Source organism: Janibacter endophyticus (assembly GCF_016888335.1).
GTDB lineage: Bacteria > Actinomycetota > Actinomycetes > Actinomycetales > Dermatophilaceae > Marihabitans > Marihabitans endophyticum.
Genome location: NZ_JAFEJG010000004.1, coordinates 1010974 through 1121860, shown reverse-complemented (window position 1 = coordinate 1121860; position 110887 = coordinate 1010974). Strand labels below are relative to the sequence as shown.

The following is a 110887-nucleotide window of genomic DNA, read 5'->3' as shown; positions in this document are numbered from 1 at the left end:
TGGGGGTTCTCGGTGGTGTCAGCCACGGGTTGTGTCCTTAAGTCCTGTCAGCGGCGCGATTACTGCGCGACCTGGGTGATCGTGAAGGGGGTCGGCTGCTGCGCCGAGTGGGGGTGCTCCGCGCCGGCGTAGACCTTGAGCTTGGTCAGCTGCTGACGGCCGAGGGAGTTGCGCGGGAGCATGCCGCGGATGGCCTTCTCGACGGCCTTCTCCGGCGCCTTCTCGAGGAGCTCGGTGTAGGAGGTCGAGCGCAGGCCGCCCGGGAAGCCCGAGTGGCGGTAAGCCTTCTTCTGCTCCGCCTTGGCGCCGGTGAGGGCGACCTTGTCGGCGTTGATGATGATGACGAAGTCGCCGGTGTCGACGTGCGGGGCGAAGGTCGTCTTGTGCTTGCCGCGGAGCAGGATCGCGGCCTGGCTCGCGAGGCGGCCCAGGACGACGTCGGTGGCGTCGATGACGTGCCACTGACGGGTGATCTCGCCCGCCTTGGGGGTGTAGGTACGCACAGGTGCTGCCTTTGTGTCGTGTCGGGTGGGTACCCCTCAATTCTACGAAGGGGGGCGACCGTCGAGAAATCGTCGCGACGGGCCGCAACCCCTTGGGGCGCAAGGGCTCTGGGCGATCCGTCGGGGACCGCGACCTTGCACGGCCCCAGATTGCACAACTATTGTGCAATCCATGAGCACCCCACCCGGCGACGGCCCGAGCTCCTCGTGGCGGCTCCTGGCCCACCCCCTGCGCTCCCGAATCGTCGCGCACCTGCGCCTCCACGGCGGGGCGACCTCCGCCGAGCTGGCCCGCGCGCTGGGGACCAACACCGGGGCCACGAGCTACCACCTGCGCGTGCTCGCCGAGGCCGGGCTCGTCGAGGACACCGGCCTGGGCAACGCCAAGACCCGCGTCTGGGCGCTGCCCGACGAGGAGGACGACGACGACCTCACCGTCCGGACCGTCTCGCCCGACCCCGAGGACGTCGAGGACGACCTGTGGCTGGCCCACGACCACGTCGAGCACCTCGCCTCACGGGCGCACACGTGGGTCGACGCGGCCGCGGGCTGGCCGCTCGTGTGGCAGGAGGAGGCGGGGCTGCACGACCACGCCGTCCTCGTCGACGAGGAGCAGCTCGTCGCGCTGCGCACCGAGCTGGCCGACACCCTCGCCCGCTACCGACGGATCGGTGCGGGGACGCCGGGCGCCAAGCGGGTGGCGGTCACGCTGGCCGTGCACCCCATCGACCGCGCCCCCTGACCGCTGGTCCGAGGCAGACGAAGGGGCGCCCCTCCCCTGCGGGAGGAACGCCCCTTCGTCAGTGCGCGGAGGACGCTCAGGCCTCGTCGACCTGCTGCTTCTCCTCGCCACCGGCGGGCTCGAAGCCGGCCGCCTTGGCGTCGTCGGCGGAGGCGAACCAGAACTCGGCCTCCGTCTGGTCGTACCACTGCGACCCGGGCACGTGGTACTTGCCGGAGTCGGCGTTGCCCTTGACGTCGTAGCCCTCCGGAGCGCTGCCGTCCTCGTTCGAGGCGACGGCACCCTTGGGCAGCTCGACGGCGGTGTCGGCCTCGACACCGGCGGTCGCCGGCGTCTCGTCCTGGGCGGCGGAGGCCTGCGTGGTGGCCTCGGCCTCGGCGACGACGGCGCGCTTCGGCTTGGCCGAGACGGGCTCGCGGACGAGCTCGATGACGCACATCGGGGCGTTGTCGCCCTTGCGGGGGGCGATCTTCGTGATGCGGGTGTAGCCGCCCTCGCGGTCGGCCATGTCAGGCGCGATCTCGGTGAAGAGACGGTGCACGACACCCTTGTCCTTGACGACGGTCATGACCTTGCGACGGGCGGGCAGGTCACCCCGCTTGGCGAAGGTGACGAGACGCTCGGCCAGCGGACGGAGCCGCTTGGCCTTGGCCTGCGTCGTCGTGATCTGGTCGTGCTCGAAGAGCGACTGGGCGAGGTTGCCCAGCATGAGCCGCTCGTGAGCCGGGCCGCCTCCCAGACGGGGACCCTTGGTGGGGGTAGGCATGTGGTTCTCCTAGGAATAGGTACTGACCTCACCACTGACGGTCAGGTCATCAGGGGGTCAGAACTGCTCGTCCTCGGCGAAGGACTGGTCGTCGTAGTCCTCGTCGCCGTAGCTGTCGACGATCTGGCTCGGGTCGAAGCCGGGAGGGCTGTCCTTGAGGGCCATGCCCATGCTGTGCAGCTTGGCCTTGACCTCGTCGATCGACTTCGCACCGAAGTTGCGGATGTCGAGGAGGTCGGCCTCGCTGCGGCCGACGAGCTCACCCACGGTGTGGATGCCCTCGCGCTTGAGGCAGTTGTACGAGCGGACCGTGAGGTCGAGGTCCTCGATCGGCAGCGCCATGTCGGCAGCGAGCGCCGCGTCCGTCGGCGAGGGGCCCATGTCGATGCCCTCGGCCTCGACGTTGAGCTCGCGGGCCAGGCCGAAGAGCTCGACGAGCGTCTTGCCGGCGGAGGCCATCGCGTCTGCCGGGGTCATCGAGCTCTTGGTCTCGACATCGACGACGAGACGGTCGAAGTCGGTGCGCTGCTCGACACGGGTCGCCTCGACCTTGTAGGTCACGGCGAGGACCGGGCTGTAGATCGAGTCGACCGGGATCCGGCCGATCTCCTGGTCACCCGACTTGTTCTGCTGCGCCGAGACGTAGCCACGGCCACGCTCGACGGTCAGCTCCATCTCGACGCTGCCCTTGTCGTTGAGCGTCGCGATGTGCAGGTCGGGGTTGTGGACCTCGACACCGGCCGGCGGGTTGATGTCCGCGGCGGTGATCGGGCCGGCGCCGGTCTTGCGCAGGTACATGACGACCGGCTCGTCGTTCTCCGAGGAGACGACGAGGCCCTTTAGGTTGAGGATGATCTCGGTGACGTCTTCCTTCACTCCCGGGATCGTGGAGAACTCGTGGAGCACGCCGTCGATCCGGATCGAGGTGAGGGAGGCACCCGGGATGCTCGAGAGCAGGGTGCGACGCAGGGAGTTGCCGAGGGTGTAGCCGAAGCCAGGCTCGAGGGGCTCGATGACGAACCGCGAGCGGTTGTCGGCGACGACCTCCTCGCTGAGGGTGGGGCGCTGTGCGATGAGCACGGTGTTCTTCCTTCCCACGGGCGACCGCTATATGACGCCGCGTGATGCATGCCGGTCTGACCCGGCGGTTGCCCCCGCATCTGTCCGCGGGGGCAACCCTGGTGGAGCCGGTGGATCAGTTCTTCGAGTAGAGCTCGACGATCAGCTGCTCGGTGAGCGGGGTGTCGATCTGCTCACGAGTCGGCAGCTGGTGCACGAGGATCTTCAGGCTGCCCGGGACGACGTGGAGCCACGCCGGGATCGGACGCTCGCCGAAGGTCTCACGGGCCAGCTGGAAGGGGAAGGACTCCACCGACTGCTTGCGGACCGTGATGATGTCGTACTGCTCGACGCGGTGGCTCGGGACGTCGGTGCGGACACCGTTGATCTCGAAGTGACCGTGCGTGACGAGCTGACGCGCGTGACGGCGGGTGCGGGCCAGGCCCGCGCGGTAGATGACGTTGTCGAGCCGGGACTCGAGGATCGTCAGCAGGTTCGAGCCGGTCTTGCCGGGGCGGTTGGCCGCCTCCTTGTAGTACCGGACGAACTGCTTCTCCATGACGCCGTAGGTGAAGCGGGCGCGCTGCTTCTCCTGGAGCTGGGTGAGGTACTCCTTCTCCTGGATCCGGCGACGGCCATGCTGGCCGGGCGGGAAGGGACGGAGCTCGAAGTACTTGTCGCCGCCGACGAGGTCGAGCTTGAGACGACGGGACTTCTTGGTGATGGGGCCGGTGTAACGAGCCATGTTCTAGTTCTCCTGGTCCTTCTCGGCCTCAGACGCGACGGCGCTTGGGCGGACGGACCCCGTTGTGCGGGCTGGGGGTGACATCGCTGATCGCGCCGACCTCGAGGCCGGCGGCGGTCAGGGAGCGGATCGCCGTCTCACGACCAGAGCCGGGGCCCTTGACGAAGACGTCGACCTTGCGCATGCCGTGCTCCATCGCGCGACGCGCGGCGGCCTCGGCGGCCATCTGGGCGGCGTAGGGAGTCGACTTGCGCGAGCCCTTGAAGCCCACCTGGCCCGCGGAGGCCCAGGAGATCACGGCACCGGAGGGGTCCGTGATGGAGATGATCGTGTTGTTGAACGTGCTCTTGATGTGGGCCTGGCCCACGGCGACGTTCTTCTTGACCTTGCGACGCACCTTGGCGCCGGAGCGGGTCTTGGGAGGCATTACTTACCAACCTTCTTCTTACCGGCGACGGTGCGCTTGGGACCCTTGCGGGTACGGGCGTTGGTCTTGGTGCGCTGACCGCGCACCGGCAGACCGCGGCGGTGGCGGAGGCCCTCGTAGGTGCCGATCTCGACCTTGCGGCGGATGTCCGCGGCGACCTCACGGCGGAGGTCACCCTCGAGCTTGGCGTTGGCCTCGAGCCAGTCACGGAGCGCGACGAGCTGGGTGTCGTCGAGGTCCTTGACGCGGGTGCTCGGGTCGACGCCGGTAGCGGCGAGAGCCTTCTGCGAGGTCGTGCGACCGACGCCGAAGATGTAGGTCAGTGCGACCTCGACGCGCTTGTCGCGCGGCAGGTCCACTCCAACAAGACGTGCCATCTTGTGGTGTTTCCTTGTCTGTGCTTCCGGAGGTCTGGTAGCAGCACCGGTCCGAGGGTTGTGCCCCCACGATGGCGCGGGGCCCTGCGGTCCTCGGCCTCCGGGCCGAGGGTGACGTCCTGCGCGATGTCGATCCACCGCTAGATCCGGCCGCTCGTCGCGGCCTTCTGTCAGGGGTCGGGTACTGCCTGCTTCATGTGTTCTGTTGTCTCGAAGTCGTGCGACGCGTGCGAGGACCCGAGCGGGTCCCGGCGAGTGCGATCAGCCCTGGCGCTGCTTGTGGCGCAGGTTCTCGCAGATCACCATGACCCGACCGTTACGGCGGATCACCTTGCACTTGTCGCAGATCTTCTTGACGCTCGGCTGAACCTTCACTGCCAACTCGTCCTTGATCGATCTGTCCCGGGGCGCCGTGCGACGCGCCGGGTCGTGCTGCTGGGGGCGGCTGGGCCGTCCGTCAGCGGTAACGGAAGACGATCCGGCCGCGGGTCAGGTCGTACGGGCTCAACTCGACGACAACCTTGTCCTCCGGGAGGATTCGGATGTAGTGCTGACGCATCTTGCCCGAGATGTGGGCGAGAACCTTGTGACCGTTCGTCAGCTCGACCCGGAACATTGCGTTCGGGAGCGCTTCGACGATCGTGCCCTCGACCTCGATGACACCGTCCTTCTTGGCCATACCCTCTCAATCCGTTGGTGGTCGCCCCCTGGATGGGGACGCCATGAGCCGCCCGCACGAGAACCTCGACGGCCTGTGACCGCACGAGGACGCGCGAGAGCGACACTCCAGTCTAGGGGATCTGGTGAGAACCCGCGAAATCGGGGGCCTTCCGGGTGTACCTTCACCCTCGTCCGGCGATCCCGTCCGTGACCTCGCCACGCATCACCCCCGGGAAGTCGCCACCATGCCCTCGTTCTCGCGCGCCGCGCTGACGCTCGCCGGCGAGCGCGGGGTCCTGCCCGCCGGGGTCGAGATCCCCGGCGTCGTGGCCCTGCTCCCCTGGTTCGCGGAGCTCGGCGAGGTCGACGACCTCGAGGAGGTCCCCGCGCTGCCCCCCACCGCCACCGTGACGGTCGCCGTCGCCGCGCTGCCCGGCTACGAGCTGGCTCCGGGTGCGCCCACCTCCTTCGACGTCTCTGTCGACATCGCGCCCTGCGATGGCCCGGCCACCGCGCCCGTCGCTGTCACGAGCACCCGCTGCGAGCAGGTCACCGTCACCAACCCGGCCGGCAACCCCGACGCCTTCCTCCTCCTCACGACCGACCCCGACGACCCGACCGACATCACCGACGCGGACCTCCCGGCCGGCGAGACGGTCACGCTCGACATGGCGCCCGGCACCTGGTCCTGGGCGGCCCTGGACGCCACCCTCGATGACGACGACCTCCTCGACAGCTTCACCGAGGGCGACCTGACGCAGCGCCTCTCCGAGGCGGACGGCCCGGAGAGCGCCGCCGGGCAGCTCCGGATCCGGGCCGCCGAGATGCTCGAGGCAGACGCCCCCGCCATCACGCCCGAGGACCTCGAGCTGCTGCGCGAGGTCGGCGAGATGCTCGACGAGCTCGGACAGATGGGCGTCCTCCTGGGCGAGGGCGAGGTGACCGTCGCCGAGTGCCCGGCTCCGACGACGCCGCCGACCCCCGTGATCCCGGCCGTCGTCCAGACGGACGGCGGGACGGCCACCCCTTCGCCTGCGGGCGGGCTCCTCGCCACCCTGGCGGGCCTCCTCGGCCTCGGCGCCCTGCTCCACCGGGTGCGTCGCAGCGCCTGACCCGCGGCATCGATGAGGTCACGATCAGCCGAGATGACCCCGTCGTGACTTGATCAGCCCCCCGCCGCCTGTGATGGGGTTGCGGGCATGGAATCTCTGGCACGCCGCCTGGGGCTGCGCACGCAGCCGACGATCTTCTTCGTGTCAGCCGGGTTGATGATCCTCATCCTCGCCCTGCTGCTCGTCTTCCCCGCACAGCTCGGGGAGGCCTTCGGCAGCGGTCGCGAGTGGGTCGTCACCAACCTCGGCTGGTACTTCATCTTCGGGGTGACGGCCTGGCTCGTCATGCTGCTCGTCGTCGCCTTCGGACCGTACGGCGAGATCGTCCTCGGGGACAAGGACCAGAAGCCGGAGTACTCCTTCTTCTCCTGGTTCACCATGCTCTTCGCCGGTGGTATCGGCACGGTCCTGATGTTCTGGGGTGTGGCGGAGCCGATCTCGCACTTCACGACGCCGCCGAAGGCGGGGGTGGAGGCGTACACGCCCGAGGCCGCGACCGACGCGATGAACTTCTCGCTCTACCACCTGAGCCTGCACACCTGGGCGATCTTCGCCCTGCCGGGCCTGGCCTTCGCGTACTTCATCCACCGGTACAAGCTCCCGGCGCGCGTCAGCTCGGTCTTCTACCCGCTGCTCAAGGAGCGGATCTACGGGCCGATCGGCCGCGCGATCGACATCATCGCGATCCTCGGCACGCTCTTCGGTGTCGCCGTCTCGATCGGTCTGGGGACCTCCCAGATCGGCGCCGGCCTCAACGCGCTCTTCGGCTGGGAGAACGGCACGACGCTGCAGGTGCTCGTCATCGTCGTCCTCACGACGGTGGCCGTGGGCTCGATCGTCGCGGGCCTCGACAAGGGCATCAAGTTCCTCAGCAACCTCAACATCGGCATGGCGATCGGACTGATGATCTTCATCTTCCTCGCCGGCGGCATGACGCTCTTCCTCACCCGTCAGCTCTTCGAGACCCTCGGCGCCTACCTCACCGCGCTCCCGGGCCTGGCGCTGTGGAACGACGCGCTCGCCCGCGAGACCGGCGACGGCTGGGGCTGGCAGGGCGGCTGGACCGTCTTCTACTGGGCCTGGACTGTGTCCTGGGCGCCCTTCATGGGCATCTTCCTCGCCCGGATCTCCCGCGGTCGGACGATCCGCCAGTTCGTCCTCGGCGTCCTCTTCGCGCCCTCGCTCTTCACGCTCATCTGGTTCGTCGTCTTCGGGTGGTCTGCCATGCGGATCGACGGGATGGATGGCGCGGAGGGCCCGATCTCCGCCGCCGTCGCCGAGAGCGTGCCGCTGGCGATGTTCGAGTTCTTCAGCCACTATCCGCTGACGACGATCCTCCAGGGCCTGGCCGTCATCATCGTCGCGCTCTTCTTCGCGACGAGCGCCGACTCGTCCTCGCTCGTCGTCGACATGCTCTGCACCGGTGACGGCGAGGCCGGCCCGGTCCGCCAGCGGATGTTCTGGGGCATCTCCCAGGGCGCCCTTGCTGCTCTCCTCATCGTCCTCGCCGGGGAGGAGGGGTTGACCGCGCTGCAGCAGGTGATCACCGTCGTGGGTCTGCCGATGTTCACCCTGATGTTCCTCGCGGGCATCTCCTTGCTCGTGGCCCTGCGCAAGGAACGCCTGCGCTTCGTCACGGAGGTCGTCGGTGTCCCGCAGGAGGCGAAGGAGGCCGGCACGGACGCGCTCGAGCGCGGGGAGATCGTCCACCAGTCCGCCGAGGGCGAGGCCGCCCGCCGCGAGGCGCTCGAGTCTGAGCGGTAGACCGGGGACTTCCGGTCGGGCCGGGATATTGGGTCCGGGCCGGGCTATTGCTGGGCTCGGCCAAGGTTTCCCGGCCCGCCACGGGTTTCCCGGCCCGGACAGCTGGCGAGCCGAGGCGAAGGGGTCAGCCGGCGTCGTCGGTGACGGCGTCGGCGCCCCGCGCACGGTCCGCGAAGAAGGCCTCGAGGACCTGCTGCGCGGCGTCGACCGCGCTGACGGTCCCGTCGGCCACACCCTCCTGGACCTCGGTGAGGACGGCGCGGACCGACGGGCTACGCCGGACGCCGTCGCGCAGCTCGGCGTCGACCATCGCCCACATCCAGCTCGTCTGCTGCTCGCGCCGCCGGGACTCCAGCGACCCCTGCTCCTCGAGCCAGGCGCGGTGGTCGAGGACCGCCTGCCAGACCTCGTCGAGCCCGGCCCCGGTGTGCGCGGAGCAGGTGAGCACCGGGGTGCGGCGGGCCCGCGGGTCGGGGTTCATGAGGCGCATCGCCCCGGACAGCTCGCGGGCAGCCACCCAGGCGTCGGACTCGTGCGGCCCGTCGGCCTTGTTGACCGCGATGACGTCGGCCATCTCGAGGATGCCGCGCTTGATGCCCTGGAGCTGGTCGCCGCCCCGGGCGAGCGCGAGCATGAGGAAGGTGTCGACCATCTCGGCGACCGCCACCTCGGACTGGCCGACCCCGACGGTCTCGACGAGGACGACGTCGAAGCCCGCGGCCTCGAGGACGAGCATGGACTCCCGGGTCGCCCGGGCCACTCCCCCGAGGTGGCTGCCCGACGGCGAGGGTCGCACGAAGGCGTCCTCGCTCGCCGTGAGCTGGGCCATCCGGGTGCGGTCGCCGAGGACGGAGCCACCGGTCCGCGAGGACGACGGGTCGACCGCGACGACGGCGACGCGGTGACCCCGCTCGACGAGCCGGGTGCCGAGCGCGTCGATGAAGGTCGACTTGCCGGCGCCGGGGATGCCCGAGATGCCCACGCGGACGCTGCGCCCGGTGTCGGGCGCGAGCGTGGCGAGCAGCTCGCGGGCCTGCTCCCGGTGGTCCGGGCGCGAGGACTCGACGAGCGTGATCGCCCGCGCGACGTGCGCCCGGGAGCGCGCCCGGACGCCGGCCACGAGGTCGGCGACCGGGTCAGGCATCCGTCGAGCGCTCCTTGAGGGCGTCCACGAGGCGCAGCGCCGCGTCGGCGATCACGGTGCCCGGCGGGTAGATGTCGTCGGCCCCGGCAGCGCGCAGCTCCTCGAAGTCCTGCGACGGGATGACCCCGCCGACGACGATCATGAGGTCCTGGCGCCCGAGGTCGTCGAGCTCGCGTCGCAGCGCCGGTACGAGCGTGAGGTGCCCGGCCGCGAGCGAGCTCACCCCGACGACGTGGACGTCGGCCTCGACGGCCTGACGCGCCACCTCGCCGGGCGTCTGGAAGAGCGGGCCCACGTCGACGTCGAAGCCGAGGTCGGCGAAGGCGGTCGCGATGACCTTCTGGCCGCGGTCGTGCCCGTCCTGGCCCATCTTCGCGACGAGGATCCGCGGTCGGCGGCCCTCGGCCTGCTCGAACTCCGCCACCTTGGCCTGCGCGGCCGCCACGGAGCTGCTGCCCTTCGCCTCGTCCCGGTACACACCGGAGATCGTACGGATCTGCGCGGTGTAGCGGCCGTAGACCTCCTCGAGGGCGGTGGACATCTCGCCGACGGTCGCCTTGGCGCGGGCCGCCTCGATGGCGAGCGCGAGGAGGTTGGTCTCCATCGAGCCGCCGGCGGCCTTGGCACCCTCGGTGAGCGCGGTCAGCGCCGCCTCGACCTCGGCGTCGTCACGCTCGGCGCGCAGCCGCTCGAGCTTGGCGAGCTGCTGCTGGCGCACCGAGGCGTTGTCGACCTTCAAGATGTCAAAGGCCTCGTCCGCAGCGTCTTCTGGGACCGGGTAGGTGTTGACCCCGATGACGGGCTGGGCACCCGAGTCGATCCGCGCCTGCGTGCGCGCGGCCGCCTCCTCGATGCGCATCTTCGGGATGCCGGCCTCGATGGCCTTGGCCATGCCGCCGGCCTTCTCGACCTCCTCGATGTGCGCCCAGGCACGCTTGGCGATGTCGTGCGTGAGCCGCTCGACGTAGGCGCTGCCGCCCCACGGGTCGATGACCCGCGTCGTTCCCGACTCCTGCTGCAGCACGAGCTGGGTGTTGCGCGCGATGCGGGCGGAGAAGTCGGTCGGCAGCGCGATCGCCTCGTCGAGGGCGTTCGTGTGCAGCGACTGGGTGTGACCCTGCGTGCTCGCCATCGCCTCGATGCCGGTGCGGACGACGTTGTTGAAGACGTCCTGCGCGGTGAGGCTCCAGCCGGAGGTCTGGCTGTGGGTGCGCAGCGAGAGCGACTTGCTGCTCTGCGGCTCGAAGTTCTCCTGGACGAGCCGCGCCCACAGCAGGCGCGCGGCGCGCATCTTGGCGATCTCCATGAAGAAGTTCATGCCGATGGCCCAGAAGAAGGACAGGCGCGGCGCGAACTTGTCGACGTCGAGACCCGCGTCGCGGCCGGCCCGGATGTACTCGATGCCGTCGGCGAGGGTGTACGCGAGCTCGAGGTCCTGCGTCGCCCCGGCCTCCTGCATGTGGTAGCCGGAGATCGAGATCGAGTTGAAGCGCGGCATCGTGGCCGAGGTGAAGGCGAAGATGTCGGAGATGATCCGCATCGACGGCTCGGGCGGGTAGATGTAGGTGTTGCGGACCATGAACTCCTTGAGGATGTCGTTCTGGATGGTCCCCGAGAGCTGCTCCGGCGACACCCCCTGCTCCTCCGCCGCGACAACGTAGAGGGCGAGGATCGGCAGCACCGCGCCGTTCATCGTCATCGACACCGACATCTGGTCCAGCGGGATCCCGTCGAAGAGGGTCCGCATGTCGTAGATCGAGTCGATCGCGACACCGGCCATGCCGACGTCGCCCTCGACGCGCGGGTGGTCGGAGTCGTAGCCGCGGTGCGTCGCGAGGTCGAAGGCGACGGAGAGTCCCTTCTGCCCGGCGGCGAGGTTGCGTCGGTAGAAGGCGTTGGACTCCTCGGCGGTCGAGAATCCCGCGTACTGCCGGATCGTCCACGGCTGGTTGACGTACATCGTCGGGTACGGGCCGCGGAGGAAGGGCGGAGCACCGGGCACCGTCTCGAGGAAGTCGAGCCCCTCGGTGTCGGCCTCGGTGTAGACCGGGGCGACCCGGATGTGCTCGGGCGTCTCCCAGCCGTCGGCCGCACCCGGCGTGGCCTCGAGGAGCCGGCTCCAGCGCTCGGCGGCGCCCTCGGCGGGCCGGCCGGCGCCGAGGTCGGCGCCGGAGAGGTCGGGGATGGCGCTCATCGGGCGTCTCCTTCGGTGAGCTGGTCGAGCAGGTCAGAGAGCAGGGCGACGACGTCGACCCCTTCGCGGGCCTCGACGACGTCGGGGTGACCCTCCCCCAGCTCGGTGGCCCGGCCGGCGAGGACGACGGTGCTCACCCCGGCCTCACGAAGGGAGGAGATCACCTCGGCGCCGACGGTCGCGTTGACCTTCGGGGAGGTGGCGACGACGGCGACGGTGTGCCCACCGGCGCGGGCGGCCTCGGCGGCACCGGCGGCGTCGACCTCCTCGGCGAGCTCGGCGCCGATGCCGGCGACCGCGAGGAGGTTGGTGGCGAAGGTCTGCCGAGCACCGAAGTCGCGGCGGGTGCCGGGGCTCACGAGGAGCACCGAGGGCGCGTCCCCCGCGGAGGTGCGGGAGCGCAGCTGCTCGAAGACCTCTCCGTCGCGGTGCCGCGTGAGCCCACCGGTCGGCGTCTCGGGGCGCGGGGTGCGCGTCAGCGGGGTCTCGCCGGCGAGCGGGAAGGTGGAGGTGCCGGTGAGCGGGATGCTGCGGGTCGAGAGGCCTGCGAGCCGCTCGGCCCACATGCCCTCGAGCGTGGTCGCGAGCGAGCCGTCGGCGAGGACGGCGGCGACGCCGCCGGCGGCGTCGATCTCGCCGAGACGGGCCCAGGCGCGCTGCGCCATATCCTCGGTGAGCGACTCGACGTACCAGGACCCTCCGGCCGGGTCGGCGACGGCCGCGACGTGGCTCTCGAAGGCGAGCAGGCTCTGGGTGTTGCGCGCCAGGCGGCGCGAGAAGGCCTCGGGCAGGCCCATCGGGGTGTCGTAGGGCAGCACCGTGATGCGGTCGGCGCCGCCGGCGCTCGCGGCGAAGCAGGCGATGGTGCCGCGCAGGACGTTGACCCACGGGTCGGTGGCCGTGAGCATCCGGGTCGAGGTCACCGCGTGGATGCGGGCCCCGCGGACCTCCTCCGGGACGTCGGCGAGCTCGCCCACGCGGGCCCACAGGCGCCGCAGGACGCGGAGCTTGGCGATCGTCGCGAACTGGTCGGCGGTCGTCGCGACCCGGAAGTCGACGGCGGCGAAGGCCTCGGCCGGGCTCACCCCTTCGTCCTCGAGGGCACGGACGTAGGCGACGGCGGTCGCGACGGCCAGCGCCACCTCCTCGACGTCGGTCGCGCCGGCGTCGTGGTAGATCCGGGAGTCGACGGTCAGTGCGACGAGTCCGTCGAGGGCGGCAGCCCGCCGGGCGAAGGGGGCAAGGCCGGTCAGGTCGGCAGCCTCGCCGGTGGCGGCGGCCGCACCGATCGGGTCGAGGCCGAGGCTCGAGCCGGGGGCGGTCGTGCCGGCGCCCTCGAGGACCGCCAGGAGCGCCTCGGCGGCCTCGCGCTGCTGGGTCACGGCGGACACGGCGACCGGCGCGAGGTCGAGGAGCACTCCGTCGAGCGCCGCGGCGAGGTCTGCGGGAGCGAGGTAGCCGTCGCCGAGGGCCACCCACGCGGAGGTGACGCCCCGCTCGAGGTCGTCGAGCACGGCCCGACGCACCTGCTCGGCGTCGGTCCCCTCGAAGAGCTGGCGCACGTCCCACGGCTGGTCGGGTTTGCGCGGTCCGCTGCCCCGGGTGAAGGGCATGGCGCCGGGCAGGCCCAGCGCCGTGCGCTTGCCCTGGTACAGCGGCTGGAGCACGATCCCGTCGGGCAGCGTCGTCGTGAGGGACTCGACCGCCTCGGGGCCGCTGAGGTGGGCGTCCTCGGCCCGGGACCGGTTCACCACCCCCGCGACGAGCTCTTGCCAGCGATCGAGGCTGGTGGTCGGGAAGTCCCCGGCCAGGGTCATCACGGCATCGTCGGGGGTGACGGTCACGCTGGGCGCACTCCTTGCTCGGCCCGATGGCGGGGCCACCGGGGAGTCAGCATGTCTGTCTCTCACCCTAGTGGCCGCCGCAGCCACCGGCGGCGGGTGGTGAGCACGATCATGCCGAGCGGGCCGGCTCAGTCCCCCAGTGGTCCGAAGGGGGCACCGGCGGCCGTGAGGGCCGCCTCTCCCCCGTCGATCTCGGTGAGCACCCAGAGCCCGCGGTCGGTGATCGCGACCGAGTGCTCCCAGTGCGCCGCCCGCGAGCCGTCGTCGGTGACGATCGTCCACTCGTCGGCGAGCACGTGGTTCTCCTGCGCCCCGAGCGTGATCATCGGCTCGATGCAGATCGTCGTCCCGACCGGGGTAACCGGGCTCTTGCCGCCGTGCCGGTAGTTGGGCACCTGGGGAGGCATGTGCATGTCCTCGCCGATGCCGTGGCCGACGTAGTCGAGGACGATGCCGTAGGCGCGCCCGTCGGCGCGGCCCGAGCGCTCGATCGACCCGTGGACCGCCGACCCGACGTCGCTGATCCGCCCGCCGTTGCGCAGCGCGGCGATGCCGGCCCACATCGAGGTCCGGGTGGCCTCGCTGAGCCGCACGTCCTCGGGCCGCGCGGCGTCGTCACCCCCGACGACGACGGTCATCGCGGCGTCGCCGTTCCAGCCCTCGACCTCGGCACCGCAGTCGATGCTCAGCAGGTCACCGGGCTCCAGCACCCGGTCGCCCGGGATGCCGTGGACGATCTGCTCGTTGACCGAGGTGCACAGGGTGTGGCGGTAGCCGGGCACGAGCTGGAAGTTCGGGACCCCGCCGTGGTCCCGGATGAAGGACTCGGCGAGGGCGTCGAGCTGCCCCGTCGTCACCCCTTCGCGCACCTCGCCCCGGAGCATCTCCAGGGTGCGCCCGACGAGGAGGCCGGCCGTCCGCATGAGCAGCAGCTGCTCAGCGGACTTCGGCGCGACCCTCTCCCGGCCCAGCCAGCCCACGCGTCAGCGCTCGAGGGCGGCGAAGATGCGCTCGCTGACCTCGTCGACCTCGCCCATGCCGTCGACCTCGACGAGCAGGCCGCGCTCACGGAACACGGCGGCCAGGGGCTCGGTCTCGCGGGCGTAGATCGCCTGGCGCTCGCGGATGACGTCCTCGGTGTCGTCGGCGCGACCCTCGACCTCGGCCCGCTTGAGGAGACGCTGGACGACCTCGTCCTCGTCGACCGTGAGCATGAGGACCTTCTCGACGGCCAGGTCGTGCTTGGCGAGCATCGCGTCGAGCGCGGTCACCTGGCCCGTCGTGCGCGGGTAGCCGTCGAGGAGGAAGCCGGGCTCGCAGTCGGCCTCGTTGAGCCGGTCCTCGACGATCGCGTTGGTGATGTCGTCGGGGACGTAGCCGCCGCTGGCGGTGATCTCCTTGACCTGCAGACCCAGGGGGGTCTCGTTCTTGATGTTGGCCCGGAAGATGTCACCGGTCGAGATCGCGGGGATCCCGAAGTGGTCGGCGATCCGGGAGGCCTGCGTACCCTTGCCGGCCCCGGGCGGGCCAAAGATGATCAGACGCATCAGCGGAGGAACCCTTCGTATTCGCGTTGCTGCAGCTGGGACTCGATCTGCTTCACCGTCTCCAGCCCGACGCCGACCATGATGAGGATCGACGTCCCGCCGAACGGGAAGTTCTGGTTCGCGCCCACGAGCACCAGTGCGATGAGCGGGATGAGCGAGACCAGAGCCAGATAGATGGCGCCCGCGACGGTGATGCGGGTCAGCACGTAGTTGAGGTACTCGGCCGTGGGTCGCCCGGCCCGGATACCTGGGATGAAGCCGCCGTAGCGCTTCATGTTGTCGGACACCTCGGTGGGGTTGAAGGTGATCGACACGTAGAAGAAGGTGAAGAAGAGGATGAGCCCGGTGAAGACCACGATGTAGACCCAGGTGGGCTGCGACGGGTTGAAGTGCTGCTGCAGCCAGGTCACCCAGCCCGGGCTGTTGCCCGCCGGGTCCTGCTGGAACTGCGCGATCATCATCGGCAGCGAGAGCATCGAGCTCGCGAAGATCACCGGGATGACGTTGGCCATGTTGACCTTGATCGGGATGTACGTCGAGGTGCCGCCGTACATCTGCCGCCCGACCATCCGCTTCGCGTACTGGACGGGGATGCGGCGCTGGCTCTGCTCGACGAAGACGACCGCCGCGATGATGAGCAGCCCGATGGCGATCACGAGGAAGAAGATGTCCCAGCGGCCCTCGCGCTGCTGGATCGCCCAGAGCGAGCCGGGGAAGGTCGCGGTGATCGAGGTGAAGATCAGCAGGGACATGCCGTTGCCGACGCCCTTGTCGGTGATGAGCTCACCGAGCCACATGATCAGGCCGGTGCCGGCGGTCATGGTGAGGACCATGATGAGGATGCTCGGCAGCGACTCGCGGTAGAGGATGTTCGTGCAGTTCGCGTTGCCGAAGAGCTGGCTGGGGTTGCGGGCGAAGGTGATGAAGGTCGCCGACTGCAGGACCGCCAGGGCGATCGTCAGGTACCGCGTGTACTGGGTCATCTTCGCCTGACCCTGCTGGCCCTCCTTCTTGAGGGCCTCGAACCGCGGGATGACGACGGTGAGGAGCTGGACGATGATGCTCGCCGTGATGTACGGCATGATCCCGAGCGCGAAGATCGAGAGCTGGAGGAGTGCGCCGCCGCTGAAGAGGTTGGCCATCCCGAGGAAGGTCGAGCTCGCGTCCTCGCGCGCACCGGCGATGCACGCCTGGACCGCGTTGTAGTCCACGTTCGGCGTCGGGACGAAGCTGCCCAGCCGGAAGAGCACGACGATGCCGAGGGTGAACAGCAGCTTGCGTCGCAGGTCCGGCGTCTTGAACGCACGGGTGAAGGCGGAGAGCAACTGATCCTCCAGGTTTCGTCACGGAGCCGGGTGTCGACGCCGGCGTGACGGGGAACGGGCGAGACTGAAGCACGATACCCGGCGCACCTGTGCCGGGCTAACCAGGGACGCGCGAAGGGGTCCGGCGAACGAAACGTCCGCCAGACCCCTTCGTCGTCGGCCTGGGTCAGGCGCCGGTGATGGAACCGCCGGCGGCCTCGACCTTCTCCTTGGCACTGGCGGAGAACGCGTCGACGGTCAGGTTGACCTTGACGGTGATCTCACCGGTGCCGAGGACCTTGACGGGCTGGCCCTTGCGGACGGCGCCCTTGGCCACGAGGTCGGCCACGGTCACGTCGCCACCCTCGGGGAAGAGAGCGGAGACCTTGTCGAGGTTGACGACCTGGTACTCCGTCTTGAACGGGTTCTTGAAGCCGCGAAGCTTCGGCAGACGCATGTGCAGCGGCGTCTGGCCACCCTCGAAGGCAGCAGGCACCTGGTAGCGGGCCTTCGTGCCCTTGGTGCCGCGGCCGGCGGTCTTTCCCTTGGAGCCCTCACCACGACCGACACGGGTCTTGGCGGTCTTGGCCCCAGGGGCAGGACGCAGGTGGTGGACCTTGAGGGCGTGGTTCGAACCGTTGCCTTCCTGGCCCTCGGTGGTCTTCTTGGCGTCAGCCATGATCAGTCAACCTCCTCGACGGTCACGAGGTGCGCGACCGTACGGACCATGCCACGGATCTCCGGGCGGTCCTCCTTGACGACGACGTCGCCGATGCGCTTCAGACCGAGGCTGCGCAGCGTGTCACGCTGGTTCTGCTTGCCACCGATCTCGGAACGGGTCTGGGTCACCTTGAGGCGAGGCATCACGCACCTGCCTTCTCGGACTCACGAGCCGCGCGGGCCTCCTCGCGGCCAGCAGCCTGGGCGCGGAGCATCGCGGCGGGGGCGACCTCGTCCAGCGGCAGGCCGCGGCGGGCCGCGACAGCCTCCGGACGCTCGAGACCCTGGAGGGCCGCGACCGTCGCGTGGACGATGTTGATGGCGTTGTCCGACCCGAGCGACTTGCTCAGGACGTCGTGGATGCCGGCGCACTCGAGGACCGCACGGACCGGGCCACCGGCGATGACACCGGTACCGGGAGCGGCCGGGCGCAGCAGGACGACGCCCGCAGCAGCCTCACCCTGGATGGGGTGCGGGATGGTGCCCTGGATGCGGGGCACCTTGAAGAACGCCTTCTTGGCCTCCTCGACACCCTTGGCGATCGCCGCGGGCACCTCCTTGGCCTTGCCGTAGCCGACGCCCACGGTGCCGTCACCGTCACCGACGACGACGAGCGCGGTGAAGCTGAAGCGACGACCACCCTTGACGACCTTGGCGACACGGTTGATGGTGACGACGCGCTCGAGGTACTGGCTCTCGGCGGCGCGGTTGTCGCGGCCACCGTCGCGGCCGCCACGGCCACCGCGGCGGTTGTCGTTACGGTCGTTGGAGCGCTCGTTGGTGCCTGCGGCACCGGCGCCTCGACGCTGGGGTCCGGGCATCAGATCTTCCTCTTCTCGACGTTCAGGGTCCGGGTCACAGCGACAGGCCCCCCTCGCGGGCGCCGTCGGCGATCGCCGCGACACGGCCGTGGTACTTGTTGCCACCACGGTCGAAGACGACGGCCTCGACGCCGGCAGCCTTGGCACGCTCGGCGACGAGCTCGCCGACCTTCTTCGCCTGCTCGGTCTTGCCACCGGTGACGGTGCGGACGTCCGCCTCCATGGTGGAGGCCGAGGCCACGGTCTTGCCCACGGTGTCGTCGACGACCTGGACGAAGACGTGGCGGCTCGAGCGGCTCACGACGAGCCGGGGACGAACGGCGGTGCCGACGATCTTCTTGCGGACGCGCAGGTGGCGGCGGCCGCGCGCGGCAACCTTGCCCTTGGCGCGCTTGACAGTCATAGCCATGGCTTACTTACCAGCCTTTCCGACCTTGCGACGGATGTGCTCGCCCTCGTAGCGGACACCCTTGCCCTTGTACGGGTCGGGCTTGCGGAGCTTACGGATGTTGGCGGCCACCTCACCGACGAGCTGCTTGTCGATGCCCTGCACCGAGAAGCGCGTCGGGTTCTCGACGGCGAAGGTGATGCCGTCAGGCGCCTCGATGGTGATCGGGTGGCTGTAGCCGAGCGCGAACTCGAGCGCGCCGCCCTTGTTCTGCACGCGGTAACCGGTGCCGTGGATCTCGAGCTTCTTCTCGTAGCCCTCGGTCACGCCGACCACCATGTTGTTGATGAGCGAGCGGGTCAGCCCGTGGAGGCTGCGCGACGCGCGCTCGTCGTCAGGCCGGGAGACGGTCACGCCGTCCTCGCCCTTCTCGACCGCGATCGGCTCGGCCACGACGTGGCTGAGCTGACCCTTGGGGCCCTTGACGGTCACCGTGGCACCGTCGATGGTCACGTCGACACCGCTGGGGATGGCGACCGGGAGTCGTCCAATACGCGACATGCTGCTCTCCCTTACCAGACGTAGGCGAGGACTTCCCCACCCACACCCTTGCTAGCGGCCTGCTTGTCCGTGAGGAGACCCGAGGACGTCGAGATGATCGCGACGCCCAGGCCACCGAGGACCTTCGGCAGGTTGGTCGACTTGGCGTACACACGCAGACCGGGCTTGGACACCCGGCGCACCCCGGCGATGGAGCGCTCGCGGTTCGGGCCGTACTTGAGGGAGATCGTCAGCGTCTTGCCGACGGTCGCGTCCTCGACGGTCCAGCCCGCGATGTAACCCTCCGCCTGGAGGATCTCAGCGATGTGCTGCTTGAGCTTGGAGTACGGCATGGAGACCTCGTCGTGGTGCGCCGAGTTGGCGTTCCGCACACGGGTCAGCATGTCCGCAATCGGGTCGGTCATGGTCATGGGGCGTTCCTGCCCTCTCTCACCGCGGTTTCACCCGGGAGGATTTCCCTGGCGACCTTCGATGTAGAACGTCTGTGGTTGGGGTCGTGCAGCGGCCGGTCAGGGCCGCGGGTCGGGGTGGGCTCTCGCCCGCCCCGGGTGGTCACCAGCTCGACTTGGTGACACCGGGCAGCTCGCCGCGGTGCGCCATCTCGCGCAGGCAGATCCGGCAGAGGCCGAACTTGCGGTAGACCGAGTGGGGGCGGCCGCAGCGCTGGCAGCGGGTGTAGCCGCGGACCTTGAACTTCGGCTTCTTGTTGGCCTGGTTGACCAGGGCGGTCTTCGCCATGTCAGTTCTCCTTGAAGGGGAAGCCGAGCGCCTTGAGCAGGGCGCGGCCCTCGTCATCGTTGGTCGCCGTGGTGACCACGGTGATGTCCATGCCGCGGACCCGGTCGATCTTGTCCTGGTCGATCTCGTGGAACATCGACTGCTCGGTCAGGCCGAAGGTGTAGTTGCCCCGGCCGTCGAACTGCTTCGGCGAGAGGCCGCGGAAGTCGCGGATGCGCGGGAGCGCGACCGAGACGAGGCGGTCGAGGAACTCCCACATCCGGTCGCCGCGCAGCGTGGTGTGCGCGCCGATCGGCATGCCCTCACGCAGCTTGAACTGCGCGATGGACTTGCGGGCCTTGGTCACCTGCGGCTTCTGGCCGGTGATCGCGGTGAGGTCGCGGATCGCGCCCTCGATGAGCTTGCTGTCCTTCGCGGCGTCGCCCACACCCATGTTGACGACGACCTTGACGAGGCCGGGGACCTGCATGACGTTCGAGTAGCCGAACTGCTCCTGCAGGTTGCCCTTGATCTCGTCGCGGTAGCGCGTCTTCAGCCGGGGGCTGGCTGCGGACTCGGTGCTCGCGGTGTTTTCCAGGGTGTCAGTCATGTCAGAGGTCCTTGCCCGAGCGACCCGCGACGCGGGTGCGGCTCGACTTCGTGCGACCGTCGCGCTCGACGCTCTCGACGCGCGTCTTGATCCGGGTCGGCTTGTTGTCCTCCGGGTCGACGACCGCCACGTTGCTCACGTGGATCGGCGCCTCCTGGACGACGAGGCCGCCGGCCTGGCCGCCGACGCCCGCCTTGGTGTGGCGGGTGACGCGGTTGACGCCCTCGACGACGACGCGCTGGGTCTCGGTGTGAACGGCGATGACCTTGCCCTGCTTGGCCTTGTCCTTGCCGGACAGGACCTGCACGAGGTCACCCTTCTTGATCTTCATCTTCGCCATGGATCAGAGCACCTCCGGCGCCAGCGACACGATCTTCATGAACTTCTTGTCGCGCAGCTCGCGGCCGACCGGGCCGAAGATGCGGGTGCCACGGGGGTCACCGTCGTTCTTGAGGATCACGGCCGCGTTCTCGTCGAACTTGATGTAGGAACCGTCGACGCGGCGACGCTCCTTGGTCGTGCGGACGATGACCGCCTTGACGATGTCGCCCTTCTTGACGTTGCCGCCCGGGATGGCGTCCTTGACCGTCGCGACGATCGTGTCGCCGATGCCGGCGTACCGACGGCCGGAGCCACCGAGCACGCGGATGCACAGGATCTCCTTGGCGCCGGTGTTGTCGGCCACCCGGAGGCGGGACTCTTGCTGGATCACTTGGCCTTCTCCAGAATCTCGACGAGGCGCCAGCGCTTGCTTGCCGACAGCGGACGGGTCTCCATGATGAGGACGCGGTCGCCGATGCCGGCGGTGTTGCCCTCGTCGTGCGCCTTGACCTTGTGGCTCTTGCGCATGACCTTGCCGTAGAGCGCGTGCTTGACGCGGTCCTCGACCTCGACGACGACGGTCTTGTCCATCTTGTCGCTGACGACGTAGCCCTGACGGGTCTTGCGGTCGTTGCGCTCGTCGTTGCGCTCTGCAGCAGCTGCGCTCACGGTCTCATCCTTCACGTTCTCGCTCACTTGCTCTCACCCGCCGGGGCCTGGCCGATGCCGAGCTCGCGCTCACGCATCTCGGTGTAGATCCGGGCGATGTCCTTGCGGACGGCGCGGAGCCGCCCGTGGGACTCCAGCTGGCCGGTGGCCGACTGGAACCGGAGGTTGAAGAGCTCCTCCTTGGCCTTGCGCAGCTCGTCGACCAGACGGTCGTCGGCCAGCTCACGCAGGTCCGCGGAAGTCAGGTCCTTGGAACCGACTGCCATCAGATGTCACCACCTTCACGCGCGACGAAGCGGCACTTCATCGGCAGCTTGTGCATGGCCAGACGCATGGCCTCACGGGCGATCTCCTCGGAGACGCCGGAGATCTCGAACATCACGCGGCCGGGCTTGACGTTGGCGACCCACCACTCGGGCGAGCCCTTGCCGGAACCCATGCGGGTCTCAGCCGGCTTCTTGGTGAGCGGGCGGTCGGGGTAGATGTTGATCCACACCTTGCCGCCACGCTTCATGTAGCGCGTCATGGCGATACGGGCCGACTCGATCTGCCGGTTCGTGACGTAGGCCGGCTCGAGAGCCTGGATGCCGTAGTCGCCGAAGGCGATGGTCGTGCCGCCCTTGGCCATGCCCGAACGCTTCGGGTGGTGCTGCTTGCGGTGCCTCACTCGACGAGGAATGAGCATCAGACGTTCTCCCCTTCGGTGCTCGGCGCGGCGGCGGACGAGGCCGGGGCCTCGGACGCGGCGGGCGCCTCGGCAGCAGGAGCCTGCTGCTCGTTGCGACGGGCGCGGGCGGGACGGTCGTCGCGGTCGCGACGGGGGCCGCGGCCACGCGGAGCGGCGGTCGCCTGCTGGGCGGCGAACTCCTTCTCCGTCATGTCGCCCTTGTAGATCCAGACCTTGACGCCGATGCGACCGAAGGTCGTGCGGGCCTCGTAGAAGCCGTAGTCGATGTTCGCGCGCAGGGTGTGCAGCGGCACGCGACCCTCGCGGTAGAACTCGCTGCGGGACATCTCGGCGCCGCCGAGACGTCCGGAGCACTGGATCCGGATGCCCTTGGCGCCGGCGCGCTGCGAGGACTGGATGCCCTTGCGCATGGCGCGACGGAAGGTGACCCGAGCAGCGAGCTGCTCGGCGATGCCCTGAGCGACGAGCTGAGCCTCGATCTCGGGGTTCTTGACCTCGAGGATGTTCAGCTGGACCTGCTTGCCGGTGAGCTTCTCGAGCTCCCCGCGGATCCGGTCGGCCTCAGCGCCACGGCGACCGATGACGATGCCGGGACGCGCGGTGTGGATGTCGATGCGGACCCGGTCACGGGTGCGCTCGATCTCGACGCGGGCGATGCCGGCCCGCTCCATGCCCGTGGACAGGAGCTTGCGGATGGCCACGTCTTCCTTGACGTAGTCGCGGTAGCGCTGACCCTCCTTGTTGGAGTCGGCGAACCAGCGGCTCTTGTGGTCGGTGGTGATGCCCAGACGGAAGCCGTGCGGGTTGATCTTCTGACCCATCAGCGGTTCCCTCCCTTCGCAGCCTTCTCGGGCTTGGACGTGACGACGACGGTGATGTGGCTCGTGCGCTTGTTGATCCGACCGGCGCGGCCCTGGGCCCGCGGACGGAAGCGCTTCATCGTCGCGCCCTCGTCGACGAAGGCGGTCGAGATGACGAGGGCGCGCTCGTCGAACGCGACGCCGGCCTCGTCGGACTTGACGCGCAGGTTCGCGATCGCGGACTCGACGAGCTTGAGGACCGGCTCGGCCGCACCCTGGGGGGCGAACTTGAGCATCGCGATGACGGACTGGGTGTCCTTGCCGCGGACGAGGTCGACGATGCGACGCGCCTTCTGCGGGGTGACCCGCAGGTGACGGACGACCGCGCGAGCCTCGAGGGCAGCGTTCTCGGTGGTGGTGTCGGTGGCCATCAGCGACGACGTCCCTTCTTGTCGTCCTTCACGTGACCGCGGAAGGTGCGGGTCGGGGCAAACTCGCCGAGCTTGTGGCCGACCATCGCCTCGGTGACGAACACCGGGACGTGCTTGCGGCCGTCGTGGACGGCGAAGGTGTGGCCGAGCATGTCCGGGCTGACGACCGAACGACGCGACCAGGTCTTGATGACGTTCTTCGTGCCCGCTTCGTTCTGAGCGTCCACCTTCTTCTGAAGGTGGTCGTCGATGAAGGGGCCCTTCTTCAAACTACGAGGCATGTCCAAAGGCTCCTATCAGCGCTTCTTGCCAGTACGACGGCGGCGGACGATCAGCTTGTCGCTCGCCTTGCCCGGTCGGCGGGTCCGGCCCTCGGGCTGGCCCCACGGCGACACGGGGTGACGGCCACCAGACGTGCGGCCCTCACCACCACCGTGCGGGTGGTCCACGGGGTTCATGACGACACCACGGACGGTCGGGCGCTTGCCCTTCCACCGCATGCGGCCGGCCTTGCCCCAGTTGATGTTGCTCTGCTCGGCGTTGCCGACCTCACCGACGGTGGCGCGGCAGCGCACGTCGACGCGACGGATCTCGCCGGAGGGCATGCGCAGCGTGGCGTAGGGGCCCTCCTTGCCGAGGAGCTGGATGCTCGTGCCGGCCGAGCGGGCCAGCTTGGCGCCGCCACCGGGACGGAGCTCCACGGCGTGGACCGTCGTACCGGTCGGGATGTTGCGCAGCGGCAGGTTGTTGCCCGGCTTGATGTCGGCCCCGGGGCCGTTCTCGATCGGGTCGCCCTGCTTGAGCTTGTTCGGCGCGAGGATGTAGCGCTTCTCGCCGTCGGCGTAGTGCAGGAGCGCGATGCGCGCGGTGCGGTTGGGGTCGTACTCGATGTGAGCGACCTTGGCCGGCACGCCGTCCTTGTCGTGGCGACGGAAGTCGATGACGCGGTAGGCGCGCTTGTGGCCACCACCGATGTGACGGGTGGTGATACGACCGCTGGCGTTGCGGCCACCGGACTTGCTCAGCGGACGGACGAGGGACTTCTCCGGCGTGGAGCGGGTCACCTCGACGAAGTCCGCGACAGAGCTGCCGCGGCGACCGGGCGTGGTCGGCTTGTACTTACGGATACCCATGGTTACGTTCCTTCTCTTCCGGTCAGCCCTGGCTACCGAAGATGTCGATCGCGCCCTCGCGGAGGCTGACGATCGCACGCTTGGTGTCCTTGCGCTTGCCCATGCCGAAGCGGGTGCGACGGGTCTTGCCCGGGCGGTTCATCGTGTGGACCGACTCGACCTTGACGTCGAAGATCTGCTCGACGGCGATCTTGATCTCGGTCTTGTTGGCCCGCGGGTCGACGATGAAGGTGTACTTGCCCTCGTCGAGCAGCGCGTACGACTTCTCCGAGACGACCGGACGGATCAGGATGTCGCGGGGGTCCTTGACGGTGCTCACTTGGTGTCCTCCTCAACCTGCTGAGCCGTGGCGGCCTTGCCACCCGAGACGAACGCGTCGAGCGCAGCCTGCGTGAAGACCACGTCGTCGGCGCACAGGACGTCGTAGGTGTTGAGCTGGTCGGCCCACAGGACGTGGACGTCGGCGAGGTTGCGCACGCTCTTCGTCGCGACCTCGTCGGCGCGGTCGAGGACCACGAGGAGGTTGCGGCGCTCGCTGAGCGAGGCAAGGACGGTCGCGACCGACTTCGTCGACGGCGCGTCACCCTCGACGAGAGCCGAGAGGACGTGGATGCGGCCGTGACGCGCCCGGTCGGAGAGGGCACCCCGGAGGGCGGCGGCCTTCATCTTCTTGGGGGTGCGCTGGCTGTAGTCACGCGGTACGGGGCCGTGGACGACGCCACCACCGGCGAACTGCGGCGCCCGGGTCGAGCCCTGGCGGGCGCGACCGGTGCCCTTCTGGCGGTACGGCTTGCGACCACCACCGCGCACCTCGGCGCGGGTCTTGGTCTTGTGCGTGCCCTGCCGCGCGGCGGCGAGCTGGGCGACGACGACCTGGTGGATCAGCGGGATGTTGGTCTGCACGTCGAAGATCTCGGCGGGCAGGTCGACCGAGCCGGACTTCTGGCCGGCCGGGCTGAGGATGTCGATGGTCGGCACGTCAGGCTCCCTTCACCGCGTTGCGGACGAGGACGACCGCGCCGCGCGGGCCGGGGACGGCGCCCTTGACGAGCAGCAGGCCCTTCTCGGCGTCCACGGCGTGGATCGTGAGGTTCTGGGTGGTCTGGCGGACGCCACCCATGCGGCCGGCCATGCGCATGCCCTTGAAGACACGGCCCGGGGTGGCGCAGCCACCGATCGAGCCCGGCTTGCGGTGGTTGCGGTGCGCACCGTGGCTGGCCGAGACACCGGCGAAGCCGTGACGCTTCATGACACCGGCGAAGCCCTTGCCCTTGGTCGTGGCGGTGACGTCGATCTTCTCGCCTGCGGCGAAGGTCTCGACGGTCAGCTCCTGACCGAGGGAGTACTCGGCGGCGTCGGCGGTGCGCAGCTCGACGGAGTAGCGGCGCGGCGTGACGCCGGCCTTGGCGAAGTGGCCACCCTCAGGCTGGTTCACCTTGCGGGGGTCGATGGCGCCGTAGGCGATCTGGACGGCCTGGTAGCCGTCCGTCTCGTCGGTACGGACCTGGGTGACGACACACGGGCCGGCCTGGATGACGGTCACCGGGACGAGACGGTTCTCGTCGTCCCAGACCTGCGTCATACCGAGCTTCTCGCCGAGGACACCCTTGACGGTCTTGTCGATAACAGTAGTCATTACGTCGTCCTCGCGATCAGAGCTTGATCTCGATGTTGACGTCCGCCGGCAGGTCGAGTCGCATGAGCGAGTCGACGGCCTTCGGCGTCGGGTCGATGATGTCGATGAGGCGCTTGTGAGTGCGCATCTCGAAGTGCTCGCGGCTGTCCTTGTACTTGTGAGGCGACCGGATCACGCAGAACACGTTCTTCTCCGTGGGCAGCGGCACCGGGCCAACAACCGTTGCGCCGGCACGGGTCACCGTGTCGACGATCTTGCGCGCCGAGGAGTCGATGACCTCGTGGTCATACGACTTCAGTCGGATGCGGATCTTCTGTCCGGCCATCTGAGCCTTATTCCTTCTCGCCGTCGTGCAGTGGTCTGTGGTTCGTCCCGACCGGGCCTCCGACCCACGCGGTCGGGTGTGTCGCACCCGCTCCGCGGCGCACGTCATTCCCTTGCGGGCATGACGTCCGAGTCGGCGGTCCGGTCGAGCCGGAACTTGATCCAGCCGGTGTGTCGCCCCGCCGTCAGGCGGTTCGAGTCGTTCTCACCGGGGTGACGACAGGCGCGTGGAGCGCCCGTCGTGCGTCAAGCAACCTGGTAAGTGTGCCAGAGGCGGCCGCGGCAGACCAAATCGGCCTAGCACCGCCATCCGACGAAGGGGTGGACCCCCGTCGCCGTGGCGCGTCGCTACCCCTTCGCGTCGGTGGAGGAGTCCTTGCCCATCTGCTCGTACGGGGCCTGCTGGCGGATCTTGCGGGCCTCCTCGACGGCAGCCTCGCGCTTCTCCTCGGCCTTGTCCGAGGCCGAGGTGTCCCGCGGCGGCAGCTGGATGCTCTCCTCCGCGGCGATCCCGGACTGGAGCTGACGGGAGCGCTCGAGCTCGGCGTCGAGCTCGGCCCCGAGCAGCAGGACGTTGTTGATGATCCACAGCCACAGGAGGAAGACGATGACGCCGGCCAGCGAGCCGTAGGTCTTGTTGTAGGAGCCGAAGTTGCCGACGTAGAAACCGAAGGCGGCCGAGGCGAGGATCGCGACGAGGATCGCCAGACCCGCACCGGGGCTCATCCACCGGAACTTCGGCTGCTGGACGTTCGGGGTGAAGTAGTAGAGCAGTGCCACCATCGCCATGACGAGGAGGACGATGACCGGCCACTTCGCGATGTTCCACACCGTGACGGCCGTGTCGCCGAGCCCGATCGTCTCCCCGATCGTGCGGGCCACCCCGCCGGAGAGGGCGATGCCGAGGACGATGAGCCCGCCCATGAGGACGAGGGCGAGGGTGAGCAGGAGCATCTGCGGGCGCAGCTTCCAGATCGGCCGTCCCTCGTCGATCTCGTAGATCCGGTTCATCGCCCGACCGAAGGCACCGACGTAGCCGGAGGCCGACCAGAGGGCGCCCGCGACACCGCCGACGAGGGCGAAGCCGGCACCACCCGCATCGACCATCGATCGGATCGGGCCCTCGATCTGCTCGACCGCCTCCTCCTGCCCGAGGTCGCGGACCATCGTCAGGATGGTCTCGACGGTGGTCTCACCCTGCCCGAAGACACCGAGCAGCGAGACCAGCGCGAGCAGCGCGGGGAAGAGCGAGAGGACGGCGTAGTAAGTCAGCGATGCGGCGAGGTCGGTGCACTGGTCGGAGCTGAACTGCTTGACAGCGTTCTTCAGGCCGAACCCGAGCGAGGGCTTGGCGAGCTCGGCCGGGGAGTCGACCTTGCGCGGGTCGTCCGGGTCGGGTGCGGTCGCGTCCTTGGTGACGGCGGTGCCTTCGCGGGTCATGTCGTGCTCCCAGTCGTCGCGGGTCAGGGGTTCGCGTCCACGATAGGTCGCAGAGCGGCCCCCCTCTCGGCTAAGGCCGAGGTCCCCTGACGGCCGGCGTCACCGGTGGTGCATCGATCCGGTCTCCTGGAACCGCTGGTGCCAGGAGAGCGCCTCCCCGAGGAGGTGCGGGGTGTGCCGGCCGGCACCACCGGCCTCGGCGCGCTCGAGGTAGTCGAGCAGCTCGTCGCGGTAGTCGGGGTGCGCGCACCGCTCGATGATCACCCGGGCCCGCCTGCGCGGTGCCAGGCCCCGCAGGTCGGCCAGCCCCTGCTCGGTGATGATGACGTCGACGTCGTGCTCGGTGTGGTCCACGTGGCTGACCATCGGGACGATGCACGAGAGGGCTCCCCCCTTCGCCGTCGACGGGGTGACGAAGGTCGAGAGGTAGCCGTTGCGTGCGAAGTCTCCCGACCCGCCGATGCCGTTCTGGATCCGCGAGCCCATGATGTGCGTGCTGTTGACGTTGCCGTAGATGTCGGCCTCGATCATCCCGTTGCACGCGATGACACCGAGTCGGCGGATCACCTCGGGGTGGTTCGAGATCTCCTGGGGGCGGAGCAGGATGTGCTCCCGGTAGCGGCTCACGGCCGCGTTGAAGCGCTCCACGCCCTCGGCCGACAGCGAGAACGCGGTCGCGGAGGCGAAGCGGATCGTCCCCGAGTCGATGAGGTCGAGCATGCCGTCCTGGAGCACCTCGGTGTACGCGGTGAGGTCGCGATAGCTGCTCTCCCCCAGCCCCGCGAGGACCGCGTTGGCGACGTTGCCGACCCCCGACTGCAGCGGGAGCAGGTCCTTCGGCAGCCGTCCCGCGGCCACCTCGGCGTCGAGCAGGTCGATGAGGTGCCCGGCGATCGCCCGTGAGGTGTCTGCCAGCTGTTGACCTCGAGGATGACGCGGTCGGCGAGGTCGAGCCAGGTCTTGTTGTTGCCGACGGACGAGGAGGGCACGAGGGTGCCGTCGGCGTTGATCGCACTCACCTCGACGAGGGCCACGTCGAGGTGGCCGAGGAAGCCCTCCCACGCCATCTGGGCGACGTGGCTGAGGTGGACGTCGATGTACTCCATGAGGCCGTCGTTGATCTTCTGCCGGCTCACCGGGTCGGACTGGTACGGCAGCCGGAGCTCGATGCCGTCGGCCTCCGCCAGCGCACCGTCGAGCTCCGGCGCGGTCGAGGCGCCGGTCCAGACGCCAATCCGGAAGTCCTCGCCCCGCCCGCGGGCCGCCCCGATCTGCGCCGCCAGCGCCTGGGGCACCGCCTTGGGGTAGCCCGCACCGGTGAAGCCGCTCATCCCGACGTTGTCGCCCGGTCGGATGTGGGTCGCGGCCTGCTCGGCCGACATGACCTTGGCGCGGAGGCCGGGGTGGGCCATGCGGTCGGTCACGGTGTCTCTCCTCGGGAGCGGTCGTGCAGGGTCACCTCGAGTCTAGGGACGACGAAGGGGGCCGCAGCCGGCTGGCTGCGACCCCCTTCGGTGTCTGCGAGAGACGCGTCAGATCACTTGAGGATCTTGGTGACGCGACCGGCGCCCACGGTCCGGCCACCCTCACGGATGGCGAACTTCAGGCCCTCCTCCATGGCGATCGGCTGGATCAGCGTGACCTTCATGTCGGTGTTGTCGCCGGGCATGACCATCTCGGTGCCCTCGGGCAGGTCGACGACGCCGGTGACGTCCGTGGTCCGGAAGTAGAACTGCGGACGGTAGTTGTCGTAGAACGGCGTGTGACGGCCACCCTCGTCCTTGCCCAGGATGTAGACCTGGCCCTCGAACTCGGTGTGCGGGGTGATCGAGCCGGGCTTGCAGATGACCTGGCCGCGCTCGACGTCCTCGCGCTTGGTGCCGCGGAGCAGGAGGCCGACGTTCTCGCCCGCGCGACCCTCGTCGAGGAGCTTGCGGAACATCTCGATGCCGGTGACCGTGGTGGTGGTCTTCTCCTCCTTGATCCCGACGATCTCGATCTCCTCGTTGACGTTGAGGATGCCGCGCTCGATACGGCCGGTGACGACGGTGCCACGACCGGTGATCGTGAAGACGTCCTCGACGGGCATGAGGAACGGCTTGTCGATGTCGCGCTCCGGCTCCGGGATGTACTCGTCGACGGCGTTCATGAGCTCGAGGACCGACTGGCCCCACTGCTCGTCACCCTCGAGGGCCTTGAGCGCCGAGACCTTGACGACCGGGACGTCGTCGCCGGGGAACTCGTAGGAGGACAGCAGCTCGCGGACCTCCATCTCGACGAGCTCGAGGATCTCCTCGTCGTCGACCATGTCGGCCTTGTTGAGGGCCACGACGATGTAGGGGACGCCGACCTGGCGGGCCAGGAGGACGTGCTCCTTCGTCTGCGGCATGGGACCGTCGGTGGCCGCGACGACGAGGATCGCGCCGTCCATCTGAGCGGCACCGGTGATCATGTTCTTGACGTAGTCGGCGTGCCCGGGGCAGTCGACGTGCGCGTAGTGACGCTTCTCCGTCTGGTACTCGATGTGCGCGATGGAGATGGTGATACCGCGCTGCTTCTCCTCGGGCGCCTTGTCGATCGAGTCGAACGGCGACGCCTCGTTGAGGTCCGGGTACGCGTCGTGCAGGACCTTCGAGATCGCAGCAGTCAGCGTCGTCTTGCCGTGGTCGATGTGACCGATGGTTCCGATGTTGACGTGCGGCTTGGACCGCTCGAACTTTGCCTTCGCCACTTGCTTGTCCTCCTCAGGACTTTCTTCTCGTGATACGCCTTGGTCCGGCAGGACATGGCGTCGTTCTTGGGGGTGCTGGTGCTGCTAACGCACCGAGATCGGGGTAATGCTACCCGTCACTCGCCGCGGGTCTTCGCGATGATCTCCTCGGCCACGGACTTGGGGACCTCGGCGTAGGAGTCGAACTCCATGGAGAAGCTCGCCCGACCCTGGGTCTTGGACCGCAGGTCACCGACATAGCCGAACATCTCGGACAGCGGGACGAGGCCGCGGACGACCTTGGCCCCGGTGATGTCCTCCATGCCCTGGATCTGGCCACGGCGCGAGTTGATGTCGCCGATGACCTCGCCCATGTAGTCCTCGGGGGTACGGACCTCGACGGCCATCATGGGCTCGAGGAGCACGGGGTCGGCCTTGCGGACGGCGTCCTTGAGCGCCATGGAACCGGCGATCTTGAACGCCATCTCGGAGGAGTCGACGTCGTGGTAGGCACCGTCGAGGAGGGTGGCCTTGATCCCCACGAGCGGGTAGCCGGCGAGCACGCCGTACTGCATGGCGTCCTGGATGCCGGCGTCGACGCTCGGGATGTACTCACGCGGGATCCGGCCACCGGTGACGGCGTTGGAGAACTCGTAGAGCTCGCCCTCGCTCGTGTCGAGCGGCTCGATGGTCACCTGGACCTTCGCGAACTGGCCGGAACCACCGGTCTGCTTCTTGTGCGTGTAGTCGAGCTTCTCGACCGCGCGACGGATGGTCTCGCGGTAGGCGACCTGCGGCTTGCCGACGTTCGCCTCGACCTTGAACTCGCGCTTCATGCGGTCGACGAGGATGTCGAGGTGGAGCTCACCCATGCCGGCGATGATCGTCTGGCCGGTCTCCTCGTCGAGGGAGACCTGGAACGTCGGGTCCTCCTCGGCGAGCTTCTGGATGGCCGTGCCGAGCTTCTCCTGGTCACCCTTGGTCTTGGGCTCGATGGCCACCTGGATGACCGGCTCGGGGAAGGTCATGGACTCGAGGACGACCGGCTGGTCGATGTCGGAGAGGGTGTCACCGGTCGTCGTGCTCTTGAGACCGATGGCGGCGTAGATGTGGCCCGCCATCGCCTCGTCGACCGGGTTCTCCTTGTTGGCGTGCATCTGGAAGAGCTTGCCGATGCGCTCCTTCTTCACCTTGGTGCTGTTGAGCACCTGGGTGCCGGCGGCGATCCGGCCGGAGTACACGCGGATGAAGGTCAGCTGACCGAAGAACGGGTGCGCGGCGACCTTGAAGGCCAGGGCCGAGAACGGCTCGTCCTTGCTCGGCTGACGGGTGACGTGCTTCTCCTCGTCGCCCGGGGCGTGGCCCTGCATGGCGGGGACGTCGAGCGGGCTGGGGAGGTAGTCCTTGACCGCGTCGAGGATCGGCTGGACACCGCGGTTCTTGAAGGCGGAGCCGCAGAAGACCGGGTAGAGCTCGGAGTTGACCGTGAGCTTGCGGACGCCCGCCTTGAGCTCGTCGACGGTGAGCTCCTCGCCGCCGAGGTACTTCTCCATGAGCTCGTCGTCGGACTCGGCGACGCGCTCGACGAGCGCGTTGCGGTACTCCTCGGCCTTGGCCTGGAGGTCGGCGGGGATCTCCTGGACCTCGTAGGCGGCGCCCATGGTGACGTCACCCTTGGCGTCGCCCTCCCAGACGAGCGCGCGCATGTACATGAGGTCGACGACGCCGACGAAGTCGTTCTCGGCACCGATCGGGAGCTGCATGACGAGCGGCTCCGCGCCAAGGCGGTCCTTGATCGTCTGCACGGTGAAGTAGAAGTCGGCGCCCAGCTTGTCCATCTTGTTGACGAACGCGATGCGCGGGACGTCGTACTTGTCCGCCTGGCGCCAGACCGTCTCGGACTGGGGCTCGACGCCCTCCTTGCCGTCGAAGACGGCGACCGCGCCGTCGAGGACGCGCAGCGAGCGCTCGACCTCGACGGTGAAGTCGACGTGGCCGGGCGTGTCGATGATGTTGATCTGGGTGCCCTCCCAGAACGAGGTGACCGCGGCGGAGGTGATCGTGATGCCGCGCTCCTTCTCCTGCTCCATCCAGTCGGTGGTCGACGCACCGTCATGGGTCTCGCCCATCTTGTGGTTGACACCGGTGTAGAAGAGGATGCGCTCAGTCGTCGTCGTCTTGCCGGCGTCGATGTGCGCCATGATGCCGATGTTGCGGACCTTGCTGAGGTCCGTCAGGACGTCCTGTGCCACGTAAGTCTCTCTCGCTCGTTGCGGGGTTCAAGCTCTGCTGTGCGGGCCTGTAGGCCCTGGTGGGACGAAGGGGGACCGTGCGGTCCCCCTTCGTCCGGGGGCTGTTACCAGCGGTAGTGCGCGAAGGCCTTGTTGGACTCGGCCATCTTGTGGGTGTCCTCACGACGCTTCACCGCGGCGCCGAGGCCGTTGCTCGCGTCGAGGATCTCGTTCATGAGGCGCTCGGTCATCGTCTTCTCACGACGCTGACGGGCGTAGCCGACGAGCCAGCGCAGCGACAGGGTCGTCGCGCGGTTGGGCTTGACCTCGATCGGGACCTGGTAGGTCGCGCCACCGACGCGGCGGGACTTGACCTCGAGGCTCGGCTTGACGTTGTCGAGGGCGCGCTTGAGCGTCTGGACCGGGTCGGTGCCGGTCTTCTCGCGGCAGCCCTCGAGGGCGTCGTACACGATGGCCTCGGCGATGGACTTCTTGCCGTCGAGGAGGATCTTGTTGACGAGCTGGGTGACGAGCGGGCTCTGGTAGACGGGGTCGACGACCAGAGGGCGCTTCGGGGCGGGGCCCTTACGAGGCATTACTTCTTCTCCTTCTTGGCGCCGTAGCGGCTACGAGCCTGCTGGCGACCCTTGACACCCTGGGTGTCGAGGGAGCCGCGGACGATCTTGTAGCGGACACCGGGGAGGTCCTTCACACGGCCGCCACGCACGAGCACGATCGAGTGCTCCTGGAGGTTGTGACCGACGCCCGGGATGTAGGCGGTGACCTCGATGCCCGACGTCAGACGCACGCGGGCGACCTTGCGGAGGGCGGAGTTCGGCTTCTTGGGGGTGGTGGTGTACACACGCGTGCACACGCCACGGCGCTGCGGCGAGCCCTTGAGGGCAGGAGTGGCGACCTTGGTGGTCTTGTCCTGCCGGCCCTTGCGCACCAGCTGGTTGATGGTAGGCAACCTGATGTCTCCGTACGGTTGATGTTCTTGCGCTGACGACCCTGCGGCCGCGTCACGCTCCTTGGACTGCCATCGCGTCACACCCCCGAGGTCGGGAGTGTCTGCGGTGGTGCTCTCCCCTGCACTCCTGCGAGCGACCACCCGCCGCGAGGCGAGCGACCGGACGAGGCGCCCGGCGAGAGGTGGCGGGCACACCCCACCTCACGGAGGGACATGCACACGAGGTTCCACGATACCGGCGGGGCGGCAACGGTCACAAATCGGCGACCGGGACCTTTATCGGATCATCCGATAAAGGTGCGCCCGACCCGACAACGGTTGTCGGGTTCGAGTGCCGATGTCGGGTGAGGCGGGCGTCGGAGCGAAGGGGTCGTCATCCCTCGAGGTCGGAGAAGGCCCGCGCGTACTCGAAGGGGCCGGCCATCTCGGGCCGCCACGACCGCAGCGGCAGTGCCTGGAAGCACGCGTCACCCCACGGTCCCGGGGAGCCGATGCCGAGGCTGCTCGCGGGGAGGAAGCCGAAGAAGCCGTAGTACTCCGGGTCGCCGAGCAGCACGATCACCGGGTCCCCCCGGCGCTCGGCCGTGGCGATCACCGCGCTCATGAGGCCGGCCCCGATCCCCTTGCGCTGCAGGTCCGGCCGGACGCTGATCGGCCCCAGCCCGACGCTCGGCGCCCCGGCCAGGGTGGCGCGCGAGCAGGCCACCTGCCCGATCACCTCGCCGTCGACCTCGGCGACGATGGTCAGCTCGTCGACGATGTCGCCGTCGGCCCGGAGCTGTCTCAGCAGGCGCCGCTCCACGCTCTCCTGCCCCGTCGCGCCGAAGGCGAGGTCGGTGAGCAGGTCGACCGCCTCGTGGTCTGCCGGGGCCTCGGGGCGGAAGGAGAGCAGCTCACGCAGCGCGCGGTGGTCCAGGCTCACCGGACGTACCTGTCCATGAACCACTGCGAGTTGCCGGTGAGCAGGGCGACGAGGAAGAAGGCACCGATCGCGAGGAGGACCACGGCGACGATCGTCGAGCTGCTGCGGTCCTTGCGGACGAAGGTCGCCACGGCGGCTGCCGCCAGCGCCACGCCGAGGAGCTTGGAGACGCCCCCGGGCTTGACGAGGAGCACGACCGCGCCGATCGCGAGGATCGTGCCGAGCCCCCAGCGGGCCAGGGTCGCGCGGGCGCGCATCGGGAGGCGGTCATCTGTCACGGACACATCCTCCCACCGCACCGGGCCCCGCCCTGCGCACGACGACGGGGCGCGCCCGGGCAGGGTGCCCGGAGCGCGCCCCGTCGGTCGCGGTCGGCGATCAGCCCTTGGCGGCAGCCTTGAGGGCGGAGCCGGCGGTCAGCTTGGCAGCGTGGCCGGCCGGGATCGTCATCTCCTCGCCCGTCTGGGGGTTGCGGGCCTTGCGCTCGGCGCGGGCGACCCGCTCGAGGCTGAAGAAGCCGGGGACGGTGACCTTCTCGCCCTTAGCAACCTGCTCGGAGAGGACCGCCTGGAGGGCGGTGATGACCTCGGCGGCGGAGGACGCGGAGACGCCGGCCTTCTCGGCGACGGCGCTGGCGAGCTCGGACTTGTTCATGTGGGATCTCCCATTCTTCGTGTGTTCGGTTCGGTCGCGAACTCCCCTACTCCACCACGTCCGGACGACATATGGCGACCCGGATCCCGGCGTGTTTCCCTTGATTATTGGGGGATCTGCGGCGTATCGAGTCCCACCAGCCACTCCTGTCACAGCGTAACCAGCGGGGTGACCCCGGCGGGCACGACGAAGGGGGGAGGTCACCTCGTCGAGGTGACCTCCCCCCTTCGCCATGGGAGACGCTGGAGGCGTCAGAGGCGGTCGAGACCGAGCTCTGCGTCGTCGAGGCGGACCGCCTCGCCGCTGCCCGGGCCGAAGACCGGGTACGCGTACTCATCGTAGCTCGGCAGCGTGTACATCGCCGCGCGGGCCTCCTCGGTGGGCTCGACCTTGATGTTGTTGTAGCGGGCCAGACCCGTACCGGCAGGGATGAGCTTGCCGAGGATGACGTTCTCCTTGAGGCCGAGCAGCGGGTCGCTCTTGCCCTCCATGGCGGCCTCGGTGAGGACACGCGTCGTCTCCTGGAAGGAGGCGGCGGAGAGCCAGGAGTCGGTCGCGAGCGAGGCCTTGGTGATGCCCATGAGCTCGGGACGACCGGCCGCGGGACGACCACCCTCGGTCACCGTGCGGCGGTTGGCCTCCTCGAAGCGGGTGCGCTCGGCGAGCATGCCCGGCAGCAGACCGGAGTCGCCCGACTCGAGGACGGTGATCCGGCGCAGCATCTGCCGGACGATGACCTCGATGTGCTTGTCGTGGATCGACACACCCTGCTGGCGGTACACGCGCTGGACCTCGTCGACGAGGTGCTTCTGCGTGGCCCGCGGGCCGAGGATGCGCAGCACCTGCTTGGGGTCGATGGCACCGACGATGAGCTGGGTGCCCACCTCGACGTGCTGGCCGTCCTCGACGAGCAGGCGCGAGCGCTTGCTCACCGGGTAGGCGTGCTCCTCGCCGTCGGCGTCCGTCGTGAGGAGGATCCGGCGCGCCTTGTCGGTGTCCTCGATCGTGATCCGGCCGTTGGCCTCCGCGATCGGGGCGACACCCTTGGGCGTGCGGGCCTCGAAGAGCTCGACGACACGCGGCAGACCCTGCGTGATGTCGTCACCGGCCACACCACCGGTGTGGAAGGTACGCATCGTCAGCTGGGTGCCGGGCTCACCGATCGACTGGGCCGCGATGATGCCGACCGCCTCTCCGATGTCGACGAGCTGGCCGGTGGCCAGCGAGCGGCCGTAGCACTTGGCACAGGTACCGACGCGGGACTCGCAGGTGAGGACCGAGCGGACCTTGACCTCGTCGACGCCGGCCTCGTAGAGCTGGCCGATGACGACGTCACCGAGGTCCGAGCCGGCCGCCGCGAGGACGGTGCCGTCGGGGCCGGCGACGTCCGCGGCGGTGCAGCGGGCGTACGCCGTGAACTCGACGTCGTCGTGCAGGCGGCGGGTGCCGGTGAGCTCGTCGGTCTGCGCGATGGGCATCGGCAGGCCGCGCTCGGTGCCGCAGTCGTCCTCACGGATGATGACGTCCTGCGACACGTCGACGAGACGACGCGTGAGGTACCCGGAGTCGGCGGTCCGCAGCGCGGTGTCGGCCAGACCCTTACGGGCACCGTGCGTCGAGATGAAGAACTCGACGACGGAGAGACCCTCACGGAAGTTCGTCCGGATCGGACGCGGGATGATCTCGCCCTTCGGGTTGGCCATGAGGCCACGCATACCGGCGATCTGCCGCAGCTGGAACCAGTTACCACGGGCGCCCGAGCTGACCATGCGGTAGATCGGGTTGTCCTTGGGGAAGTTGGCCTGCATCTCGGCCGAGACCTCGTTGGTGGCCTGCGTCCAGATCTCGATGAGCTCCTGGCGGCGCTCGTCGTCGGTGATCAGACCGCGCTCGTACTGGGTCTGGACCTTCGTCGCCTTCGTCTCGTAGCCCTCGAGGATCTCGGGCTTGCGGGACGGGGTGACGACGTCGCTCACCGCGACGGTCGTGCCCGAGCGGGAGGCCCAGTAGTAGCCGGCCTCCTTGAGCGCGTCGAGGGACGCGGCGACCTGCACCTTGGTGTAGCGCTCGGCGAGGTCGTTGACGATCGTCGAGAGCCGCTTCTTGTCGACCGGCTCGTTGACGAAGGCGTAGTGCACCGGGAGGGCCTCGTTGAAGAGGGCGCGACCCAGGGTCGTCTCCGCGGTCCACTGGGCGACCTCGCCCGACTCGCCACGCTCGACGCCCTCGGGGAGCTCGGTGCCCAGCGGCGGCACGACGTCGGTGAGACGGACCTTGATCGGCGTGCCGACCTTGATCTCGCCCGCGTCGTAGGCCATCCGCGCCTCGGCGACGGTCGAGAAGGCACGCAGCGGCGCCTCCTCGTCCTCGCGGGCCACCTCGGAGGTGAGGTGGTAGAGGCCGATGACCATGTCCTGGGTCGGCATCGTCACGGGGCGGCCGTCGGCCGGCTTGAGGATGTTGTTCGAGGAGAGCATGAGGATGCGCGCCTCGGCCTGGGCCTCCGCCGACAGGGGCAGGTGCACGGCCATCTGGTCACCGTCGAAGTCCGCGTTGAAGGCGGTGCAGACGAGCGGGTGGATCTGGATGGCCTTGCCCTCGACGAGCTGCGGCTCGAAGGCCTGGATGCCCAGTCGGTGCAGCGTGGGCGCACGGTTGAGCAGCACGGGGTGCTCGGTGATGACCTCTTCGAGGACGTCCCAGACCACCGGGCGGTGACGCTCGACCATGCGCTTGGCCGACTTGATGTTCTGGGCGTGGTCGAGGTCGACGAGCCGCTTCATGACGAAGGGCTTGAAGAGCTCGAGCGCCATGGCCTTCGGCAGACCGCACTGGTGCAGCTTGAGCTGCGGGCCGACGACGATGACCGAACGGCCGGAATAGTCGACGCGCTTGCCGAGGAGGTTCTGACGGAAGCGACCCTGCTTGCCCTTGAGCATGTCGGAGAGCGACTTCAGCGGACGGTTGCCCGGGCCGGTCACGGCACGACCGCGACGGCCGTTGTCGAAGAGGTTGTCGACGGCCTCCTGGAGCATCCGCTTCTCGTTGTTGACGATGATCTCGGGCGCGCCGAGGTCGAGCAGTCGCTTGAGGCGGTTGTTCCGGTTGATGACGCGGCGGTACAGGTCGTTGAGGTCTGAGGTCGCGAAGCGGCCACCGTCGAGCTGGACCATGGGACGCAGGTCCGGCGGGATGACGGGGACAGCGTCGAGGACCATGCCGGCCGGCTCGTTGTCCGTCGTGAGGAAGGCGGTGACGACCTTGAGGCGCTTGAGCGCACGGGTCTTCTTCTGCCCCTTGCCGGTGGCGATGATCTCGCGCAGCGCGACGGACTCGGCCTGGAGGTCGAAGGTCTCGAGGCGCTTCTGGATCGCCGCGGCGCCCATGCCGCCCTCGAAGTACATGCCCCAGCGGTCACGCATCTCGCGGTAGAGGACCTCATCGCCCTCAAGGTCCTGGACCTTGAGGGTCTTGAAACGGTCCCAGACCTGGCCGAGGCGCTCGATCTGCTGGTCCGCGCGCTTGCGGATCTGGTTCATCTCGCGCTCGGCGGAGTCGCGGACCTTGCGCTTGGCGTCGGACTTGGCACCGTCGGCCTCGAGGGCGGCGATGTCGTCCTCGAGCTTCTTGGCGCGGGCCTCGACGTCGGCGTCGCGACGCTGCTCCATCGCCTTGCGCTCGGTGTCGATCTCGGCCTCGAGGGTGGGCAGCGCCTTGTGGCGACCCTCCTCGTCGACGCTCGTGATCATGTACGCCGCGAAGTAGATGACCTTCTCGAGGTCCTTCGGCGCGAGGTCGAGGAGGTACCCGAGGCGGCTCGGGACACCCTTGAAGTACCAGATGTGGGTGACGGGGGCGGCGAGCTCGATGTGGCCCATCCGCTCACGACGCACGCCGGCACGGGTGACCTCGACGCCGCAGCGCTCGCAGATGATGCCCTTGAAGCGGACGCGCTTGTACTTGCCGCAGGAGCACTCCCAGTCCCGGGTGGGGCCGAAGATGCGCTCGCAGAAGAGGCCCTCCTTCTCCGGCTTGAGGGTGCGGTAGTTGATGGTCTCCGGCTTCTTGACCTCGCCGTGGCTCCAGTTGCGGATGTCACTGGCGCTGGCGAGGCCGATGCGCAGCTCGTCGAAGAAGTTGACGTCGAGCACGTGTGTCCTTCTCTCGTTCTCTCGAGTGTGTCTCTCGAAAAGTTCGTGTGTGTAGGTCTGACGGTTGTCGTTGGTCGGCAGCGGTGGGCCGGCTCAGAGGCCGGCCCACCGACCGTCAGACCTCTTCGACGCTGCTCGGCTCGCGCCGGGACAGGTCGATGCCGAGCTCCTCGGCGGCGCGGAAGACGTCGTCCTCGGAGTCGCGCATCTCGATGGTGCCGCCCTCGGAGTTGAGGACCTCCACGTTGAGGCAGAGGGACTGCATCTCCTTGATGAGCACCTTGAAGGACTCGGGGATGCCCGGCTCCGGGATGTTCTCGCCCTTGACGATGGCCTCGTACACCTTGACGCGGCCGTTGACGTCGTCGGACTTGATCGTGAGCAGCTCCTGGAGCGCGTAGGAGGCGCCGTAGGCCTCGAGGGCCCACACCTCCATCTCGCCGAAGCGCTGGCCACCGAACTGGGCCTTACCGCCGAGCGGCTGCTGGGTGATCATCGAGTACGGACCCGTGCTGCGCGCGTGGATCTTGTCGTCCACGAGGTGGTGCAGCTTGAGGATGTACATGTAGCCGACCGAGACCGGGTCCGGGTACGGCTCGCCGGAGCGGCCGTCGAACAGCATGGTCTTGCCGCTGTTGTCGATGAGCCGGACGCCGTCGCGGGTCGGCAGGGTCGAGTCGAGCAGACCGCGGATCTCCTCCTCGCTCGCACCGTCGAAGACGGGGCTCGCGACGCGGGTGTTCGGCTCGGCGGAGCGCGCGTCCTGCGGGATCATCGCGGCCCAGTCCGGGTTGCCCGCGATCTCCCAGCCCCGGCTGGCTGCCCAGCCGAGGTGGAGCTCGAGGATCTGGCCGATGTTCATCCGACCGGGGACGCCGAGCGGGTTGAGCACGACGTCGACCGGGGTGCCGTCCTCGAGGAAGGGCATGTCCTCGACCGGGAGGATCTTGGAGATGACGCCCTTGTTGCCGTGCCGGCCCGCGAGCTTGTCACCGTCGGTGATCTTGCGCTTGTTGGCCACGTAGACCCGGACGAGCTGGTTGACGCCCGGAGGCAGCTCGTCGCCCTCGTCCTTGTCGAAGACCTTGACACCGATGACCGTGCCGGTCTCGCCGTGGGGGACCTTCATGGACGTGTCGCGGACCTCGCGCGCCTTCTCACCGAAGATCGCGCGGAGCAGCCGTTCCTCCGGGGTCAGCTCGGTCTCGCCCTTGGGCGTGACCTTGCCGACGAGCAGGTCGCCGTCGCGGACCTCGGCGCCGATGCGGATGATGCCGCGCTCGTCGAGGTCGGCGAGGACCTCCTCGGAGACGTTCGGGATGTCCCGGGTGATCTCCTCCGGACCGAGCTTGGTGTCGCGGGCGTCGACCTCGTGCTCCTCGATGTGGATCGAGGAGAGTACGTCGTCCTGGACGAGGCGCTGCGAGAGGATGATCGCGTCCTCGTAGTTGTAGCCCTCCCACGGCATGAAGGCGACGAGCAGGTTGCGCCCGAGGGCCATCTCGCCGCCGTCGGTCGCGGGACCGTCAGCGATGAGCTGACCGGCCTCGACGCGGTCACCCTCGGCGACCACGACGCGCTGGTTGTAGCTGTTGCCCTGGTTGGAGCGAGAGAACTTCATGATCTTGTACGAGCGGCTGCCGCCCTCGTCCTGGCTGACCGTCACGAGGTCGGCGGAGACCTCGGTGACGACACCGGCCTTCTCGGCGCGGACGACGTCGCCCGAGTCGAGCGCGGCGCGGTGCTCCATGCCGGTGCCCACGAAGGGAGCCTCGGCCTGGACGAGCGGGACGGCCTGACGCTGCATGTTGGCGCCCATGAGCGCACGGTTGGCGTCGTCGTGCTCGAGGAAGGGGATCATCGCGGTCGCGGCCGAGACCATCTGGCGCGGCGAGACGTCCATGTAGTCGACGTCCTCGGCCGGCACCTGGTCGACCTCGCCACCCTTGGTCCGGGCGAGGACGCGGTCACCGACGAAACGGCGCTTGTCGTCGAGCTCGGCGTTGGCCTGGGCCACGACGTACTTGTCCTCCTCGTCCGCGGAGATGTAGGTGACGTCGTCGGAGACGACCCCGTCCTCGACCTTGCGGTACGGCGTCTCGATGAAGCCGAAGGAGTTGATCCGCCCGTAGGACGCGAGCGAGCCGATGAGACCGATGTTCGGGCCCTCAGGGGTCTCGATCGGGCACATGCGGCCGTAGTGCGACGGGTGGACGTCACGGACCTCCATCTGGGCGCGGTCACGGGAGATACCACCCGGGCCGAGCGCGGAGAGACGCCGCTTGTGGGTCAGGCCCGACAGCGGGTTGTTCTGGTCCATGAACTGCGAGAGCTGGCTGGTGCCGAAGAACTCCTTGATGGAGGCGACGACCGGCCGGATGTTGATGAGCGTCTGCGGCGTGATGGCCTCGACGTCCTGGGTCGTCATGCGCTCGCGGACGACGCGCTCCATCCGGGACAGGCCCGTGCGGACCTGGTTCTGGATGAGCTCGCCGACGCTGCGGACGCGACGGTTGCCGAAGTGGTCGATGTCGTCGGTCTCGACGGGGACCTCGATGGCCTCGCCGTTCCGGGTGCCCGGCAGGGTGCCCTGGTCGGCGTGCAGCGCGACGAGGTACTTCAGCGTGGCGACGATGTCGTCGAGCGAGAGCACCGAGGCGTCGAGGTCGACCTCGACCCCGAGCTTGCGGTTCATCTTGTAGCGACCGACCTTGGCGAGGTCGTAGCGCTTGCCGTTGAAGTAGAGGTTGTCGAGCAGGGTCTGCGCGGCCTCACGGGTCGGCGGCTCGCCCGGGCGCAGCTTGCGGTAGAGGTCGAGCAGCGCCTGGTCCTGGCTCTCGAGGTGGTCCTTCTCGAGGGTCAGGTTCATCGACTCGTAGTCGCCGAACTCGGCCCGGATCTCGGCCTCGGACATGCCGAGGGCCTTGAGCAGGGTGGTCACCGGCTGCTTGCGCTTGCGGTCGACGCGGACACCGACCATGTCGCGCTTGTCGATCTCGAACTCGAGCCAGGCGCCCCGGCTCGGGATGATCTTGCTGGAGTAGATGTCCTTGTCGGACGTCTTGTCCGGGGTGCGCTCGAAGTAGACGCCCGGGCTGCGGACGAGCTGCGAGACGACGACCCGCTCGGTGCCGTTGATGATGAAGGTGCCGCGGTCGGTCATGAGCGGGAAGTCGCCCATGAAGACGGTCTGGCTCTTGATCTCGCCGGTCTCGGCGTTCATGAACTCGGCCGTGACGAAGAGCGGCGCCGAGTAGGTCTGGTCGCGCTCCTTGCAGTCGTCGACGGAGTACTTCGGCTCCTCGAAGCGACCCTCGGAGAAGGAGAGGGACATGGAGCCGGAGAAGTCCTCGATGGGGGAGATCTCCTCGAAGATCTCGTCGAGGCCGGACTGGCGGGAGAGGTCCTGACGGCCGGCGGCCTCAGCCTCGGCGACGCGCTCCTGCCACCGCTGGTTGCCCAGCAGCCAGTCGAAGCTCTCGGTCTGCAGGGCCAGGAGGTCGGGGACCTCCAGAGGCTCGCGGATCTTCGCGAAGGAAAGCCGGCCGGATGCCGTCTTTGCGGTGGACATCGGGGATGCGGTGCGCGAGGCAGCCAAGGATGGGTCCTTCCACGGGCCGTGATGGTCGGGCGGCGAGCCCCGTCCGATCGATCCGCAGGCCGGGCCGGGCACCCACGGTGGTGGGCGGTGAGGGCACGACAGAGACGGGGTCGAAGGGGGAAGGGCAGCGCAAACAGACAGATTACGCGTACGAAGGCATGACTGTCCAACCCGGTCAAGCCTGACGGCTGACGGTGGTCCCCCGCGCGCTCCTCGCGGAGGCGAGGCCGTGGCGGTGCGACGCCATGAGGATGCGACATCCCCGCCCCCGCGTCAAGACTGGTTCCCTCGGCGTGTCGAGGGCGGGTCCTACAGTGGCGGCATGACGCGCCGCTTCTCGCCCCGCCGCACCGCGCGCCGGGCCGCGGCCGTGACGCTCGCCGCCCAGGCCGCGACCGTCGCCGGTCTGCTGGTCTTCGACTCGCGGCGCAAGCGCGACAAGCCCGACGTCCGGCTCCCACGGGTCGAGTCGCACGACCTCGCCGTCCAGGGGGGCGACCTGCGGATCTACACCACGGGCGAGCCGCTCTTCGAGGACATGCTTGCCGACATCGAGGCGGCCCAGACCCGGATCTTCTTCGAGTCCTACATCTGGAAGGGCGACGACACCGGCGTCGCCTTCCGGGACGCCCTCGTGCGGGCTCACGAGCGCGGCGTCGAGGTCTTCGTCGCCTTCGACGAGTTCGCCAACCTCGTCGTCCCGCGTGCCTTCTTCCGCAGCCTGCCCGACGGCATCCACGTCAAGCGGCACCCGCTCATCGGGCGGTTTCCCTGGCTCACCCCCCGGCAGGTCGGCCGCAACCACCGCAAGCTGCTCATCGTCGACGAGGGCGCCCCGACGGCAGCCGCCTACCTCGGCGGGTACAACATCGGCAGCCTCTACGCCGACCGGTGGCGCGACACCCACGCCCGGGTCTCGGGCGAGATGGTCGTCGAGCTGGCCAACGCCTTCGTCGACTACTGGAACAACGCCCCCGGCGCCACGACCCCGCACCTGCACCAGCCGGCGGCGCGCACGTGGTCGACGACGATGCGGGTGCACCGCAACTCCCCCGTCGACTCCGTCTACCCGATCCGCAACATGTACCTCGAGGCGATCGACCGGTCCGAGCACCACGTCTATCTCACCGCCGCATACTTCATCCCCGACGGCGTCCTGACCCGTGCGCTCGTCGAGGCGGTCCACCGGGGCGTCGACGTGCAGATCATCGTCCCGCACTTCAGCAACCACATCGTCGCGGACTGGCTGAGCCGGGCGAGCTACGCCGAGCTGCTCAAGGGCGGCGTGCGGATCCTGCGGTACGAGAACGCCATGGTCCACGCCAAGACGGCGACGATCGACGGGCGCTGGACCACGCTGGGCACGGCCAACCTCGACCGGCTCAGCCTCGCCGGCAACTACGAGATCAACCTCGAGATCCTCGACGCCGACATCGCCCGGCAGATGGAGGAGATCTTCCGGGTCGACGCGCAGAACTGCACCGAGCTCACCCTCGAGGAGTGGACCGACCGGCCCCTCATCGCCCGCGTCACCGAGGGCATCCTCGCCCCCTACCGCGGGGTGCTCTGACCCCTGCGTCACCGGCGTAGGCCGGCCTAACCCCGAAGGAAGTTGATCGGGTCGGCCGAGGCCGCCCGCCAGGCCGGCCAGAGGCCGGCCACACCACCGGCGAGCAGACATCCCACCGGGAGCGCGGCGAGCACGGGCGGGAGCCCCGCCGGGACCCCCGCAGCTGCGCGACGCCACCGAGCACCGTCACACCCACGAGCAGACCCGCGATGCCGCCCACGAGCCCGAAGAGCGAGCCGTGCACGAGCACCTCGGCCACGATCTGCCACCGGGAGGCACCCAGGGACTTCTTCAGCGAGTAGCTAGACATCCGCTCGACGACCATCGTGTTCATGACCACCGCGAGCATGAGCAGGCCGAGCGCCAGGGCGGTCATCGAGACGTAGCGCGCGCTCGTCACCACCTGCTCGGCAACCGCTGCCGCGACGAGCGAGGCGTCCGGCACGGCCGCGCTGGTGACATCGCCATGATGTGGTCGACCGATGACGCCGGGCAGCACCGCAGCGACCTCGGAGGCCGCACCCGGACGAGTCATCCCCCGGAAGTGCGTGGTCCCGCTTGCCTCGTCCGTCTTGTCGAGCTGCAAGCACGTGACGACGGAGAGCAGCAGGTTGGGCATCGAGTCCGCGCGCGACGATCCCTAGGACCGGGCGTGGCACCCCACGCAAGCAAGGTGTCACCCACGGAGACTCGCGCCTCACGGGCGAGGGTGGCGCCCACCGCAACACCCCCCGTGCGGCACAGAGCGTCGATAGAGCCGGGAACGAGCCGCAGGTCCGAGCGCCCCCGGGGCGCGGCGAGCGCCACGACGATCGATCGGTGATCTCACACGGCGAAGGGGGTGACGCACCAGGTCTGGTGCGTCACCCCCTTCGGGTGAAGCGGTTGAGCCGGAAGGCTCAGATCACTTGAGCTCGACGGTGGCGCCGGCGCCCTCGAGGGCCTCCTTGGCCTTCTCCGCGGCAGCCTTGTCGACCTTCTCGAGGACGGGCTTCGGGGCGCCGTCGACGAGGTCCTTGGCCTCCTTGAGGCCGAGGCTCGTGAGCGCGCGGACCTCCTTGATGACCTGGATCTTCTTGTCGCCAGCGGCGGTGAGGACGACGTCGAACTCGTCCTGCTCCTCGGCAGCACCACCGGCGTCGCCACCGGCAGCGGCCGGGGCGGCACCCGCGACGGCGACGGGGGCGGCGGCGGTGACCTCGAAGGTCTCCTCGAACTGCTTCACGAACTCGGAGAGCTCGATGAGGGTCATCTCCTTGAAGGCCTCAAGGAGCTCGTCGGTGCTGAGCTTCGCCATGATGGGCGTCCTTTCTTACTACGTACTAGCCGTGAGTGGCGTGTGTTGGTTGATCGAGCAGAGGGCCCCCGAAGGGGTGAGCCTCAGCTCTCGTCGCCACCCTCGGCGACGGTCTCGGTGGCCTCGGCGGCGGGCGCCTCGGCGGGGGCCTCCTCGGCCTCGGCAGCGGGGGCGTTGTCGCCCTGCTCCTCGACCTTGGCGCGCAGCGCGTCGATGACCCGGGCGGTCTGCGACAGCGGCGCGTTGAAGAGGTAGGCAGCCTGGGTGAGCTGGGCCTTCATGGCCCCAGCCAGCTTGGCCAGGAGAACCTCGCGCGACTCGAGCTTCGCGAGCTTCTCGATCTCCTCGGCCGTCAGGGGGTTGCCGTCAAGCACACCGCCCTTGATGACGAGGAGCGGGTTGTCCTTGGCGAAGTTGCGCAGAGCCTTCGCGGCCTCGACCGGGTCGCCCTCGACGAAGGCGATGGCGTTCGGCCCGACGAGCTGGCCGTCGAAGGCGGACTCGACGCCCGCCTCCTTCGCGGCAAGCTCGGTCAGCGTGTTCTTCACCACGGAGTAGGTGGCGTTGCCACGGAGGTTGGTGCGCAGCTCGGCGAGCTGTGCCACGGTCAGACCGCGATACTCCGTGAGAACGGCCGCGCTGGAGCCACGGAACTTCTCCGCGAGCTCGGCGATGGCGGCAGACTTCTGAGCGTTCGCCATGCGGGCCTCCTTCTCGTGCGTGCTTCTAGGGTCAATGACCTCCGGAACGCCACAAAGCTTCGTCCAGTCACGAGAAAAGCCCCGGCGCAGGGCGCACGGGGCTCGGATCCCACCACGGATGGTGGGGCGAATCGTGTGTCCTGCGCTGGTCGCCCGCTCGTGGCGGGACCTTCGGCTCTCTGCCAGGCAGAGGGCAACCGGCGGTCATCGGTCTGGACCAGGGTACGGGGGTCTTCCCCCTTCGGCCAAATCGGACGACGAAGGGGGCCGGCCCGCGTGCGCGGGACGGCCCCCTTCGAGGCTCGTCGCAGAGCCCCGCCCACCTCAGGAGCAAGGGGCTCGGCGTCGGGCTCAGCCCTCGGAGACCTCGTCGGCCGCCACGGGGGCGGACTCCTCAAGGAGGTCCTTCGTGCGGGTCGAGTCGAGCGGGATGCCCGGGCCCATGGTCGTGCTCAGCACGGCCTTGGTGATGTAGCGGCCCTTGCTCGCCGACGGCTTGAGACGGTTGATCTCCTCAAGCGCGGCCGCGTAGTTCTCCACGAGCGCCTTCTCGTCGAACGAGACCTTGCCGATGATGAAGTGGAGGTTGGCGTGCTTGTCGTTGCGGAACTCGATCTTGCCACCCTTGATGTCCGTGACGGCCTTGGCCGTGTCCATCGTGACGGTGCCCGTCTTCGGGTTCGGCATGAGACCACGCGGACCGAGGACCTTGCCAAGGCGACCGACCTTGCCCATGAGGTCCGGGGTGGCGACGACGGCGTCGAAGTCCATCCAGCCGCCCTGGACCTTCTCGAGCATGTCGTCGGAGCCGACGTAGTCGGCACCGGCGGCCTTGGCGGCCTCGGCCTTCTCGCCGTTGGCGAAGACGAGGACGCGCGCGGTCTTGCCCGTGCCGTTCGGCAGGTTGACCGTGCCACGGACCATCTGGTCCGCCTTGCGCGGGTCGATGCCGAGACGGAAGACGACCTCGACGGTCTCGTCGTACTTGGCCTTCGCGCCCTGCTTGGCGAGGCGGACGGCCTCGAGCGGGGCGTAGAGGGCGTCGCGGTCGATGCCCTCGGCGGCGGAGCGGTAGTTCTTGCTGCGCTTCATGTGCTTCTCCTTGATGGTGGTGAAGATGTGGTGCGGGCCAGCGCCGGCCCTCCCACGGGGTCCCGAGCTCAGAGCTCGGTGTCGATGCCCATCTGACGCGCGGTACCGGCGATGATCTTCATCGCGGCGTCGACGTCGTTGGCGTTGAGGTCGGGCATCTTCATCTCCGCGATCTCACGGAGCTGGTCCTTGCTCAGCTTGGCGACCTTGGTCTTGTGCGGCTCGCCAGAGCCCTTCTGCACACCAGCGGCCTTCTTGATGAGCTCGGCAGCCGGCGGGGTCTTCGTGATGAAGGTGAACGAGCGGTCCTCGTAGACCGTGATCTCGACCGGGATGACGTTGCCGCGCTTGTCCGCCGTGGCGTCGTTGTACGCCTTGACGAACTCCATGATGTTGACACCGTGCTGACCCAGCGCGGGGCCGACGGGCGGCGCGGGGGTGGCCTGACCGGCCTGGATCTGCAGCTTGATGAAGCCGGAGACCTTCTTCTTGGGAGGCATGGCCTTCCTCATTCCTGTGTCGTGGGCCGACGCCGTGGGCGATGACCCGGTTGCATGCCGACCTGGGTGTCAGGCCGGCTCGTGCCCGGCGCTCAGATCTTGGCGACCTGAGAGTAGGACAGCTCGACCGGGGTCTCCCGGCCGAAGATGGAGACGAAGACCTTGAGCTTCTGGGTCTCCGGGATGATCTCGGAGATCGTCGCGGGCATGGTCTCGAAGGGGCCGTCCGTGACGGTGACCGACTCGCCGACCTCGAAGTCGAGGTCGATCGCGGCACCCGAAACGCCGCCCTGCGCGGGGGCCGAGCCGGAGGCGGCCGCTGCGGCGGACTTCTCGAGGTCGGCGGGCTTGAGCATGGTGTAGACCTCGTCGAGGCTCAGCGGCACCGGGTCGTGCGCGTTGCCGACGAAGCCGGTGACGCCCGGCGTGTGCCGGACGGCGCCCCAGGACTCGTCCGTGAGGTCCATGCGGACGAGGACGTAGCCGGGCATCCGCGGCTGCTTGCGGGTCTTCTTCTGGCCGGACTTGATCTCGGTGACCTCGTCGATGGTGACGGCCACCTCGAAGATGTAGTCCTCCATGTTGAGGTTCGCGATGCGCGTCTCGAGGTTGTGCTTGACGCGGTTCTCGTAGCCGGCGTAGCTGTGGATGACGTACCAGTCGCCGTACTTGCTCGCGAGCTCGTCCTTGAAGGCCTGGACCGGGTCGGCCTGCTCCTCGGGCAGAAGGTCGCCGTCGGCGTCCTCGGTGGGGGCGGCGGTCTCGTCGCTCACCTCGACCTCGACGTCCTCGGTCGCGACGTCGTCGTCGGAGGTGGACGCCTCGTCGGCGACCTCAGCCTCGTCGGCAGCCTCGGACTCGGCGAGCGCGCGCTCGGCGTCGACCTCCTCGGCGGTCGGCAGGTCAGGGGTCGCGACGCCGCTCGCGGCAGCCTCGGCCTGGGCAGGCGTCAGCTCGTCGTCGGCGACGGCGAAGGGGTTGGTCGGCTGGTCGGACATGACCTGGTACTACCTCACCTGGGTTGACGGTCGGCGCGGGGCGCCAGGGACGGACGGACGTGGGCGGCTCAGCCGCCGAACACCCACAGCACGAGCTTGGTGAAGACGAAGTCGAGCCCAGCCACGAAGAGCATCATCACCGTGACGAAGACGATGACGACGATCGTGTAGTTGAGCAGCTCCGACCGGGTCGGGCGCACCACCTTGCGGAGCTCGTCGAGCACCTGCGTGACGAAGAGGACGATCGACCGGACGAACCGGGAGACCGGGTTGCCGCCCTGGGGCTCCGGACGGCGAGCCCTGGACGGCTGCGTACCGAGCTCGGTCACGGGCCCTCAACTCTCGTCGTCGTTCACTTTCACCGTTGCTGCGCGGCGGGTGCCGCGAAACGCAGGGCAGGAGGGACTCGAACCCCCAACCGCCGGTTTTGGAGACCGGTGCTCTACCAATTGAGCCACTGCCCTACGGATACCGGTGGGGCCGGTACCCGCCGGCTGACCCCCTTCGTCTCCCGCCCGGAGGGCATGACGGAAACTCTGGTCTTGGTCAACCAAGGATCCACCATACGCGAGCGGGACCGCCGCCCGCCAACCGAGCAGGAGTGGGAGACTGAGCACGTGACCGAGCAGAGCAGCCACCGCCCCCTGTCCGCCCTCTCCGCCGAGGAGCTCGACGCCTTCGCCGCGACGCAGCGCGAGGCCTACGAGCAGGTGCGGACCAAGGGTCTCTCCCTCGACGTGACCCGAGGCAAGCCGAGCGCCGCCCAGCTCGACCTCGCCGACGGGATGCTCGGCCTCCCGAGCACGACGAAGGACCGCTCCGGCACCGACGTGCGCAACTACGGCGGGCTCGCCGGGCTCGTCGAGATCCGCGAGATCTTCGCCGAGCTCCTCGGCGTCGACCTCGACCAGATCGTCGCCGGCAACAACTCCTCGCTGACCCTCATGCGCGAGGTCCTCGTCGACCTGCTCCTCTTCGGCGGCATCGACTCCCCGCGGCCGTGGAAGGACGAGGACAAGGTCACCTTCATCTGCCCCGTGCCCGGCTACGACCGCCACTTCGGGCTGCTCGCCGAGCTCGGCATCGAGATGGTCACCGTGCCCATGCGGGAGGACGGACCGGACGTCGAGGCCGTCGCCGCCCTCGCGAAGGACGACCCGAGCGTCAAGGGCATGTGGCTCGTGCCGACCTACGCCAACCCGACCGGCGCGACGACCACCCAGGAGGTCGCCGCCGCGCTCACCTCGATGCCGACCGCGGCACCGGACTTCAAGATCTTCTGGGACAACGCCTACGCGGTGCACCACCTCACCGAGGACGAGACCAAGAGCGCCGACGTCCTCAGCCTCGCGAGCGCGGCCGGCAACCCGCACCGGGCGATCATGTTCGCCTCCACGAGCAAGATCAGCTACGCCGGCGCCGGCGTCGCCTTCCTCGCGACCTCGGTCGAGCAGGTGACGTGGTACCTCGACCATCTCGGGATGGGCTCGATCGGCCCGGACAAGGTCAACCACCTGCGTCACGCCGAGTTCTTCCAGGACGCTGACGGGGTGCGCGCCCACATGCGCAAGCACGCCGAGATCATCGCCCCGAAGTTCGCCGAGCTCGACCGGGTGCTCACCGAGCGGCTCGCCGGCTACGAGGTCGCGACGTGGAACTCCCCCACCGGCGGCTACTTCGTCAACCTCGACGTCCTGCCCGGCACCGCGAGCCGTGTCGTGGCCCTCGCCAAGGAGGTCGGCCTCTCGCTGACCCCCGCCGGCGCGTCCTTCCCGCACGGGCAGGACCCGAAGGACGAGAACATCCGCCTCGCCCCGACGATGCCGCCGCTCGCCGAGGTCACCGAGGCGATGGAGGTCGTCGCGACCTGCGTCCTCCTCGCCGCGGCCGAGAAGCTGCAGGACCAGGGCGCCTGAGCGCCACCACCGATGGAAGGAGCACACCGATGAGCGAGCGCAACGAGAACCTCGACAGCGACCTCACCAGCTACAGCCTCGACGACGAGGACCAGCTCCAGCCGGAGGACACCCTCGTCGACGACCAGGGCGAGGACGCGCTCGACGCCGGGTACTCCCCCGCCGACAGCGCCCGCGGGTCGATGGCGCACGGCGTCACGGCACACGAGCAGACGCTCGAGGAGTCCATCGACGAGCGGATCAAGCAGGAGATACCGGACCCGCACAGCGCCTACGGTGCGCCCGACAACGAGTCGGGCCTGGACCGGCCGCGGGTGGGCGGGGACGACCCGGACGCCATCGACGCGGAGGACGACTGGCTCGGCGACTCCGAGGTCGGCGACCAGCGCGCCGGTCGGCTCGTCGCCCCCGACGAGGGCAGCCACGAGGACACCGACGCCGAGGCCTGGGGCCGTGACGTCGGCGTCGACGGCGGCGCAGCCTCCGCCGAGGAGGCCGCGATGCACATCATCGACACCGACGAGGACCGCAGCTGACCGGGCGCGACCTGGCGCGCCTGCCCAAGGCGCACCTGCACCTGCACTTCACCGGCTCGATGCGGGTGGAGACCGTGCGCGAGATGGCTGCCGCCCACGGCATCCGGCTCCCCCGCGCCCTCGACGAGTCGTCCTACCCGCCGCGGCTCTCCGCGGCGGACGAGCGCGGCTGGTTCCGCTTCCAGCGGCTCTACGACGCGGCGCGGCACTGCGTGCGCGGCGAGGCCGACATGCGGCGGATCATCCGGGAGGCGGCGATCGACGACGGCGCCGAGGGCTCGCGCTGGCTGGAGATCCAGGTCGACCCGACCTCCTACGCCCCCTACGTCGGCGGGATCACCCCCGCGATCGAGATCGTGCTCGACGAGGCCCGGGCCGTCTCCGCGTCCGCGGCGGAGACCGGCGCCGCCCAGGTCGGCGTCATCGTCGCCGCGAGCCGGATCCGGCACCCCCTCGAGGCGAGGACCCTGGCCCGGCTGGCGTCGCAGCACGCGGGCGAGGGGCCGGGTGCCGTCATCGGCTTCGGCCTGTCCAACGACGAGCGAAGGGGTGAGACCGAGGACTTCGCGCCGGCCTTCCGTATCGCGGAGCGGGCGGGGCTGCTCCTCGCGCCGCACGCCGGCGAGCTGCTCGGCCCGACTGCGGTGGAGACGACGCTCGCGGCGCTCGCCCCGCAGCGTCTCGGCCACGGGGTGCGCTCCGTCGAGGACCCCCGGGTGCTCGACCAGGTCGTCGAGGCCGGGGTGGGTCTCGAGGTCTGCCCGGGCAGCAACGTCTCGCTCGGGGTCTACGGCGACGCCACGGAGGTGCCGCTGCGCCGGCTCGTCGACTCCGGCGCGCAGATCGCGCTCGGCGCCGACGACCCCCTGCTCTTCGGCAGCCGGCTCGTCGACCAGTACGTCTCGGCCCGGGCGGACCACGGGCTCGACGACGCGGAGATCGCGGAGCTCGCGCGCAACTCGATCAGGATGAGCCGTGCTCCGGGAGGCGTCCGCGAGCAGTCCCTGGCCGACATCGACTCCTGGTTGGCTGACGACCGGTCGTCGAGCCTCTGACATGGCAGACGTGAAGGGGTACGGCCACCGGCCGTACCCCTTCGTCGTCCTCGGGCCGGGTCAGAGACTGTGGCCGACGAAGACCGGCTCGTTGACCAGGGTGACGCCGAAGGCGTCCTGGACCCCGTCGCGGACCTCGCGGGCCAGCGCGGCGACGTCCGCCGCCGTGGCCGAGCCACGGTTGGTGATGGCGAGGGTGTGCTTCGTCGAGAGGGCCGCCGGGCCGGGCATCTTGTACCCCTTGCCGAAGCCCGCCTTGGCGATGAGCCACGCGGCGCTCGTCTTGACCGTGCCGTCCGAACCCTCGAAACGTGGCGGGGTCGGGCCGTCGGCACCGAGCCGCTCGGCCGCGCGGCCGAGCAGCGCCTCGAAGTCTCCGGCGGACAGGATCGGGTTGGTGAAGAAGGACCCGCAGCTCCACGTGTCGTGGTCGCTCTCGTCGAGGACCATCCCGCGCAGGCGCCGCTGGGCGAGGACGGCCTCCCGCGCGTCGGCGAGCGGGACCCGCTCCCCCAGCCCGGCACCGAGCTGGCGGGCGAGGTCGGCGTAGGCGACAGGCGCGCTGAGGTCGCCGAGGACGAGCTGGAAAGAGACCTCGAGCACGACGTAACGGTCGGTGCCCTTGAACCGCGAGTGCCGGTAGGTGAACTGGCAGTCGCCACCGGCGAAGGTGCGGATCTCCCCCTTCGCCCGGTCGTAGACGCGGACCCGGGCGATGGTCTGGGCGACCTCCTGGCCGTAGGCGCCGACGTTCTGGACCGGCGTGGCACCGGTGAGGCCGGGGATGCCGCTCAGCGCCTCGATGCCGGACCAGCCCTCGGCGACCGACCGGGCGACGAGGTCGTCCCACGGCTCGCCGGCCGCGACCGTGACGAAGGCCCCCGAGCAGGCGTCCTGCGAGTCGACGCTCACCCCCCGGGCGGCGATGCGCAGCACGGTCCCGTCGAAGCCGTCGTCGGAGACGACGAGGTTGGAGCCCCCGGAGACGACGAGGAGGTCACGCCCCTCGGCGTCGGCCTCACGGACCGCGGCGACGACCTCGTCGGTCGTCTCGGCGGTCACGAGCGTCGCTGCGGGACCACCGACGCGCATGGTCGTGAGCGGCGCGATCGGCGCCTGGTGCTCGGTGCGCATCAGTCGAGCTGGACGGTGGCCTGGCAGCGGCCGAGGACCTTGTCGTCGCCGACGCGCGCCGTGAGCTCGACGACGGCGCGTCGCATCTGGTCGTCGACGCTCTTGACGACACCCGTGACCTCGATGTCGGCGCCGCCCTCATAGGGGACGACGACGGGGCGGATGAAGCGGGTGCCGTACTCGATGACCCGGGCGGGGTCGCCGACCCAGTCCGTGACGACCTCGACGGCTGCCCCCATGGTCCACATGCCGTGGGCGATGACGTCAGGCAGCCCGACCCGCTGAGCGAAGCGCTCGTCCCAGTGGATGACGTTGCGGTCGCCGGAGGCGCCGGCGTAGTGGACCAGGGTGGCGCGGTCGACGTGCAGGGTGCGGGCGGGCAGCTCGTCGCCGACGCGCACCGAGTCGTGCGTGCGGGTGCTCATGCGGACTCCTCCCCGCGGATGACGATCGTCGAGAGCGAGGTCGCGACCGGCTGCTCGTCGGGGTCGACGAGGTCGCTGCGCATCGTCACCATCGTGTGCCCCCCAGCGGACCGGACGCTGTCGATCGTGAGGATGCCGCGCAGCTCGTCACCCGCCACGATCGGCCGGTGGTGCACGAAGCGCTGCTCGCCGTGGACGACCCGGGAGAAGTCGACGCCCGCCTCGGGATCGGCGACGAACTGGGCGTCGGTGCGCTGGCCGGCGATGACCGCGAAGGTCGGGGGCGCGACGAGGTCGCGGTAGCCCGCCTCCCGGGCCGCCTCGACGTCGTGGTGCAGGCGCGAGGTGGCGCCGACCGCGGCGGCGAAGTCGCGGATGGCCTCTCGGCCCACCTGGAAGGGCTCGGTCGGCGGGTAGGTCCGTCCGACGAAGGACTCGTTGACAGGCATGGGCTCCACCCTAGTGCGGGGACAGCACGACGCCGCCCGGACCTGGTGGTCGGGGCGGCGTCGAGGAGGTGCGGGGCGAAGGACCTCAGCGGGTCTCGCGGTGCGCGGTGTGCTTGCCGCAGCGCGGGCAGAACTTCGACAGCTCCATGCGGTCGGGGTTGTTCCGCCGGTTCTTCTTGGTGATGTAGTTGCGCTCCTTGCACTCCGTGCACGCCATCGTGATCTTGGGACGGACGTCGGCGCTCTTGGTGGCCACGGGTCAACCTGCTCTCGGAACGAAAAGACTGCGTACGGAAATGGTGCGGGGTGCTGCGTCGGCACGCCGGTGTCGGCGGCCTGTCGACACAACAGGATAGGACACCTGGACATCCCCCACGAAATCCGCGGAGGCGGACCCTGAGGCACCGTGGTGCTCGTAGCGGGAGCGGGGCTCGATCCCGCGACCTCACGATTATGAGTCGTGCGCTCTAACCAGCTGAGCTACCCCGCCATGGGGCTGACGACCCAGACACGCCGGGCCGGTCAGACCTGAGCCCCCTGTCGGAATCGAACCGACGACCTTTTCCTTACCATGGAAACGCTCTGCCGACTGAGCTAAGGGGGCGTGCCTCGCTGGGCGAGGCGCCTGGGAGAGATTACATGGCGACCGGCCCCGGATGAAAATCGGGGGCCGGTCGCCATGCTCGAACCGTCGGCTCAGCGGCCGCTGACCTCCCACACGGTGGTCGTGCCCGAGACCTCGTTACCGACGAGGACGAGCGGCGTCCCGGTCGGGCTCTCGCCTGCGGAGACGAAGTGGACGCCCTCCGGCCCGAGGTCGCCGGCCGTGCCCGCCTCGGCCTCGCCCTCGGCGTCCCGGTTGAGACCGAAGCCCGCCAGCGCCGCCCGGCGCGGGTCGCTCACGTCTACCGCGACCAGCCCCGAGACGCGCTCGAGCCCGACGAAGGCGTAGGTCCGACCCTCGACCTTGCCGACGTCGAGGCCCTCGGGCTCAGGGCCCTTGTTGTCGCTGCGGTTGTCGAAGGAGTCGTCCTCGTCGTGGTTGGCGTTGAAGAGCTCAGGCGCGCGGTCGGCGATCAGCCGCTCGAGCTGGTCGCCGGAGTCCCACACGAGGGCGCCGGTCGCGGCGTCGCGCACAGAGACGGAGCGCCCGCCGAGGACGTGCAGCTCGGTGTACTGGCCGGCAGCGTTCTGCGGCGAGGTGGTCGTCGCGTTGAGACGGCCGATGGCCTTCTTGCCCTGGAGGGTGTCGGCGTCCGGGAAGACGCTCGGGTCGAGCTCGAGGTCGGCGGTGCGCTCCTCCTCGGCGAAGCAGTCGTAGTCGCGGGCATCGCCCTCGTTGGCGGTGACGAGGTACTCGCCCCCCTTCGCCCGGAAGGCCTCGATGGCGTCGGGCTGGTACATGCCCTTGACCGGCCACGTGGCGATGTTGATCGCGTCGTCCTTGTCGGAGGCGTCGAGCCCCTGCCCCGCGACCGAGTGGTCCTTGAGGCCGAGCGGGCGGATGTCGGTGACGCGCGCCGAGGCGATGTCGACGACGGCGATCGCGTTGGCCTCCTGGAGGCTGACGTAGGCGGTGCGCTTGTTGCCGGACACGGTGATGTACTCCGGCTCGAGGTCCTGGGCGACGCTCGCACCGGGACCGTAGATGCGTACGCCTGCGTCCCGCAGGGCGTCGACCTGGCTGTTGAACGCCCGGAAGTCGGCGGTACGGACCGTGGCGCGGGCGGCGCCGCGGCGCAGGTCGACGACGGAGATGCTGCCCTCGGGGTCGACCTGCCCCTCGCAGTAGCCCTCGGGCTCACCCTCGTTGGCGACGAGCGCGTAGCTGCCGTTGTCGGTGATCGTCACCATGTCGGGCAGGGCGCTGACGGTGACCTCGCCGGTCTGCTCGAGGCTCGTGGCGTCGAAGAGGGTGAGCGTGCCCGGGTCGGTCTTGACCTCGGCCTGCTGCGCGACGGCGACCAGACCGTGCCGGACGGCGACGGAGTTCGCCCCCGGGGTGTCGAGGGTGGCCGCCTTGGTCGGCTGTGTGGGGTCGCTGATGTCGAGGACGTCGACGGTGCCGGCGAAGGCGTTGACGACGAAGGCGCGGTGGTGCTGCGGGTCGTAGGCCACGATCTCGGAGGCACCCTCGGCGAAGGCGCCGGTCGAGTAGGTGCCGAGCGGGCTCAGCGTGAGGGCGTCCTGGGCCTCACCGGCAGAGGCCGTCGAGGCGAAGGGGGCGAGCGCGAGGCCGGCCGTGAGGGTGAGGGCGAGTGCTGCGGTGCGGCTCCGGGCCGCGCGGGGGATCGTCATGAGCGCAACCTAGGAAGCGCCTAGGGTCGGCCCGGCGTCTGCGACCTGAACGAGCGGCGAAGCCTGGGTGACCAGTCGGTCGGCTCAGCCCCCGGCGACCGCGCGCTCGATGGCCGCCACGTCGATCCGCTGCATCGTCAGCATCGCCTCGAAGGCCCGCGCGGCCACCCCTTCGTCGCCGGAGGTCGTCGCCTCGGTGAGCACCCGCGGGGTGATCTGCCACGAGAGCCCCCACCGGTCCTTGCACCACCCGCACTGGCTCTCCTGGCCGCCGTTGCCGACGATCGCGTCCCAGTAGCGGTCCGTCTCGGCCTGGTCCTCGGTCGCGACCTGGAAGGAGAAGGCCTCGCTCTGCGCGAAGGTGTCCCCGCCGTTGAGCAGGACGCACGGGATGCCGAGGATCGTCGCCTCGACGGTGAGGACGTCCCCCTTCGAGCCACCCGGGAAGTCGCTCGGCGCGCCGCACGGCGTCGACGGTGGTGTCGGGGAAGACCGAGGCGTAGAACTCCGCGGCCTCCTCAGCGCCCTGGTCGTACCAGAGGCAGACGGTGTTCTTCGCGGTGGTCATGGCGCGCTCCGATCAGGAGGCCTGCAGGGCCTCCAGGGCTGGCAGCAGGTGGGTCGGCAACGCTACGGGCCGACGGGTCTCCCGGTCGACGAAGACGTGGACGAATCGGCCAACGGCCACCACCTCGTGGTCGCTCCCCCGGCGCATCTCGACCGCCCAGGTGACCGAGGTCCGGCCGAGTCGCTCGATGCCGAGACCGACGACGAAGGGGTCGGGATAGGCGATCTCGGCGAGGTAGCGGCAGCCCGTCTCGGGGACGAGGTCCACGACGTCGCCCCCGGGGTCGAAGCCGTGGGCCTGGAGCCAGTCGTTGATCACCGTGTCCATCACCTGGTAGTGGACCGTGTTGTTGACGTGGCCGTACTGGTCGTTGTCGTTCCACCGGGTCGGGAGCTCGGTGACGAAGGGGTATCGCTGCGGGTCGTCAGGCACGGGACCCATCCTGCCGCCACACGCCCGAGGTACCCCGCCGGTGGCTGTCGACGAGGTGCGTGTCGACGATGCCGACCGCCTCCATGAGGGCGAACATCGTCGTCGGTCCGACGTGCCGGAAGCCGCGCCGTTTGAGCTCCCTGGCGAGCGCGACGGACTCGGGTGAGGTCGTCGGGATCTCGTCGTGGGTGCGGGGCGTGGGGGTCATCGCGGGCTGGAAGGACCAGACGAGCTCGGCGAGGCCGCCATCGGGGCGAAGGGCGATCGTCGCCGCCGCGTTGGCGATCGTCGCCTCGACCTTGCGCCGGTTGCGGACGATGCCCGCGTCCCCGAGGAGGCGGCCGACGTCCCCGTCGTCGTAGGACGCGACACGGTCCGGGTCGAAGCCGTCGAAGGCCGCCCGGAAGGCGGGCCGCTTGCGCAGGATCGTCGCCCACGACAACCCGGACTGGAAGGCCTCGAGACTGAGCCGCTCGAAGAGCCCCTGCTCCTCGCGCACGGGCATGCCCCACTCGGTGTCGTAGTAGTCGCGCAGGAGAGGGTCGACGCTCGCCCAGGCCGGTCTGGCGAGACCGTCGCCGCCGATCACCACATCGCTCATGGGCCGATCGTGCCAGCCGTAGGTGACTCGCGGGTACGACGACCCTTGCCACGCGCTCTGCTCACAGCCGGCGCGACAGCCGGGCGGAGGCAGGACTCGGCAGCGAGGCAACGGTCGTCGGGCCCGCGCACGCTCAGCCGCCGAGTCCACCCGCTGCTCGACGAAGGCCCCGGACGGGTTCCGTCCGGGGCCTTCGCACTGGCGTGGCAGGTGAAGGATTCGAACCTTCGTAGCTTTCGCGATGGATTTACAGTCCACTCCCATTGGCCGCTCGGGCAACCTGCCGTGCGCGTGGAAGGATAGCAAGCCGCGGCACGCAGGCTAAATCGCGCGCCCCCGACGACCACCACGAGCCCAGGAGGACACCCGCCATGGCCGACAGCAGCTTCGACATCGTCAGCAAGGTCGACAAGCAGGAGGTCGACAACGCCCTCAACCAGGCCGCCAAGGAGGTCTCGACCCGCTACGACTTCAAGGGCGTCGGCGCCTCCATCGAATGGTCCGGGGACTCCGTCGTCGTCAAGGCCAACACCGCCGACCGGGTCCTCGCCGTCGTCGACGTCTTCGAGACCAAGCTCGTCCGCCGCGGGGTCTCCCTCAAGCAGATCGACTTCGGCGACAAGGAGCCCAAGCCGTCGGGCAAGGAGTACGTCCTCTCTGGCCCGATGAAGGAGGGCATCGACCAGGAGAACGCGAAGAAGATCTCCAAGATCATCCGGGACGAGGGCCCGAAGGGCGTCAAGGCCCAGATCCAGGGCGACGAGCTGCGCGTGACGAGCAAGTCCCGCGACGACCTCCAGTCGATCATCGCGCTGCTCAAGGGCAAGGACCTCGACGTCGCCCTGCAGTTCACGAACTACCGCTGACCAGGAGGGAACCATGGCGGTCGACCCGACCGGGAAGAGTCTCAAGGAGTTCCTCGCAGCAGCGCCGGAGGAACCGGTCGTCATGCTCAACCTCCTGCGCTTCCGTGAGGGCGGCCGCGCGCAGTACGAGGCGTACGTCAAGCACTTCGCGAAGCACGCTCGCGCCTTCGGCGCCGAGGTGGTCTACGCGGGCGACGGAGGCAACCCGCTCGTGGCAGAGCATGGTCAGGCCTGGGACGCGGTGCTCCTTGTCTCTTACCCAACGCGCCGCGCCTTCAGCGAGATGGTGGCCGACCCTGCGTACCAGGAGGGGACGCACCTACGGAGCGAGGCGCTGGTCGAGGCGGTGCTTCAGCCCACCGTGCCCTGGCCGGCCCGCTGACACCGGTCAGGACCGGCGCGAACCGCTGGCCGCGCTGCCGGTGGGCACGCTCGCGCGCCTTCTCCGCAGCCGACACCCACGCGGGTGAGAGTTGGTCCGGTGCCTTCGAGGAGGACCGTCGACATCCCGCGCGCGGGGAAGAACCTGCGCGAGCCAGGACCCCTGGCCCACAGCCCGGGAGGTGTGCGCCAGCACGCCCTCGTGCGGTCGAGAGGCCCATACCTCACCAGGTGTCGATGTATCGGGACCCGCCGTCGCCCGAAGACACGGAGGGAAGTGCGGCAAGCACCCATCGCCGGGTGTCCGCCGGGTCGATGACGTCGTCGAGCTCGACGACCGCCGCCGCGTTGACCGCGCGACCGCGCTCGTAGAGGTCGGCGAGCAGTCGCTCCTCGAGGGCCCGGCGCTCGACGGGGTCGGTGATCGCCTCCAGCTCACGTCGGAAGCCGAGGCGTACCGCCCCCTCGAGCCCCATGCCACCGACCTCGCCCGTCGGCCAGGCCAGCGTCGCCGTCGGACGGTGGAAGCTGCCGGCCGCCATGGCCTGCGCACCCAGGCCGTACGCCTTGCGCAGCACCACGGTGACCATCGGCACCTGGAGATGGGCCCCGATGACGAAGAGCCGGGCGAAGTGCCGGACCGTCGCCGTGCGCTCGTGCTCCGGGCCGACCATGAAGCCGGGGGTGTCGCAGAGGGACAGGACCGGCAGCCCGTGCGCGTCGCAGAGCTGCAGGAAGCGGGCCAGCTTGTCGGCGGCCGGCGCGTCGATCGCACCGCCAAGATGACGGGGGTTGTTGGCCACGAGGCCCATCGGTCGTCCCTCGATGCGCACCAGGGCCGTGATCACACCCGGCGCGAAACCACCCCGGAGCTCGAGGACGCTGTCCTCGTCGGCCAGCGCCTCGATGGCCTGGTGCACGTCGTACGCGCGCAGGCGGTTCTCCGGGACGACATGTCGCAGCCGGCGCTGGTCCGGCGCGCTCCAGCGCTCGGTACGTCCCTGGAAGTACCCCAGGTACCGGCGCGCCACTGCGACCGCCTCCGCCTCGTCGGCGACCACGACGTCGACGACACCGTTGGCGCCCTGGACGTCGATCGGCCCGATCTCCTCAGGCGCGAACACCCCGAGCCCACCGCCCTCGATCATCGCCGGGCCGCCCATGCCGATGTTGGAGTCGCGGGTGGCGATGATGACGTCGCAGCAGCCCAGCAGGGCGGCATTGCCCGCGAAGCAGCGCCCGGAGGCGATGCCCACCGTCGGGACCAGCCCGCTCAGCCGTCCCATGGTCGCGAAGGTCGGGACGTCGAGACCGCTGGCCACCGTGGTGTCGGTGTCCCCCGGTCGACCTCCGCCACCCTCGGCGAAGAGGACGACAGGCAGTCGTTGCCGCTCCGCGAGCTCGAGGACCCGGTCGGTCTTCTTGTGGTTCAGGTAGCCCTGCGTGCCTGCGAGCACGGTGTAGTCGTACGCGAGGACGGCACACCTGGTCTCGTCGGCACCCGGCACCGCCGTCACCCGGCCGACGCCCGTGACGATGCCGTCGGCAGGGGTGCTGGTGATCAGGTCATCCTCGCTGCGGCGCGCCCGCTGGGCTGCCACGGCGAAGCCGCCGTACTCGGCGAAGGTGCCGTCGTCGCACAGGTCCGCGATGTTCTCGCGTGCGGTGCGCTGGCCCCGACCGTGCCGCTTGGCGACAGCGTCGGGCCGGGCCTCGTCCATCCGTCGGTCCCGCCGCTCCAGCAGCCGACGGAGGTCGTCCCGCTCGGCGTCGAGGTCGACCCCTGGGCCCTCCGTGTCGTCGCCGTCCTGGTCGGCGTCCGGGGTCAGCACCACGAGGCGGTCCCCAGGAGCCGTCGTCGCGCCCTGCCGAGCCTGGACCGAGGCGACGACGCCGCTCACCGGCGCGGGCACGACGTGCTCCATCTTCATGGCCTCAACGACGACGAGGGGGTCCCCCTTGGCCACCGTCTGGTCCTCGTCGACGAGGACCGTGACGACCGTCCCTGCCATGTCCGAGAGGACCACGCCGTCGACACCGCCGGAGGTCACCGAGTCGGCGAGACCCGTGCCCGCCAGCCACTGCGTGGTGACCGACCAGCTGGGCAGGTCCTCGTGGGCGAGCACTCCCTGCAGCAGCGCGAGGTTGGTCTCGAGCCCGCCGACCACCGTCTCCCGCAGTGCCTGCCGGCCCTTGCGCAGGGCCCCGTCGAGGTCGTGACCATGGGCGACGACCTTGGCCACCAGCGAGTCGAAGGTGCCGTCGACCCGGCTGCCCTCGACGAGATGGGTGTCGACCCTGATCCCAGGCCCGGTGGGCAGCGCGAGGTCGCTCACAACCCCGTGCGCCGGGACGGCCGAGCCGTCGGCAGCGGGGCGCTCGGCTGCGACGCGCAGCTCGACGGCGACCCCACGGACGCTGGGCCCTCCCCCGAGCCCCAGCTGGTCGAGGGTCTGCCCGGTGGCGAGCCCCAGCTGGGTCTGGACCAGGTCCACACCGGTGACCAGCTCGGTGACCGGGTGCTCGACCTGGAGACGCGGGTTGACCTCGATGAACCACCAGCGCCCCGGGTCGTCCGCGTCCACGAGGAACTCCACCGTTGCGAGCCCCACGTAGCCCGTCCCCGAGATCAGGCGGACTGCGGCGGCGGTGAGCTCGTCACGGGTCGACGGGGGCAGGTGAGGTGCCGGGGCGACCTCGACGACCTTCTGGAAGCGTCGCTGGACCGAGCAGTCCCGCTCGCCCAGGTGCGCGACACCCCCTTCGCCGTCGGCGACGACCTGGACCTCGACATGCCGTGCCCGCTCGACGTAGAGCTCGACGAACAGCGCGTCGGAGCCGAGGCTGCGGCCGGCCTCGGAGCGAGCCCGCTGCCAGGCGTCAGCCAGCGGCTCACCAGCGGGGACAGCACGCATGCCCCGCCCGCCACCTCCTGCGGCCGCCTTGATCATGACCGCGCCTCCGTGCTCCGAGGCGAAGGCCTGGGCCTCCGCCTCGGAGATGCCTACCGCCGTCGCCGGCAGGACCGGGACCTCGGCACGCCGGGCCGCCTCGCGGGCCCGCACCTTGTCCCCGAAGAGCTCGAGGAGGTCGGGGCCCGGGCCGACGAAGGTCACGCCAGCGTCGGCGCACGCCCGCGCCAGGCGCGGGTCCTCGCTGAGGAACCCGTAGCCCGGGTGGAGCAGGCGGCAGCCGTGCTCGGCTGCCCCGGCGACCAGTGCCTCAGCGTCGAGGTAGGCGGCCACCCCTTCGTCAGGCAGGACGTGGACCGTGTCAGCCAGCCGGGCAGCCAGGGAGTCCACCTCCGCCCGGGTGACGGCGACGACCGACCTGAGGCCGGCCTCCTGGGCCGCTCGCACGACGCGGACGGCCACCTCTCCACGGTTGGCGACGAAGACAGACACGGAGATGCGGCTCAGAGGATCTCGAAGAGACCTGCCGCGCCCATGCCGCCGCCCACGCACATGGTGACCACGCCGAGCTTGGCGCCGCGGCGACGACCCTCGAGCAGGAGGTGACCGGTCATCCGGGCACCGCTCATGCCGTACGGGTGGCCGATGGAGATGGCTCCACCGTTGACGTTGTACTTCTCCGGGTCGATCCCGAGACGGTCCCGGCAGTACAGCGCCTGGACGGCGAAGGCCTCGTTGAGCTCCCAGAGGTCGATGTCGTCCACGGTGAGCCCGTGGCGCTCGAGGAGGCGCGGCACCGCGAAGACAGGCCCGATGCCCATCTCGTCCGGCTCGCAGCCAGCGACCGCGATGCCCCGGAGGATGCCGAGCGGCTCCAGGCCGCGCTCCTTCGCGAGCTCGGCCTCCATGATGACGACAGCGGCTGCCCCGTCGGAGAGCTGGGACGCGTTGCCGGCGGTGATGAACTTCGAGTCATCGCCATCCTTCGCGAGGACCGGACGGAGCTTCGTGAGGTCGTCGATCGTCGTGCTGGGGCGGTTGCCCTCGTCCAGTTCCAGGGTGACGTCCTGCTGCGAGGTCTCACCGGTCGCCTTGTCGACGACGACCTTGCGCGTCGGGAGCGGGACGATCTCGTCGACGTAGAGACCCGCCTCCTGGGCGGCGGCGGTGCGCTGCTGCGACTGGAGAGAGTACTCGTCCTGCGCCTCACGCGAGACGCCGTACCGCTGAGCGACGATCTCGGCCGTCTCGAGCATCGACATGTACGTCGCAGGGATGTTCTCGACGAGCCAGGGGTCCTTCATGCGGTAGGTGTTCATGTGCTCGTTCTGCACGAGCGAGATCGACTCCACGCCACCACCGATGGCGACGTCCATCCCGTCGTGGACGACCTGCTTCGCCGCTGTGGCGATGGCCATCAGCCCGCTCGCGCACTGCCGGTCGACCGACATCCCGGCGACCTTGACGCCGAGACCGGCACGCAGCGCAGCCTGGCGGCCGATGTTCATGTTGGTCGAGCCCTGCTGGAGCGCCGCACCGATGACGACGTCCTCGACGTCGGTCCCTGTGACTCCGGCGCGGTCAGCGGCGTGGCGCACCGCGTGGCCGATGAGCTCCTGGGCCTGGGTGTCGTTGAAAGCGCCGCGGTAGGCCTTGCCGATGGGGGTACGAGCGGTGGAGACGATGACTGCTTCGCGCATGGAGAACTCCTGTGTCTGTGGTGGCTACGAGTGGTCAGAGGGTGAGGTCGACGAGCTGTGCAAGGTCCGAGCGGTGGGCGTCGGGCGTCCCGAGCGCCAGCTGGTCAGCCTTGGCTCGCTTGAGATAGGTGTGGACCGGGTGCTCCCACGTCATGCCGATGCCGCCGTGCAGCTGGAGGGCCTCCTCGGCTGCGAGCACGGCCACGTCGGAGCACCAGGACCCGGCGACAGCCTGGGCGACCGCCTGGTCTGGGTCTTCGTCCGCCAGGGTCGCGGCCGCGTAACGCGCAGCCGACTGGGACTGCACGACGGCGAGGTACAGGTCGGCCAGCCGGTGCTTGATCGCCTGGAACGAACCGATCGGACGAGCGAACTGGACCCGGGTCTTGGCGTACTCCACCGTCGTCTCCAGGCACCACTGCGCGAGACCGAGCTGCTCCGAGGCGATGAGTGCCGTCCCGGCGGCGAGCGCCGCGTCGACAGCTCGGTCCGCTGCGTCGCCCGAGTCCACCTCGCGCCCCTCGCCGGTGACGCTGACACGAGCGAGCGGACGGCTCATGTCGAGCGAGGTCAGCGCCTCGACGCTCACCTCGTCGCTCGTCAGCACGCGGAGCGAGGTCTCGCCCCCGCTGCCGGAGACCGGCACGAGGAAGACGTCTGCGTCGAGGGCCCCGGCGACCGGCTCGGCCGACTCGCCGACAGCCGTCCATGCGCCGCGTCGCGCGGTCCACGGCAGCACGAGCACGGCGGTCACCTCGCCCGAGGCGAGACGCGGCAGGTCCTGCTCGTCGCCCGCGACCACGAGCGCGGTGGTCGCGACGACCGCGCTCGTGAGGAACGGGACCGGCGCGACCGCCCGCCCCAGCTCCTCGAGGACCACAGCAGCCTCACGGGGTCCGGCCCCCACACCGCCGAGCGACTCGGGCACGAGCAGGCCGGCCAGCCCGAGCTGCTCGGCGAGCGCTCGCCAGACGGCGGAGGTGTCGGTCGACGGCTCGTCGAAGAGCCGCGCGACGAGGTCGTCCCCCACCGTGCGCTGGAGCGTGGAGCGCACGCTCGAGCGGAGAGACTCCTCGACGTCGGAGTAGAGCAGATCAGTCATCGCGGCACGTCCTTGAACGGGATGCCCTTGTCGGGGCGGTGGTCTGGCGGGAGGCCGAGGACTCGCTCGGCCACGACGTTGCGCATGATCTCGCTCGTCCCCCCCTCGATGGAGTTGCCCTTGGCGCGGAGGTAACGGAAGCCCGGACCCCGGCCGAGGAAGGATGCGGACGCTGAACGGACCATCGTCCAGTCGTCGTAGAGGAGCCCCTTCGCGGGGTCGAGCTCGAGGGCGAAGCCGGTGATCTGCTGCGCCTGGCGAGCGAAGGCCAGCTTCATCGCCGAGCTCTCCGGGCCGGGCTGGCCCGACTCGAGCTGCTGTCGCAGCCGCTCACCGGCGATCCTCGTGACCTCGCACTCCACCCACCACGCGAGCAGCTCGGCCTGAGCCCCGGGCGTGCGCACGGACGGGTCGTCCCGCCACTGCTGCGCGACGAGACCGATCTGGCCGGCCTCGCGGTCGTTGCCCGCGCTGATCGCGACACGCTCGTTGTTCAGGGTGGTCGTGGCGACCTTCCAGCCCTGGCCGACCTCGCCGATGCGGTCGGCGTCCGGCACCCGCACCCCGGTGAGGAAGACCTCGTTGAACTCTGCCTCGCCGGTCACCTGCCGGAGGGGTCGGACGTCGACACCCGGGTCGCTCATGTCCACCACGAAGTAGGTGAGGCCTGCGTGCTTCGCCACCGAGGTGTCGGTCCGGGCAACGAGGATCGCCCGCTGGGCGTTGTGGGCTCCCGAGGTCCACACCTTCTGGCCGTCGACCACCCAGGTGTCGCCCTCCTGGACGGCTCGGGTGGCGATGGCTGCCAGGTCTGAGCCGGCACCAGGCTCGCTGAAGAGCTGGCACCAGATCTCCTCAGACGTGTACAGCGGGCGGAGGTAGCGCTCCTGCTGCTCTGGGGTCCCGAAGGCGATGAGGGTAGGGGCCGCCATGCCGAGACCGATGCTGTTGCGCCCGACATCAGGCTCCGGCGCACCGGCCTCCGCAAGGAGACGGTCGACCTCCTCCTGCCGCCCGCGAGAGAGGCCCAGACCACCGAGACCCTCGGGGAAGTGCACCCAGGCCAGGCCTGCGTCGAAGCGTGCGCCGAGGAACTCTGCGGGATCGGTGGTCGCCGGGTCGTGGGCGTCGAGCAGGTCACGAACCTTGGTCTTGAGCTCAGGCATTGGCGGTCCTCCGACGGATCTCGTGGCGGGCAAGGGCGTTCTTGTGCACCTCGTCAGGGCCGTCCGCGAAGCGCAGCGTCCGCACCTGGGCGAACCACTCGGCGACCGGGAAGTCCTGGCTGAGCCCGCCCGCGCCGTGCACCTGCACGGCCTTGTCGACGATCCACTCGACGGTGCTCGGAGCAGCGATCTTGATCGCCTGGATCTCGGTGTGCGCACCCTTGTTGCCCACGGTGTCCATGAGCCAGGCAGCCTTGAAGGTCAGGAGGCGGAGCTGCTCGATCCGCACACGCGACTCGGCGATCCACTCGCGGACCACTCCCTGGTCGGAGAGGGGCTTGCCGAAGGCGACGCGCTCGGCCGCTCGGTCGATCATCAGCTCGAGGGAACGCTCGGCGATGCCGATGAGACGCATGCAGTGGTGGATACGTCCCGGGCCTAGCCGGGCCTGGGCGATCGCGAACCCGGCCCCCTCCTCTCCGATGAGGTTCGAGGAAGGGACACGGACGTCGGTGAAGTCGATCTCCGCGTGCCCACCGTGGTCGCGATCGTCGTAGCCGAGGACCTTCATGCCACGGCGGACGTCGACCCCGGGGGTGTCCCGGGGGACGATGATCATCGACTGCTGCCGGTGCCGGTCTGCCGATGGGTCGGTCTTGCCCATGAGGATGAAGAACGCCGCGTTCGGGTTCATCGCCCCAGAGATGTACCACTTGCGGCCGTTGATGACGTACTCGTCCCCGTCCCGCACGATGCCCGTCTCGATGTTCGTGGCATCCGAGCTGGCGACCCGGGGCTCGGTCATCGCGAAGGCCGACCGGATATCACCGTCGAGGAGCGGCTTGAGCCACTGCTCCTTCTGCTCGTCGGTGCCGAACATGTGCAGCACCTCCATGTTGCCCGTGTCCGGTGCCGCGCAGTTCGTCGCGACGGGCGCCAGGTGGAGGCTCCGCCCGAGGATCTCGCACAACGGCGCGTACTGCAGGTTGGTGAGGCCGGCCCCGTCCTTACCCGGGAGGAAGAGGTTCCACAGACCTGCGGAACGGGCTGCCTCCTTGAGCCCGTCGATCACCGGCGGGGGTGCCCATACGTCGGGGGCCGCCTCCACCTGCTCCCAGTACGTGGACTCGGCCGGGTAAATGTGCTCGTCCATGAACGCCGTCAACCGGGCGCTCAGGTCTTTCGTCTTGTCGTCATAGGCGAAGTGCATGACGCTCTCCTTCGTACGTGGTGGCCGACGAGATGAGTCGGCTAAGGGGTCTTGGAGCTGCGTGCCGGGCGGGCGCCGGTGGTGGAGACCTCGGACCGGTTCAGGGCACGCTTGAGGATCTTGCCGGTGGCGCCCTTGGGCAGCTCCTCGACCAGCTTGTAGATCCGCGGCACCTTGTAGGCGGCCAGCCGCTCACCGAGCCAGCCCCGCAGCTCCGCCGGATCGAGGGTCGCGCCCGGCCGAGGGGTTACCACGGCCGCGATCTCCTCGCCCAGGTGCTCGTCAGGGACACCGATGACCGCTGCCTCAAGGATGTCCGGGTGGGCGTAGAGGACCTCCTCCACCTCGCGCGGGTAGACGTTGTAGCCGCCCCGGATGACAAGGTCCTTCTTACGGTCGACGATCCACAGGTCGCCGTCCTCATCCATGCGTCCGATGTCGCCGGTGAGGAGCCAGCGACCGTGCCGCGCATCGCTTGTGGCGTCCGGCCGGTTCCAGTATTCACGCATGACGACCGGGCCGGCGATGGCGACCTCTCCGGTCTCGCCGACCGGTACCGGCTCCCGCGCCTCGTCGAGAACCGTGATCTCCATGCCGGGAAGGGCACGGCCGACACTCATGTCCTTGCGCGGGCGGTCCGCCTGGTTGAAGGTCGCCGCACCTGTGGTCTCGCTGAGCCCGTAACCGTCCAGCACCATCGCGCCGAATCGTCGCTCGAAGGCCAGCGCGACCTCGAGCGGGAGGGCTGCTCCTCCGGAGCTGGCGAGACGCAGGTCCGCCAGGTCGTCCGCAGTCACGTCGGTCTCCGCGTGCAGCATTGCGTTCCACATCGTCGGCACCCCGGACATGGCAGTCAATCGGTGCTCAGCAGCCATCTCGAGCAGCGCTGCTGCGTCGAAGGGTCGCAGCAGCGAGAGGCATCCACCGGCGTGATACGTCGAGAACATCACGGCCGCCTGGCCGAAGACGTGGAAGAGCGGGAGAGCAGTGCCCATGCGTTCGTCCGAGGACAGGTCCAGCGCCTCGTTGAAGGCAGCGCCGCAGCTGGTGAGGTTGTCGTGGGTGAGCACGGCTCCCTTCGGCCGGCCGGTGGTGCCCGAGGTGTACAGGAGGACAGACGCGTCGTCGCCTGCGACATCAGCAAGCTCGGGGATCTCGTCCGCAGTGCCCATGCACCCCGCGCTGAGGATCCACAACCCCAGACGAGCCGCCGAGGCCGCTGCCTTGACCGCGTCCTCGGTCTCGTCCCAGCCGATCGCGTAGCTGCACTCGGCATCCTCGATGAAGTACGCCAGCTCCGGCTCCGTGCACAAGGTGTTGACGGTCACTGCCGTCGCCCCCAGTGCCAGGATCGCGTGATAGGCGATGACGAACTCAGCGCTCGTTGGCACGACAACCAGCACCCGGTCTCCTCGACCGATACCACGGCCCTCCAGCTCGACCATGGCCCAGGCGATCGAGCGGCGGAGCTCGTCGAAGGACCAGGACTCGTCTCCCACACGAAGTGCGAGGCGCTCAGGTCCCGAGTCGGCGTGACCCCAGACCAGCTGGGCTGCGTTGTGCATCAGTCTTCACCTTTCACTGTGCCGTGCCGTCTACCTTCACCACCGAGCACCGACCGCGGACAGCAAGCGCGTGAGTACTCGGCATGCGGCTCACCGTCGGCCTCCTCGCCGACCCGGGCTACTGGGCGGGCACCATCTCTGCGGTGGCGCAGATTCGCTATTGCCCTCTCTCCACGCCTGAGGGGGGTGGCGCTCGGGGTCTGGCCCGAGTCTGGACCCGGCCCGCAACAGTTGTCAAACATGAATTCAGATTCAGACTGGTCTAGCCCAGGGTCTTCGAGTACCGCTGCATGCCGCGGATCCAGCGGTCGTGGTCGTCCACCTTGCGCCGCTGGAACTCCCGTACGTCGGCATGGGGCGTCACGAGGAAGCTCCCCGCCTCGACGGCCGCGAGCACCTCGTCCGCGACCGAGCGCGGCGAGAGGACCTCCCCTGCCTCGGTCACTGCCGCGGCCGCCACCAAGCCGCCCTCGGCCCCGTCGGCATTCATCCCGACGCGGAGCATGTCGGTGTCGACGCCCATGGGGCACAGGCAGCTCACACCGACGCCCTGGTCCCCGTAGGTGACAGCGAGCCACTCGGCGAACGCGACCGCGCCATGCTTGCTCACGGAGTAGGTGGCAGAGCCGATCTGGGTGAGCAGACCGGCCGCGGAGGCCGTGGAGACGAAGTACCCGGAGCCCCGCTCGAGCCATTCCGGGACGAGGCGGCGCGCAGCCCGCACGTGAGCCAGGAGGTTGACGTCGATGGCGAGGCGCCACTGGTCCTCGGTGGCCCCGAGCCCCGACGCGTCCCCGACGCCCGCGTTGGCGAAGAAGAGGTCGACCGGCCCGTGGTGCTCCTGGGCCGCCTCGATCATCCTCGCGATGTCACCCTCGCTCGAGGCGTCGCCTGCGACGGCGACGACGGATTCCGGACCCGCGACCGAGGCAAGCCGCTGCGCGGTCGACGTGAGCCGTTCGCCGTCGAGGTCAGAGACGACGACTCGCGCACCCCCTTCGAGGAGGGCCTCGGCGAGTGCCGCACCAATGCCGCCGGCCGCCCCGGTCACGACTGCGGTCTTCCCTGCGATCTGCATGCCCGCCCCCATCAGTCGCACGGTCCGCCGGCGACGTAGAGGACCTGACCGGTGGTGAACCCGGCGCCCTCGCTGGCGAAGAAGGACACGGCGTGGGCGATGTCCTCCGGCTTCCCGGTCCTGGCGACAGGCGCCTGGTCCGTGGCCATCTTCTTGAGCTCGTCGAAGCTGATCCCGATCCGCGCGGCCGTCTCCGCGGTCATCTCGGTCTCGATGAAGCCGGGGGCGATCGCGTTGGCCGTCACCCCGAACTTGCCGAGCTCGATGGCCAGGGTCTTGGTGAAGCCCTGCACGCCCGCCTTCGCGGCCGAGTAGTTGACCTGCCCGCGGTTCCCCTGGGCGGAGGTGGAGGACAGGTTGACGATGCGCCCGAACTTCTCCTGGGTCATGAAGCCCTGGCAGGCCTTCGTCATGAGGAAGGACCCCCGAAGGTGAACACCGATGACCGAGTCCCAGTCCTCGACGCTCATCTTGAAGATGAGGTTGTCGCGGATAATCCCCGCGTTGTTGACCAGGACCGTGGGAGCCCCGAGCTCGTCCGCGACGCGACGCACAGCAGCCTCGACCTGCTCCGGGTCGGACACATCGGCGCCGACCGCCAGAGCCTGACCGCCGGCGGCAGCGATCTCGTCGACGACGGCCTGGCAGGCCGACTCGTCGAGGTCAAGGACCGCGACCGCCATCCCGTCCTCGGCCAGTCGCTTGCTGATCCCGGCGCCGATCCCCCGGGCCCCGCCCGTGACGATCGCCGTGCGCTGGTTCGTACCCATGCTCTCTCCTTGCGTGGTCACCTACCGTTCGGATGACTCGCAACGTACTTGAACCCGTCTTCATGTTCAAGTAATCTGCACGAACTTCTTCGTTCCTCGACACACAGGGAGCTCGACATGACCCAGACCACACAGCGCCGGCCGGCATCCGTGCAGGACCTCAAGGACCTCCTCGGCGTTGAGCTCGGCCCGACCGAGTGGCACGTCGTCGACCAGGCCAAGATCGACGCCTTCGCAGACCTCACCGGGGATCACCAGTGGATCCACGTCGACCCCGAGCGGGCCGCGGACTCTGCCTTCGGCTCGACGATCGCCCACGGGCTCTACAGCCTGTCCCGCACTCCTGCATTCCTCGAGGAGCTCATGGCCTTCGACGGTTTCGCGCACAGCCTCAACTACGGCTACGACCGGGTGCGCTTCATCCACCCGCTGCCCGTTGACTCGCGCATCCGCCTGCGCGCCGAGCTGACCAAGGTCGAGGAGACCTCCCCCGGCCAGGTCAACGTCGTCACCAGGCTGACCGTCGAGGCCGACGGCATCGAGAAGCCGATCCTCGTCGCTGACTCGATCGGCCGCTTCAGCGCCTGACGATGATGGCCCCGCCGACCGGGGCCACCCAGGGAAGGCGCCCGTGGGCCTCCGTCACCTCGTCGATCCGATCGGCGACGGCGGGGGCCCACGAGCATGCCCGGCGGGTCCGGAGGTCGACGTGCGCCTCCAGCGCCTCCAAGGTGTTGACGAGGCGCCTCGTCGATCGGTTGACGATGAAGGAGACCGCGTGGAGCACCTTGTCGCCGCGCTCGACCCAGCGCATGTGCACGCTGACCTCGTCCCCGACGTGCACCTCTCCGAGGAACCGGATGTGCTGCTCCACGCTGAAGACGCTCTGACCCGTCGTCTCCCGATACTCCTTGTCGAGACCTATCGCCGTCATCGCCGAGTGGGCCGCCCGCATGTGCAGGTCGTAGAAGTGACGTACGTTGACGTGCCCGTTGCCGTCCTCCCACTCACGCGGCGCGGTCTCGAGGAGCAGCGTGGGCAGGGCCAGCACGTCGTCCACGCCGGGCAGGTCGCTGACGACGCTCACGGCTGGAGCACCACCTTGCCGGTGACGGTCCGGCCCTCGAGCGAGGTCAGTGCCGCTACGGCGTCCTCGAGCGGGTAGGAGGCACCGACGACCGGGCGAAGCGCACCGCTACGCAGATGCGGCAGCATCGCCTCCCACTCGGACCCGACGTGCCCAGGACGAGGCATCGCGTAGGCGCCCCAGCCGACGCCGACGACGGATATGTTGTTGAGGAGGAGGCGGTTGACCTTGACCTCCGGGATCTGTCCCGCCGTGAACCCGATGACGAGCAGCCTCCCGTGCTCACGCAGTGTGCGCAGGGAGTCGGTGAAGCGGTCGCCGCCCACCGGGTCGACGACGATATCGATCGTCTTGCCGACGGACTCACGGAAACCGTCGGCGAGGACCACCTCGTCAGCCCCGGCGGCCCTTGCGACCTCCCCCTTCGCCTCCGTCGAGACGACAGCGACCACCCGATCGGCGCCGAACGCCTTGGCTACCTGGATCGCGGCGGTCCCGATGCCCCCCGCCGCGCCGTGGACGAGGACGGACTCGCCCGGCGCCATCCCTCCCCGCTCGACCAGCGCGAAGTAGACCGTCGCGTAGTTGAAGAGGAAGGATGCGCCCTCCTCGAACGTCACCTCGTCCGGCAGCACGAAGGTGAGGTCTGGTCGTGCCTGGACCTTCTCGGCGAAGCCCCCCAGGAGGCACAGCGCCGCCACGCGGTCACCGACGGAGAACCCGCTCCCGTCGGGAGCCTTCTCGACGACCCCGGCGACCTCAGCCCCAGGGACGAAGGGCAGGTCGGGCTTGACCTGGTACAGGCCGCGGGTCTGGAGGAGCTCGGGGAAGGCGACCCCCGCGGCCTTCACCGCGATCGTCACCATGCCCTCGTCGGAGGGGTCGGGCAGATCGACGACCTCGATGGCCTCAGGGCCGTCGAGCGTGGTGATGTGGATGGCGCGCATGAGTGGTCCTCTCGCAGGGGTGGTCAGAGCTTGAGCAGGAGCTTGCCGGTGTTGACGCCTCGGAAGAGCCCGAGGAGAGCCTCGGGGAAGGCCTCCACGCCTCCCTCGAGGACCGTCTCCCTAGGGGTGAGCGTCCCGTCGGCGATCATCTTGGACATCGCCGACACCGCCTCCGGGTAGCGGTCCTCGTAGTCCATGACGACGAAGCCGGTCATCGAGGCACGGAAGACGAGCAGGGACATGTAGCGGCGCGGCCCTTCGGGGAGCTTCTGCTCGTTGTAGCCGGCGATGGCGCCGCAGATGACGACGCGGGCCCCCCGACGCAGGTTGGCCAGCGCCGCGTCGAGCACCTCGCCGCCCACGTTGTCGAAGTAGACGTCGACCCCTTCCGGAGCGGCTGAACGGAGCTGCTTCAGCACCCCACCCTGCTTGTAGTCGATCGTGGCGTCCGCCCCGATCTCCTTGAGCCACGCCACCTTCTCCGGCCCTCCCGCGACGCCGACGACCCGGCACCCACGGGCCTTGGCGATCTGGAGGACAGTGCTCCCGACCGCCCCAGCCGCCGCCGAGACGAGCACGGTCTCCCCGTCCTTGAGCCGGCCGACCTCGGTGAGGCCGAACCACGCCGTCATCCCTGGCATGCCGAGCGCACCGAGCCAGGTCGTCGCAGGCGCGACGTCCAGGTCAAGCCGGGTCACGCCCTGGCCGTCGCAGAGCGCGTACTCGCGGACCCCGAACACCCCGCTGACGACGTCCCCGACCGCGAAGTCGTCGTTGTTCGAGGCGACAACCTCACCCGCCGCGAAAGCGCGCATGACCTCCCCCAGCCCGACGGGCGGGATGTAGGAGCGGACGTCGTTGAGCCAGCCGCGCATGGCGGGGTCGAGCGAGATGTGCTGCACCTTGACGACGAGCTCGCCAGGACCCGGGTCCGGCACCTCCGTGCGCTCGATCGACCACGTGCTCTCGTCGGGATACCCGTCCGGACGCTGCGCCAGGCGCACCTCCGTCGACGACCAAGTCATGTCTTCACCCTTCCACCAGATCGTGCGGCACCCATTGCAGGAACCAGTACGTTCAGGCACGATAGCCATAACCTGAACCTGATTTCAATATCAACTCAGGTCGCCGGAGGCTCGTCCGAGTCCCGGCTCACCTATCGAGGAGACCCCATGGACATGAACTCCCTCTTCTCTCTCTCAGGCCGCGTCGCCCTGGTCACGGGCGGGTCCCGCGGGATCGGTCGCATGATCGCCGAAGGGCTGCTCCGGCAGGGCGCCCGCGTCTACATCACCGCCCGGAAGGCCGAGGCCTGCGACGCGACGGCTGCAGAGCTCTCGGAGATCGGCCACTGCGTGTCCCTCCCTGCGGACGTGTCGACGCTCGCGGGGATCGAGGCGCTGCTCACCGCATTCAAGGAGCACGAGTCCTCGCTCGACATCCTCGTGAACAACGCCGGGGCCGCCTGGGGCGCCTCCTTCGACGAGTTCCCCGAGAGCGGGTGGGACAAGGTCATGGACCTCAACGTCAAGGCCCCCTTCTTCCTCACCCAGGCAGCCAAGGAGCTGCTCCTCGCCGGCCGGGAGCGCAGCGGCGAGCTGGCGAAGGTCATCAACATCGCGTCGATCGACGGGCTCTCGCTCAACCCGATGGAGACGTACTCATACCACGCCAGCAAGGCAGGCGTGATCCACCTGACCGCTCGGATGGCCGTGCGGCTGGCCCCTGAAGGGATCATCGTCAGCGCGATCGCCCCGGGAGCCTTCGCCTCGACGATGAACAAGGACGCCCGCGATCACGCCGACGAGATCGCCCAGTCGATCCCCTCAGGCCGGATCGGACGCTCCGAGGACATGGCGGGGGCGGCGGTCTACCTCGCCTCCCGCGCCGGAGACTACGTCGTCGGCAGCACGCTCGTCGTCGACGGCGGGGTCAACATCGCCCGCTGACCTCGGCTGTGCCGAGACGGTCACCCGGCATCCGGCTCCAGGACAGGTTGGGTAAGCCCCAGCGCGTTGGTCCAGAGCCGGGTGGCGGTCTCGACGAGATGTTCCACCTTGAGTGTGGGGTCGATGAGGTAGGCGCTGTGGGCCAGGCGACCGACCATTCCGGAGAGCGCCATCGCCGCGACCTCCGCGTCGACACCTCGGTCCGCCAGGCCACGGCGCTGGAGATCGCGGATCGCCTTTGCGTTGCGCTCGACGAAGGCCCTGTTGCGCGCCCGCCTCAGGGTCCGGAAGGCCGGGTCGACAGCGGCGACCTGGTCGAGAAGCTGCATGAGGCGCGCATTCTTCTTGTACGCGGCGAAGTACGCCGCGTTGCTCGCGGCGATGATCTCGACCGGGTCGTCGGTCGAGAGGACGCGGCCGATGCCGGGATGCAGCATGTCGTTCTGCGCCTCCTGGAGGACTGCCGCGAAGACCTCGTCCTTGCCGTCGAACCAGGTGTAGAAGCTCCCGATGGAGCAGCTGGCTTCCTGCGCGATGTCCACGAGGCGAGAGTCGAGATACCCATCGCGCTCGAAGACCTTCCGGGCAGCCGCCACCAACGCGTCGCGGGTGCGCTTGCCACGAGCCGTCGCCGGCTGGGTTCCCGTCCTGCTGGGGTCGACGAAGGACGGCATCTCCGGATCGTCAGCAGCCGGCGTGTTCGTGGTATTCACGGGGACAGCCTAGAGAGTTCCGTCAAGGACAGCGTGCGCGTACGCCACGATCCCGTCCACGGCCTCCGCCGGAAAATGCCCGCTCGCCGACACGTTGCGGGGCTCGTCGAGCTGTCGGCGGCGCACGCCCTCCATGATGATCGCGACCTTCCAGACACCGAGAGCATGCCAGAACGGGACCGCGGAGACGTCTCGGCCCGTGGCCGATGCGTAGGCCTGTACCAGCTCCTCCCTCGAGACGAAGCCGCTGACCTCGGATGCGTCGAACCGCAGCGTGGGCGGGTCACCGGCCTGCGGCCAGTAGGCCAGCAGGGTGCCGAGGTCGGCCAGCGGGTCGCCGAGGGTGGAGAGCTCCCAGTCGAGGACGGCCTGGATCGACGCGTCCGCCGGGTCGAAGATGACGTTGCGGAGGTGGCAGTCCCCGTGCACGAGGACGATCTCCGCCGGGTCGGGGGACCGCTCGCGAAGTCGAGCCGTCAGCCGGTCGAGCTCCGGGAGGTCTCGCGTACGGCTCTGCTCCCACTGCCCGGACCAGCGGCGGAGCTGGCGATCCGCGTAGGGCTTGTGGCTCGCGAGGTCTACGAGACCGGTCTTCTCGAGGTCGACCGCATGGATCTCGGCCAGCGCCCCGACGACAGCCGGCCCGAGCGCTCTCCGGACGCCGACGTCGAGGCGCACGGCGTCGGCTCGGGCGTCAAGGACGGCCCCTTCGACGAAGGACATGAGCATCACCGGGACGTCGGTCACGGCGGGGTCCTCGCACAGCCCGTGCACGGTAGGCACCGGCACGCCGGTGCCCTGCAGGGCGCTGAGGATCCGGTGCTCACGAGCCACGTCGTGCGCCGAGGCCAGGAGGTGGCCCAGGGGCGGACGGCGGAGCACCCACCGTCCACCCCCTTCGTCGGTCACCAGGTAGGTGAGGTTGGACTGGCCCAGCCCCACACGACGGAAGCCGAGGGGCGGTTCCACACCGATACCCAGACCCTCGATCCACCGAGCCATGGGCTCGACGTTCAGACCCTCCGCTGCGTTGACCTGGTCCGTGACCATGACGGGCTCCTCCTCTGCCTCGGACATCAGCTCTTCTTCTTGCCCCACTCCGGGCTGCGCCGACGGTACTCGCGACGCGCGATGATCATCTTGTGCACCTCGTCCGGGCCGTCGGCCAGTCGGAGCGTCCGCATGTGGGCATACCACTGGGCCAGGGGGAAGTCGTCGCTGACGCCGCCGCCGCCGTGCACCTGGATGGCCCGGTCGATGACCCGGAGGGCGACGTTCGGCGCCGCCACCTTGATCGCCGCAATCTCGGTGCGGGCCTGCTGGTTCCCGACGGTGTCCATGAGGTGCGCGGCCTTGAGCGTCAGCAGACGCGCCATCTCGATGTCGATGCGCGACTCGGCCACCCAGTCCTGGACGTTGGCCCGGTTCGCGACCGGCTCGCCGAAGGTGACCCGCGACTGGGCGCGGTCGATCATGAGGTCCAGGGCGCGCTCCGCGACACCGATCGCACGCATGCAGTGGTGGATCCGACCCGGACCCAGGCGGGCCTGGCTGATCATGAAGCCATCACCCTCACCGGCGAGCAACGCCGTCACCGGCACCCGCACGTCCTCGAAGAGCACCTCGGCGTGACCCTCACGGTCCTGGTACCCGAACACCGGCAGACCCCGCACCACCGTCACCCCAGGGGTGTCCAACGGAACCACCATCATCGACTGCTGACGATGTTTGGGAGCCGACGGGTCGGTCTTGCCCATGACGATGAGCACCTTGCAGTTCTTGTGCAACGCGTTCGAGGTCCACCACTTGCGACCGTTGATGACGTACTCGTCACCATCCCGCACCATCGAGGTCTCGATGTTCGTCGCATCCGAGCTGGCCACCGCAGGCTCGGTCATCGCGAACGCCGAGGCGATCTCACCAGCCAGCAACGGCTTGAGCCACTTCTCCTTGTGCTCATCGGTCCCGAACAACGTCAGGACCTCCATGTTCCCCGTGTCCGGCGCGTTGCAGTTGATCGCCTCCGGGGCCAGCTCCATGCTGCGACCAGTGATCTCCGCAAGATGGGCGTACTCGAGGTTCGTCAGCCCCGGACCCCACTCAGGATGCGGGTGGAAGAGGTTCCACAACCCCTGCTCCTTGGCCACCGCCTTGAGGTCCTCCAGCACCTGCGGGTGATGGTTCGGATCACCCGAGTCCACCATCTGCTGGTGGTACACGCTCTCCGCCGGGTACACGTGCTCATCCATGAAGGTGAGCAGCTTGGCGCGGTACTCCTGACCGCGCTCGCTGAGTTCAAACATCATGACCGTCCTTGTGTTGACTGTGCTGGGGCTGATGGGGCGGGGTCCGCGAGTGCTTCTCGGACAGCCGAGATCGTGGCTGCGCTGGTGCGATGGAGGACGCCGTGGATCCCGAGCCGGGCAGCTCCGGCGAGGTTGTGCTCGAGGTCGTCGACGAGGATGCACTGCTCGGGCCGCACCCCGAGGGCGTCGCTCGCCATCTCGTAGATCCGTCGCGACGGCTTGCGCACACCGACGTGGCCCGAGATCACCGCGGCGTCGAAGAGCTCGTCCATGTCGATCCGGGCGTAGCAGTCGCGGCCCAGCGAGTTGGAGACGAGCGCCACCGGCGTGCCTTCCCGGCGCAGGTCCCGCACCCACTCGATCATCGGCGGGTCGAGATCGAGGTGCGCCGCGATCCGTGCGAGCAGGCCGCGCGGGTCGACCTGAGCCCCGGCCTCGGACAGTGCGCTCGCGAAGGCGTCCTCGAACTCTTCGTCGTCGAGCCGCCCGCACTCGTGCTCCACCAGGGCCGCCCGGGCCACCTCGTGCGTCGACAGCGTCCGCAGCGCTGCCTCCCCGTCCAGCCCGAGGTCCTCGCTGAGCTGTCGGAACGCACCGGTGATCGGGAGCGTGAGCACGCCGCCGTAGTCGACGAGCACCGCCGAACGCCCGATCGGGGTGACCGCGCCTTCTCCCGCGGTCGCGACACCGACCGGCTTCCTCATGGACGCTCCCCTGCTTCTCGCTGTCTCGCCCTGCTGAGAGCAAGGTATACTTGAATTCAAGTTCACATTCAAGACCGAGAGCGGCCCCAATCCTGTTGACGACCTCCGGCATCACCCCTGTCGCGCCGCAGCACCTTGCACTCATGCTCGCGGTGCTCTTCGGCCTCACCGGCATGGGCAGCGCCGCGGTCGCCGTCTCCATCCCACCCTTGGCCGAGGGACTCGACTCCTCAATCGGCAGGACCACGCTCGTGGTGAGCTGCTACTCGCTCAGCCTGGCTGTCGGGTGCGCCGTCTTCGGGCGGCTGGGAGACATCTACGGGATCCGCACACCGCTGGTCGCCGGGATCGCGGTCATGGTCACGGCCGCCTGCGCCGGTGCCTTCGCCACGAGCCTGCCCGCCCTCGTCGGCGCGCGAGTGGTCCAGGGCCTGGGCGCCTCGGCGATACCCGCCCTCACCCTGGCCGCGATCCAGGGACGCTTCGCCGGACACGCCAGGGACCGCGCCATGGCCTCCTACGCAGGCATCGGCGCGACCGTCAACGTCATGGGACCTGTCATCGGCGCAGCTCTCGTCGGTCCGCTCGGATGGCGACCCGTCGTCGCCATCCCGATCGTCTCGCTGGCGCTGCTGCCCCTGGTGTGGCGCCACCTGCCCACGCACCGACAGCCGCACGTCACGCTGGACCTCCCCGGCGCGACGCTCGTGGCGCTCGCCGCGACGGGAGCCGTGCTCGCCCTGCAGGTCGCCAGCCTGGGACCAGCCGTCGCGCTCGCCGGGGGCGTCGCCTTCCTCGTCGCGGGGCCGTGGGTCGTCCTCCGGTCTCGCCGTCACCCCGACGGGATCATCCCCGCGGCGATGGTGAGGAGCATCCCCGCCCGGAAGAGCCTCATCACCGCCATCAGCCTCTCCTCGGCCTGGTTCGGCATGCTCGTGGCCATCCCCACCGCCCTTGCGGCAGCAGGCTGGTCCGGGATCCAGGTGGGCGCCCTCCTCCTGCCCGGCGCAGCGCTGGGGCTCGTGGCGTCGCGAATCACGTCACCGGCTCTCATCCGCCTCGGGGCCACCCGTAGCCAGCTCGTCTCGACCGCCGGGACGAGCTGCGCGCTCGCGATGGCCGCCCTGGGGAGCCACCTCGTCTCCCCTGCAGTCCTCATCGCGGCCACCCTCACCCTCATGCTGTCCTTCGGGCTGGGCCAGCCGGCCATGACCGGGCTCGTCGCAGACTCCGTCCCCGACCGCACCCGCGGCGCGGCCCTCGGCCTCCTGACCCTGGTCTTCCTGGCGGGAGGCAGCCTCGGGGCAGCCGCTGTCGGAGGTCTCGGTCCTGCCCTGGGAGAAGCGGGGGCGCTGCTGACCCTCGCCGGTCTCCCCCTCACCGGTGCCATGCTCTTCGCTCGGAGCGCCCTGCCGACCCCTTGACCTCGGTCAGAGCCACGCCTAGTTTATGAATCCAGATTCAAGTTAAGGAGAGTCGTGGGCAACGACCAGCAGGCCGAAGATCACATCCTCGTGAGCGCCACCGACGGGGTGGCCACGATCACCCTCAACCGACCTGAGCGACGCAACGCCATGTCGACGCCGATGATCGAGCGCCTCGGCGAGATGCTCGACGAGGCAGAGGCCGACCCCGCGGTCCGCGTGGTCGTCATCACCGGCGCCGGCCAGGCCTTCTGCGCCGGCGGAGACGTGCAGCAGTTTGACGCGGACGGTGGCGAGGGCAAGGGTGCCACCGAGGTCGACGACGCGCTCGTCGCAGACCAGCTCAGGCACCAGGAACTCACCGTCGGGAGGATCCACGCTCTCCGCAAGCCGGTGATCGCTTCTCTGCCCGGGGCCGCGGCGGGAGCAGGGCTCGGCTTCGCGCTGGCTGCGGACCTCCGCATCGGGACCCCCAAGACCCTCATGGCGACCGCCTTCACCGGCATCGCCCTCTCCGGCGACTTCGGCGTCGCGTGGCTGCTCGACCGGCTGGTCGGCCCCGCGAAGGCGCGCGAGCTGCTCATGCTCAACCCTCGCGTCGACGGGCAGACCTGCTTGGAGCTCGGGCTGCTCAACCAGCTCGTGCCCGAGGAGGACCTCGCCGAGGCGACACGCGCCCTGGCACAGCAGCTTGCCGCGGGTCCTGCGCTCGCCCTCTCCTACATCAAGGCCAACCTGCTCGAGGCGCCGGGCCAGACCCTCTCGGAGTCGATGCGCGCCGAGGTGCCGCGCCACAAGCAGTGCGGTCTGACCGATGATCACGTCGAGGCGGCCCGCGCCTTCGTCGAGAAGCGGCCGCCGGTCTTCGCCCACTGAGGCGAGCACCCCACCCGAAGGGGTGATTCTTCTTCTCTCGCAGAGGTTTCCGCATCAGACCGGCCGCGGCGGCTAGTCTCCGGAGCGTGGGCAACGCGCACGAACCCTTGGAGGACGTCCTCGCCGAGCAGGCCGACTCCGGCCTCGACGATGCACCCGACATCGACGTCGTCGGGGCGATCGCCGACATGGTGGCGCACCCGGAGTTCCCGTGCCTGGGCGCCCGGTCCGTCTTCCGCCGAGACGCCGCGACCGTCGTCGTCCTGGACGACCTCGAGAGCGAGCTGAGCCGCACGGAGCTCTCGCGGGCCTTGGCGGAGTACGGCCGGGCCGCGGACCCCACGGGCGCGTTCGTCTCCTTCGTCGCGGTCTTTCGCGGTCCGCAGATCCGCGACGAGGTGCACTTCGAGCGGCTGCTGTGGGACCTGCTCCAGCGCCTCCACGACGAGGACGAGGAGCCCTGGGCCCACGGGGTCGACGACGACCCGGACAAGGCTCACTTCGCCTACAGCCATGCCGGGGTTGCCTACTTCATCGTCGGGCTCCACCCCCAGGCATCACGCATCGCCCGGCGCGCGCCCCTGCCGACCCTGGTCTTCAATCTCCACGAGCAGTTCGAGCTCCTCCGCGGGGAGGGCAGCTTCGAGCGCATGCGCGACACCATCCGCCGCCGGGACGCGGCCCTGCAGGGCGAGGTCAACCCGATGGCGCAGGACCACGGCGAGAGCTCCGAGGCCCGCCAGTACGCCGGGCGGCGGGTCGAGGACGACTGGGCGGCACCCTTCGCGACGAGAGGCGACACGTGAGACAGCGACCCCGGACCCCTTCGCCCGACCTGCGCCCGCCCTACGCGGGTGGAGCCGACGGTCCCGCGGAGGGTTTCACCCGACTCGACCCGCAGACCGGCACCGGCCTGCGGCTGCCGAAGGGGGCGACACTCACCCTCGTCGACCCGTGCGGCGAGCAGGTGAGCGACCTCTTCCTCTTCGCCGACGACGGGGTCGAGCGCGGCGACGAGTGGTTCTCCAGCGGGCGCACGACGGACTACGCGAACTCGATCTACGTCGGCCCCGGCGGGCGGCTGTGGAGCAACCGGTCGCGGGTGCTCGCGACGATCGTCGAGGACACCGTCGGCGTGCACGACCTCACGCTGACGCCGTGCAGCCAGGACACCTTCGACATCCTCTACCCCGACCTCGGCGGCGCGGAGCACCCGAGCTGCTTCGCCAACCTCGTCGGTGCCTTCAAGGCCTACGGCATCTCACCGGACCGGATCTCGACGACGCTCAACGTCTTCATGGACGTGTGGACCGACCTCGACGGCGAGCTGCACATCGATCCGCCACCGACCGTGCCGGGTGATCGGTTCGCCGTCCAGGCCGAGGTCGACCTACTCGTAGGCATCACCGCGTGCTCGGCGGAGAAGTCCAACAACGGTCGCTGCACGCCGATCGACTACCGGGTCGCCGCCCCCTGAGTCCTCAGCCCTCCGGCGACCCGGCGTCGAGGATCGCGTGCGCGTGCCGGGCGAGCACGTCGACGACCTCGGCCGGGAAGTGACCGCTCGCCGAGAGGTTGCGCTCGTCGTCGAGCTGGCGACGGCGCACTCCCTCGAGGATGATCGCAATCTTCCACACCCCCAGGGCGTGCCAGAAGGGCACCGCACTGACGTCTCGCCCGGTGATCCGGGCGTAGTGGGCTGCGAGCTCGTCACGCGCGGCGAAACCGGGCACGGTGGTGGCGCTGAAGCTCTCTGCCAGCGGCTCCCCCGGGCTGGCCCAGTAGGCGAGCAACGTACCGATGTCCGCGATCGGGTCGCCGAGGGTGGACAGCTCCCAGTCGAGGACCGCGCGGATGCTCGCGTCCTGCGGGTCGATGATCATGTTCCGCAGGTGCCCGTCGCCGTGGACGAGGGTGATCTCGCTCGACCCGGGGTCGAGCTCGGTGAGACGTCGGGTGAGGTCGTCGAGCACGGGCAGCTCACGGGTCTTCGACTTCTCCCACTGGCCGGACCACCGCCGCAGCTGCCGAACCCCATAGGGGCTGTGGCTGCCGAGATCGCTCAGCCCGACGCGGTCGAGTTCGACGGCGTGGATGCTCGCGAGCGCCTCGACAAGCCTGAATCCGACCTCGCGACGCTGAGGCTCCGGGATCCGCTCGGAGTCGCTGCTGTCGTTGAGAACCGCCCCGTCGACGAAGTCGACGACCATGACGGGGACGTCGGTGACCGACGGGTCCTCGCACAGCCCGCGAACCGTCGGGACTGGGACGCCGGTGCCCTGGAGGGCGCTGAGGATCCGGTGCTCCCGGGCGACGTCGTGGGCCGAGGCGAGGATCCTGCCGAGGGGCGGACGACGGAGGACCCAGCGGGACCCCCCGTCATCCGTGGCGAGGAAGGTGAGGTTGGACTGCCCCAGACCCACCCGCTCGAAGGCGATCGGCCGGGAACCGATGCCCTGGCTCTCCATCCATTCGGCCATGGCCGCGGTGTCGAGCCCCTGGATCTCGGTCATCGACCCTCTCCCTTCGCCGGCATCCGGCCGGTCTCGACTGCGCGACGGCGGATCTCCTGGCGCGCGATAGTCATCCGGTGCACCTCGTCCGGGCCGTCCGCCAGGCGCAGCGTACGCACACCCGCGTACATCTTCGCCAGGGGGAAGTCGTCGCTGACGCCGCCACCGCCGAAGATCTGGATGGCCCGGTCGACGACTCTCGTGGCGACGTTCGGTGCAACGACCTTGATCGCCGCGATCTCGATGCGCGCGTGCTTGTTGCCGACGGTGTCCATGAGGTGCGCGGCCTTGAGCGTCAGCAGACGCGCCATCTCGATCTCCATGCGCGACTCGGCGATGACGTCCTGGACGTTCGGGCGGTCGATGAGAGGACCCCCGAAGGCTTCACGCTCCGTCGCCCGGTCGATCATGAGGTCCAGGGCGCGCTCCGCGACACCGATCGCACGCATGCAGTGGTGGATCCGACCCGGACCCAGGCGGGCCTGGCTGATCATGAAGCCATCACCCTCACCGGCGAGCAACGCCGTCACCGGCACCCGCACGTCCTCGAAGAGCACCTCGGCGTGACCCTCACGGTCCTGGTACCCGAACACCGGCAGACCCCGCACCACCGTCACCCCAGGGGTGTCCAACGGAACCACCATCATCGACTGCTGACGATGTTTGGGAGCCGACGGGTCGGTCTTGCCCATGACGATGAGCACCTTGCAGTTCTTGTGCAACGCGTTCGAGGTCCACCACTTGCGACCGTTGATGACATACTCGTCACCATCCCGCACCATCGAGGTCTCGATGTTCGTCGCATCCGAGCTGGCCACCGCAGGCTCGGTCATCGCGAACGCCGAGGCAATCTCACCAGCCAGCAACGGCTTGAGCCACTTCTCCTTGTGCTCATCGGTCCCGAACAACGTCAGGACCTCCATGTTCCCCGTGTCCGGCGCGTTGCAGTTGATCGCCTCCGGGGCCAGCTCCATGCTGCGACCAGTGATCTCCGCAAGATGGGCGTACTCGAGGTTCGTCAGCCCCGGACCCCACTCAGGATGCGGGTGGAAGAGGTTCCACAACCCCTGCTCCTTGGCCACCGCCTTGAGGTCCTCCAGCACCTGCGGGTGATGGTTCGGATCACCCGAGTCCACCATCTGCTGGTGGTACACGCTCTCCGCCGGGTACACGTGCTCATCCATGAAGGTGAGCAGCTTGGCGCGGTACTCCTCGCCACGCTCGGTCATCGCAAACACTGCACTGCCCCTTCGTCGTTGATGCGTCGTCACTGACGACAATACCTGAATCCAGATTCAAGTTCTAGTTTGCGGGCCATCTCCGCTGCTCAACGGCTAGGCCTCCAGCGCAACTCCCCTGCGTTCAGGCAGGAGCACGAAGGCCGCGATCGCGGCGACGACGAAGGCCGCTGCGAAGAGGCCGAAGACGAGTGCCTCTCCGCCACCTCGCTCGAGGAGGAAGGGCACCGACAGCGGGGCGAGGATCGAGGCGATCCGGCCGAAGCCCGCCGCGGCCCCCGCGCCCGTCCCGCGCATCACCGTCGGGTAGATCTCCGGGGTGATCGCGTAGAGCGCGCCCCACGCCCCGAGGTTGAAGAAGCTCAGCGCGCACCCGGCCGCGATGATCGCCACGTCGTTGCCCGCCTGCCCGAAGAACCACGCAGACACCGCCGAGCCGACGAGGAAGGTGGCCAGCGTCGCCCGTCGTCCCCAGATCTCGATGAGGACCGCCGAGACGAGGTACCCGGGCAGCTGGGCGAGCGTGATGATCAGCGTGAACTGGAAGGACTTCGTGATGTCGAAGCCCTGCGCCACGAGCAGCGACGGGATCCAGATGAAGGCGCCGTAGTACGAGAAGTTCACGCAGAACCACACGATCCAGATGCCTGCGGTCCGCCGCGCGTGACCGTCGCGCCACAGGTCCGCGGCGGGCGCGACCGGCGACTCGGGCAGCTCACGGGAGGGCACGGGCGGCACCCCGGCTGCCTCCTCGAACTCGCGGACCACCCGCTCGGCCTCCTCGTCACGCCCCCTTCGCTCGAGGAAGTGGACCGACTCCGGCAGCCCGAAGCGCACGACGACTGCGTAGAGGGCCGGGACCAGACCGAGCGCCAGTCCCCAGCGCCAGCCGTCATCCCCCTTCGGCACGACGTAGAAGCCGATCACCGCGGCGAGGATCCAGCCGAAGGCCCAGAAGGACTCCAGCGCCACCACGAGGCGACCGCGGATCTTCGTCGGCGAGAGCTCGCTGACCAGGGTCGACGCCACCGGCAGCTCGGCGCCGAGGCCGAGGCCGACGAGGAAGCGCAGGACGAGGAAGACCGCGAGACCCCCGGCCAGCGCAGAGGCGCCCGTCGCCAGCCCGTAGACGACGAGCGTCGCGGCAAAGACCGTCCGCCGCCCGAAACGGTCCGAGAGACGCCCGCCGAAGGTCGCACCGAGCGCCATCCCGATGAAGCCGATCGTCACGACCCACGAGCGCTCCGCCGTGCTGAGGTCCCACTGCTGCGCCAGGACGACGAGGACGAAGGAGATGAGCCCCACGTCCATCGCGTCGAGCGCCCAGCCGGTGCCCGAGCCGAGGAGCAGCTTGGTGTGCTTGCGCGTGTAGGGCAGACGGCCGAGCCGCTCAGGGCGTGTCAGCGCGTCAGGCGCGGGATCGAGGTCGACGGGGCGCATGGTGTCCTTCGGTCACGGAGGGTCGGATGCAGTCTGCCCGGTCCGGCGACCGGAGGGACCGGGCCACTCGCGACCCCGCGTCTACCCTCTCCGCTAGACGCCCAGGTACGCCTTCTGTACCGCCGGGTCGTCGGCCAGCTGCTCCGCAGGGCCGGACAGGACCACACGCCCCTCGGAGAGCACGTAGGCGCTGGAGGCGATCTGCAGCGCCGATCGCGCGTTCTGCTCGGCCAGGACCACGCCGATCCCCTCCCGGTTGATGCCCACGATCGCGGCGAAAACCTGCTGGGTGATGAGGGGGGCCAGGCCCATGGACGGCTCATCGAGGATCAGCATCTTGGGGTCCGACATGAGAGCCCGCCCGATCGCCACCATCTGCTGCTGCCCACCGGACAGGGACCCGGCCGGCTGGTTGCTCTTGTCCCGAAGGATGGGGAACATCTCGTAGTTCCGCTCGAGGAGCGACTGCACCCGCGCCTTCTGCCGGCGGTTCGAGTAGGCACCCAGCAAGAGGTTCTTCTCGACCGACATGCGAGGGAAGAGGTGCCGCCCCTCCGGGCAGTGCGCCAACCCCTTGCGGACCATGGCTGCCGTGCTGCTCCGGGTCGTGTCCTCTCCGGCAAACTCGATACGGCCCGCGGTCGGCCGGAGGACGCCGCTGATGGTCCGGAAGAGCGTCGACTTGCCCGACCCGTTCGCGCCGAGGACGACGGTCAGCTCTCCTTCCGGCGCGGTGATGTCGACGGAGTGCAGGACGTCCCCTGCGCCATATCCGGCGCTCAGGCCCGAGACGGTGATCATCAGTGTGCTCCTGCCGCGCCCGCGTCGGCACCGAGGTAGGCCTCGATGACCAGCGGGTCCTTCTTGATCTGGTCGGGAGTGCCGGCTGCGATGCGCTGCCCATGGTCGAGCACGACGATGTGGTCGGCCAGGTTCATGATCATCGACATCTTGTGCTCGACGATGCAGACCGTGATGCCACGGGCCACGATCCGTCGGAACAGGTCGGCGAAGGCGACGGTCTCCTCGTCGTTGACCCCTGCCGCAGGCTCGTCCAGGAGCAGGAGCCGCGGCTCGGTGGCCAGGGCCAGGGCGATCGACACCCGCCGCTGCGCCTCCTGCGGGAGGGTCGATGCGATCTCGTCACGCAGGTGGGCCGCACCGACGAACTCCAGCTCCTGCATAGATCTCTCGAGGCTGAGCTTCTCGTCCCGCCGGTGCCGGGGCGTGTGAAGGACGGCATCGATCGCGTTGGACCTCGACCGGACCACGCAGCCGGCGCGCACGTTGTCGAGCACGGTGGCATCGTCGAACAGGTGGGTGGTCTGGAAGGTCCGGGCGATGCCGGCACGCACCGTCTGGTGAGGCTTCTTACCCGTGATGTCGTCGCCTGCGAACGTCACCGTGCCGGCGGTCGGCCGGTAGAAGCCGGCCAGCAGGTTGAACAGCGTCGACTTGCCGGCCCCATTGGGGCCGATGATCGCCGTGATCTGCCCTTCAGGGACGTCAAGATCAACATCCTTGACCGCATCGAGGCCGCCGAATCGCTTCCCGAGCCCTCGTACCTGCAGCAGCATCAGCGCACCTCTTCCGGTGTGTGGGGGCTGACGGGGACGCCATCAGCGGGACCCTGTTCCTGCTCGTGGCCTCGTCCCTTTCGGCGGGTGAACAGCTCGTTGAGGTATCCCACGATGCCCTTGGGCGCGAAGATCACGAGCAGGACGATGATCGGGCCGAGGACGATGAACCGATAGGACTGGAGGTCCTGCAGCACCTCGAAGAGGATGGCGACGATCAGGCTGCCCACGAGGGGACCCATCACCGTGCCCATCCCGCCGATGAGGAGGAACAGCAAGAACTCGAACGTCAGGTCGACGGCCGTGGAGTCCGGCCCGATGAACCCGTTGAGCGAGGCGAACAACCCACCCGCCAGTCCTGCGACACCTGCCGAGGCGGTGAACGCGAGCTGCTTGCTCACGGCGACGTTCACGCCGATGGACTTCGCCAGGTCTTCCGACGTCCGGACGGCCACCAGCGACCGGCCGGCGTTGGAGCGGAGGAGCGCGTGGGTCGCATAGATGGCCCCCACGAGGAAGAGTAGGACCAGGTAGTACAGGATCACCGGGTCGGTGAAGTCAAGGGGTCCGATGTTCTCGGGGAGCTTGATCCCGCTCACGCCCGAGTGGGCGTGGGTCACGGACTCCCACCGTGTGGCGATGATGAAGATCAGGAAGCCGAGGGCCATCGTGAAGATGGCGAAGTACGACCCCTGAGTCCGGAGGGCGATCAGACCGGAGAGGTATCCGATGACGGTCGTGCCGACGATGGCCAGCACGAACGACGACCAGAACGTCCAGTCGTAGTCGGTCGTGAGCAACCCGACGACGTACGCGCCGATGCCGAAGAATCCACCATGGGCCAAAGAGAGCTGGCCGGTCAGACCGAGGATGATGTTCATACCGTAGGCCGCGATCGCGTAGATCGCAGCCGTGGTGAGGACGCGCACCAGGTACGGCTGATCGCTGAGGAAGAGCGGGGACAGCACGAGCGCAAGGATCATCAGCGCTGCGCCGATCAACCGGGGGTGGATCCTGGTCATCATCGCTGGTTCACCGCCCCGAACAGACCTGTGGGCTTGATGGCGAGCACGCCCATGAGCACGATGAAGATCGCGGCCTCACCGGCCGCCACCGAGATGTACGTCGACGCCATAAGCTCGGCGATGGCGATTGCGAACCCTCCGATGATCGCTCCGGGGAGGGAGCCCAGGCCACCGAGGACGATGATCGCGAAGACGACGAGGTTCAGCGAGGTACCCATCGCCGGCGAGAGCAGCTGGATCGGCGCGACCAGGCCCGCCGAGACCGCGACCAGGCCGAAGGAGACCGCGAAGGTCACCATCGAGACGACGCTGGGGTTGATCCCGACCAGTGCGGAACCGGTCCGGTCCTGCTCGACGGCCTCGATCGCCTGCCCGTGCACCGACCGCTTGAGGAACAACGTCAGGGCGATGAGGACGACGACGGCCGTGATGATGATGATGATGCGCTGCGCGGAGATCTGCGCCCCGAGGACCGTCACCCGCCCGGCGAAGGGCGAGTCCATCCGAAGGAAGCCGGTACCCCACGTCTCCTCGACCAACGAGACGAGGAAGAACATCACCCCGACCGTGGCGATCATGTGATGCGTATGCGGTGCGTTACGCAAAGGGTGGAAGATCAGCCGTTCGAACACGACACCCAGGACCGCCAGAATGGCCGCCGCGACGAGTATCGCCGCGATGTACGGGAGTCCCACCGTGACGAGCATCGAGTACGTGATGTATGCGCCGAGCATGTAGAGCGCGCCATGAGCCAGGTTGGGGAAGCCCAGCACGCCGAAGACGAGGGTCAGGCCGACGGCGGCCAGGCAGTAGATACCGCCCAGCGCCAGGCCGTTGATCAGCTGTTGAATGAAGAGTGTCACCCGTCACCCCTTGAGGACGTCGACTGGTCGTGGGCAGAGGGGGCGGCGGCTCATTCCTCGGGCTGCTCGACGGGGAAGGCCTCGTACTTGCCGTCCTCGGTGCGGTAGGCGGCCACGAGGTCCTCCGCGAGGAGGTGGCCCTTGTCGCTGATGCGGCTCGGGGCGAAAGCCACGCGCTGCTTCTCGTCGACCTCGGTGATGCTCTCGCCGATGGCCTCGCGGATGGCTGCGGGGTCGTCGGTGGTGCCGGCCTTCTCCATGGCCTTGATGAAGATCGGGAGGGCCTGGTAGTTCAGCGCGATGTCCGCGTTGACCGGCTTCTCCGAGCCGTACTTGTCCTCGTACCGCTTGATCCAGTCCGCGGTCCCCTCGAACTCCGTCAACGGGGCGATCCCGACCGAGTTGTTGAGGTTCTCGGGGTCGGTGAACTTCTCCAGCTCCTCGAACTTCGCCTGGTCGAGGATCATGAAGGTGCCCTCGAAGCCCTGCTTGCGCGCCTCCTCGATGACGATGGCCGTGGGCTGCGAGGGACCACCGACGAGGATCACGTCGGGGTCGCCCGCGAGCGTCTTGGACACCGGGCCGGCGAAGTCGGACACCGTGCCGTAGTTGACGTTGTTGTTGTCCAGCACCGTACCGCCTGCGTCCTCCCAGGCCTTCGTAGCGTGCTTGGTCCACTGCTGGCCGAACTCGCTCGACGTCGCCAGGAGACCGAGCTTGCCCTTGCCCTGGGTGTCGGCCTTCTCGATGAAGGGCGCGATGTAGCTGACGAACGACGGGGGGATCATCACGGTGAGCGGGTTGTCGCTGTCGAGGATGGCCGGGTCCGAGCTGTAGGCGCCGATCAGGAAGTCGGTCCGTCCGGAGGAGTTGAGCTCCTGGGCCGCCTTGATGCCGCCGGCGTGGGGGATGAAGACGACCGAGGCCCCTTCGCCCTGGACGAGACGCTGCGCGTTGGTCCCGGTGGCGCTCGGCTGGTACTGGTCGTCGAGGCTCTCGAGCGTGACGGTGTACTTCTCGCCATCGATCTCAACACCCGCCTCGTTGATCTCGTCGATGGCCATCTGGAGCCCGTTCTGGACGTTGATGCCGTACTCGGCGGCTCCGCCGCTGATCCCGGCGGAGTACCCGATGACGATCGTGCCGCCACCCTCGCCCCCACCCCCGGACCCGGACCCGGAATCGCCGCACGCGGCCAGCGTGAGGACCAGACCGCTACCCGCCGTCAGGGCGATACGGCGGACCATGTTCTTCGACAGTGCTGCGGCCATCAGATTCTCCTCATCGAGACAATGCTGAACTCGGACTCATGTTCAGTTGAATGGAGGGTATGCAGGGTGAGACCTGGTGTCAACAGGTAGTCCATGCCTCGGGGAGGCCCTGGGTGCTAGCTCGTCTCGATCTCGAGGAGACGCTGCTTCGCCCCCGAACCACCGAGGTATCTACCCGGCTCGCCGTCGCTCCGGACGACCCGGTGGCAGGGCAGCACGAGGGGCAGCGGGTTCGTCGCACAGGCCGTGCCGACCGCACGGACCGCGCCTGGGTTGTCGAGCCACGCGGCTACCTCCCCGTAGGTCGCGGTGGTGCCATAGCCGATCCGGTTCAGCGCCCGGACGACCTCGCCCCGGAAGCCGGTGGCGAGGCTGAGATCGAGTGCGAGCTCGAAGCCGGCACGCCGCCCGGCGAGGAATTCCTCGACCTGCTGAGCGGCCTTGTCGAGCCGGCCGGGGCTTCGCAGGACGCGCGGGCTGACCCGGCGGGAGATGTCGGCGAGGATCCCCTCCTCTCCCTCGGTCGCGACGAACCCGATGCGGACGAGCCCCGCAGGGGTCGCGGCGAGGACGAGCGGGCCGAGCGGGCTGTCGATGGTCCGGTAGGCGACGTCGAGGTCGCCCGCGGTTGCGGCACGCGCGACGAGGCGGGCGTGCAGCCGCTCCAGCCGCTCGTCGTCGACCGCCGGGAGGTCGGTGACCGTGTCGTTCATCGGAGCTCCTTGCTGCGCAGGGACCTCAGTCCGTCTGAGGCGGCCCGGCGGGCGGCGGCCTCGGTCCCGCCGGTCAGGGTGGCAATCTGGGCGTAGCTCAGCCCGCCGAGGTAGCGGTAGGTGACGACCTGGCGCTGCTTCGTCGGCAGCTCGGCCACGTGACGCCACACCCCTTCGTCGTCCCGGTCGGCCGGCGGCGTCGCCACCTCCGGCAGGTCGGCGAAGGGGTCCGCCCGGCGGGCCTTGGCCCGCAGCTGGTCGATGCACTTGCGACGGGCGACGACGGTGAGCCAGGCACGCGGGTCGAGGTCGTCGGGCAGGTCGGGCCAGGCGCGCAGGGCGGCGACGAAGGTCTCGCTCCACGCGTCCTCGGCCTCGTTGCTGCCGACGGTGGCCATGCATACGCGCAGCACGTGCGCACCGTGCTCGCGCACGACCGTCTCGAAGGGGGTGCTCGCCATGACTAGAAGAGTGCCTCACGATCAGCGGCGCTCGGCTCCTCGAGGTCGAGCAGGGCCCGCTTGCGCTCGATGCCGCCCGCGTACCCGGTGAGGCTGCCGTCGCTGCCGACGACCCGGTGGCAGGGCACGACGATCGAGATCGGGTTGGCGCCGATCGCTCGGCCGACGGGCTGGGCGGAGGTGCCGAGCCGGTTGGCGATCTCGCCGTAGGTGACCCGCTCGCCGTAGCCGATGTCGCGCAGGGCCGCCCAGACCGCCTGGGAGAATTCGCCCCCGCGCAGATCCACCGGCAGGTCGAAGCCGCTCCGCTCCCCCGCCAGGTACTCCTCGAGCTGACGGACGGTCTCGGCGACGAGCGCGTTGCCGGTCTCACGGGGGCCGAAGCTCACGGTGTCCGGCAGAGTCCAGTGGCCCGGGAAGTAGATGCCCACGAGCACGTCCCGGCCGGCAACCTCGTCGACGACGATCGTCAGCTCACCGATCGAGGTGGGGACGAGGTCGTGCCGGGTGGCCATGACGCGAATCATGCCCCTACGACGTCTCGCTGGCCGGATCCGTGAGATCCGGGCGGCTAGCCTGCCCGCCATGAGCATCCGCGCGTGGCAGGTCACCCGGCACGGCAGCCCCCACGAGGCGCTGCGCCTCGTCGACGTCGAGACCCCCGAGCCAGGCCCCGGTCAGGTCCGGGTGCGGGTGCTCGCGAGCGCGATGAACTTCGCTGACAGCCTGCTGTGCTCTGGCGAGTACCAGGTGCGTCCGGAGCTGCCCTTCACCCCGGGGCTCGAGGTCTGCGGCGAGGTCACCGCAGTCGGACCGGCGAAGGGGGAGGATCCGCCCTTCGAGGTCGGCGACCGGGTGCTCGGGTCGGTGGCGCTGCCGCACGGCGGCTTCGCCGACGAGGCGCTCATGGACGTGGCGCAGACCTTCCCTGCGCCGGCGGGCCTCGATGACGCGCACGCCGCGGCGCTGTACATCGGCTACCAGACGACGTGGTTCGCGCTGCACCGGCGGGCGGCGATCCAGCCCGGCGAATGGTTGCTCGTGCACGCGGCGAGCGGAGGTGTCGGCAGCTCGGCGGTGCAGCTCGGCAAGGCCGCCGGGGCGCGGGTCATCGGGGTCGTCGGCGGCGAGGACAAGGTCGCCCTCGCCCGGGATCTCGGGTGCGACGTCGTCATCGACCGGCGCAGCGAGGACATCGCCGAGCGGGTCAAGGAGATCACCGACGGGCACGGCGCGGACGTCGTCTACGACCCGGTCGGCGGGCCCGCGTACGAGGCGAGCACCAGATGCATCGCCTTCGAGGGGCGGATCCTCGTCATCGGCTTCGCCAGCGGCAAGCGCCAGGAGGCGCGGCTCAACCACGCGCTCGTGAAGAACTACTCGATCCTCGGCGTCCACTGGAGCCTCTACCTCGAGCACGAGCCCGAGCTCGTCCGGCACTGCCACGACGAGCTCGTCAGGCTCGCCGATACCGGCGAGATCGCGCCGCTCCTCGGGGGTGAGGTCCCCCTCGAAGAGGTCCCCGAGGCCCTCGAGCGCCTCGCCGCCGGCCGCACCACCGGCCGTCTCGTCGTCCTCCCCTGACCCCTCGACCGCCCCGCAGATCCGAGTTTCCCTAGGTTTCCCTCAGACGCCTAGGCAAATTTGGATCGGGAGCGGAGCACCTCCTCGAGCTTGGACTGCTCGTCGACGATCGCACGGCGCACCGCCGGGTCGAGATCGGGGCGGGCGAGACACTCCTGCGACAGTGCGAGGGTCTCCGGCGTCGCGAAGCGGCCGGGGTAGGCCATCGTCGCGACCCGGCCGAGCGCGCTGTCGCCGATCCGCCCCGCCATCGCCGGGATGTCCTCGAAGTACCGCGGGATGTAGTCGGTCACCAGGCTGCGGTCCTCCGGGCCCCAGAAGCCGGCCGCGATCGCGACGAGCTCGTAGTTGCTCCGGTCGGGGTTGGTCGTGAGGTCCGCCCACGCAGCCGCCTTGCTCTCGGGCGTCGGGATCGCCGCGGTTGCGGTGAGCGCACCGAGGTTGCCCGACATCGTCTGGTCCGCCGCCCGGGCCTCCTCGATCGCGACCGCGTCGAGCAGCCCCCGCCGGGCGAGCTGCCCGAGGACGATCCAGCGGAAGTCGCTGTCCCCCTCGAGGCCCGGCGGCAGGTCGCGCCCCTCGGCCCACGGCCGCAGCCGCCCCTCGACGTCGTCGCTCGTGCGCGCCACGAGCCGAGCGGCGTGCAGGGCCCGGCTGCTCTCGGGCTCGGCGTCGGCGAGGACCGCCTCACCGACGGCCGCCATCCGCCGCCGCGCCGCCGGCTGCTCCCCCTCGGGCAGGAAGTTGCGGATCACCGTGCCGGTGAGGTGCATGCCCGCGCTCGCGAAGACCGAGTCGTTCGTCTCACGCGGCAGGGCGATCTCACCGAGGTCGACGAGCACCCGCGGGTCGACGAGCCCGAGCGCGAGCTGGTCGCGCAGCCCGACCCAGACGACGGCCCGTGCCTGCTCGTCGTTCATCGCCGGGAGCTCGGCGACGAGCGAGCCGAGGCTGCGCTCGTCGAGCAGCGGCGTCGCCCACGACAGGTCGCCCGCGTTGGGCAGCACGAGCGGGGCGTCGAGGTCGAGCCCCTCGACAGGGGTCCGGCCACCCTCTGCCGTCAGCGCCGCCCGCGAGGTCTCCGCTCCCCCGGAGTAGGTCGCGATGTCGAGCGTGTGCACGCGCTCGACCGGGTGCTCCGACGGCACCTGCCGGACGAGCTCCCCCGTCGACCGGTCGACAGACAGCGCGTCGGCCCCCGCCGTCTCGAGCCAGGCCGACGACCAGTCGTCCAGCGAGCGGCCGCCGGCCCGCTCCATCGCGGCGAGGAAGTCGGCGAGCGCGCCGTTGCCGTACGCATGCGCCTCGAGGTACTCGCGGATGCCGGCGAGGAAGGCGTCGTCCCCGATGTACTCGATGAGCTGACGGATGACCGCCGCACCCTTCGCGTACGAGATGCCGTCGAAGTTCGCCAGCGCCGAGCGGGCGTCCGGCGCCGGCGAGCCCGCGACCGGGTGGGTCGACGGCGAGCGCTCCGCCGCGTAGCCCCACGACTTGCGCGCCATCGTCGAGTCGACCCACGCGTCGGTGTACTCCGTCGCGGCGACGAGGCAGCGGTGGGCCATGTACTCGGCGAAGGACTCGTTGAGCCACAGGTCGTCCCACCAGTGCATCGTCACGAGGTCGCCGAACCACATGTGCGCCATCTCGTGGCTGATCGTGTTGGCCCGCGTCAGCAGCTCGCTGCGGCTCGCCGCCCCGCGGAAGAGGTAGGTGTCGCGGAAGACGACGCAGCCCGGGTTCTCCATCGCCCCGGCGTTGAACTCCGGCGCGAACACCTGGTCGTAGTCGTCGAAGGGGTATCTGATCCCGAAGATCGAGTGGAAGTAGTCGAAGCTGCGGCGGGTGACGTCCAGGATCGCCGGGGCGTGCCGCTCGAGCTCCCCCTGGAGCGAGGCCCGCGCGTAGAGCCCGAGCGGGATCCCGTCGTGCTCGTCGCGGACGCTGACGTACGGGCCGGCACAGATCGTCACGAAATACGTCGCGAGCGGCTTGGTCTCCCGCAGGTGCCAGGTGCCGCCGTCGCCGACGCTCGACGCACCGTTGCCGATGACGGCCCAGTCCTGCGGCGCCTTGACCGAGACCGCGTACGGCGCCTTGAGGTCCGGCTGGTCGATGCACGCGAAGACCGACGGGGCCGCGTCGAGGAACATGTGCCCGTAGACGTAGTCGCGCCCGTCGGCCGGGTCGGTCGCCCGGTGCAGCCCCTCGCCGTCACGGCTGTAGGCCATCGTCGCCTCGACCTCGACGACGTGCTCGCCGGGGGTCAGCGTGACCGGCAGCCGACGGTCGACGAAGGTCGCGAGGTCGAGGTCCACACCGTCGAGCCGGGCCGCGATGAGCGCCTCCGGCGCCACGTCAACGAAGGTGAGACCCTCCCCCTTCGCCCGCAGATGGATCCGGCTCGACGAGCCGAACGTCCGCGTGCCGATGTCGAGGTCGAGGACCACCTCCATCCGGGTGACGTCGATGAGTGCGGCGCGCTCGCGCGATTCGGTGAGGGTCAGAGAAGGCACGCGGCCATCGTGCCAGCGCATCAGAGACCGAGCCGGTTCTCGACCTGCGCGGATCCGTACTCAGGAGTAATCTTCGAGCACCCTGAGCAACGGCGCTCGGGCCGGACGACAAGGACCCCCCTGTGAAGCTTCGATCCACGGCACTGTCAGCAGCAGCCCTCACGGCCCTCGGGACCCTCGTGCTCGCCTCCCCGGCGCAGTCCGCGAAGGCCATCGACTACGTCGCCCTCGGCGACTCCTTCTCCGCAGCGTCCGGGGTCAGCCCCACGGACCCCACCGCGCCGGCCATCTGCCTGCGCAGCAACCTCAACTACCCCAAGCTCCTCGCCCCCAAGATGACGACCTTCAAGGACGTCACCTGCGGCGCGGCGAAGACCGACCACTACCGCAGCGCGCAGCATCCCGGCGTCGCACCGCAGCTCGACGCCCTCAGCCGGGACACCGACCTCGTGACGATGACGATCGGCGGCAACGACAGCGGGACCTTCGTGAACGCGATGCTCGCGTGCGGGGCGGCGGCCGGGGCGACGCTGGGTTACGGCAGCCCCTGCAAGACGATCTACGGCGACAGCTTCTCCCGGACGATCCGAGAGAAGACCTACCCGGACCTCGTCCAGGCCCTCAGCGACGTCAAGGCCCGCTCGCCGAGGGCTCGCGTCGCGATCCTCACGTACCCCCAGATCATGCCGCGCGACAACGTCGGCTGCTACCCGCTGATGCCCATCGCCCGCGGGGACGTCGCCTACGTCAACAGCATCCAGGACACCCTCAACGACGCCGTGCGGCGGGCCGCGAAGCAGACCGGCACGACCGTCGTCGACGTCGCCGCGCAGTCCACCGGTCACGACGCCTGCAAGCCCGCCGGCACCCGCTGGGTCGAGCCGATGCTCGGCAGCACCCAGCTCGTGCCCGTCCACCCGGATGCTGTCGGCGAGGCCGCGATGGCACGGATCACCGCGGAGACCCTCAGCCTCTGAGTCCCGACCAGGCACGGACGAAGGGGACGGCCCGGGATCACCCGGTCCGCCCCCTTCGTCGTGGGTCGGGTCCTCGGTCAGTACCGGATGTCGTGGCCGGAGGCCAGCCGCTCGAGCCGGGCGATGCGGTCCTTCATCGGCGGGTGCGTGGCGAAGAAGCGCGAGACGTCGCCGGCCCGGAAGGGGTTGGCGATCATGAGGTGCGAGGTGCTCTGCAGCTGCGGGGTCGGCTGCAGCGGCGCCTGCGCGGTGCCCTGCTCGAGCTTGCGCAGGGCTGAGGCCAGGGCGAGCGGGTCGCCGGTGAGCTTCGCGCCGTCCTCGTCGGCGTCGTACTCGCGGGTACGGGTGATCGCCATCTGGATGAGCATCGCCGCGAAGGGGGCGAGCAGCGCCATGGCGATCATGGCGATCGGGTTGGGTCGCTCCTCGCTGCTGCCGCCGCCGAAGAAGAGGGCGAACTGGGCGACGGAGGAGATGACCCCGGCGAGCGCCGCGGCGACCGAGCCGGTGAGGATGTCGCGGTTGTAGACGTGCATGAGCTCGTGCCCGAGGACACCGCGGAGCTCACGCTCGTCGAGGATGTGCAGGATCCCCTCGGTGCAGCAGACGGCAGCGTTCTTGGGGTTGCGCCCGGTCGCGAAGGCGTTCGGCGCGGCCGTCGGACTGATGTAGAGGCGCGGCATGGGCTGGCCCGCCCGCTGCGAGAGCTCGGTGACGATCCGGTACATCTCCGGCGCCTCCTGCGGCGTCACGGGTCGCGCGCGCATCGCCTTGATGGCGATCTTGTCGGAGTTCCAGTACCCGATGAAGGTCGTGACGACGCCGAAGAGTGCGAAGAGCCAGATGTACCGGCCACCACCGATGAGTGCGCCCATGGCAAGCAGCAGCGCCCAGATCACTCCGAAGAGCGCCGCCGTCTTCAGCCCGTTGTAGTGCTTGTGCATGTCTCCTCCAACGCTGTCCGGCACCGATCCGTTCCCATGATCCCGCAGCAACCCGGGCCGCTGCGGGAGCGAAGGGGTGTCAGAGGAGGAGGCGGGGGGCGACGGAGGCCGCGAGGAGGAGGGCGGCACCGATGACGGCGACGAAGGGGGCGAGCTCGGCCGGTCCGTCGCCGTCGCTGGCGGGCCGCTCGCCCGGGCGCAGGGCGGTGCCGAGCCACCGGAGGTAGACGGCGATCGCGATGACGGCACCGACGACCGCGGCGGCCGCGAGCCACCACAGCCCGGCGGCGACGACGGTGTCGAGGACGAGGATCTTGGCGACGAGCCCGATGATCGCGGGCGGGAGCCCGGCGAGGGTGAGCAGCCCGACGGCGAGCGCACCGCCGAGGAGCGGCTGGCGCCGGAGGAGTCCCGCGTGGTCGTCGATGTGGCGACCGGCAGCGGCGACCACCGCGAGGACGGTGACGACGGCGACGACGTAGACGGCGAGGTAGCCGGCGGCAGCGGCGGCGCCCGAGCCGGCGGCGGCGATCGCGACCCAGCCGCCCTGGGTGACGCCCGACCAGGCGAGGAGACGGAGCAGGTCGTCCTGGCGCCACGCCATGACCGCCCCGACGACGAGGCTCACCGCGCCGACGAGACCGAGCGCCGTGCGGGTCGACGGTGCCTCGACCGCGCCGAGCCCGAGCGCGTCGACGACGACGAGGATCGCGCCGAGCCCCCCGACGGTGGAGACCCCCGCGAGGGCGGTGGTGACGGCGGCGCCGCCGCGGTCGTAGGCACTCGGCGCCCAGACGTGGAAGGGGACGAGGGCCAGCTTGAAGGCTGCGGCGAGGACGAGCAGGACCGCGCCGGCCGCGAGCGCTGTCGCGGAGGCGTCGGTCAGCCCGGCGGTCTGGACGACGTCGAGGCGCAGCGACCCGGTCGCGGCGACCCACAGCCCGGCGCCGAGCGCGGCGAGCGCGAAGGAGAGCACCGCGGTGACGAGCAGGTCGACAGCCGCTCCCCCGCGGCGGCGGACCGCCCGGAGCGCGAGCAGCGCGACGAAGGGCAGCGTGGCCAGCTCGAGCCCGACGAGCCAGCTGCCGAGGTCGCGCGCGCCGATCGTCACGGCGGCACCGGTGGTCCCGGCGAGCACGGTCGCGAGGACGGAGACCTCGTCGATGGGGTCACGCTCGCGGCGGTCGAGGAGCAGCGCCACCGCGGCGAGGGCAGCGAGCATCGCGACGGCCTGGAGCGTCGCCCCGCTCTCGGTCACCGCGACGAGACAGCTGCTCGCGGCGAGGGTGTGCTCGTCGACGACGAGCGAGGCCGGCGGGCACAGGCTCGTGCCGCCGCCGGAGACGCGGGTGGCGATGGCACCGGCGAGACCACCGAGCAGGCCGAGCACCGTGACGGCGACGACCGGGCCGCGGCGGCCGGGCAGCAGCGCGTCGACGACGAGGGCGAGCACTGCGGCGAGCCCCGGGGCGAGCACGGGCAGCAGGGTGAGCCAGGTGATCTCGACAGTCATCGGCCCACCCCCGGCAGCATCTCGATCACCGGCTGGGTGACCGACATGACGAGCCCTGGCGCGACGCCGAGGAGCACGGTGAGCGCCGCGAGGGTCGTCATGGCGACGAGGTCACCACGACGCACGGCGAAGGGGGTGACCGTCGCGACATCGCAGTCGCCGCCTCCGCGCAGACGGCCGGTGACGCTCGAGGCGTCACCGAGCCACACGGCCCGGACGAGCCGGACGGAGTAGACACCGGCGAGGGCCGCACCGACCGCGGCGAGGACCGCGAGGGCGGCGAAGAAGCCCGCCGACCGGTCGGTCGCCGGCTGCCACGCCGCGACGAGGGCACCGAGCTCCCCCCAGAAGACCGCGAGACCGGGCAGACCGGCACCGGCCGCCAGCCCGACGAGCAGCAGCACCCCGAGTCGCGGGTGGGTGTCGCGCAGGGCGGGGCGGTCGCGGAGCAGCCCGCTCCCCCACCCGCTCTTGAGCACGCCGACCGTGGCGAAGAGGAGCGCCGAGACGACGCCGTGGGCGAGGTTGCCGAGGACGGCTGCGGCGACCCCGGTCTGGTTGCCCGCGGCGAGCGCGAGCACGACGAATCCCATGTGCGCCACGGAGGACCACGCGATGACGCGCTTGAGGTCGGCCTCGACGAGGCAGACGAGCCCGCCCCAGAGGATGCCGACGACACCGAGCGCGCCGAGGGCCGGGGCGATCTGGGCGAAGCCCTCGGGGACGCTCGCGAGCGGCAGCCGGATGAGGCCGTAGGTGCCGAGCTTGAGCAGCACCGCGGCGAGGAGCATCGACCCGGCGGTCGGGGCGCTGGAGTGCGCGGCCGGCAGCCAGGTGTGCAGGGGCCAGACGGGGACCTTGATCGCGAGCCCGGCCGTGAGCAGGACGGCGACGAGCAGCTGCTGACCAGGGGTGAGCACGCCGCCGGCCGTCGCGGCGAGCACCTCGAGGTCGGAGGTGCCGGCCAGGCGCACGAGCGCGAGGACGCCGACGAGCAGGGTGACCGACCCGAGGCCGGTGTAGAGCACGAAGAGCCACCCGGCCTCGCGACGCGTCGATGGGTCGCCGAAGCGGGTGATGAGCACCCACATCGGGATGAGCACGCACTCGAAGGCGATGACGAAGAGCAGGGCGTCGCGGGCGGCGAAGGTGAGCAGCGCTCCGGCGGCGGTGAGCAGCAGGCAGGCGTAGTACGTGGCGAGGCTGCCCGGACCGTCGACAGCGCGGTCGTCCGCGGCGGCGGCGTCGCCGGCAGCGCCTGGGGGTGGGACGAGCGCGGCGAGCGCGACGACGACGAGGGTGAGGACCATGAGCGGGCCGGAGAGCCCGTCGACGGCGAGCGCGAGGCGCAGGTCGAGCGCGGGCAGCCAGGCGACGTCGACGCCGACGCCACCCGCCCAGGCGATGGCGAGCAGACCGAGCGAGACCACCGAGGACCCGACGACGAGCCACGGCTCGCGGCGCGGGGCGAGACCGCCGAGCAGCGCGAGCGCCGCGGCGAGCGGGACGAGCAGTGCGAGAGCGAGGGTCATCGCGCACCCCCGAGGGCCGGCTGGGGATCGGCCCCGGCGAGCACGAGCACGAGCGTCACCCCGACGAGCAGGACGGCCCCGAGGCCGACGAGCAGGGTGGCCGTCGCGGGACGGGCGCGGCGGTGCCCGGCGTCGCCCACGGCGCCGAGACCGTCGACGAGCCACCCGGCGCCGCGGGCGTAGGTGCCGATGACGGCGTCGTCGACGAAGGCCGCGAGCCGGGCGAGCGCGAGGACGGGGCGGGCGACGAGGCCGGTGTACGCGCGGTCGACGTGCAGCCCGGCGCCTGCCAGCCGCGCGAGCCGACCGGTGCCGTCACCGATGGGGTCGCCGTCGAGGCTGAGCCACCCGCCGACCGCGGCACCGAGCACGACGAGCAGGGTGACGACGATGACGAGCACGAGGCTCGCGTGCCCGGCGGGGTCGAAGGCGCCCATCGCGACGACGAGCCCGCCGACGAGCGTGCCGAGCGCGAGCGCTGTGAGGACACCGACGATCGCGGGCGGCATGACGGCGCGGGTCCGGGCCGGCTCGTCGCGGCCCACGAGGAGCCCGACGGCGAGCGCGCGGGCGGCGTACCCGGCGGTGAGCACGACGGTGACGACGAGCGCGACGAGGACGAGCAGCGGCAGCCAGGCCGGGTCGGCGCTCCGGTCGGCGTTGCGGGTCGTGTCGAGCGCGACAGCGACGACGTGCTCCTTGGTCACGCCGCCGACGACGAGCGGCAGGCCGGCGAGCGCGGCAAGGCCGAGCGCCCAGGAGAGCATCGCGACGGGGTGCCGGCGGGCAGTCCCCGCGAGCAGCCGCGCCGAGGTGCCACCGGCGGTCGTCGCGAGCCAGCCCACGGTGAGGAAGAGCAGCGCCTTGAAGAGGGCGTGACCGTACATGTGCCCCAGCCCCGCACCGACGGCACCGTGCGCGGTCCCGGCGGCGTTGGTCAGCGCGAAGGGCGAGAGCATGATCGCGACCTGGCTGACCGTCGACCACGCGAGCAGCCGCTTGAGGTCGGCCTGGAAGACCGCGAGCAGCGCCGCGAGCACCATCGTCAGCGCGACGCTCACCCCGAGCAGGATCCGCGCGCCGGTCGCCTGGCGCAGGATCGGCTCGAGCTGGGCGAGCAGCACGGTGCCGGCGGCGACCATCGTCGCCGCGTGGATGAGGGCGGAGGCGGGGGTCGGGCCCTCCATCGCGTCGGGCAGCCAGTCGGCGAAGGGGAGCTGGGCCGCCTTGCCGAGGACGCCGATGACGATGAGCGCCATGGCCCAGGTCGCGGCGGGGGCGCCGAGGAGGGTGTCGGGGGCGCTGGTCCAGTGCTCGTGGATCCCCGCGAGCGAGGTCGTCCGGGCGCCGGCGATGAGCAGGGCGACACCGCTGATCAGCCCGATGTCGGCGACCCGGGTGACGAGGTAGGCCTTCTGCGCGGCCCGCCGGGCGCTCGCCCGCTCGCTGTGGTGGCCGATGAGCAGGTAGGAGCACCAGCCCATGACCTCCCAACCGATGACCGTGAGGACGATGTCGCCGGAGAGGACGAGCAGGAGCATCGCGGCACCGAAGAGCGCGACCGTGCCCTGGAAGGAGCCGCGCCGCGGGTCCTCACGCAGGTACCAGAGCGAGAAGACCTGGACGCAGACGGTGACGAGCACGACGACCGCCGCGATCGTCAGCGTCGCGGAGGTGAGGTGGAGGCTGGGGGCGAGGGTGAATCCGCCGATGTCGACCGTCACGGCAGATCACCCGAGCGCTCGAGGTCGACGTGCCCCTGTGCCCGGTAGGCCGCGACGAGGATCGCGAGCGCGAGGACGACCTCGGCGGCGGCGATGGTGATGACGAAGAGGGTGAGCACGTTGCCGCTCGCCGCGGTGTCCGGGCCGAGCGCGCCGGCGGTCACGAGGATGATCCCGGCCGCGAGCAGGATGAGCTCGAGCCCGACGAGCACGAGCATCGCGTTGCGGCGGGCGATGACCCCGTAGACCCCGAGGCCGGCGAGGACCGAGGCGATGACGAAGGGGGCGAGCGCGGTCATCGGGTGCGCTCACCCCGGGTGATCGCCAGCGCCGTGACGAGCGCGACGAGCAGGAGGAGGGAGAGAAGCTCGAAGGGGAGCACCCAGGTGCCGAAGATCTGCTCGGCGATGCCCTCGCTGTCGGCAGGCCGGGGGCCACCCGCGCCACCCGCGGCGGTCCCCCCTTCGTCCCAGGCGCGGGCCAGCGGGACGAGGACGGCGAGCAGCAGACCGGCCGTGCCCAGCCCGGCCACGGCGGCGGCCAGCCGCCGCCCGGCCGAGCCGCTGTGCTCGGGCACGGCGCGCAGCGGCGAGCGGGTGACCATGAGAGCGAGGACGACGAGGACGACGACCGCGCCGACGTAGACGAGGACCTGCACGAGCGCGACGAGCTCGGCCCCGAGCGCGAGGTAGACGCCGGCCCCGGCGACGAGCGCGACGACGAGCCACAGCGCGGCCCGCAGCAGGCGGGTCGAGACGACAGCGAGCAGCCCCGCGACGCAGGCGATCGCGCCGAGGCCGACGACCGCGCCCTCGACGGCGCTCACGGGTCGCTCCGTGCGGGACGGGCCTTGGGGCTCAGCCCCCCGCGCCGGGCGGGCCGGGTGCTCGAGGCGACCTCCGCGGCCGGCTCGGCCCCCGGGTCGAGCGGCGGCGGCACGGGCACGGTCTGGGCCCACTCCCCGAGCCGGTCCTTCTCGTGGAGCAGCTCGCGGATGTCGGTCTCGGCGTACTCGAACTGCGGGCTCCACTCGAGCGCGTCGAAGGGACAGACCTCGACGCAGATGCCGCAGTACATGCACAGCGAGAAGTCGATGGCGAAGCGGTCGAGGACGTTGCGCTGCCGCGCGCGCCCACTCGGTGCGGTCGGCGCGACCTCTTCCTTGTGCGAGTCGATGTAGATGCACCAGTCCGGGCACTCGCGGGCGCAGAGCATGCAGGACGTGCAGTTCGCCTCGATGAGCGCGATGACACCGCGCGAGCGGGCGGGCAGCGTCGGTGCGACGTCCGGGTACTCGGCCGTGCGCGACGGCGCGAGCATCTGCTTGGCCGTCGTGACCATGCCGCCGAGCAGGCCGGGCACCAGACCACCCGAGGTGGGTCGCTCCCCCTTCGCGCTCATGCCGTCACCACCACCCCGACGGCGGTGATCGCCAGCTGGAGCAGCGCGAGCGGGACGAGCCGCGCCCAGGCGAGGTGCTGCAGCTGGTCCTCGCGCAGCCGCGGCCAGCTGACCCGCACCCAGATGATGACGAAGGCGATGACCGCGGCTTTGAGCAGCACCCACGCCACACCGAGCGCCGGCACCGCGTCGACGCCGAGCCCGCGCCAGCCGCCGAGGAAGAGCACGGCGAAGAGCAGCGACATCACGACGATGCCGGCGTACTCCGCGAGCATGAAGAACGCGAAGCGCAGGCCGGAGTACTCGGTCCACGGACCCATGACGACCTCGGAGTCGGCGATCGGCGCGTCGAAGGGGGGCCGCTGCAGCTCGGCCACGGCGGCGACGAGGAAGACGAGGGCGCCGGGCAGCTGCCAGAGCAGCCACAGCGGGTGCCACTGCTCGACGACGACGCCGAGCGAGAGGGTGCCGGCAGCCATCGCGACGGAGGCGACGGTGAGCACGAGCGGCAGCTCGTAGGAGACGAGCTGGGCGGCCGAGCGCATCGCGCCGAGGAGCGCGTACTTGTTCGCCGACGCCCAGCCGGCCATGAGGGTGCCGAGCGCCCCGACGCCGGTGGCGGCGAGGACCGCGACGACCGAGAGCGGCACGTCGGCGAGCGCGCCCGCAGGGTGCAGCGGCAGCAGCGCGATCGCCAGGATGTAGGGCACGAGCGCGACGGCGGGGGCGAGGCGGAAGACGCGACGGTCGGCGGCCGCGGGGGTGATGTCCTCCTTCTGCACGAACTTCACCCCGTCGGCGACGAGCTGGGCCCAGCCGTGGAAGCCGCCGGCGTACATCGGCCCGAGCCGGCCCTGCATGTGCGCCATCACCTTGTGCTCGGCGTAGCCGACGATCAGGGGCAGGACGAGGACGGCGGCCAGGGCGCTCACGCTGCGCAGGAGGATCTCGAGCTCACTCATCGGCGGGCTCCGGCTCGGCGCCCCACTCGGGGCCGGGCACTCCGGGTGCCTGGACACGACGGCGGCTCGGCGACCTGCTCGAGTGCCCTTCGCCCGGCTCCTTGCCGCCCGGCCACGGCTTCGTCGCGCGGGAGGCGAGGACGAAGGACTTGCGCAGCGGGGTGCCCTCGAAGCCGGTGGGCAGCAGGAGCGGTCGCAGCCCGAGACCGCTGGGGTCGGTGAAGCCGTCGAAGCCGAGGCCGAACATCTCGTGCGTCTCGCGCTCGTGCCAGGCCGCCCCGGCGAAGACCCCGGTGATGCTCGCGAGCGCCTCCCCCTCGGGCACCCGGGTGCGCAGCAGCATCCTCCGCTGATCCCGCTCCGCCGTCGGCTCGGGGTCGATGAGGTGGCACACCACCTCGATCCCCGGGTCATCGGCGGCGTCGGTCTGGTCGACGGCGCTCAGCCAGTCGAAGAAGACGTAGCCCCGGTCGCGGGCGTCGGCGACCGCCCGCACCCACTCGTCCGGCCTCGTTGTGAGCCGCTCCTCAGGCATCGTCGCCTCCGTCCGAGGACCCGGCCGAAGGGGTACCGGCCGGCCGTCGCGGAGGCCGGCGGGCCCCCTTCGCCCTGGGTGCCGCGACGAGGTCACGCTGGACCTCGCCCGACTCGGCGGTGCGGTGGCCTGCGTACCGCTGGCGCAAACCGGCCGTCGTCAGGGACTCGGCGGCGATGCGCTCCTGGAGCTTCATGATCCCGTGGAGCAGGGCCTCGGGGCGGGGCGGGCAGCCGGGGACGTAGACGTCGACGGGGATGATCTGGTCGACGCCCTTGGTCACCGAGTAGCTGTCCCAGTAGGGGCCGCCGGAGTTGGAGCAGGCACCGAAGGAGATGACGTACTTCGGCTCGGGCATCTGGTCGTAGAGCCGGCGGATCGACGGGGCCATCTTGTCGGTGACCGTGCCGGAGACGACCATGAGGTCGGCCTGCCGGGGGCCGGGGGCGAAGGGGATGACGCCGAGCCGCATGAAGTCGTGCCGGGACATCGACGCCGCGATGAACTCGATGGCGCAGCACGCGAGCCCGAAGTTGAAGACCCACAGGCTGTATCGGCGCCCCCAGCCGAGGACGACCTTCATCGGGCGCGGGGCGTGCCCGCCGACGGCGCCGACACGGGGCATGGGCAGGTCGGTCGGCATCACACCCACCTCAGCAGGCCACGCCGGGCCGCGTGGAGCAGGCCGACGAGGACGATGCCGATGAAGACCGCGACCTCGACCAGGCTCGCGAGCCCGAGGTCGCTGCGCAGCACGAGCGCCCACGGGAAGAGGTAGACGGCGTCGACCGCGAAGATCACGTAGAGGTAGGCGTAGGCGAGATAGCGCACCTGGGCCTGGGACCAACCGTCACCGACGGGGTCGACGCCCGACTCGTAGGTCGTGAGCTTGGCCCGGGTCGGGGCGGCCGGGGCGAGCAGGCGACGCGCCGTGTACGCCGCGATCACGAGGGCGATGCCCGCGAGCAGCGTCCCGGCGACGACGACATAGCCCTCCACCCGGCACACCCTAGCCATCTCCCCCGTCGTTGCCCTGGACCCTGAGGTGCGACGAGCCCATGAAGCGCCTCCACGCGGGCGCATCCTCCCCTGCGGCCAGAAGCTACCCGCGGGTCCGACGACCGGTGCATGAGCCGGTGCGCGAGCTGACCCTGAGAACTTGGGCTCGGCGGCACCGTGATGCTCCGCAACGGTCGTCATACCCGCGAGTCACGCGTGGAGGAGTCGTCGGTCCCCTCGTCGCGTCAGGGGGGATGTCCCCCGTTCGCCTCGGAGGACCGCGGGATGGTCCGCATGGCCCGTGGTGTTGGAGGGTAGGAGAGTCCGCACGAACCTCAGGAGAGCGATGAGCCAGATCCCGAACCAGCCCTACCCGAACCCGCAGCAGCCGGGCGTCTACCCGCCCGGGCCCGAGGCGCTCGCGCCCGAGCAGCAGCGCAGCTACGGCATGCTCGCGCACCTCGCGCCGGCGATCGCGCTGCCGCTGTCGGCCGGGACGCTCGGCTTCGTCGCGAGCCTCGTCGTCTACCTCATGTACAGGGACCGTGGCGACTTCGTCCGGCAGCACGCGGCGAACAGCCTCAACGTGCAGATCATGACGCTCATCCTGCTCGCGATCTCGGGGCTGCTGATGTTCGTCCTCGTCGGCTTCCTCACCTACCCGCTCGTGGTCGTCATCGCGACCGTGATCCACGTGATCGGCGCGATGAAGGCCAACAACGGGGAGATGTGGCAGCCGCCGATGACGCCGCGCTTCGTCAGCTGATCCACACTGGCGTCATGCCAGACCTGACCGCCCGGGGCGTCGTCGTGCAGGGGCACGGCGTCGCCTCGGGCCGCAGCCCGGGCTCGCCCTTCGCGGCGGGGACGATCGCGCTGCAGGCGCCGCACCTCCGCGGGCGCGGGCTCGACCTCGATGGCTTTCACCCCGCGACGATCAACGTCGACCTCGCGCCGGCGGTGCTGCGGGTGACGACGCCGAGGTGGCGCTTCAAGGACGTGGCGTGGACCGAGGTCCACCCGCCGGAGACCTTCTCCTTCGTCGAGTGCCGGATAGGGCACGCCGGGCGCGAGGTCGATGCCCTGATCTACCACCCGCACCCCGAGACCAAACCGATGCACCACCAGCCCTCGACGGTCGTGGAGGTCCTCGCCCCCTTCATCGACGGGCTGGGCTACGGCGACGAGGTGACGCTCGCCCTTGCCCCCGGCCAGGCGGAGCTGCGCCGACCCACCCCACCTTTGCCCGGGCGGTGGTGAAGCTTGCCCGGGCAGCTGTGGTTCAGCGGCCGGTGAACGTCCCCGGGCGCTTCTCGAGGAAGGCCGCGACCGCCTCGCGGTGGTCCTCGGTCGTGTGGGCGACGGCCTGCATCGCGGCGGCGGTCTCGAGGCTGGCGCGAAGGGGGACCTCGAGCGCGTCCTTGAGCAGCGCCTTGGCCATCCGCACGGCGTAGGGCGGGTTCTTCGCGACCCGGTCGGCGAGCGCGCGGGCCGCGTCGAGGAGCTCGTCCGGCTCGACGACGGCGTTGACGAGACCCCACGCGAGCGCGGTCTCGGCGTCCACCCGGTCACCGGTCAGGGCCATCTCGGCCGCGCGCGCCGGGCCGACGAGGCGGGTGAGCAGCCAGGCGCCGCCGTCGCCGGGGATGATCCCGAGCTGGACGAAGGACTCCGCGAAGAACGCCGTCGTCGAGGCCACCCGCAGGTCGCACATCACCGCGAGGTCGCAACCGGCCCCGACGGCCGGGCCGTTGACGGCCGCGACGACCGGCACCTCGAGCCGGTCCATCGCGGCGGGGATGCGCTGCACGCCGCGCCGGTAGCCCTCACGGCTCCCGTGCACCGGCCCGCCGAAGGGCGGCTCCCCGTCCCGCATCGCCTTGATGTTGCCGCCGGCGGAGAAGGCCGACCCCGCCCCGGTGAGGATGACGACCCGCAGCGAGTCGTCCTGCGCGGCGTCGTTGGCCGCGCTCACCGCCGCCTCGAGGGCCTCGATGACGTCGAGCCCGGTGATCGGGTTGCGCTGCTCGGGCAGGTCGATCGTCCAGGTCTGGACGTGACCGTCCCGCTCGATCCGAAGGGGGCACGCGCCGGTGGGGTGAGCCATGGGGCCCATCATGCCGTCGCGGCGAGGCTCGTCGCAGGGCTCCTCGCACCGCAGCGAGAAACCTCATGCATAACGTGATGTTATGCGTCTCATAACGTAGACGATTAGGTTGCGGGCTAAGGCGAGACTTACTCTTGGGGTTGGCCCGCGCGCCGGCGGGCACGACCCGAAGGGGACCACAGACTCGCATGAGCAGCACCACCGAGCAGCGCACCACCGAGGTCAAGGACCGCGTCATCATCCGCTTCGCCGGGGACAGCGGCGACGGCATGCAGCTGACCGGCGACCGCTTCACCGCCGACAGCGCGGCGCTGGGCAACGACCTCTCGACCCTGCCCAACTTCCCGGCCGAGATCCGCGCCCCCCAGGGCACGATCCCGGGTGTCAGCTCCTTCCAGCTGCACTTCGCGAGCTGGGACATCCTCACCCCCGGCGACGCCCCCGACGTGCTCGTCGCGATGAACCCCGCCGCCCTCAAGGCCAACCTCGGCGACGTGCCGCGCGGCGCGACGATCATCGTCAACACCGACGAGTTCACGACCCGCAACCTCAAGAAGGTCGGCTGGGCCACGAACCCGCTCGAGGACGACACCCTCGAGTCGTGGAAGGTCCACGCGGTGCCGCTCACGAGCATCACCGTCGAGGCGCTCGCCGAGCACGACTCCCTGACCCGCAAGGAGAAGGAGCGGGCGAAGAACATGTTCTCGCTCGGCCTGCTCTCCTGGATGTACTCGCGGCCGATCACCGCCACCGAGGACTTCCTCACCGCGAAGTTCGGCGGCAAGCCCGACATCCTGGCCGCGAACCTCGCCGCCCTGCGTGCGGGCTGGAACTACGGCGAGACGACCGAGGACTTCGCCGTCGTCTACGAGGTCGCGCCCGCGCCCACCCCCGCCGGCACCTACCGCAACATCACCGGCAACGCCGCGCTCGCGCTCGGTCTCGTCGCGGGCGCCCACCGCAGCGGCCGCCCGCTCGTGCTCGGCTCCTACCCGATCACCCCGGCCTCCGACATCCTCCACGCGCTCTCCGGCTACAAGCGGCACGGCGTGACGACCATCCAGGCGGAGGACGAGATCGCCGGCATCGGCATCGCGCTCGGCGCCTCCTTCGGCGGCGCGATCGGGGTCACGACGACCTCCGGCCCCGGTGTGGCGCTCAAGTCCGAGACCATCGGCCTGGCCGTCAGCCTCGAGCTCCCGCTCATCATCGTCGACGTCCAGCGCGGTGGCCCGAGCACCGGCCTGCCGACCAAGACCGAGCAGTCCGACCTGCTCCAGGCGATGTTCGGCCGCAACGGCGAGTCACCGGTGCCGATCGTCGCCCCGCAGACGCCCGCCGACTGCTTCGACGCCGCGATCGAGGCCGTCCGTATCGCGACGACCTACCGCACCCCCGTCTTCCTCCTCTCCGACGGCTACCTCGCCAACGGCTCCGAGCCCTGGCGCGTCCCCGCCGTCGCGGACCTGCCGGACCTCACCGTCGAGCTCGCCGCCGAGCCCAACGCGACGGACGACAAGGGCAACCCGGCCTTCCACCCCTTCGTCCGGGACCCGGACACCCTCGCCCGCCCGTGGGCGATCCCCGGCACGCCCGGCCTCGAGCACCGCGTCGGCGGCATCGAGAAGGCCGACGGCACCGGCAACATCTCCTACGACCCGGACAACCACGACTTCATGGTCCGGACCCGGCAGGCGAAGGTCGACAAGGTCGCCGAGACCTCCGTCGAGCTCGCCGTCGACGACCCGACGGGCGAGGCCAAGGTCCTCGTGCTCGGCTGGGGCTCGACGTACGGGCCCAACCTCGCCGCCGTGCGCCGCCTGCGCGCCCAGGGCAGGGCCGTCGCCCACGCGCACCTGCGTCACCTCAACCCCTTCCCGACCAACACCGGCGAGGTCCTGCGCCGCTACGAGCGCGTCATCGTCCCCGAGATGAACCTCGGCCAGCTCGCGATGCTGCTCCGCGCGAAGTACCTCGT

General features: G+C 69.8%; 118 protein-coding genes, 4 tRNA genes and 2 pseudogenes (1 of these 124 cut by a window edge). 20 read left to right on the top strand and 104 right to left on the bottom strand.

Going from position 1 to position 110887, the window contains the following annotated elements; translation table 11 throughout:
• Positions 1-59: 59 nt before the first annotated feature.
• Positions 60-503, bottom strand: a complete 444-nt coding sequence (rplM, locus tag JNO54_RS05515; RefSeq protein WP_204142992.1) for a 50S ribosomal protein L13 — start codon at positions 501-503, stop codon at positions 60-62.
• A 172-nt stretch (positions 504-675) separates the two neighbouring features.
• Here rplM and JNO54_RS05510 point away from each other — a divergent pair, with 172 nt between their 5' ends.
• Complete coding sequence (locus JNO54_RS05510) at positions 676-1245, top strand: winged helix-turn-helix domain-containing protein (RefSeq protein WP_204142991.1); 570 nt, start codon at positions 676-678, stop codon at positions 1243-1245.
• Between the two features lie 76 nt (positions 1246-1321).
• Here the strand turns inward: JNO54_RS05510 and rplQ are convergent, their stop codons facing one another.
• The 7 genes from rplQ to infA all read right to left on the bottom strand — a co-directional run bounded on the left by rplQ (position 1322) and on the right by infA (position 5298).
• Positions 1322-2011, bottom strand: a complete 690-nt coding sequence (rplQ, locus tag JNO54_RS05505; protein ID WP_204142990.1) for a 50S ribosomal protein L17, sunset domain variant — start codon at positions 2009-2011, stop codon at positions 1322-1324.
• Between the two features lie 57 nt (positions 2012-2068).
• A complete protein-coding gene (locus JNO54_RS05500; RefSeq protein WP_204142989.1) occupies positions 2069-3091 on the bottom strand; it encodes a DNA-directed RNA polymerase subunit alpha in 1023 nt (340 codons plus the stop codon).
• 115 nt (positions 3092-3206) lie between these two features.
• Positions 3207-3815: a 30S ribosomal protein S4 gene (rpsD, locus tag JNO54_RS05495; protein WP_204142988.1), complete on the bottom strand. Its 609-nt coding sequence runs from the start codon at positions 3813-3815 to the stop codon at positions 3207-3209.
• Positions 3816-3843: 28 nt separating this feature from the next.
• Positions 3844-4242 (bottom strand): 30S ribosomal protein S11, encoded by a 399-nt coding sequence (rpsK, locus tag JNO54_RS05490; RefSeq protein WP_204142987.1) that lies wholly within the window; start codon positions 4240-4242, stop codon positions 3844-3846.
• A complete protein-coding gene (rpsM, locus tag JNO54_RS05485) occupies positions 4242-4619 on the bottom strand; it encodes a 30S ribosomal protein S13 (protein ID WP_204142986.1) in 378 nt (125 codons plus the stop codon). Before rpsM ends, rpsK begins: the two co-directional genes overlap by 1 nt.
• 261 nt (positions 4620-4880) lie before the next feature.
• Positions 4881-4994 carry a 50S ribosomal protein L36 gene (gene rpmJ / locus JNO54_RS05480; protein ID WP_006592630.1) on the bottom strand — a complete coding sequence of 38 codons (114 nt, stop codon included), beginning with the start codon at positions 4992-4994 and terminating at the stop codon, positions 4881-4883.
• A gap of 82 nt (positions 4995-5076) precedes the next feature.
• Positions 5077-5298 (bottom strand): translation initiation factor IF-1, encoded by a 222-nt coding sequence (gene infA, locus JNO54_RS05475; RefSeq protein WP_007928045.1) that lies wholly within the window; start codon positions 5296-5298, stop codon positions 5077-5079.
• Between the two features lie 226 nt (positions 5299-5524).
• Between infA and JNO54_RS05470 the strand changes: the two genes are divergently transcribed.
• Positions 5525-6391, top strand: coding sequence for a hypothetical protein (locus JNO54_RS05470; protein ID WP_204142985.1), 867 nt, complete (start codon positions 5525-5527; stop codon positions 6389-6391).
• Between the two features lie 87 nt (positions 6392-6478).
• Positions 6479-8155: a BCCT family transporter gene (locus JNO54_RS05465; protein WP_204142984.1), complete on the top strand. Its 1677-nt coding sequence runs from the start codon at positions 6479-6481 to the stop codon at positions 8153-8155.
• Between the two features lie 124 nt (positions 8156-8279).
• Here JNO54_RS05465 and meaB read toward each other — a convergent pair whose 3' ends face one another.
• From meaB to rpoB, 38 genes and pseudogenes are all read right to left on the bottom strand, one after another.
• Positions 8280-9299 carry a methylmalonyl Co-A mutase-associated GTPase MeaB gene (gene meaB / locus JNO54_RS05460; protein ID WP_204142983.1) on the bottom strand — a complete coding sequence of 340 codons (1020 nt, stop codon included), beginning with the start codon at positions 9297-9299 and terminating at the stop codon, positions 8280-8282.
• A complete protein-coding gene (gene scpA, locus JNO54_RS05455; RefSeq protein ID WP_204142982.1) occupies positions 9292-11493 on the bottom strand; it encodes a methylmalonyl-CoA mutase in 2202 nt (733 codons plus the stop codon). Before scpA ends, meaB begins: the two co-directional genes overlap by 8 nt.
• Positions 11490-13337, bottom strand: coding sequence for a methylmalonyl-CoA mutase family protein (locus tag JNO54_RS05450; RefSeq protein ID WP_307818072.1), 1848 nt, complete (start codon positions 13335-13337; stop codon positions 11490-11492). The genes scpA and JNO54_RS05450 overlap by 4 nt, the downstream gene beginning before the upstream one ends.
• A 128-nt stretch (positions 13338-13465) precedes the next feature.
• Positions 13466-14317: a type I methionyl aminopeptidase gene (gene map, locus JNO54_RS05445; protein WP_204142981.1), complete on the bottom strand. Its 852-nt coding sequence runs from the start codon at positions 14315-14317 to the stop codon at positions 13466-13468.
• A gap of 3 nt (positions 14318-14320) precedes the next feature.
• Positions 14321-14884 (bottom strand): adenylate kinase, encoded by a 564-nt coding sequence (locus tag JNO54_RS05440; protein ID WP_204142980.1) that lies wholly within the window; start codon positions 14882-14884, stop codon positions 14321-14323.
• The gene (gene secY, locus JNO54_RS05435) at positions 14884-16209 is read right to left on the bottom strand and encodes a preprotein translocase subunit SecY (RefSeq protein WP_204142979.1); all 1326 of its coding nucleotides are present in this window, start codon (positions 16207-16209) and stop codon (positions 14884-14886) included. Before secY ends, JNO54_RS05440 begins: the two co-directional genes overlap by 1 nt.
• Before the next feature lie 166 nt (positions 16210-16375).
• Positions 16376-16867 (bottom strand): 50S ribosomal protein L15, encoded by a 492-nt coding sequence (rplO, locus tag JNO54_RS05430; protein WP_204142978.1) that lies wholly within the window; start codon positions 16865-16867, stop codon positions 16376-16378.
• A 2-nt stretch (positions 16868-16869) separates the two neighbouring features.
• Positions 16870-17052, bottom strand: coding sequence for a 50S ribosomal protein L30 (gene rpmD, locus JNO54_RS05425; RefSeq protein ID WP_204142977.1), 183 nt, complete (start codon positions 17050-17052; stop codon positions 16870-16872).
• Positions 17052-17729 carry a 30S ribosomal protein S5 gene (gene rpsE, locus JNO54_RS05420; protein WP_204142976.1) on the bottom strand — a complete coding sequence of 226 codons (678 nt, stop codon included), beginning with the start codon at positions 17727-17729 and terminating at the stop codon, positions 17052-17054. Before rpsE ends, rpmD begins: the two co-directional genes overlap by 1 nt.
• Before the next feature lie 34 nt (positions 17730-17763).
• Entirely contained in the window at positions 17764-18138 is a 375-nt protein-coding gene (gene rplR / locus JNO54_RS05415) for a 50S ribosomal protein L18 (protein ID WP_204142975.1), read from the bottom strand.
• 3 nt (positions 18139-18141) lie between these two features.
• Positions 18142-18678 (bottom strand): 50S ribosomal protein L6, encoded by a 537-nt coding sequence (gene rplF, locus JNO54_RS05410; RefSeq protein WP_204142974.1) that lies wholly within the window; start codon positions 18676-18678, stop codon positions 18142-18144.
• An 11-nt stretch (positions 18679-18689) separates the two neighbouring features.
• Positions 18690-19088 (bottom strand): 30S ribosomal protein S8, encoded by a 399-nt coding sequence (gene rpsH / locus JNO54_RS05405; RefSeq protein ID WP_204142973.1) that lies wholly within the window; start codon positions 19086-19088, stop codon positions 18690-18692.
• Between the two features lie 142 nt (positions 19089-19230).
• The gene (locus JNO54_RS05400) at positions 19231-19416 is read right to left on the bottom strand and encodes a type Z 30S ribosomal protein S14 (protein ID WP_068277143.1); all 186 of its coding nucleotides are present in this window, start codon (positions 19414-19416) and stop codon (positions 19231-19233) included.
• Between the two features lies 1 nt (position 19417).
• Positions 19418-20005, bottom strand: a complete 588-nt coding sequence (gene rplE / locus JNO54_RS05395) for a 50S ribosomal protein L5 (protein WP_204142972.1) — start codon at positions 20003-20005, stop codon at positions 19418-19420.
• A 1-nt stretch (position 20006) separates the two neighbouring features.
• Positions 20007-20345, bottom strand: a complete 339-nt coding sequence (rplX, locus tag JNO54_RS05390; RefSeq protein ID WP_204142971.1) for a 50S ribosomal protein L24 — start codon at positions 20343-20345, stop codon at positions 20007-20009.
• Between the two features lie 3 nt (positions 20346-20348).
• Positions 20349-20717: a 50S ribosomal protein L14 gene (gene rplN, locus JNO54_RS05385; RefSeq protein WP_204142970.1), complete on the bottom strand. Its 369-nt coding sequence runs from the start codon at positions 20715-20717 to the stop codon at positions 20349-20351.
• Positions 20714-21022: a 30S ribosomal protein S17 gene (gene rpsQ, locus JNO54_RS05380; protein WP_372430707.1), complete on the bottom strand. Its 309-nt coding sequence runs from the start codon at positions 21020-21022 to the stop codon at positions 20714-20716. The genes rplN and rpsQ overlap by 4 nt, the downstream gene beginning before the upstream one ends.
• Positions 21019-21261 carry a 50S ribosomal protein L29 gene (gene rpmC / locus JNO54_RS05375; RefSeq protein ID WP_307818070.1) on the bottom strand — a complete coding sequence of 81 codons (243 nt, stop codon included), beginning with the start codon at positions 21259-21261 and terminating at the stop codon, positions 21019-21021. Before rpmC ends, rpsQ begins: the two co-directional genes overlap by 4 nt.
• Positions 21261-21680: a 50S ribosomal protein L16 gene (gene rplP, locus JNO54_RS05370; RefSeq protein WP_204142969.1), complete on the bottom strand. Its 420-nt coding sequence runs from the start codon at positions 21678-21680 to the stop codon at positions 21261-21263. The genes rpmC and rplP overlap by 1 nt, the downstream gene beginning before the upstream one ends.
• On the bottom strand, positions 21680-22504 hold the full coding sequence (rpsC, locus tag JNO54_RS05365) for a 30S ribosomal protein S3 (protein WP_204142968.1): 825 nt from the start codon (positions 22502-22504) through the stop codon (positions 21680-21682). Before rpsC ends, rplP begins: the two co-directional genes overlap by 1 nt.
• Positions 22504-22914 carry a 50S ribosomal protein L22 gene (rplV, locus tag JNO54_RS05360; RefSeq protein WP_204142967.1) on the bottom strand — a complete coding sequence of 137 codons (411 nt, stop codon included), beginning with the start codon at positions 22912-22914 and terminating at the stop codon, positions 22504-22506. The genes rpsC and rplV overlap by 1 nt, the downstream gene beginning before the upstream one ends.
• A complete protein-coding gene (gene rpsS, locus JNO54_RS05355) occupies positions 22914-23195 on the bottom strand; it encodes a 30S ribosomal protein S19 (RefSeq protein ID WP_144855660.1) in 282 nt (93 codons plus the stop codon). The genes rplV and rpsS overlap by 1 nt, the downstream gene beginning before the upstream one ends.
• A gap of 15 nt (positions 23196-23210) precedes the next feature.
• Positions 23211-24047, bottom strand: a complete 837-nt coding sequence (gene rplB / locus JNO54_RS05350; protein WP_204142966.1) for a 50S ribosomal protein L2 — start codon at positions 24045-24047, stop codon at positions 23211-23213.
• A 22-nt stretch (positions 24048-24069) separates the two neighbouring features.
• Positions 24070-24366, bottom strand: a complete 297-nt coding sequence (rplW, locus tag JNO54_RS05345; protein ID WP_204142965.1) for a 50S ribosomal protein L23 — start codon at positions 24364-24366, stop codon at positions 24070-24072.
• Complete coding sequence (gene rplD / locus JNO54_RS05340; protein ID WP_204142964.1) at positions 24363-25025, bottom strand: 50S ribosomal protein L4, sunset domain variant; 663 nt, start codon at positions 25023-25025, stop codon at positions 24363-24365. The genes rplW and rplD overlap by 4 nt, the downstream gene beginning before the upstream one ends.
• Position 25026: 1 nt before the next feature.
• Positions 25027-25683 (bottom strand): 50S ribosomal protein L3, encoded by a 657-nt coding sequence (gene rplC, locus JNO54_RS05335; protein WP_204142963.1) that lies wholly within the window; start codon positions 25681-25683, stop codon positions 25027-25029.
• A 16-nt stretch (positions 25684-25699) separates the two neighbouring features.
• Entirely contained in the window at positions 25700-26008 is a 309-nt protein-coding gene (gene rpsJ, locus JNO54_RS05330; RefSeq protein WP_012867945.1) for a 30S ribosomal protein S10, read from the bottom strand.
• Positions 26009-26355: 347 nt separating this feature from the next.
• Positions 26356-27447, bottom strand: a complete 1092-nt coding sequence (locus tag JNO54_RS05325; protein ID WP_204142962.1) for a YihY/virulence factor BrkB family protein — start codon at positions 27445-27447, stop codon at positions 26356-26358.
• Between the two features lie 99 nt (positions 27448-27546).
• Positions 27547-28871: pseudogene (locus JNO54_RS05320) on the bottom strand (acetyl-CoA hydrolase/transferase C-terminal domain-containing protein).
• Between the two features lie 113 nt (positions 28872-28984).
• A complete protein-coding gene (gene tuf / locus JNO54_RS05315) occupies positions 28985-30178 on the bottom strand; it encodes an elongation factor Tu (protein WP_204142961.1) in 1194 nt (397 codons plus the stop codon).
• Between the two features lie 116 nt (positions 30179-30294).
• Complete coding sequence (fusA, locus tag JNO54_RS05310) at positions 30295-32409, bottom strand: elongation factor G (protein ID WP_204142960.1); 2115 nt, start codon at positions 32407-32409, stop codon at positions 30295-30297.
• Between the two features lie 104 nt (positions 32410-32513).
• On the bottom strand, positions 32514-32984 hold the full coding sequence (rpsG, locus tag JNO54_RS05305; protein ID WP_204142959.1) for a 30S ribosomal protein S7: 471 nt from the start codon (positions 32982-32984) through the stop codon (positions 32514-32516).
• A complete protein-coding gene (gene rpsL / locus JNO54_RS05300; protein ID WP_144855644.1) occupies positions 32984-33358 on the bottom strand; it encodes a 30S ribosomal protein S12 in 375 nt (124 codons plus the stop codon). Before rpsL ends, rpsG begins: the two co-directional genes overlap by 1 nt.
• 373 nt (positions 33359-33731) lie before the next feature.
• Positions 33732-34280 carry a GNAT family N-acetyltransferase gene (locus tag JNO54_RS05295; RefSeq protein ID WP_307818069.1) on the bottom strand — a complete coding sequence of 183 codons (549 nt, stop codon included), beginning with the start codon at positions 34278-34280 and terminating at the stop codon, positions 33732-33734.
• Positions 34277-34558 carry a hypothetical protein gene (locus JNO54_RS05290; RefSeq protein WP_204142958.1) on the bottom strand — a complete coding sequence of 94 codons (282 nt, stop codon included), beginning with the start codon at positions 34556-34558 and terminating at the stop codon, positions 34277-34279. Before JNO54_RS05290 ends, JNO54_RS05295 begins: the two co-directional genes overlap by 4 nt.
• Before the next feature lie 100 nt (positions 34559-34658).
• Positions 34659-34934, bottom strand: coding sequence for an HU family DNA-binding protein (locus tag JNO54_RS05285; protein ID WP_204142957.1), 276 nt, complete (start codon positions 34932-34934; stop codon positions 34659-34661).
• Between the two features lie 251 nt (positions 34935-35185).
• Positions 35186-39085: a DNA-directed RNA polymerase subunit beta' gene (locus JNO54_RS05280; RefSeq protein WP_204142956.1), complete on the bottom strand. Its 3900-nt coding sequence runs from the start codon at positions 39083-39085 to the stop codon at positions 35186-35188.
• A 115-nt stretch (positions 39086-39200) separates the two neighbouring features.
• The gene (gene rpoB, locus JNO54_RS05275) at positions 39201-42683 is read right to left on the bottom strand and encodes a DNA-directed RNA polymerase subunit beta (protein ID WP_204142955.1); all 3483 of its coding nucleotides are present in this window, start codon (positions 42681-42683) and stop codon (positions 39201-39203) included.
• A 325-nt stretch (positions 42684-43008) separates the two neighbouring features.
• Between rpoB and JNO54_RS05270 the strand changes: the two genes are divergently transcribed.
• Positions 43009-44256 (top strand): phospholipase D-like domain-containing protein, encoded by a 1248-nt coding sequence (locus tag JNO54_RS05270; protein ID WP_204142954.1) that lies wholly within the window; start codon positions 43009-43011, stop codon positions 44254-44256.
• Here JNO54_RS05270 and JNO54_RS05265 read toward each other — a convergent pair.
• From JNO54_RS05265 to JNO54_RS05230, 8 genes are all read right to left on the bottom strand, one after another.
• Positions 44216-44875, bottom strand: coding sequence for an FtsX-like permease family protein (locus JNO54_RS05265; protein WP_204142953.1), 660 nt, complete (start codon positions 44873-44875; stop codon positions 44216-44218). The two genes, JNO54_RS05270 and JNO54_RS05265, sit on opposite strands and share 41 nt — an antisense overlap.
• 285 nt (positions 44876-45160) lie before the next feature.
• Positions 45161-45553 carry a 50S ribosomal protein L7/L12 gene (gene rplL, locus JNO54_RS05260; protein WP_204142952.1) on the bottom strand — a complete coding sequence of 131 codons (393 nt, stop codon included), beginning with the start codon at positions 45551-45553 and terminating at the stop codon, positions 45161-45163.
• Between the two features lie 83 nt (positions 45554-45636).
• Positions 45637-46254: a 50S ribosomal protein L10 gene (rplJ, locus tag JNO54_RS05255; protein WP_204142951.1), complete on the bottom strand. Its 618-nt coding sequence runs from the start codon at positions 46252-46254 to the stop codon at positions 45637-45639.
• A 351-nt stretch (positions 46255-46605) separates the two neighbouring features.
• Positions 46606-47346: a 50S ribosomal protein L1 gene (gene rplA, locus JNO54_RS05250; protein WP_204142950.1), complete on the bottom strand. Its 741-nt coding sequence runs from the start codon at positions 47344-47346 to the stop codon at positions 46606-46608.
• Between the two features lie 68 nt (positions 47347-47414).
• Positions 47415-47846: a 50S ribosomal protein L11 gene (gene rplK, locus JNO54_RS05245; RefSeq protein WP_204142949.1), complete on the bottom strand. Its 432-nt coding sequence runs from the start codon at positions 47844-47846 to the stop codon at positions 47415-47417.
• Between the two features lie 92 nt (positions 47847-47938).
• Positions 47939-48844 carry a transcription termination/antitermination protein NusG gene (gene nusG / locus JNO54_RS05240; RefSeq protein WP_204142948.1) on the bottom strand — a complete coding sequence of 302 codons (906 nt, stop codon included), beginning with the start codon at positions 48842-48844 and terminating at the stop codon, positions 47939-47941.
• A 68-nt stretch (positions 48845-48912) separates the two neighbouring features.
• Complete coding sequence (gene secE, locus JNO54_RS05235; protein ID WP_204142947.1) at positions 48913-49173, bottom strand: preprotein translocase subunit SecE; 261 nt, start codon at positions 49171-49173, stop codon at positions 48913-48915.
• 62 nt (positions 49174-49235) lie between these two features.
• Positions 49236-49308, bottom strand: a tRNA-Trp gene (locus JNO54_RS05230).
• 153 nt (positions 49309-49461) lie between these two features.
• Between JNO54_RS05230 and JNO54_RS05225 the strand changes: the two genes are divergently transcribed.
• From JNO54_RS05225 to JNO54_RS05215, 3 genes are read left to right on the top strand one after another with little or no spacing between them, the layout of a single operon-like run.
• A complete protein-coding gene (locus JNO54_RS05225; RefSeq protein ID WP_204142946.1) occupies positions 49462-50760 on the top strand; it encodes an aspartate aminotransferase type Ic in 1299 nt (432 codons plus the stop codon).
• Between the two features lie 29 nt (positions 50761-50789).
• Complete coding sequence (locus tag JNO54_RS05220) at positions 50790-51296, top strand: DUF5709 domain-containing protein (RefSeq protein WP_204142945.1); 507 nt, start codon at positions 50790-50792, stop codon at positions 51294-51296.
• Positions 51293-52351 (top strand): adenosine deaminase, encoded by a 1059-nt coding sequence (locus JNO54_RS05215; RefSeq protein ID WP_372430726.1) that lies wholly within the window; start codon positions 51293-51295, stop codon positions 52349-52351. The genes JNO54_RS05220 and JNO54_RS05215 overlap by 4 nt, the downstream gene beginning before the upstream one ends.
• A gap of 60 nt (positions 52352-52411) precedes the next feature.
• Here the strand turns inward: JNO54_RS05215 and JNO54_RS05210 are convergent, their stop codons facing one another.
• From JNO54_RS05210 to JNO54_RS05160, 11 genes and pseudogenes are all read right to left on the bottom strand, one after another.
• A complete protein-coding gene (locus JNO54_RS05210; RefSeq protein WP_204142944.1) occupies positions 52412-53485 on the bottom strand; it encodes a UDP-N-acetylmuramate dehydrogenase in 1074 nt (357 codons plus the stop codon).
• Positions 53485-53910 (bottom strand): MaoC family dehydratase, encoded by a 426-nt coding sequence (locus tag JNO54_RS05205; RefSeq protein ID WP_204142943.1) that lies wholly within the window; start codon positions 53908-53910, stop codon positions 53485-53487. The genes JNO54_RS05210 and JNO54_RS05205 overlap by 1 nt, the downstream gene beginning before the upstream one ends.
• Positions 53907-54359, bottom strand: coding sequence for an FAS1-like dehydratase domain-containing protein (locus JNO54_RS05200; RefSeq protein WP_204142942.1), 453 nt, complete (start codon positions 54357-54359; stop codon positions 53907-53909). The genes JNO54_RS05205 and JNO54_RS05200 overlap by 4 nt, the downstream gene beginning before the upstream one ends.
• A gap of 85 nt (positions 54360-54444) precedes the next feature.
• Positions 54445-54615 carry a 50S ribosomal protein L33 gene (gene rpmG, locus JNO54_RS05195; RefSeq protein ID WP_204142941.1) on the bottom strand — a complete coding sequence of 57 codons (171 nt, stop codon included), beginning with the start codon at positions 54613-54615 and terminating at the stop codon, positions 54445-54447.
• Positions 54616-54775: 160 nt separating this feature from the next.
• A tRNA-Met gene (locus JNO54_RS05190) sits at positions 54776-54849 on the bottom strand.
• Positions 54850-54890: 41 nt separating this feature from the next.
• A tRNA-Thr gene (locus JNO54_RS05185) sits at positions 54891-54963 on the bottom strand.
• Between the two features lie 92 nt (positions 54964-55055).
• The gene (locus tag JNO54_RS05180) at positions 55056-56657 is read right to left on the bottom strand and encodes a choice-of-anchor I family protein (RefSeq protein WP_204142940.1); all 1602 of its coding nucleotides are present in this window, start codon (positions 56655-56657) and stop codon (positions 55056-55058) included.
• A gap of 222 nt (positions 56658-56879) precedes the next feature.
• A pseudogene (locus JNO54_RS05175) lies at positions 56880-57225 on the bottom strand (VOC family protein); the annotation flags it as partial.
• A gap of 12 nt (positions 57226-57237) precedes the next feature.
• Positions 57238-57657, bottom strand: a complete 420-nt coding sequence (locus tag JNO54_RS05170) for an acyl-CoA thioesterase (RefSeq protein ID WP_307818068.1) — start codon at positions 57655-57657, stop codon at positions 57238-57240.
• Complete coding sequence (locus JNO54_RS05165) at positions 57650-58258, bottom strand: DNA-3-methyladenine glycosylase I (protein ID WP_204142938.1); 609 nt, start codon at positions 58256-58258, stop codon at positions 57650-57652. The genes JNO54_RS05170 and JNO54_RS05165 overlap by 8 nt, the downstream gene beginning before the upstream one ends.
• A 204-nt stretch (positions 58259-58462) precedes the next feature.
• A tRNA-Tyr gene (locus JNO54_RS05160) sits at positions 58463-58543 on the bottom strand.
• A gap of 86 nt (positions 58544-58629) precedes the next feature.
• On the opposite strand from JNO54_RS05160, the gene JNO54_RS05155 reads away from it, so the two are divergent.
• Together JNO54_RS05155 and JNO54_RS05150 are read left to right on the top strand one after the other, a co-directional pair.
• On the top strand, positions 58630-59124 hold the full coding sequence (locus tag JNO54_RS05155; protein ID WP_204142937.1) for a YajQ family cyclic di-GMP-binding protein: 495 nt from the start codon (positions 58630-58632) through the stop codon (positions 59122-59124).
• 13 nt (positions 59125-59137) lie between these two features.
• On the top strand, positions 59138-59506 hold the full coding sequence (locus JNO54_RS05150; protein ID WP_204142936.1) for a DUF1330 domain-containing protein: 369 nt from the start codon (positions 59138-59140) through the stop codon (positions 59504-59506).
• 223 nt (positions 59507-59729) lie between these two features.
• On the opposite strand, the gene JNO54_RS05145 is transcribed toward JNO54_RS05150, so the two are convergent.
• From JNO54_RS05145 to fabG, 8 genes are all read right to left on the bottom strand, one after another.
• Positions 59730-62909, bottom strand: a complete 3180-nt coding sequence (locus tag JNO54_RS05145; RefSeq protein WP_204142935.1) for a carboxyl transferase domain-containing protein — start codon at positions 62907-62909, stop codon at positions 59730-59732.
• Between the two features lie 11 nt (positions 62910-62920).
• The gene (locus JNO54_RS05140; RefSeq protein ID WP_204142934.1) at positions 62921-64117 is read right to left on the bottom strand and encodes an acetyl-CoA C-acyltransferase; all 1197 of its coding nucleotides are present in this window, start codon (positions 64115-64117) and stop codon (positions 62921-62923) included.
• A 34-nt stretch (positions 64118-64151) separates the two neighbouring features.
• Positions 64152-65219, bottom strand: coding sequence for an acyl-CoA dehydrogenase family protein (locus tag JNO54_RS05135; protein ID WP_204142933.1), 1068 nt, complete (start codon positions 65217-65219; stop codon positions 64152-64154).
• On the bottom strand, positions 65216-66385 hold the full coding sequence (locus tag JNO54_RS05130) for an acyl-CoA dehydrogenase family protein (protein WP_204142932.1): 1170 nt from the start codon (positions 66383-66385) through the stop codon (positions 65216-65218). Before JNO54_RS05130 ends, JNO54_RS05135 begins: the two co-directional genes overlap by 4 nt.
• Positions 66378-67595 (bottom strand): acyl-CoA dehydrogenase family protein, encoded by a 1218-nt coding sequence (locus JNO54_RS05125; protein ID WP_204142931.1) that lies wholly within the window; start codon positions 67593-67595, stop codon positions 66378-66380. The genes JNO54_RS05130 and JNO54_RS05125 overlap by 8 nt, the downstream gene beginning before the upstream one ends.
• 41 nt (positions 67596-67636) lie before the next feature.
• Positions 67637-69160 carry an AMP-binding protein gene (locus JNO54_RS05120; protein ID WP_204142930.1) on the bottom strand — a complete coding sequence of 508 codons (1524 nt, stop codon included), beginning with the start codon at positions 69158-69160 and terminating at the stop codon, positions 67637-67639.
• A gap of 262 nt (positions 69161-69422) precedes the next feature.
• Positions 69423-70238, bottom strand: coding sequence for an SDR family oxidoreductase (locus JNO54_RS05115; RefSeq protein ID WP_204142929.1), 816 nt, complete (start codon positions 70236-70238; stop codon positions 69423-69425).
• A gap of 11 nt (positions 70239-70249) precedes the next feature.
• Positions 70250-71008, bottom strand: coding sequence for a 3-oxoacyl-ACP reductase FabG (gene fabG / locus JNO54_RS05110; RefSeq protein WP_204142928.1), 759 nt, complete (start codon positions 71006-71008; stop codon positions 70250-70252).
• 117 nt (positions 71009-71125) lie between these two features.
• On the opposite strand from fabG, the gene JNO54_RS05105 reads away from it, so the two are divergent.
• Complete coding sequence (locus tag JNO54_RS05105; protein WP_204142927.1) at positions 71126-71596, top strand: MaoC family dehydratase; 471 nt, start codon at positions 71126-71128, stop codon at positions 71594-71596.
• Here JNO54_RS05105 and JNO54_RS05100 read toward each other — a convergent pair.
• The 3 genes from JNO54_RS05100 to JNO54_RS05090 are packed head-to-tail and all read right to left on the bottom strand — an operon-like array spanning position 71586 to position 74067.
• Complete coding sequence (locus JNO54_RS05100; RefSeq protein ID WP_204142926.1) at positions 71586-72095, bottom strand: thioesterase family protein; 510 nt, start codon at positions 72093-72095, stop codon at positions 71586-71588. The genes JNO54_RS05105 and JNO54_RS05100 overlap by 11 nt on opposite strands.
• Entirely contained in the window at positions 72092-73042 is a 951-nt protein-coding gene (locus JNO54_RS05095) for an NADPH:quinone oxidoreductase family protein (RefSeq protein WP_204142925.1), read from the bottom strand. Before JNO54_RS05095 ends, JNO54_RS05100 begins: the two co-directional genes overlap by 4 nt.
• A gap of 23 nt (positions 73043-73065) precedes the next feature.
• Positions 73066-74067 carry an NADP-dependent oxidoreductase gene (locus tag JNO54_RS05090; RefSeq protein ID WP_204142924.1) on the bottom strand — a complete coding sequence of 334 codons (1002 nt, stop codon included), beginning with the start codon at positions 74065-74067 and terminating at the stop codon, positions 73066-73068.
• A 147-nt stretch (positions 74068-74214) separates the two neighbouring features.
• On the opposite strand from JNO54_RS05090, the gene JNO54_RS05085 reads away from it, so the two are divergent.
• Positions 74215-74991, top strand: a complete 777-nt coding sequence (locus tag JNO54_RS05085) for an SDR family oxidoreductase (protein WP_204142923.1) — start codon at positions 74215-74217, stop codon at positions 74989-74991.
• A 20-nt stretch (positions 74992-75011) separates the two neighbouring features.
• Here the strand turns inward: JNO54_RS05085 and JNO54_RS05080 are convergent, their stop codons facing one another.
• From JNO54_RS05080 to JNO54_RS05065, 4 genes are read right to left on the bottom strand one after another with little or no spacing between them, the layout of a single operon-like run.
• A complete protein-coding gene (locus JNO54_RS05080) occupies positions 75012-75704 on the bottom strand; it encodes a TetR/AcrR family transcriptional regulator (RefSeq protein ID WP_307818067.1) in 693 nt (230 codons plus the stop codon).
• A 9-nt stretch (positions 75705-75713) separates the two neighbouring features.
• Entirely contained in the window at positions 75714-76781 is a 1068-nt protein-coding gene (locus JNO54_RS05075) for a phosphotransferase family protein (protein WP_233703185.1), read from the bottom strand.
• Positions 76781-78007, bottom strand: a complete 1227-nt coding sequence (locus JNO54_RS05070; RefSeq protein ID WP_204144556.1) for an acyl-CoA dehydrogenase family protein — start codon at positions 78005-78007, stop codon at positions 76781-76783. Before JNO54_RS05070 ends, JNO54_RS05075 begins: the two co-directional genes overlap by 1 nt.
• Positions 78007-78714, bottom strand: a complete 708-nt coding sequence (locus tag JNO54_RS05065; protein ID WP_204142922.1) for an HAD family hydrolase — start codon at positions 78712-78714, stop codon at positions 78007-78009. The genes JNO54_RS05070 and JNO54_RS05065 overlap by 1 nt, the downstream gene beginning before the upstream one ends.
• A 143-nt stretch (positions 78715-78857) precedes the next feature.
• Here JNO54_RS05065 and JNO54_RS05060 point away from each other — a divergent pair, with 143 nt between their 5' ends.
• From JNO54_RS05060 to JNO54_RS05045, 4 genes are all read left to right on the top strand, one after another.
• Entirely contained in the window at positions 78858-80138 is a 1281-nt protein-coding gene (locus JNO54_RS05060) for an MFS transporter (protein ID WP_233703184.1), read from the top strand.
• 54 nt (positions 80139-80192) lie between these two features.
• The gene (locus JNO54_RS05055; RefSeq protein WP_204142921.1) at positions 80193-81014 is read left to right on the top strand and encodes an enoyl-CoA hydratase-related protein; all 822 of its coding nucleotides are present in this window, start codon (positions 80193-80195) and stop codon (positions 81012-81014) included.
• 86 nt (positions 81015-81100) lie between these two features.
• Entirely contained in the window at positions 81101-81820 is a 720-nt protein-coding gene (gene gntA / locus JNO54_RS05050; protein ID WP_204142920.1) for a guanitoxin biosynthesis heme-dependent pre-guanitoxin N-hydroxylase GntA, read from the top strand.
• Positions 81817-82491, top strand: a complete 675-nt coding sequence (locus tag JNO54_RS05045; protein WP_204142919.1) for a DUF1989 domain-containing protein — start codon at positions 81817-81819, stop codon at positions 82489-82491. The genes gntA and JNO54_RS05045 overlap by 4 nt, the downstream gene beginning before the upstream one ends.
• Before the next feature lie 4 nt (positions 82492-82495).
• Here the strand turns inward: JNO54_RS05045 and JNO54_RS05040 are convergent, their stop codons facing one another.
• The 11 genes from JNO54_RS05040 to JNO54_RS04990 all read right to left on the bottom strand — a co-directional run bounded on the left by JNO54_RS05040 (position 82496) and on the right by JNO54_RS04990 (position 92630).
• Positions 82496-83527, bottom strand: coding sequence for a phosphotransferase family protein (locus JNO54_RS05040; protein WP_204142918.1), 1032 nt, complete (start codon positions 83525-83527; stop codon positions 82496-82498).
• Positions 83524-84756 (bottom strand): acyl-CoA dehydrogenase family protein, encoded by a 1233-nt coding sequence (locus tag JNO54_RS05035; protein WP_233703183.1) that lies wholly within the window; start codon positions 84754-84756, stop codon positions 83524-83526. Before JNO54_RS05035 ends, JNO54_RS05040 begins: the two co-directional genes overlap by 4 nt.
• Before the next feature lie 105 nt (positions 84757-84861).
• Entirely contained in the window at positions 84862-86205 is a 1344-nt protein-coding gene (locus JNO54_RS05030) for an MFS transporter (protein WP_204142916.1), read from the bottom strand.
• A 93-nt stretch (positions 86206-86298) separates the two neighbouring features.
• Entirely contained in the window at positions 86299-87006 is a 708-nt protein-coding gene (locus JNO54_RS05025; protein WP_204142915.1) for an ABC transporter ATP-binding protein, read from the bottom strand.
• A complete protein-coding gene (locus tag JNO54_RS05020; RefSeq protein WP_204142914.1) occupies positions 87006-87782 on the bottom strand; it encodes an ABC transporter ATP-binding protein in 777 nt (258 codons plus the stop codon). The genes JNO54_RS05025 and JNO54_RS05020 overlap by 1 nt, the downstream gene beginning before the upstream one ends.
• Positions 87782-88804, bottom strand: coding sequence for a branched-chain amino acid ABC transporter permease (locus tag JNO54_RS05015; RefSeq protein WP_204142913.1), 1023 nt, complete (start codon positions 88802-88804; stop codon positions 87782-87784). Before JNO54_RS05015 ends, JNO54_RS05020 begins: the two co-directional genes overlap by 1 nt.
• Entirely contained in the window at positions 88804-89670 is an 867-nt protein-coding gene (locus tag JNO54_RS05010) for a branched-chain amino acid ABC transporter permease (RefSeq protein WP_204142912.1), read from the bottom strand. The genes JNO54_RS05015 and JNO54_RS05010 overlap by 1 nt, the downstream gene beginning before the upstream one ends.
• 50 nt (positions 89671-89720) lie before the next feature.
• The gene (locus JNO54_RS05005; protein WP_204142911.1) at positions 89721-90941 is read right to left on the bottom strand and encodes an ABC transporter substrate-binding protein; all 1221 of its coding nucleotides are present in this window, start codon (positions 90939-90941) and stop codon (positions 89721-89723) included.
• 116 nt (positions 90942-91057) lie between these two features.
• Positions 91058-91654, bottom strand: a complete 597-nt coding sequence (locus JNO54_RS05000; protein WP_204142910.1) for a methylated-DNA--[protein]-cysteine S-methyltransferase — start codon at positions 91652-91654, stop codon at positions 91058-91060.
• Positions 91651-92115 carry an RNA polymerase sigma factor gene (locus JNO54_RS04995; protein WP_204142909.1) on the bottom strand — a complete coding sequence of 155 codons (465 nt, stop codon included), beginning with the start codon at positions 92113-92115 and terminating at the stop codon, positions 91651-91653. The genes JNO54_RS05000 and JNO54_RS04995 overlap by 4 nt, the downstream gene beginning before the upstream one ends.
• Before the next feature lie 2 nt (positions 92116-92117).
• The gene (locus JNO54_RS04990) at positions 92118-92630 is read right to left on the bottom strand and encodes a methylated-DNA--[protein]-cysteine S-methyltransferase (protein ID WP_204142908.1); all 513 of its coding nucleotides are present in this window, start codon (positions 92628-92630) and stop codon (positions 92118-92120) included.
• Positions 92631-92700: 70 nt separating this feature from the next.
• Here JNO54_RS04990 and JNO54_RS04985 point away from each other — a divergent pair, with 70 nt between their 5' ends.
• Positions 92701-93699, top strand: coding sequence for an NADPH:quinone oxidoreductase family protein (locus JNO54_RS04985; protein ID WP_204142907.1), 999 nt, complete (start codon positions 92701-92703; stop codon positions 93697-93699).
• 50 nt (positions 93700-93749) lie between these two features.
• Here the strand turns inward: JNO54_RS04985 and pepN are convergent, their stop codons facing one another.
• Entirely contained in the window at positions 93750-96215 is a 2466-nt protein-coding gene (gene pepN / locus JNO54_RS04980; RefSeq protein WP_204142906.1) for an aminopeptidase N, read from the bottom strand.
• A 122-nt stretch (positions 96216-96337) separates the two neighbouring features.
• Here pepN and JNO54_RS04975 point away from each other — a divergent pair, with 122 nt between their 5' ends.
• Positions 96338-97192 carry an SGNH/GDSL hydrolase family protein gene (locus JNO54_RS04975; protein WP_204142905.1) on the top strand — a complete coding sequence of 285 codons (855 nt, stop codon included), beginning with the start codon at positions 96338-96340 and terminating at the stop codon, positions 97190-97192.
• Between the two features lie 77 nt (positions 97193-97269).
• On the opposite strand, the gene htpX is transcribed toward JNO54_RS04975, so the two are convergent.
• The 11 genes from htpX to JNO54_RS04920 all read right to left on the bottom strand — a co-directional run bounded on the left by htpX (position 97270) and on the right by JNO54_RS04920 (position 106802).
• A complete protein-coding gene (htpX, locus tag JNO54_RS04970; RefSeq protein WP_204142904.1) occupies positions 97270-98136 on the bottom strand; it encodes a zinc metalloprotease HtpX in 867 nt (288 codons plus the stop codon).
• A 79-nt stretch (positions 98137-98215) separates the two neighbouring features.
• The gene (locus tag JNO54_RS04965; RefSeq protein ID WP_204142903.1) at positions 98216-99649 is read right to left on the bottom strand and encodes a proton-conducting transporter transmembrane domain-containing protein; all 1434 of its coding nucleotides are present in this window, start codon (positions 99647-99649) and stop codon (positions 98216-98218) included.
• Complete coding sequence (locus JNO54_RS04960; RefSeq protein ID WP_204142902.1) at positions 99646-101181, bottom strand: complex I subunit 4 family protein; 1536 nt, start codon at positions 101179-101181, stop codon at positions 99646-99648. Before JNO54_RS04960 ends, JNO54_RS04965 begins: the two co-directional genes overlap by 4 nt.
• Positions 101178-102905, bottom strand: coding sequence for an NADH-quinone oxidoreductase subunit 5 family protein (locus tag JNO54_RS04955; protein ID WP_204142901.1), 1728 nt, complete (start codon positions 102903-102905; stop codon positions 101178-101180). The genes JNO54_RS04960 and JNO54_RS04955 overlap by 4 nt, the downstream gene beginning before the upstream one ends.
• Positions 102902-103204, bottom strand: coding sequence for an NADH-quinone oxidoreductase subunit NuoK (gene nuoK, locus JNO54_RS04950; RefSeq protein WP_204142900.1), 303 nt, complete (start codon positions 103202-103204; stop codon positions 102902-102904). Before nuoK ends, JNO54_RS04955 begins: the two co-directional genes overlap by 4 nt.
• A complete protein-coding gene (locus tag JNO54_RS04945) occupies positions 103201-103731 on the bottom strand; it encodes an NADH-quinone oxidoreductase subunit J family protein (protein WP_204142899.1) in 531 nt (176 codons plus the stop codon). The genes nuoK and JNO54_RS04945 overlap by 4 nt, the downstream gene beginning before the upstream one ends.
• Positions 103728-104306, bottom strand: a complete 579-nt coding sequence (locus JNO54_RS04940) for a 4Fe-4S binding protein (RefSeq protein ID WP_204142898.1) — start codon at positions 104304-104306, stop codon at positions 103728-103730. Before JNO54_RS04940 ends, JNO54_RS04945 begins: the two co-directional genes overlap by 4 nt.
• A complete protein-coding gene (nuoH, locus tag JNO54_RS04935; RefSeq protein ID WP_204142897.1) occupies positions 104303-105268 on the bottom strand; it encodes an NADH-quinone oxidoreductase subunit NuoH in 966 nt (321 codons plus the stop codon). The genes JNO54_RS04940 and nuoH overlap by 4 nt, the downstream gene beginning before the upstream one ends.
• On the bottom strand, positions 105261-105803 hold the full coding sequence (locus tag JNO54_RS04930) for an NADH-quinone oxidoreductase subunit C (protein WP_204142896.1): 543 nt from the start codon (positions 105801-105803) through the stop codon (positions 105261-105263). Before JNO54_RS04930 ends, nuoH begins: the two co-directional genes overlap by 8 nt.
• Positions 105796-106446, bottom strand: a complete 651-nt coding sequence (locus tag JNO54_RS04925; RefSeq protein WP_233703182.1) for an NADH-quinone oxidoreductase subunit B — start codon at positions 106444-106446, stop codon at positions 105796-105798. The genes JNO54_RS04930 and JNO54_RS04925 overlap by 8 nt, the downstream gene beginning before the upstream one ends.
• Positions 106446-106802, bottom strand: coding sequence for an NADH-quinone oxidoreductase subunit A (locus JNO54_RS04920; protein ID WP_204142895.1), 357 nt, complete (start codon positions 106800-106802; stop codon positions 106446-106448). The genes JNO54_RS04925 and JNO54_RS04920 overlap by 1 nt, the downstream gene beginning before the upstream one ends.
• A 346-nt stretch (positions 106803-107148) precedes the next feature.
• Here JNO54_RS04920 and JNO54_RS04915 point away from each other — a divergent pair, with 346 nt between their 5' ends.
• Together JNO54_RS04915 and JNO54_RS04910 are read left to right on the top strand one after the other, a co-directional pair.
• Positions 107149-107568: a DUF4870 domain-containing protein gene (locus JNO54_RS04915; protein WP_204142894.1), complete on the top strand. Its 420-nt coding sequence runs from the start codon at positions 107149-107151 to the stop codon at positions 107566-107568.
• Between the two features lie 14 nt (positions 107569-107582).
• On the top strand, positions 107583-108062 hold the full coding sequence (locus JNO54_RS04910; RefSeq protein ID WP_204142893.1) for a hypothetical protein: 480 nt from the start codon (positions 107583-107585) through the stop codon (positions 108060-108062).
• A 22-nt stretch (positions 108063-108084) separates the two neighbouring features.
• Here JNO54_RS04910 and JNO54_RS04905 read toward each other — a convergent pair whose 3' ends face one another.
• Positions 108085-108909, bottom strand: a complete 825-nt coding sequence (locus tag JNO54_RS04905) for a crotonase/enoyl-CoA hydratase family protein (RefSeq protein ID WP_204142892.1) — start codon at positions 108907-108909, stop codon at positions 108085-108087.
• Between the two features lie 188 nt (positions 108910-109097).
• On the opposite strand from JNO54_RS04905, the gene JNO54_RS04900 reads away from it, so the two are divergent.
• A protein-coding gene (locus JNO54_RS04900; protein WP_204142891.1) for a 2-oxoacid:acceptor oxidoreductase subunit alpha crosses the window boundary here: on the top strand, positions 109098-110887 show its 5' portion. The gene runs 112 nt beyond the window's last position; only the first 1790 of its 1902 coding nucleotides appear in the window; its start codon is at positions 109098-109100; the stop codon falls past the right edge of the window.

Bases quoted from the DNA above. Each gene is read 5' to 3' on its own strand.
- JNO54_RS05510 (WP_204142991.1), top strand. From the start codon at position 676: ATGAGCACCCCACCCGGCGACGGCCCGAGCTCCTCGTGGCGGCTCCTG.
- rplQ (WP_204142990.1), bottom strand. From the start codon at position 2,011: ATGCCTACCCCCACCAAGGGTCCCCGTCTGGGAGGCGGCCCGGCTCAC.
- rpsD (WP_204142988.1), bottom strand. From the start codon at position 3,815: ATGGCTCGTTACACCGGCCCCATCACCAAGAAGTCCCGTCGTCTCAAG.
- rpsK (WP_204142987.1), bottom strand. From the start codon at position 4,242: ATGCCTCCCAAGACCCGCTCCGGCGCCAAGGTGCGTCGCAAGGTCAAG.
- rpsM (WP_204142986.1), bottom strand. From the start codon at position 4,619: ATGGCACGTCTTGTTGGAGTGGACCTGCCGCGCGACAAGCGCGTCGAG.
- infA (WP_007928045.1), bottom strand. From the start codon at position 5,298: ATGGCCAAGAAGGACGGTGTCATCGAGGTCGAGGGCACGATCGTCGAA.
- JNO54_RS05470 (WP_204142985.1), top strand. From the start codon at position 5,525: ATGCCCTCGTTCTCGCGCGCCGCGCTGACGCTCGCCGGCGAGCGCGGG.
- JNO54_RS05465 (WP_204142984.1), top strand. From the start codon at position 6,479: ATGGAATCTCTGGCACGCCGCCTGGGGCTGCGCACGCAGCCGACGATC.
- meaB (WP_204142983.1), bottom strand. From the start codon at position 9,299: ATGCCTGACCCGGTCGCCGACCTCGTGGCCGGCGTCCGGGCGCGCTCC.
- scpA (WP_204142982.1), bottom strand. From the start codon at position 11,493: ATGAGCGCCATCCCCGACCTCTCCGGCGCCGACCTCGGCGCCGGCCGG.
- JNO54_RS05440 (WP_204142980.1), bottom strand. From the start codon at position 14,884: ATGCGTCTGATCATCTTTGGCCCGCCCGGGGCCGGCAAGGGTACGCAG.
- rplO (WP_204142978.1), bottom strand. From the start codon at position 16,867: ATGGCTGACGCCAAGAAGACCACCGAGGGCCAGGAAGGCAACGGTTCG.
- rpmD (WP_204142977.1), bottom strand. From the start codon at position 17,052: ATGCCTCGCCTCAAGGTGACCCAGACCCGTTCCGAGATCGGTGGCAAG.
- rpsE (WP_204142976.1), bottom strand. From the start codon at position 17,729: ATGCCCGGACCCCAGCGTCGAGGCGCCGGTGCCGCAGGCACCAACGAG.
- rplR (WP_204142975.1), bottom strand. From the start codon at position 18,138: ATGGCTATGACTGTCAAGCGCGCCAAGGGCAAGGTTGCCGCGCGCGGC.
- rplF (WP_204142974.1), bottom strand. From the start codon at position 18,678: ATGTCGCGTATTGGACGACTCCCGGTCGCCATCCCCAGCGGTGTCGAC.
- rpsH (WP_204142973.1), bottom strand. From the start codon at position 19,088: ATGACCATGACCGACCCGATTGCGGACATGCTGACCCGTGTGCGGAAC.
- JNO54_RS05400 (WP_068277143.1), bottom strand. From the start codon at position 19,416: ATGGCGAAGACCGCCCTGGTCAACCAGGCCAACAAGAAGCCGAAGTTC.
- rplE (WP_204142972.1), bottom strand. From the start codon at position 20,005: ATGACTGACACCCTGGAAAACACCGCGAGCACCGAGTCCGCAGCCAGC.
- rplX (WP_204142971.1), bottom strand. From the start codon at position 20,345: ATGGCGAAGATGAAGATCAAGAAGGGTGACCTCGTGCAGGTCCTGTCC.
- rpmC (WP_307818070.1), bottom strand. From the start codon at position 21,261: ATGGCAGTCGGTTCCAAGGACCTGACTTCCGCGGACCTGCGTGAGCTG.
- rplP (WP_204142969.1), bottom strand. From the start codon at position 21,680: ATGCTCATTCCTCGTCGAGTGAGGCACCGCAAGCAGCACCACCCGAAG.
- rpsC (WP_204142968.1), bottom strand. From the start codon at position 22,504: ATGGGTCAGAAGATCAACCCGCACGGCTTCCGTCTGGGCATCACCACC.
- rplV (WP_204142967.1), bottom strand. From the start codon at position 22,914: ATGGCCACCGACACCACCACCGAGAACGCTGCCCTCGAGGCTCGCGCG.
- rpsS (WP_144855660.1), bottom strand. From the start codon at position 23,195: ATGCCTCGTAGTTTGAAGAAGGGCCCCTTCATCGACGACCACCTTCAG.
- rplB (WP_204142966.1), bottom strand. From the start codon at position 24,047: ATGGGTATCCGTAAGTACAAGCCGACCACGCCCGGTCGCCGCGGCAGC.
- rplC (WP_204142963.1), bottom strand. From the start codon at position 25,683: ATGACTACTGTTATCGACAAGACCGTCAAGGGTGTCCTCGGCGAGAAG.
- rpsJ (WP_012867945.1), bottom strand. From the start codon at position 26,008: ATGGCCGGACAGAAGATCCGCATCCGACTGAAGTCGTATGACCACGAG.
- JNO54_RS05325 (WP_204142962.1), bottom strand. From the start codon at position 27,447: ATGACCCGCGAAGGCACCGCCGTCACCAAGGACGCGACCGCACCCGAC.
- rpsG (WP_204142959.1), bottom strand. From the start codon at position 32,984: ATGCCTCGTAAGGGCCCCGCCCCGAAGCGCCCTCTGGTCGTCGACCCC.
- JNO54_RS05285 (WP_204142957.1), bottom strand. From the start codon at position 34,934: ATGAACAAGTCCGAGCTCGCCAGCGCCGTCGCCGAGAAGGCCGGCGTC.
- JNO54_RS05270 (WP_204142954.1), top strand. From the start codon at position 43,009: ATGACGCGCCGCTTCTCGCCCCGCCGCACCGCGCGCCGGGCCGCGGCC.
- JNO54_RS05265 (WP_204142953.1), bottom strand. From the start codon at position 44,875: ATGCCCAACCTGCTGCTCTCCGTCGTCACGTGCTTGCAGCTCGACAAG.
- rplL (WP_204142952.1), bottom strand. From the start codon at position 45,553: ATGGCGAAGCTCAGCACCGACGAGCTCCTTGAGGCCTTCAAGGAGATG.
- rplJ (WP_204142951.1), bottom strand. From the start codon at position 46,254: ATGGCGAACGCTCAGAAGTCTGCCGCCATCGCCGAGCTCGCGGAGAAG.
- rplA (WP_204142950.1), bottom strand. From the start codon at position 47,346: ATGAAGCGCAGCAAGAACTACCGCTCCGCCGCCGAGGGCATCGACCGC.
- rplK (WP_204142949.1), bottom strand. From the start codon at position 47,846: ATGCCTCCCAAGAAGAAGGTCTCCGGCTTCATCAAGCTGCAGATCCAG.
- nusG (WP_204142948.1), bottom strand. From the start codon at position 48,844: ATGTCCGACCAGCCGACCAACCCCTTCGCCGTCGCCGACGACGAGCTG.
- JNO54_RS05220 (WP_204142945.1), top strand. From the start codon at position 50,790: ATGAGCGAGCGCAACGAGAACCTCGACAGCGACCTCACCAGCTACAGC.
- JNO54_RS05210 (WP_204142944.1), bottom strand. From the start codon at position 53,485: ATGCGCACCGAGCACCAGGCGCCGATCGCGCCGCTCACGACCATGCGC.
- JNO54_RS05205 (WP_204142943.1), bottom strand. From the start codon at position 53,910: ATGAGCACCCGCACGCACGACTCGGTGCGCGTCGGCGACGAGCTGCCC.
- JNO54_RS05200 (WP_204142942.1), bottom strand. From the start codon at position 54,359: ATGCCTGTCAACGAGTCCTTCGTCGGACGGACCTACCCGCCGACCGAG.
- JNO54_RS05180 (WP_204142940.1), bottom strand. From the start codon at position 56,657: ATGACGATCCCCCGCGCGGCCCGGAGCCGCACCGCAGCACTCGCCCTC.
- JNO54_RS05165 (WP_204142938.1), bottom strand. From the start codon at position 58,258: ATGAGCGATGTGGTGATCGGCGGCGACGGTCTCGCCAGACCGGCCTGG.
- JNO54_RS05155 (WP_204142937.1), top strand. From the start codon at position 58,630: ATGGCCGACAGCAGCTTCGACATCGTCAGCAAGGTCGACAAGCAGGAG.
- JNO54_RS05150 (WP_204142936.1), top strand. From the start codon at position 59,138: ATGGCGGTCGACCCGACCGGGAAGAGTCTCAAGGAGTTCCTCGCAGCA.
- JNO54_RS05140 (WP_204142934.1), bottom strand. From the start codon at position 64,117: ATGCGCGAAGCAGTCATCGTCTCCACCGCTCGTACCCCCATCGGCAAG.
- JNO54_RS05135 (WP_204142933.1), bottom strand. From the start codon at position 65,219: ATGACTGATCTGCTCTACTCCGACGTCGAGGAGTCTCTCCGCTCGAGC.
- JNO54_RS05130 (WP_204142932.1), bottom strand. From the start codon at position 66,385: ATGCCTGAGCTCAAGACCAAGGTTCGTGACCTGCTCGACGCCCACGAC.
- JNO54_RS05125 (WP_204142931.1), bottom strand. From the start codon at position 67,595: ATGCACTTCGCCTATGACGACAAGACGAAAGACCTGAGCGCCCGGTTG.
- JNO54_RS05120 (WP_204142930.1), bottom strand. From the start codon at position 69,160: ATGCACAACGCAGCCCAGCTGGTCTGGGGTCACGCCGACTCGGGACCT.
- JNO54_RS05115 (WP_204142929.1), bottom strand. From the start codon at position 70,238: ATGCAGATCGCAGGGAAGACCGCAGTCGTGACCGGGGCGGCCGGCGGC.
- fabG (WP_204142928.1), bottom strand. From the start codon at position 71,008: ATGGGTACGAACCAGCGCACGGCGATCGTCACGGGCGGGGCCCGGGGG.
- JNO54_RS05105 (WP_204142927.1), top strand. From the start codon at position 71,126: ATGACCCAGACCACACAGCGCCGGCCGGCATCCGTGCAGGACCTCAAG.
- JNO54_RS05095 (WP_204142925.1), bottom strand. From the start codon at position 73,042: ATGCGCGCCATCCACATCACCACGCTCGACGGCCCTGAGGCCATCGAG.
- JNO54_RS05090 (WP_204142924.1), bottom strand. From the start codon at position 74,067: ATGACTTGGTCGTCGACGGAGGTGCGCCTGGCGCAGCGTCCGGACGGG.
- JNO54_RS05085 (WP_204142923.1), top strand. From the start codon at position 74,215: ATGGACATGAACTCCCTCTTCTCTCTCTCAGGCCGCGTCGCCCTGGTC.
- JNO54_RS05075 (WP_233703185.1), bottom strand. From the start codon at position 76,781: ATGTCCGAGGCAGAGGAGGAGCCCGTCATGGTCACGGACCAGGTCAAC.
- JNO54_RS05070 (WP_204144556.1), bottom strand. From the start codon at position 78,007: ATGTTTGAACTCAGCGAGCGCGGTCAGGAGTACCGCGCCAAGCTGCTC.
- JNO54_RS05065 (WP_204142922.1), bottom strand. From the start codon at position 78,714: ATGAGGAAGCCGGTCGGTGTCGCGACCGCGGGAGAAGGCGCGGTCACC.
- JNO54_RS05060 (WP_233703184.1), top strand. From the start codon at position 78,858: ATGCTCGCGGTGCTCTTCGGCCTCACCGGCATGGGCAGCGCCGCGGTC.
- JNO54_RS05040 (WP_204142918.1), bottom strand. From the start codon at position 83,527: ATGACCGAGATCCAGGGGCTCGACACCGCGGCCATGGCCGAATGGATG.
- JNO54_RS05035 (WP_233703183.1), bottom strand. From the start codon at position 84,756: ATGACCGAGCGTGGCGAGGAGTACCGCGCCAAGCTGCTCACCTTCATG.
- JNO54_RS05030 (WP_204142916.1), bottom strand. From the start codon at position 86,205: ATGCGCCCCGTCGACCTCGATCCCGCGCCTGACGCGCTGACACGCCCT.
- JNO54_RS05025 (WP_204142915.1), bottom strand. From the start codon at position 87,006: ATGATCACCGTCTCGGGCCTGAGCGCCGGATATGGCGCAGGGGACGTC.
- JNO54_RS05020 (WP_204142914.1), bottom strand. From the start codon at position 87,782: ATGCTGCTGCAGGTACGAGGGCTCGGGAAGCGATTCGGCGGCCTCGAT.
- JNO54_RS05015 (WP_204142913.1), bottom strand. From the start codon at position 88,804: ATGACCAGGATCCACCCCCGGTTGATCGGCGCAGCGCTGATGATCCTT.
- JNO54_RS05005 (WP_204142911.1), bottom strand. From the start codon at position 90,941: ATGGCCGCAGCACTGTCGAAGAACATGGTCCGCCGTATCGCCCTGACG.
- JNO54_RS05000 (WP_204142910.1), bottom strand. From the start codon at position 91,654: ATGAACGACACGGTCACCGACCTCCCGGCGGTCGACGACGAGCGGCTG.
- JNO54_RS04995 (WP_204142909.1), bottom strand. From the start codon at position 92,115: ATGGCGAGCACCCCCTTCGAGACGGTCGTGCGCGAGCACGGTGCGCAC.
- JNO54_RS04990 (WP_204142908.1), bottom strand. From the start codon at position 92,630: ATGGCCACCCGGCACGACCTCGTCCCCACCTCGATCGGTGAGCTGACG.
- JNO54_RS04985 (WP_204142907.1), top strand. From the start codon at position 92,701: ATGAGCATCCGCGCGTGGCAGGTCACCCGGCACGGCAGCCCCCACGAG.
- htpX (WP_204142904.1), bottom strand. From the start codon at position 98,136: ATGCACAAGCACTACAACGGGCTGAAGACGGCGGCGCTCTTCGGAGTG.
- JNO54_RS04965 (WP_204142903.1), bottom strand. From the start codon at position 99,649: ATGACTGTCGAGATCACCTGGCTCACCCTGCTGCCCGTGCTCGCCCCG.
- JNO54_RS04960 (WP_204142902.1), bottom strand. From the start codon at position 101,181: ATGACCCTCGCTCTCGCACTGCTCGTCCCGCTCGCCGCGGCGCTCGCG.
- nuoK (WP_204142900.1), bottom strand. From the start codon at position 103,204: ATGACCGCGCTCGCCCCCTTCGTCATCGCCTCGGTCCTCGCCGGCCTC.
- JNO54_RS04940 (WP_204142898.1), bottom strand. From the start codon at position 104,306: ATGAGCGCGAAGGGGGAGCGACCCACCTCGGGTGGTCTGGTGCCCGGC.
- nuoH (WP_204142897.1), bottom strand. From the start codon at position 105,268: ATGAGTGAGCTCGAGATCCTCCTGCGCAGCGTGAGCGCCCTGGCCGCC.
- JNO54_RS04930 (WP_204142896.1), bottom strand. From the start codon at position 105,803: ATGCCTGAGGAGCGGCTCACAACGAGGCCGGACGAGTGGGTGCGGGCG.
- JNO54_RS04925 (WP_233703182.1), bottom strand. From the start codon at position 106,446: ATGCCGACCGACCTGCCCATGCCCCGTGTCGGCGCCGTCGGCGGGCAC.
- JNO54_RS04915 (WP_204142894.1), top strand. From the start codon at position 107,149: ATGAGCCAGATCCCGAACCAGCCCTACCCGAACCCGCAGCAGCCGGGC.
- JNO54_RS04910 (WP_204142893.1), top strand. From the start codon at position 107,583: ATGCCAGACCTGACCGCCCGGGGCGTCGTCGTGCAGGGGCACGGCGTC.
- JNO54_RS04905 (WP_204142892.1), bottom strand. From the start codon at position 108,909: ATGGCTCACCCCACCGGCGCGTGCCCCCTTCGGATCGAGCGGGACGGT.